The organism is Paenibacillus taichungensis (assembly GCF_003287275.1).
GTDB lineage: Bacteria > Bacillota > Bacilli > Paenibacillales > Paenibacillaceae > Paenibacillus > Paenibacillus taichungensis_A.
Map to the genome: position 1 here is coordinate 461,372 of NZ_QEVW01000006.1, position 115,343 is coordinate 576,714.

Here is a 115,343-nt window from a genome sequence, read left to right on the forward strand (position 1 = left end):
CCGTCGTATCTACTGGAGGCACTGTACCCCCGGTAGGCAGATCGGCTTTCAGTTTGTTTTGAAGTGTTTTGTTACGGTCACCGCTGAGCTCCCAGAACATCGCTCCGCCGAGCCCTTTGCTCTTGATATAAGCCGTTTTGTAACCAACGGACTCCGCATCGTCATAACTGATAAAGCGCTTGTTGGACGCATTATAGAGATATGGCACTTTAGCCGTGTCATTCCAGTAACGCGTGTATCCGTTTTTGTTGATGTAATTGGCCTCTAGATCATAGAAGTCGAAGGAGCCTGCTTCCCATGTTCCAACGGAAGAACCACCTGAACACGTCTGATACTGTCCGTTGCCTGCCTGTGCGCATCCATCCCAGCCACGACCGTAGAATGGAACACCAAGCACGAGTTTAGCGGCCGGTACGCCTGCATCCAGATGCCCTTGTGCTCCGGCTGCCACATTAAATGTATTGGCATCTGGCACGCCAGCAGCTGAAGCCGCAGGATCATAGTTCAATGGCGCATTATGTGCGCTGATCTTTTGCCATGCGCCGTTAAAATCGTATGTCATAATGTTAATCCAGTCCACGATGGCAGCAATTTTTGCAAGCTCCGTATTGGCTGCATAGGTCGCAGACGCACCGCTTGCAATCGTAAGCAGATACTTCTTGCCGTCCACAGCTCCCGCTGCATCCAATTTTTCACGAATTTTGCTCAGGAGCAATGTGTAGTTTTGCTTATCTTCAGGACGTTTGCTATTACCATCGAGTCCGCCTGATACCGGGTACTCCCAGTCCAGATCTACCCCGTCAAAATTATACTTTCGCAGGAAATCGACAGCAGAGTTTGCAAAGACCTCTCGAGTTGCAGCAGTCGCGGCTACATCGGAGAAGCGGTTGGACCACGTCCATCCTCCAACGGAGATAATAGTCTTCAGGTTAGGATTGGTTTGTTTCAGCTTGTTCAGCTGATTGATATTGCCTGCAATGGGTTGATCCCACGTATCCCCTGCAAATGTCTTGCCCGTATCGATCCATGGATCGCCGAGCACGATTGTTCCGTTCGGTACATTGATCGTTTGGCTTTTTTCATTCTGACAGGTCCAGGTTACAGGATTGGGGCCCGAAGGATCCGGATTTCCATGAATGCCGTTCCAGCAAATATCTGCAAAAGCATAGTTGATATGTGTCACTTTGGTCGGGTCGATATCGGCTACATTATAGTTTCTCCCGTACGCAGCCCAGGACGGGTAGTACCCAACAATTTTATAAGAATCTGCCGCTTCGGCCGTAGCAGGTTGGAGCGCAAAGGAAGGAACGATGACGGATAAGAGCAGGGACAGACCAAGGAAAAACTTTGCAGTCTTCTTAAAAGCAGTGCGTTTATTTAAATTTATCATTTAATACACAACCTCCTCTGTCTTTTGCGTGCTAAGTCCATTCAGGAATGGACGATGTGCGTTCGAGAACTGGTTATTCGTATACGCGTCCCAGTTGATTGACCAGGTCATAATGCCTTTGAGACCGGCATAGCCCGCAGGCTGGCGCAAGGTATAGGAACCGCCGTATGATACTCCTTTGATCAGATAGTTCAATGCCTTCTGCAGCTCGGCTGGCGCTGTATAGCCACCTCCAGCCGCCTGCTGGGAAGCTGGTACACCAATCGCAATCTGGTCCGGTCGCAGAGGGCTAAAGAATGGACCCGAGCTTCCGCCTACGTTAAAACCTTGAAGCAGCATTTCAGCCATGGCGACATGGAAATCGGCTGTTCCTTGAGCGTAAGAGCGTCCATCCAGCCCCACCATCGAACCCGTGTTATAGTGCTGCACATGCAGTAAGGTCAGATCATTGCGCAAGGCATGAATCACTGGAAGATACGCCCCCCAAGGACCACCATAGTTCAGATATCCGCCCTGTACATAAGCCGTTTCCGGCGCAGCCGTCAGGATAAAATTGGCACCAAAGTGCGATTTAAGCGCTTTCACGCCGTTAATCAGGTTAACGATCTTCGGAGTCGTTGGATTGCGGAAGTCGGTATCGCCTGCATTTAAAGACAGGGAGCTTCCTTCAAGATCGATGTCGAGGCCATTGAATCCGTAAGTCGAAATGATGGATTTTAGGGAATCCTCGAACTGTTGTCTCTTGGTTGCATCCGTGAGCTCAATCGTGCCATTGGCTCCTCCCATGGAAATCAGTACCTTCTTCCCTTGGCTTTGAAGATATGCAATGTCCGACTTGAACTCTTCTACCGTAGCGTTATACGGAGTAAAAGCGAGCGTTCCGCTGCCGGGTGAAATCGGCTCGGCAAAGGAGACATTAATAACATCATAGGCTGTTGAAACGTTGCGCAGTTTAATGTTGGTAGAGCCATTATCGAAGTTGTGCCAGTAGCCGATCAGCCATTTGCTGCCGCTAGGCCCAGGATTCGAAGATCCGGTGGAAGTGGTAACGCTGAGAGAGGCGCTTGCTGCGGACAGATTGCCTGCCGCATCTTTTGCTTTGACAGTAAAAACATATGTGGTGCCAGCTGTCAGTCCTGTTACTACAGCCGTAGTTGTTGAAGTGTTCGCCGCGAGAGTACCGTTCCGGTACACTTCATATCCGGTTACGCCCACATTATCTGTGGATGCGTTCCAGGTAAGATTGACCGATGTCTCCGTGACGAAGGATGAGGTTAAACCTGCAGGAACAGATGGTGGTGTCGTATCTGGAGTCGGAGTCCCCCCTCCAGTACCTTCCCCCACGTATTTCCACAATGCAGGCACATTTGAGGGCTCCCATCCGGTCAAAGCCGTATGGGGCTGAATACATTCATAATCTTTATTTAAATAGGTTACTAGATCCCCTTTTTTGTATGCGGTGCCTGCCTGCCACTGGGCAGCGGCGTCTGCTCTTGGTACAAACCACGTAATAATCAGAAGAAATGCCAAAACGAATGTAATGACCGGGCGGAATCGAACAGCTTGATTCAAGCAAAATCCCTCCTGTATTCAGATTATTTTCACCTTGCAAACAACGCTTCACTGGTGCACTTACATGTGATCCGCGATCTTAGAGCTTATAAAGCCGTCTGACGATGAGCGTCGCTTCACTCCCTTCCCTTATCAAAATGGACCTTCCCTCTCGTTTTCTTTTTCTGCAGACATCATCCAAATTTTACAGGGAATTTACAGATCCTCACCCTGTATTTAATCAGTAAAATGCAATTGAGATAAGGGATAAATTATTTCTATAGGGGGCGAAAAATGTAATATACCGCGCAAAAAGGCCGTCTATCAGGTCATTAAGAGACTTGATAGACAGCCTTTTTTTATTTTCATTTTATAAATTAACGGATGTATTACTAAGTTTGTTTCAACTCCGAGGAGGCTAGTTCAAATGACAGCATACCTTCAAAAGGTTGCCACCCATCCTCACCAGATAAAATAATAGGTACAGCATATTCAGCCGCTTCCTGCTCACTGAGTATTTTTGCCCACGGAACTCTCCCCATCACACTTCCAGCCCCAGGTCCGGCACTGTTATATTCGGCATACACAACTGTTGCTTCCGCATCGGTCTTGTTCCAATTATGCCAGCCCTCCTGCTTCACATGCACCCCCATCCAGCAGTTCAGGAAGCAGACTTTGGCATGATTACGCCACGGTCTGCCTAGATATACAGACTGAGCGGGAGCGTTGCTGGTTAGGTCACAATCGATAAACACATAGCCATATCGTGCATCCTCTGGTGTGGAAGCAGCCGTTATCCAACCATTCACTTCTCCCTCAGCAGCAGCAGTATCGCTCAAGCGATTCTTCGCAAAGATCTCACAGCCCTGGAACACCGCAGTAGCTGAGCCAAAAATAAAATCCACATCGCCCTCAATGTAACAGTCCTCATAATATTGGCGCAGCTTTCGCCGCTCTGCACCATCACGCGGCCCCCCGAAGAAACTCCGGTCCATCGGCTGCTCGGGCAGCGGTCCGGTAAAGATCGTGTCCTGGTGACCTATAAATCGGCAATGCCGGAAGGCTGCCCGATCCCCATCCACGTAAACGGCCAATGCCTGACCGACCTCACGACCAGGTCCAGCCGAGTTGATGAAGGAAAGTCCTTCAGCGGTGAAATCATCTGCACCAATAAAGGCCGTGTACGAATGAAAGGTATGATACAACTCCCCGTTCGGGAACTTCTTGAGCGCATAATCATCATACGTGATGATGGTCTGACCGGCTCCCGCACCGACGAGGTGGACCATCGATTTCTCGATATGCAGTTTTTCAACATAGGTGCCTGGCTTGATGCGAATCGTATACTTTTCAGTACAGTCGGCCGGGATTGCATCGAGAGCAGCCTGAATAGAGGGGAAATCGCCGCTTCCATCTAGAGCAACCAGGTAACCATTCCTGAACAGATCAAGATCCAGATCTGACCCGTGTGACAGAGGTTTGTTCATGGCAATCGCTCCATTTCCAGCGCGGCCAGCAGGAGCGGTGCCATACCCATGAACGAGTCACTCACAATCTGCTCGCCGACATAATAACTGTATGAACCATCCCGATCCAGACTGAGTCCTGCCCCGTGACAAATCGCGTTCAGCTTCACGCCTTCCTCCGTTTCTTCCATCAAACGGGCCGTCAGTCCATGCCATCCCTTCTCTGCGGCCTGTCTGAAATGCGGCTCAAGATAACGCAAGCGAACGCCCTTCGCCATGGCATACACAAACATGCTTGAACCGGAAGCTTCCAGATAATTGCCCTTGCGGAACCCCTGATCCAGCACCTGGAACCAGAGCCCGCTCTCCTGCTCCTGTACACGTACCAAGGCATTACACATGCGCTCGAAGATGCCAATGATTGTGCCCCGTTTCGGATGATGGATCGGGAAGTACTCCAGACTATCTACGATCGCCATCACATACCATCCCATCGCCCGGCTCCAGAAGTGTGCGGAACATCCAGTTACGGAGTCGGCCCAGATCTGCTCCTTCGATTCATCCCAGCCATGATAGAGCAGACCTGTGCGCGGATCACGTGTCTTGCGTTCAATTAACAAAATCTGATGAGCTACTTCATCCCACAGATCAGGTCGATCGAACGTCTTAGCATATTGCGCCAGAAATGGCGACGACATATACAATCCATCCAGCCACATCTGAAACGGATAGATTTTTTTGTGCCAAAATCCGCCCTCCGACGTTCGGGGTTGTCCTGCGAGCTGGGCTGCGAGCAAATGAGCGGCCTCAGCGTATCGTTGATCCCCTGTGGTATCCAACAGTTCGAACAGGTTCTTGCCCTGATTGATCTGATCCAGGTTGTACTCTTCCAGGGAATACGTTCCGATGGAACCATCCTCCTGAACATACAGATCCATATGTCTTTTCATAAAAGAAACATACTCGTCCTTGCCGTATTGCTTGCCAGTGCGTGACATTGCCATTAACGTCATCCCCTGAACATATGCCCAACGTTCCGAAGGAAACACATGATAGCCCTCTCCATCGCATTGCCGGAAAATCGTTTCTGCTATTCGCTCCGACCAAGATAACTGCGTCTGTACCTGCATAAAAGAACCCTCCCTGGACCTTGAATGTTGTACTCAGCCTATCATTAATGCTCAGACACCCGCTGCCGACAAATCGCTGTCGAATTGCGATGATTCAGCTTCGGTTGGATAATCACCGGATAATCCACCTGCTCATCACGGATCAGCGATACGATCAACTCTGCTGCCTGTGCTGCCAGTTCATCCAGCGGTGGGCCAATGGTTGTTAGCGCCACCTCGGCATACTGCATATCCGGCAGATCATCATAACCGATTAACGAAATATCATTCGGCACACTGTAGCCTGCTTCCAGCAAAGCCCGCAATGCACCTCGAGTTACCAGGTTGTTTAAACCAATAAACGCCGTTGGTGAATCGGGTTCAAACGTATAATTCCGAATAGCAAAATATCCGTCCTCCCAGGAGGAATGTGCAGGCAGCACATGGCGTTGATCAAAATCAAGGCCTGTGCGCTGCAAAGCTTCCCGATATCCTTCAAGCTTGATATTTTGGGAGTTTCCAATGAAACCAATTCGGCGATGTCCCAGTGACTTTAGGTGCTCAACCGCTTTATATATGCCCTCTTTCCGGTCAATCTTGATGTATGGGGAGTTCGGAGCCTCATCTGTACCAAGCACAAAACATGGCATGTTGAGTGTCGCGAACTTTTTCCAGAAGGCATCCCGATTGTCCAGCGCATAATCCCACAGGATACATCCATCCACGCGAAGCTGGCTGAAGACATCCAGCCCATCATCCGCGACGACCAAAATCATCTGATATCCCCGCTTCTTCAGCTCCGCGTGCAGATTGCCCGAAATATTCGAGAACAATGGATTGCTCAGTTCATCAAGAACAAAGCCGATAATGTTGCTTCTGCCGGTGGAAAGCTGCTGAGCCATAATGTTTTTTCGATATTGATGCTTCTCCGCAACTGCGAGCACCTTCTGCCGCGTCGCCGGTTTGATGCGGGGATCACCGTTGAGCGCCTTGGATACCGTGCTGTAGCTCACTCCCGCCAGTTTGGCAATGTCCTTAATGGTTATCAAAATCAATCAACACCTCTCAACCCTTGGGAAACTTATTGCTGTGCAGCCTTATACCGGTCATATTGCGCCTGTCTGCCGGCAATAACCTGCTCAATGTTCATTTTTTTCAAAGTCTCAATATAACTGTCAAACTGATCCAGACTGGCATCTCCGCTTATAAATTTGAAGTTCATCTCTTCCACATACGTTGTAATATCCGGCATGGACATGCTCTCGACACTCGCCTCATCCGGCAGAGCGTATACAAACGGGAACGGCTCGTGGATATAAGGCTCCAATTCCTTGTCGAGCTTGGCATGCCATTCCGCCACAACCGAATCAGCAGAATCCGTTGACTGAATGTTCGGCAGATTCACGGGACCAATGCCGAGCTTCTGAATGTAGTCGTTATCCTTGCCTTTGTCCGTAAACGTCTTCACGCCATTCTCTTCGGTGTACGTATCATCCTTGATACCCCACGTATAATATGTCTGCGCTTCTTCACTCACCGCGTAATCCAGGAATCGGAAGGCGAGCTCCGGATTTTTGCTGTCCTTGGAGATTCCAAAAATGCCGCTCACCGGTGTACGTCCAATATAGAACTGGTCACCATGCGGTCCTTTCAATGGCAGAATGCCTTTGAAGATGGGCTCCGCCGGATCATAATCCTTGAACAGCGGGCTGTAGACCATGGACATGTACCAGCTAAAATTAAACGTGGCTCCGGTTACATCCTGCGAGATGCGAGAGGTCACCTGATCACTTGTGGTACTGGCATAGTCAACCCCGAGCAGGCCTTCTTTGTACAGCCCGTTCAGGTACGACAGATATTCCTTGTAGGCAGGCTCATAATAGCTGAAATGCACCTTACCCTGGTCATCCGCATAGAACTGATTGGACAGATCCAGGCCAAAAGCAGGGCCAAATGCCATCGGCACAAACTTGGATTCCATGGACAACGGTATTTCATCCGCCTTGCCGTTACCGTTCGGGTCGTCTGTCTTGAATTTGCGCAGCATCGCTGTGAACTCATCCAGTGTCGTTGGTTCGTTCAGTCCCAGCTTCTTCAACCAGCGTTCATTCACCATAAACAAGGGCATGTAGTTTTTCGTAAGCGTTTGCTGCGGAACATAATACATTTTACCATCTGGCGTCGTTAAACTGGCTTTGACGGATGGGGATTCGTCGTATATTTTTTTGAGATTCACACCATACTTCTCCACCAGATCATTCAGCGGAATAAACAGACCACTGTTAATGTATTTCATGAGCTGATCCTGATCCGGCAGATAGACGATATCCGGCAATCCCGTTCCGGCCGCAAGCCTTGGATTCACCGCATCCGCGTAATTCTGCGGCGGAATGAGATCCCAATCGACTGTTACCCCGGCATTACTTTCAATTTTCTTCACAATCTCGGCAGTAGAGAGATCCACGTTGGTCGTCCATGCGTTGGTCCCGAGAATCGATAGCTTGGCATCTTTCTGGTCGGTTACCGGACCTGCTCCTGTGTAGTTGAACGTTGGCTCCGAGCTCGGTGAGGCAGTTCCCTTATCTCCCCCCGCTCCTGTACTGCTGCTGCATCCGGCGAGACTGATAGCAAGAATCACCGCGAGCACACTTTTTCTTCCTGCCCCTCTGATTATCATCCGTTATTCCTCCTTGTTATGAACAACCTTGGGTGATGCATGGTGATCAATAAGGCTATCCTTTCACGGCTCCGAGGGTAATCCCTTTGACGAAGTACCGCTGGATAAAAGGGTAAATCGTAACGATTGGCAGGATGCTGACCACAATCGACACATACCGAACCTGAAGAGTGGATACCGCAAGCGCGCCCGTGGTCATCGTACCACCCATTTTTTGCATGACCTCCGGTGATGCCATGATCAGCACCCTCCGCAGGAACATTTGCAAGGGCTGCATATCTTGTTTGCCCAGATATAGCAGGGCTGAGAAAAAGTTGTTCCAGTGGAATACGGCGTAATATAACGTCAGCACGGCAAGCGTTGGCTTGATAATGGGTATCGCCAGGCGATACAGCATCGTTAGTTCATTGGCCCCGTCTATGCTTGCACTTTCGAAGATTTCATTTGGAATACCCTCGAAGGCCGAGCGGCAAATCATGACATTAAATGTAATGACCAGCACAGGAAGCACCATCACCCAGCGGGTGTTATATAGCCCCAGTGACGTAATCAGCATGTAGACCGGAATGAGTCCACCCGAGAAATACATGGTGAAGGCGATGAAAAAGTTCAGCTTTCTGCGCAGGAAAAATTGCTGTCTGGATAACGGAAATGCAGCGAGGCAGGTAGCTAGAATATTCATCAGAGTACCTATAACGGTGTACCAGAGGGTGTTATAGAAGGACACCCATAACTCCCGGTATTGCAGCACCATCTGGTACCCGGACAAGGTGAATCCTACCGGCCACAACGCAACCTTTTGTTTGTCGATCGCATCAACTGAACTGAATGAAATGCTGATCACGTACAGAAAAGGATACAGCGTAACGACGACTGCCAATATGGTCAGCAGGTAGACAAATCCATAGAATAACCGGTCACTTCTTGATTTTTGCATACAGGTCTCCTTTGGGTCGGGATGTGGTCTTACCAGAGTGACATCTTGGTCAGACGTCGGGTCATCGTATTAGCCGCGAACACAAGCACAAAGGTAATAATAGAGTTGAACAGGCCGACGGCTGTGGCAAATCCGTAGTTCTGCCCTTCAATCCCCATCCGGTACACGTAGGTGGATAACACGTCTGCAGTCTCATAGGTAGCGCCATTATAGAGCAGATATACTTTCTCGAAGCCTACACTCATAATGCCGCCAAGCGACAGGAGCAGCAGGATGACAATCGTTGGTTTGATGCTGGGAAGCGTCAGGTGCCATAGCTCCTGGAATTTGTTGACGCCGTCAATTTTGCCGGAATCGTACATTTCGGGGTCAATGCCCATAATGGCTGCAATGTAGATAATGGAGCTGAAGCCAAAGCTCTGCCAGATATCGGAGCTGGTGAATATCGTTCGGAACCATCCGGCGTCCATCATGAAGTTCACTTTCTCCATGCCGAGCTTGGCAATCAGGGTGTTCACGATCCCGTCCGTGGGTGATAAGAAGTTAATAATCATGCCAGCGACAACGACGGTCGAGATGAAATGCGGAAGGTAGGTGACGGTCTGGGCGAAACGCTTGAAAGTCTGATTCTTGATCTCTACAATACAGACGGCGAACAGAATGGGGATGGAGAAGCCAAACAGGAGCGGCAGGAATGCGAGCAAAAACGTATTGCGCAGCAGCCTCCAGAAGTAGATGGAATTCACGAACTGATCAAACCACCTCAGCCCCACCCATTCCCCGCTGAACATTCCCTGCCCAGGCATGAAATTGCGGAAGGCCAGCAGCATGCCCGGCATGGGAACATACATGAAGATGACGTAATACAGAAAAATGGGTGAGAACATCAGCAGCAAATATTTATCCCGTTTGATCAGGCTGAACAGCGTGGACATGCGATTTTTCAATTCATAGCACTCCCCTTCACATTAAAATTACAACGTTTGAATTATTAAACAAAAACATGCCCCATCATTCTTAATTCAGATCATCCCCTTATATAAAAAAACCATAAAATACCTTTAAAAAAAGGGATATTACGACAGTTAATAAACGATTGAATATGTGGATTTAAACACAGAACCATAATTACAACGTTGTAATTTCTCCCTAAATGTATACGCTTACACAAACTATTTTTCCCATCTTAGCAAAGACCATCTGGTTTGGCAACAACAAAAATCAGTGTTTGCTTGCAAAGAGACCTATATGCTTTTACCGATCTGGGAGACATGTTAGCGGGCAAAAAAGGCGCGAAAAAAGGGCAATGAACGTATCCCTTTCGTTCTGCCCGGTTCTTGTCCTGCCTACGCCAGCGTTCTGGCGCAGCGCAGGATTGTTCTATTTTTGAAACGTGTACCTGGAGCTTCAATCTCTTCGAATTCTACATCTGGTTTCGATACTCCATCGGTGTTACACCCGTCACGCGCTGAAACGCCCTGTAGAACTGACTGACATTGGAGAATCCCAGCCCAAAGCTGATGGTGGTCACTGAATCTGTTGTATGGCGCAGTCGTCGGGTCGCTTCCTCCACACGCAAATTCAGCACGTACTGATACGGCGTTGAACCTGTCAGTGCCTTGAAAGAACGCATAAAGTGATATCTGCTCTGGTGCGCAACCGCCGCCATCGATTCAATGTCCATTGGACTTGTATAGTCACTGTGTATATACTCCAACACGCGCCGCAGATGGGGGTCGATGAACGCACCGCCGTTGCTGCCTGTTCGCTGAAGCAGATTCGAAAGCTGCCCGCAAACCAGACCGGCCCCCACGCTCCCAGCTACACCTGTTCCTGCCGTTTCCAGCGTAAGGTTACTTCCAATCGGTGGACCAGCCAGCATCCGTCCAAGATATGTCTCTACTGCAAGCTCCGTTTCCTGTATCTGCAATGGTTCAGGCGCATCGTCCAGCAAAATGGCGTTCCAGCCTCGAAATAGTCTGCTAATTTCAGCAGGATCAAAGGTTTGTGTGGTCCGAAATTCGGTCTGCACCCCTTGCCTTCCTGAATCCGCCAAGCCGCCAACAGGCGGATTACGAAACTTGATCACAATAACCGCCGAATCCGAACCAATCTCGAAAAAGTGCTCCATCCGGGGATGCGCAATAATTCCCAGTCCTGCTTGCAGTGGATAAGTCTGCTGTTCCTGCACCAGATGGCATTGTCCTCTTACAGGCAACGTAACCTGATACCAGTCATCATGCACATGGGGTTCATTGGCGAATCCCCCAGAAGCCTTCCACAATTCCAATCCATTCAGCATCATGTTTAATTCCATCGTTTCCTCACCTGCTGACATTATAGCAAATCGTGCTCACTTTCCAAGCACTTTTCACAAAGACAATATCTATCCGTATCTTTTATCATGGTAAAAAAATAATTCGAGGTGATCTCCCGTGGCACAAGCCGCTGTAAGCAAAATGCAAATCAATCACTCCGCCAATTGGGCGCTTGCCGGAGTCAGCTTCGCCCATTTGCTGAATGATGCGATGCAGACTGTTGTTCCGTCTGCTTTTCCGCTGTTCCAGCAGACCATGCAGCTCAGTTTCGCCCAGATGGGCTGGATTGCCTTCACATTAAATATTACCGCATCGGTCCTTCAGCCGTTGGTCGGTTATATGTCTGATCGCAAGCCCATGCCGATCCTACTGCCTGGTGGCATGTTATTCTCCCTGATCGGTGTTCTCGGCTTTGCCTTGTCTTCCGAGTTATGGATGCTGCTTGTCTCCGCAGCATTGATCGGTATAGGCTCGTCCATCCTGCATCCTGAATCCTCACGCGTCGCCCATCTGGCGGCAGGTCGAGGACGTGGAATGGCACAGTCCATCTTCCAGGTAGGTGGCAACACAGGTCAGGCTCTCGCCCCATTGCTGGTTGCCTTTATCCTGCTCCCGCATGGACAGCTTAGTTTTCTGTGGCTCATGGCTTTTGCCCTAATCGGGATCATTATCCAGTCTTCCGTTAGCCGTTGGTATAGAGACAAATTGGCGGATAATCGCAGCCGTCAGCAACAGTCTGTACAGGCAAATGGCATTGCGCAGCCTGCTGCCCAGCCTTTAAGTCGGGGGTTTATCGCTTTTACAATGGGAATCCTCATCCTGCTGCTGTTTTCCAAATTCGTGTATATTGCCGGTATGACCGGATACTATGCCTTTTATTACGCGGATGCGTATAATCTGCCTCTCTCGCAGGCCCAGATCTGCCTGTTCGTTCTGCAATTTGCGGGCATGGTTGGAACCTTGCTCGGCGGCCCACTGGCTGACCGTTATGGACGCAAACCGATGATCTGGTTCTCCATCGCGGGTACTGCACCATTTTCACTGCTGCTGCCTTATGCGGGACCTGCTCTATCCATGGTACTGTGCGGCATCATCGGTTTGATTCTGATGTCCGGTTTCAGTGTCATCATTGTCTACGCACAGGAATTGCTGCCGCGTCATATTGGGACAGTATCGGGATTGTTCTTCGGCCTGTCATTCGGCATGGCGGGACTCGGCTCGGTTGTGCTCGGTTCATTGATTGATGTGACCAGCATTTCATTCGTCATCAAGCTATGTTCTTTTTTGCCGCTGCTCGGGGTATGTGCCGTATTCCTGCGCCGGGATCGCCCAAGAAACGCCTAATATGCATTGAAACGTCCGTCGTTTTGTGACTACAATAAGGTCAGAATAATGAAGACAGAGGCTAAACAGAAGGAAGGAATAACCCATGATCATTGATGTACAGCATGTTACTTGGAAAAGGGGACCGATCACCCTGTTGAACGATGTCAGCTGGCGTGTAAACGAAGGCGAACATTGGGCATTGCTCGGCCTGAATGGTTCCGGTAAAACCACACTCTTGAACATGATCACCGGATATCTCTGGCCCACAGAAGGTACGATATCCGTGCTCGGACACCGTTACGGGGATGTGGATTTGCGTGAGCTGCGGAAGTCGCTTGGATGGGTCAGCTCCTCCCTTCAGGAGAAATTGTATGGCACCGACCGCACCCAGTATGTCGTGATCAGCGGTAAACACGCCACGATCGGACTGTACGATAAACTGTCAGACGAGGATCTGGATCAGGCACGGGAATTGATGCATACGCTCGGCTGTCAGCATCTGTGGGATCGCGAATACCGTACCTGCTCTCAGGGGGAGAAGCAGAAGCTGCTCATTGCCCGGGCCCTGATGGCCAACCCACGTGTACTCATTCTGGACGAACCCTGCAATGGACTTGATCTGTTCTCCAGAGAGCGGCTGCTGGAAAGTATCAGTGAGCTGACGCAGAAACCGGATACACCTTCGCTCATCTACGTGACTCATCATACGGAGGAAATATTGCCTGTGTTCAGTCACAGCCTGCTGCTCCGGCGGGGCGAGATCGTGAATAGCGGATTGACCAGTGAGTTGATGAACAGAGATGTACTGAGTAACTTTTTTGAATCACCAGTGGATGTGGATCGGCATGGAGAACGTGTCTATGTCAGAGCATCGGATAAATAATTCTCTATATCTATTCACAGTCGGAATAGTCAAAGTAGCCCAAAATCTTATCCACATGTGGACAGGTTTTTGGGCTGTTTGGCTATATGATGAATTATCCACAGTTTTCTGTGTATTATTTCCGGGCAGAGAGGAATAAAAACAACGGAATGCGCTGTCTGCGCAGGTACGTCTCCTCGTTTACAAAATACTGACGCTGAGGCGCCGATTCCCTTAGATGCTGAACTTGAAATCCTGCTTGCTGTAATGCCATATAGTAGGATTCTATGGAGCGATGCATTTTTTTCACCGTACCTCCAAGCCATTGCTGCTCCCGAAATCCCTCCACAAAATACCGATCGACGACCCAGTTTGTTCGGACCCCCGAAGGCTGCAACGTCGACGTGATCACAGGATGTTCTAACGAAAATACGAATGTGCCATTCTCTTTTAACGTGCGGTATACCTTGCGGAACAGGCTGTCCACATCCTCAATATAATGAATCGCCAGTCTGGAAATGACCAGATCATAAATATCCGCAGGATAGCTCCAATCTTCCATATACGCTTGCTCGATCTGGGCGTTCTGACCCTTTATCGATTCATGGGCAGCCTGAATCATATTCACTGAGCCTTCAATTCCTGTGTAACTGCCACCACGATGTTCAGGACCCAACAGTTCTGCTCCGAACCTCGCATCCCCACAGCCGAGATCTAATATGCTCTTGCCCTCAACGTCTCCGAGTAGCTCCAGCATTACTGGCTTCTCCAACGTATCATTGGCATTCTCCTGCCATTGCCGGCGTTCCATATACTTTTCGAAATTAGCCCCATCGTCGTAAAAATCCGATCCCCGTTCGCTCATTGCGCAACCCCTCCGTTACTGTAAATAAGCTCAGCTCTAATATTCAGCCTGCAAGATTATACAGAAAATCGGCATAGGTTTCTACAGCAAAAAGGCTGTCACCCGAAATAATCCAGCAAACAGCCCTACGCATTAGAAGTAAGTTTCATTCAGATTGATCCATATAAGGCCGGCGGCCACCTTTTTTTACGAATTTCCAATCCACTTCAATGTTGTTACGCATCCGGCGCAGAAGCTTAACCGCAATATCGATCTCTTTCTCCGTTAAGCCCTCCAGCGTTACCTGGTCCGAATGAACACCCTCCCTGCGAATAAAATCCCAAGCCTCCAGACCAGCATCCGTCGGATATAACAGCTTATTCTTTTTATTACCCATTGCCGACTGTTTGACGACAAACCCATCCGCTTCCAGTTTGCTAATGGCTCTAGCCGCAGTGGTACGGTCAACTTTGATTAATTCAGCGAGCTGGTTGGGGATAATACCAGGATTCTCACATATGCGATAAAGATACAAATACTGTCCACGAGACAAGTTTAAATGTTGAAATTCAACGTTGCTGATTGAATCCAGACAGCGGGCAATCATGCCGATTTCACGCAACACTTCTTTTTTTTCAGTCAATGGATTCACCCCTCCATAAAATTGTTGCATTCGCAACATAATTGATGATATAACTAAATTAAACGAGTTTAAATCTTAACCATGATAACACATGGAACAGGGATACGTTTATGCTATCTACCAGTTTACCATGCCAGAATAGAATTACTATTGACCAAAGGAGAAACATTCATGAATACAACTATTGTTGAAGCTAATAACCAGGAATTACTCGACGCCTGCTTCGCCATTCGTACCGCTATTTTTGTTGAGGAGCAAGGGGTGCCGGCTGAGGATGAATTTGATGCCTATGATGCACTGGAGACGGAAGCAAAACATATTCTGCTCTACGTAGAAGGTGTTCCAGCTGCTTCATCCAGACTACGTGTGGTCGAAAATGTTGCCAAATTGGAACGGATCTGTGTCATGATCGATTATCGGAAACATGGACTTGGTCGTGTGCTGATCGATAAACTGGAGCAGATGGCTCTCGCTCAAGGACTTGAGAAGGCCAAGCTGCACGCACAGGTACAAGCCTCAGGGTTCTACGAACGTCTCGGATACACGGCGGCCTCGGACGTATTCATGGAAGATGGTATTCCTCATCTGCTGATGACCAAGAAATTGAATTGAATTTGAGAAGAGCAAAGAGAGCACCCTCCAAAGTCAGGAACACGACTTGAGGATGCTCTTTTGAGTTCTAAGGACCCAGCAAGCGCTATTCAGGGAGATTCAACCGCTTTGAAAATGTAACGAACCGTACACACCTTATTTTCTCTTTAACAGCCTAAAATGCACTTTCTTATGCGCCTTTTACTGCAATAACGCGGCTGACATTCGTTAGAATTTCTAATTCGTGCATTTTGCCACAATAAGGTGTGTTGTGTTCGTTAGATGTAGCGCCACATGGGGGGGTTAGTTAATTTGTTCTGCTAACAGGAGCTAACCTCTACTTCAACCTGTTCAAACACCTGGGCAAAACCAAAAAAACCGCGCCACCCCATACGTGGATGGGCGGCGCGAGTTTCGCCTAACAGAAGCCAGGCGTTAACCTGACTTCTGCTCTTGGGCCCTTATCCCAAAGCCAGACGGCCTGGCTGAGATTCGGCGGCGTTATTTTTCATCTGTTTACTGCGCAATTGTCCGCAGGCCGCATCAATATCGGTACCATGTTCCATGCGTACAGTTGCGTTAATGTTGTTCTTTTTCAATGTATCATAGAAGCCCAGAATGGACTCTTCCGTACTCCGCTGATACTGACTGTGCTCATCCACCGGATTGTAAGGAATCAGATTGATACTGACCATACTCTTGCGGCTGGACAACAGTTCAGCCAGTTCTGCCGCATGTTCCCGCTGATCGTTGACGTCCCGAAGCAAAATATATTCAAACATAATACGCTTGTTCGTCGTAGCCAGGTAATAATCCACCGCGTCCATCAATTGTTCAATCGGGAACGCCCGGTTGATCTTCATGATTTGCGTACGCAGCTCGTTATTTGGTGCGTGCAATGAAATCGCCAGGTTCACCTGCAAACTGCTATCTGCAAATTCCTTGATCTTGTCAGGCAGTCCGCTCGTGGATACGGTAATCCGTTTGGCGGCAAGTGCCAGACCTTTACGATGCTTGATCACTTCAATAAAGTCAGTCATGTTCTGGAAATTGTCAAACGGCTCACCAATTCCCATCACGACCACGTTAGTTACCCGCTCACCTTGACCAGCCGCATCAAGATACTGTTGTACATGCATAATCTGTTCTACAATCTCACCACCGGACAGATCACGGCTCTTCTTGATCAGCCCGCTCGCGCAGAAACTGCAACCAATGTTACATCCCACTTGAGTGGTTACACATACAGTGAGACCGTATTTTTGGCGCATTAAAACTGTTTCAATCAGATTTCCGTCCTGCATACGCAGCAAAAATTTCACCGTGCCGTCAGCGGATTCCTGCTTCACATGTTCACTCAGCGAGTTCATGGTGAAATGCTCGGAAATGACATCCAGACATTCCTGACGCACGTCTGTCATATCTGTAAAATCATGCACACGCTCCTGATATAACCATTCCCAGATGCGGGAAGCACGGGATTTCTTCTGTCCGTGCTCCGGCAGCCAGTCACGTAGTTGCTCTAATGTTAATCCATATATGGATGATTTAATCATGTTATTGTCCTCTTTTCGCAAAAAGCATATGGCTCATCGGTTTATCGAAAAAACCTCTACTCTGTATTGTCCCAAAATTGACGAGGGAACACAAGGGCTTTTGCATTTCTTCCAAGAGGTTTTATCAATGGCAAATCTGCACAGTAAATTACTTCTCCACTTCAATTCCAATCGTTTAGAAGTGAATAATACCTGAGGTGTGCAGCAGAACCAGAAGCACCAGGATTGGCGCTACGTAGCGCAGCATGAACAGCCATACCCGGAACCAGCCTGCACGCAGGCCGGATGCTTCGGCAGCCTTTTTCCAGAAGTATCCGGCAAAAATAGTAACCAGCAATCCACCAATCGGAAGCAAAATGTTGGATGCTACAAAATCCATCCAGTCGAACACACTCTTCGAGCCAATCGTCCATTCAGGGAACAATCCGAGCGATAATACCGAAGGAAGCCCAACGATGAAGACGGCAAGTGAGATGGTCCATACCGAGCGACTCCGGCTCCAGGATAGTCTCTCCATGAAATATTTCACCGGAACTTCCAGCAAGGATACCGCCGATGTTAACGCCGCAATCGCCAGAAGCACGAAGAACAATCCGCCAAACACGAAGCCCAGCGGCATGGCTGAGAAGGCTGCCGGTAGAGCCACAAAGATCAGCGATGGACCCTGATCCGGTGCAATCCCGAAGGAGAAGGTCGTTGGGAAAATGATCAGACCTGCAATGAACGCATAAATCAGGTCACCCGCACCGACAGCAACGGTTGCTGCACCAAGTGATTGATTTTTATCAACATACGAACCGTATGTCACAAGAATACCCATACCCAGCGATAGGGAGAAGAACGCATGTCCAAGCGCAACCAGCGCAGATTCGGTCGTAAGCTGCGAGAAGTCCGGATTCAGGAAGAAGGAAACTCCTGCACCAGCTCCTGGCAAAGTCACTGCACGAACCATCAGGATAATGAGCAGAACCAGCATCGCTGGAATCAGTACCTTGTTAAACTTCTCAATCCCATTCGATACTCCTTTGGCTACGATCCAGCCTGTGATCAGGACTGAAATCAACTGCCATACAATCGGCATATAGCCGCCTACAAAATCACCGAACTGCCCAGCATAGTCAGGATTGTTATACAGCGTGCCGCTGAATGACGTCACTGCATATTGCAGCGTCCAGCCTGCAATGATGACATAAAAGGAAAGAATGATAAACGGCGTCAATACTTGCAGCAGACCAGCCGCAAGCCACCCTTTTTGCCCACCCGCTTTAATAAAGGCCGTAGCCGCGCTTCCTCTGCCGCTGCGACCAATCGCAAGTTCAGCCAGCAATACGGGTAGACCGATCAACAGGAGACAAACGATAAAGAGCAGGAAAAACGCGGCTCCCCCGTTCTCTCCCGTAATATAAGGAAACTTCCACATGTTGCCCAGACCCACTGAACTACCAATGGCAGCCAGGATAAATCCGGCCTGCGAGAAGCGTTCACCTTTGTTGGGTCCGTCTTGATCCAGATTAGGCTTACTAAAATTCATCGTATCTACTCCATCACTTTAAAGTTTTCCCGTAATTATATACTACTCCACCTGTCAGGTCATTCGAAAATCGAAATTTGTCGAAATGTTATTTACTTACAAGTATGTGTTTATTAAATAGGTTGGCCTTTCCTTCTTCGTTTAACATAGAAAACACCAGGGGACGTGTAGTCTACTGAACTCCTAATATACAGTATGTGATAAAAAGAAGCATGCCAACCCTGCCCTGTCGTTCGGTAATTCCGCAGATGGCTGTGATCCATATCGTGGATTCTGCTCTGGATTTTTAAATGCCCTGACCCTTGAATTTCTGAATGGACGGAAGAAACGTAGCTGAATATGATTCTGCAAGAATAAAAAAAGAGGCGCTCCAGCAACCATTTACATGGTTACCGAAACACCTCTATTTCGATTAAATTTTAATTTCAAGCAATTCATATTTGATAACGCCCATTGGCGCATTGACATGAATGACACTGCCTACTTCTTTGCCCATCAGTTCTTTGCCAAGCGGGCTTTCATACGATATTTTGTTATCAGCAACATCCGCCTCGGCTGGACCAACCAGCATGTATTCAATCTTCTCGGCGAATTCAATATCATTAAGCAGAATGGTTGAGCCAATGCTTACTTTGTTTGAGTCGATATTGTCCGAAGTGATGACTCTTGCTTTGGTCAGCATTTTCTCCAGAATCAAAATGCGTGTTTCCATAAAAGCCTGATCATCTTTGGCTGAATGATACTCACTATTTTCCTTCAGGTCACCGTAACTGATCGCGAGTTTCAGACGCGCTGCCAGTTCCTTACGCTTCACCGTCTTTAATTCCCTCAGTTCGTCCTCCAGCTTTTCCAAGCCTTCCTGTGTCAAAATCACTTCATCATTAGCCATTTTTTCCATCTCCTAATCCTGCTTTCTATCTATATTCTAACCTATATCCACTCCAAACGGTTAACATACCAAGAAAAAGAAATAAGGCTCCCATTCATGGAAAGATGTGTATATGCCTCCTTAGACTGTACCGGTACAATTAAAGTAAACTAGTATATTCATTTCATCCTTTCACTTTTAGAATGAATTCAGGGCAGCAGTTTATAACAAGTCCACTACATGACTCGAGGTGATCTGGATGAATGTTACATTGAATCCATCTGAAATACAGGCCTATCTGAAACGGATAGGCATTCATAATATCAAAGAACCCACACTGGCATTCCTATCTGAAATCCAGCAGGCACATGTGCATTATCTATCCTGGCAAACGGTCGATATTTTTGCAGGTCAGCCTGCGGGCATTGATCTTCAAGAATCGATCCAGCTTATATTGCAGGGCCGCAGTGGTTACTGTTTTCATCTAAATGGCGCTTTCAGCGTTCTGCTTCGCTCTCTGGGATTTACGGTGCATTGGCATCGTGCCGGAGTTCAGCCATACGGAGAGCAGCCACGTGTGAACTCGTTCCATCTCGGTCTGTCTGTCTCTTTGCCAGATGCAGACCCGAATGTGGAACGTTGGATTGTGGACGTCGGTCTGGGCGGCATGCCCTTTGAACCGCTTCCCCTTCGTTATGGAACCTACGGATCGGCCCCGTTTACGTATACATTAATGCCTTCATCCGTTGCTCCTGGCGGATGGAGACTTGAATATGAGCCGAACGGGCCAAGTGAGGGTGTCGACTTCGCTCCCGAAGAGCTTACCAGCCTGAAAGAGTTCATTCCCAAGCATGAATTCTACAGCCAGTCAGCCGATTCGCCTTGGCATAACGCATTTTTGCTCCGTCAAAGGCATGCTCTCCAAAGCAGCGAACTACGTGGATGTATGCTCCGGACGCATGACCGCGATGGTATTCGCAAAATGGAGATTCAAACCTACACTGAGTGGAAAGACGTATTGGCTGAGAAGTTCTATGAACCGTTGTTGAATTACACAGAACTTGAACGTAAAGAAATGTGGGAACGGGTACAAGCTGCACATGAAGAATGGAAAAGAACACAGCAGGTATGAAGCGGCACGGGCAGACCCAATAAACCGATGATTATAAAGGAAAGTATGCAATCCATGCCGAATACATCGGTCAGGTGATAAATGATGATAACTATTCAAGTTCTTCAAGTTCCGGCACAACTGCCGGAGTCATACTGGAATCTTTTTCTGTCGCGAGTATCTGAGGAAAGACGAGGACAAGCTGCACGTTTTGTACATCAGGCGGACGCCTATCGCTCTGTTCTGGGCGAAGTGTTGACCCGTGTGACGCTAAGCAAGTTGACTGGCCTAAAGCCGGGAGATCTTTCCTATACACGTAACCAATACGGCAAACCTTCCCTCAATCTCAGTCACCATGCTGGTGTTCAATTTAATGTCTCGCACTCTGGCGATTGGATTGCATTAATCTCTGGCGGTGACGCTGATCTGGGTGTGGATGTGGAAAAAATAGCGCCCATCGATATGAAGATTGCAGAGCGTTTCTTCTCTCTCACAGAGAGCGGATTTCTGGCTGAGGAGCCTGCCGAGATGCAGCTGGAGACCTTCTACCGTTTATGGACGCTGAAGGAAAGCTACATCAAGGCCGTAGGCATGGGCCTGTCCATGCCTCTTGATTCATTCTCCATGATTCGTAATGCTCCTGGTAACTGGCACTCCCCAGAAGCAGCCGCTTATGCATTCCTCAGCCTGCGACTGGATCACGGGCATATGTTAGCCGCATGTTCCGCAGGAGAAGATTTACCTGCCCAGCCGGATGTCATCACAATCGAAGAGTTGTATCAGGCATTATTATGAAGGAGGGGTTACAAACCCCTCTCTTCCAATAACAATCATGCTTAAAATCCCTGGCGAGCCCGCCAGGGATTTTTTCAAAACTTGGGACTATTGTGATTCCTGTGTCAATGATGGAGATTTCTTTTGCCTCCGAAAGAGACCCTGACCGCTGTTTTTCCGTATCGTTGCAGCCGCGTCAACATCACTGATTTTCAGGGCAAAGCATAGACCAATCAACAAAAACGTAGCAGCCCCCAGCAAAGCCAACCGGTAAGCCAGCATATTGGGCTCCATCGCTCCAGCCGCAGTAACCGTCGTTGTACCCACGCCAGCCAGAACAGCAGACAATAACGCCATTCCGATCGCGGAACCCAGCCGATTTTGCACCGTGAACCAGGTGGAGGCTCGTCCCATGGAAGGAGGCGGGATTTGGGCAAACGAGGCAATCTGCACTGCGCCTACCGTCTGTCCCAGGAAAATCCCTACGCCAAACAATAAGGAACGAATGAACCACGGATTTGTATCCACTGTGATCTGACTAAGCGTTATGAAAATGATAGCCGTGCAGATCAGACCCATGGATATCAGCTTACGCGGACCCAGCCGCGGATATGTCCAGGGCACAAGCTGCGAAGCGATCATAAGTCCCAAAGCTTCCGGAAATGTGGTTAGCCCTGTCTCCAGCGCAGAGGCGTTTAGCACGTTTTGATACATCAACGGAAATACATACAACATGCCCAGCAGACCCGCTGCTCCGCATACGGATACCAGACCCGAATAGCGGAATAAACGGTCTCTCAGCAAACGCAGATCAAGCAAAGGCTGCTTCGCGCGCAGTTCGGCAAACACGAGCAACGTGAGCAGGATGATCCCTGTAAGGCCGGCTCCAATAATAAGAGGGGAAGTCCACCCTCGCAGCGGACCCTGACTAAGAGCGTACATCGTCAGGGCGAGTCCTGGGGCAGATAATAACCACCCCGGTACATCCAGTCGACCGGCTCCCTGTTCTTTGTGCTCCTTCAGATAAATCATTCCGAAGATTACCGCTGGAATGCCGACGGGCAGATTCACATAGAAGATCCATCGCCAGGAGAGCTGGTCCACAATTAATCCGCTCACAATCGGCCCCAGGGCCGGGGCCAGCGCGATCGGCAGTACGAGCATTCGGGATACCTTGGCCCGTTCCTGGGGAGGAAAGGTTCGAAACAGCATCGCCATCCCTACTGGCGTAAGCAGACCACCCCCTGCACCCTGCAAAATGCGAAAGAACGTCAGCGTACTTAATTGATCAGCCGTCGCACACAGTGCAGAAGATACCGTAAATAGTGCCAGTGCCGATAAGAAAACTCGTTTCGTTCCCCAGCGATCACCAAGCCACCCAGCGACAGGCAGGAATACAGCCAAACTCACCAGATAACCCACATTCAAGGTACCCGAAGCAGCCGGGGGAATCCCCAGCTCCTCACTAATGGTCCGTAATGCTACGTTCAAGACCGTTCCATCCATGGCCACCATAAACATCGCCAACACGTAGACGATGCTGACAATGACCTTGGGATTCAGATCGAATTTCATCTGCTAGCCTCATGAACAGCTCCGGGCATACCGATTTCATCACAGAGACTTAACGGTTTCAGATCGGTCCATTGCTCAGCGATGTAATCGAGACATACCCGGCGCTTGGCCTTGCCAAGCATCACGGTCCAACCTGCAGGCACTTCAAGGGAAGCCGGCCAGAGGGAGTATTGCCCCTCCTCATTGATTAACACCAGATAGTTGCTGTCTTCATATTCAAATGGGTTGCTCATCGCCTTATCCTCCTATTTATGTTGAATTTCGCGCTTGTTCAGCTCCTCCAGCTTGGCGGCCAGTGTTCGGCAGATTTCCTCCAGAGGCCCAGGCTGACAGAGGTCCTTGTGACGGCAAGCGATATCATGACGTTCCAATTGGCCCCCGATGTATTCATTCCACATTTCCGGTTCAATCGGGTCGAACCAGTCAGGAATAATGGTGGAACGGAAGAAGATCAGATCCCCCTCGAATCGGGATGGCGTGTAGGCTCCCAAGATCCGTACGGAATTTTCATAGGTCTTCCGCAGTTTCATGATCGTCTCTTCGTCCAAACTTGCCAGCGCACTGCCCTCACTGCGCAATATGCGCATAGCCGTTGCCATATCCAGCGGCCCATCTCCAATGCTATCCGGATCATAACCACCCAGTGCAAGCAGTGCCGTTAAGGCTTCTTCCTCATCCGGTTCTCCGCGAATCGGCAGATAGTGGCTCGGATACGCATCCAGCATGGCGAGAAACTCCACTTCTTCCCCTTCCAATTGCAGTTGTACCGCCATAGCCTGCGCAACGTTGCCTCCAAGAGACCAGCCCAGCAGACGGTAAGGTCCCTCAGGCTGTACCGAGCGGATATGGCGGATGTAGTCTGCTGTCATATCTTCCAGTGTAGACGGAAGTTCCTCGTACTCAGCAATTCCTCTGGCCTGTAACCCATAGAGTGGATACTCCATGCCCAGATGTTTCATCAGCCCGGCATAGCACCAGCTAAGTCCTCCTGCGGGATGGACACAGAATATAGGCAGATGCTCTCCATGCGTTCTGAGCGGCAATAGAACTTGAAGCGAGCTTTTTCCGGAATCCGAATCCATCTCCAGTCGCTCCGCCAGTCCCGCTACGGTAGCTGTTTCGAACAAAATACCGATGCCCGGTTCCCGTCCCATCGCTTCACGGATACGACTCATCAAGCGAACAGCCAGCAGCGAATGGCCACCCAGCTCGAAGAAACTGTCGTCGATACTCACACTCCGCATGCCCAATACTTCGGCAAACAAATCACAGAGGATCTCCTCTTGCGGGTTGCGAGGCGCTCTGCCACCTGTCGTTAATTGCATGTCCGGTGCCGGCAGTGCCTTGCGATCCAGCTTGCCATTCGGTGTAAGTGGCAGGCTCTCCAGCGTTACAACCGCAGATGGAACCATATAATCCGGAAGGCTGGCAGACGCATGACGACGCAAAGCAGTCGATTCCGGTACTGTCCCTGTATCCGAAGCCGGAACGATATAAGCTACAAGACGTTTATCCCCCGGTTGGTCTTCACGGACAATTACAGCAGCCTGTGCGACGCTTGAATGCCTCGCCAGCACCGCCTCAATCTCGCCAAGCTCAATGCGGAATCCCCGTATTTTCACCTGCTGATCCGCTCGGCCCAAATAATCAAGCGAGCCATCATGCAGACGCTTCGCCAAATCTCCTGTCCGGTACATACGAGTCCCTGGCGGACCGTATGGATCAGCAACGAATCGCTCAGCTGTAAGATCAGGTCGATTCCAATAACCACGGGCCAGACCTGCCCCGGCTACATACATTTCTCCGGTTACTCCTGTCGGTACAGGCTCCAGTTGATCATCCAGCACGTATACCCGAAGATCCGGTATGGCGCATCCAATCCAGCTGCTCGCACCTTCCGTAGAACTACCTGCATGCAGTTCCTTGTAGCTGACGTGAACCGTCGTCTCGGTGATGCCATACATATTGATGAGTTTTGGCGCATCATCAGCATGACGTTCATACCAGTCATCCAATCGCCCAAGCTCCAGCGCCTCGCCTCCAAAAATGACATAACGGAGTGCAAGCTGCTGTCCCCAGGCCGGATTTTCCCGGTCAGCCTGCATAAGTTGGTAGAACGCAGATGGCGTCTGGTTCAATACGGTCACCTTTTGCTCAGCGAGCAATTGCAGGAACGCTCCAGGTGAACGGCTGATTTCATGAGGAACAACGACTAATCGCCCTCCATGCAGCAGCGGCCCCCAGATTTCCCAGACGGAGAAGTCAAATGCATAAGAGTGGAACAAGGTCCACACATCACTCGCGTCAAAGTGGAACCAGTGCTGCGTGGCATCCAATAAACGGATGACATTGGCATGCGGAATCACGACCCCTTTGGGCTTGCCTGTCGAACCTGAGGTATAGATCATGTAAGCCGGACTCAGTGGTGTTACACGCCCATTGCGTTCACGATCCGCAGGGTTTCGATCATCCAGCATCCCCAATTGCTGCAAAGTATGCGAATCGTCCATATTAATACACTGAATTTCCGATACCTGTGGAAGCAAGGTGAATACCTCTGTACTCGTTACCATGACTTTCGGTGCTGCATCTGTCAGCATATGTGTCAACCGATCTGCCGGATAATTGGGGTCGAGCGGCAGATAAGCGGCTCCTGCTTTTAACACAGCGAGAATGCCCACAACCATTTCAACGGAGCGAGGTAAGGCCAGCGCTACCATATGCTCGGGTCCCACGCCTTGAGCGATTAGTAATCTGGCAAGCTGATTGGCTCTTGCATTCAGCTCCCTGTAATTCAAGGTAATATCCCCACAGGTCATGGCAGTCGCACCCGGATGAGCCGCTGCTTGTATTTCAAAGCGCTCGGCTATGGTCAGTTGTGCATCCTCACTCAGCGTAAAGGACCATTCTTTTTCAAGCTGTGCCTGCTCTGTCGGGGTCACGACATGAAATCTGCTGATTCGTTCATCCAACTGCTGCACGGCATCTTCAAGCACCTGCATCAATCGAATCACAAGTTCACCTGCAGTAGATTCCCGGAAGAGATCCGAACTATATTCCAGCACACCTTCAATTCCGCCTGGAGATCCGTTATGCTGACGCTGCTCTGTCAGCTCAAGGGTTAGATCAAATTTGGATGATCCCACACCATGCATGCGGGTTTCCGCCGCAATACCCGGCAGTTCAAGACGAATATCCGGTGTATTTTGCAGCACAAGCATCACTTGGAAGAGCGGATGTTTGGAACGGGATCGAGGCGGATTTAACACTTCAACCAACCGTTCAAAGGGTAGATCCTGATGTTCATATGCAGCCAGGTCGACTTCCCGCACACGGGCCAGCAGTTCGCGGAATGTTGGATCACCTGAAATGTCGGTACGCAGTACAAGAGTGTTAATGAACATTCCGACGACTTCATCCAACGCATCATCGCTCCGTCCGGCAATCGGTGTTCCTATCGCGATATCCGTTCCTGCTCCCATTCGGGTAAGCAGCAAGGACAGTGCCGAGTGCAGCACCATGAATAGGCTGACTTTATTCTCACGTGCGATGACCATCAATTGCTCATGCAAACGTTGACTGATCGTAAAAGGCACCGACCCACCGCGATAACTGGACACGACTGGACGGGCGTAATCTGTAGGGAATGTAACCTGCTCTGGTAAATTGGCCAGCTGGTTACTCCAGAATTCCATCTGTCTTGCAATCAGACTGTCCTGCTGTTTCTCATCCCCTAGAAATCTCTCCTGCCACACCGCATAGTCGGCATATTGAATGCGCAGCGGCTCCCAGGTAGGTGAAACACTCCGCAAGCGTGACGCATAAGCCTCCGACAGATCGCGGATGAGCGGTGACAATGACCATCCATCCCCTGCAATATGATGCAGCAGCAACAGCAGCACATGCTCATCCGGGCCAGTTCTGAACAACTCGGCACGGATGCCTGGTTCCGTGGATAGCTGGAAGCTGTAGCGTGACGCTTCTGTCAGAAGCTCGGGAAGCTCCCGCTCCGCAGCAGCGGTTATATTCAATTTCACTTTGACGTCAGCAGCATTCAGAATATGCTGGCTCGCAGAACCCATTTCAGGCGGATACAACGTTCGTAATGTCTCATGACGGTCTACAATATCCTGCAGGGCGTTCTCCAGAGCATCCGTATCCAGCCTCCCGGCCAACCGGGCAACCAGCGGAATGTTATACGTCGGATTGGCGCCTTCCAGACAATACATAAACCACAATCTTCGCTGGGCAAAGGAGAGCGGAAGCTCCCCCTGACGTGGAACAGGCTGAATAACAGGTCTCACCGATTTTGCCTGATCCAATCGTTTGGCCAGGCCTGCGGCGGTTGGAGCTTCAAACACACTGCCAATGGTCAGATCTGCACCGAATACATCACGGATACGTGCTGTAATTCGTCCAGCCAGCAGGGAGTGCCCACCCAGTTCAAAGAAATCATCGTCAATGCCCACACGACCAACACCAAGAATCTCGGCAAACAGACTGCACAGAATTTCCTCCTGTGGTGTGCGCGCCTCCCGCCCAGTGGCATTGGACTGCAAAGTAGGTACAGGAAGCCGTTTGCGATCAATCTTTTTATTCGGTGTCAGCGGCATCTCGGGCAGTAGCGTGAATGCAGAAGGCACCATGTAATCCGGCAATGCATCCGCCACGTAAGCTCTTAGTTCTGCCAGATCCATACGATTCTCGGGTTCAGACTCAGCCACTACATACGCAGCCAGTCGCTGGTTTCCCGGTTGGTCTTCGCGAGCCATTACCGTGACCTGAGCTACGCCAGGATACCTGGAGATTACGGATTCAATCTCGCCCAGTTCTATCCGAAAACCTCTAATTTTGATCTGATGGTCGGCTCGACCCAAATAATCGATAGAACCCTCTGGCAGCCATTTCGCCAAATCTCCTGTACGGTACATCCGACTGCCTGGCTGACCGAAAGGATTGGCTACAAAGCGTTCTGCGGTCAGATCAGGCCTACCCAAATACCCGCGCGCAAGCCCTTCACCTGCGATATACAGCTCCCCTACTACACCCGAAGGTACTGGCTTTAAGCTTTGATCCAGCACATATAGCTGCGTGTTGCGGACTGCCCCGCCAATGGATGGTTTCCCTTTCGCTCCTGTCTCCATTGATGCAGCCGTGGAATATATGGTCGTCTCGGTCGGGCCGTACTGGTTATTGACGTGGCACCCCAGTTCCTGCAAAGAAAGCTTCAGTTCCTCCGTCAGCGCCTCTCCTCCGGTAATCACGGTTAGCCCATTGAAATGCCCTGGCCGACTTGTCACCAAAGACTGCCATAACGTAGGCGTAGCCTGCATGATGGTGGTTCCCAGCTCTCTCATCTTCCCAGCCAGAGCTACCGGATCAAGAATCGTCTCTTTGTGTGCAATATCCAGACGGGCACCCGTCGTAAGCGGCAGAAATACTTCCAGTACGGATATGTCAAAAGCAATCGTGGTCACCGACAGCCAGTGGTCCTGTGGACCAACCTGTAGTCTCGTCTTCATATCCTCAAGCAGATTCGCCAGCCCCAGATGGGTTACGGCTACGCCCTTGGGCTTACCTGTAGAACCTGAAGTGTAGATAATATACGAAGGATTGAGTAGAGAAGCTGTACTTGTCAGATCATCACCTTCTGGATTACTTCCAGACTGACGACTCACTGCCGTAGCAGTATTCGGTTCATCCATGACCATCATCGGTACACTGGATGTTGTCGGTAGACTGAAAACATGGTCCATCACCGTCACCACGCAAGCAGGCTTTGCATCCTCCAACATGTAGATCAGACGTTCCTTGGGATAGTCAGGGTCAAGCGGCAGATAGGCGGCCCCCGTTTTGTGGACAGCTACAATGGCGATAACCACTTCCAGTGAACGAGGCAGAGCGATGGCTATCATCTGTTCCGGTCCTGCCTGATATCGTTGTATCAATTCATGAGCCAGCTGATTTGCCCGTTCATTCAGCTCCGCATACGTCAGGGATTCCCCTTCGAATGTTAGCGCCGTTGCAGAAGGCGTGCGGCGTACCTGCTGTTCAAGCCGTGCTGCCGAATTGCTTTCGCCCGTCACCTCTCCTTTTCCATTCCATGTCACCAATACTTGCTCGCGTTCGGCAGGGAGCAGCAATTCCAGTCGTCCCACCATTTCCATCTCCATGCCTTCCTGCATCACCAGGTTCAGAAGCTGCATATATCGAAGCTGATGGTTCAGCAGTTCGGAATCATTGTAGATAGACGGATTCGCATCAAAATCAATACTCAGCCCATGACCATGTCCTTGGTCCACCACATGAATGGACAGATCGTCTACCGGGCCCGTGGATAGGTTGTGAATCATGCCGCGCTGCCCCGCAAAGTTCAATTCATGATGGAATGGCATGACATTAATCATGGGTCCGAACAGGCGACGATTCTCTCCAAGCAGCTTCAGATCACGCCGCAGATCCTGGTGGCGATAGCGTTGATGCTTGCGTACCGCCCGAATCTCCTGCACAACTTGTTTCAGCAGCTCTGACACGGTCAGATGTGACTCTACGTTGAGACGCAGCGGAAGTACATTCATGACCATACCCGGAACCCGCAGGGATGTTGATCCCAATCGGCACATCACGGGCAGGGCCAGCACAACATCGGTCGCCCCTGTCATTCGGTGTACGTAAATGGCTGTTGCCGCTACAAACAAATCTGGCCAGGTCACACCGAACCTTGCCGCTGCCGCCTGCATTTGCTCGCGCTGTGGCTGTGTAAGCAGACCGCTCTGTCTCAGGAAGTAGGTGGAGGTTCGCGGAGCCCGTTCTCCCAGACTGACAACATCCGGTTCGTCTGCATATCGATCCATCCAAAACTGGCGATCCTGTTCTTTGTCCACGGAGCCAAGATAAGCCTCGTCTTCCTGAAGTACAGCCGTCCATGAGCCAAACGACGCCCCTTGCTGCGCTCGAGCTACAGCTTCTCCTCTTACACTTGCGGAGTACAGACTCGCAACTCTGCGGGTAATCAGCGAAACGCCGTACCCATCAATCGCGATATGATGAATGCGCTGGTACCAGTAATAACAATCAGGGCTCACCTGGAACAATGCCTCCGTGAAGAGTGGACCTGTCGCCAGATTGACGGGATGGGTCAGATCCTTTTTCATCCAGGCCATTGCTGCTGTGTGGGGCTCGGCTTCCTCCCTCACGTCGATGACATGAAATGTCCAATGATCCGGGTTGCTGTTCAAAGACTGCCAAGGACCTTGTTCATTTTCGCCATAAACCATATTCAGCGACTCTGCTTCCGCAACGGTCTGCCGCACACTTTCTTCGAATCGTTTGGCGTCTACGCTACCCTGGATGACCACATACTCGGCGGTGTTGTACATGGGATTGTCCGGATTCAACTGCTGAGCGAACCAGATGCCGGACTGTGCAGAGGACAGAGGCCAAGCCGTGTTCCGACTGTGCGACGTATGTACGGCCCCGCTCAAAAGTAGTCTCCGTTCGGGAGCACTTTGTTTCTGGCCTTATCCAGCAATGCCGCCCATGCAGCCAGTGTAGGCAGCTCCGCCAGATCCACGAACGTTACCCCCGCTCCTTCCACTCGAAAGCGCTCAGCCAGACTCATAATGCGAATGGAATCCAGGCCCCAGATCTGAATGAGATCATCGTGCTCTCCTATGTTGGCAGGCTGCTCCTGAAGCATCTCTCCGACCTGATTTCTTAATGCTTCCAACATCACTTGATCAACAACACGATGTCCATTCTGGAGCTTCTCCACCGCAGATGCCGTTTGCTGCCCAGCTTCCGATACAGCCACTTGAGCTGATGCCCGACTGGATTGATCCCCTTGCTCTCCCGCCTCCGCCTGAACTGCTCCTCCGAATCCATCTGTGGCAGAATGATGGAGAGTCTCCAGCAAACGTCCGGTTGTCAGTGTCACCGCGCAACGTTCGGAGGCATACGTCAGGGCCATGCGATGTTTTTCTGCCGAAAAATCAGCTACTGCATCCGCCACCAGGAATGCCTGAATGTCTCGCATAAAGGCTTCGCAGGAGGTCATCAGGCATCCGATATGAGCATAAATGCCGCAGACGATCAGTTGATCGCGGCCATCCCGCTGCATTAGTTCAAACAGTTCTGTCTTCTGGAAGGCACTGTATCGCCATTTGGTCATGAATGTATCCTGCGGAGCAGGTGCGAGTGCATCAATAATTTCTTTTTGTACAGGTCCTCCATCAATTCCTGCACCCCAAAAGTCCAGCTGTAACCCGCGCTGCTCCGGAGTCTGTCCGCCCGGTTGAGCGGAGTAAACCACTGGAATGCCAAGCTCATGACACTTCGAACGAAGCTGTGAAATATGATCGATCAGCTCCACAACAGGGGATTGTCCTGCCGTAAAGGCGTTCATAAAATATTGCTGCATATCATGAATCAGGAGTACCGAGCGCTTCGCATCCGGTGTCCACGTTACCTTGTTGACAGGAAGCTCCGATTCTACAGGCATTGCATAGGGTTGAATCTTTGGAAGTGCCATGAATATCCCTCTTTTCAGCTTTATTTATCACAACCATGTTCATCACTGCGCTGTGGTGCTATCTATCAGAAATAACAATCAGGATATGGGCTGTTTAGCCGTAATCATCTCGCGCAACGCTTTTTTGCTTACTTTGCCGACTTGAGTTTTGGGAAAAGACTGCACAAACTCAATCCGATCCGGTATTTTATAGCTGGCCAGACCCCGATTACGCAGAAAAGTTTTCACTTCGGCAGCTGACGGAGCTTCACCGCTCGGCACGATAAATGCACAGGAGCGCTCGCCCAGATATTCATCGGGCATAGATACCAACGCCGCATCATGTACGGCAGGATGCGCCAGCAGATGGTTTTCCACTTCCTCGGCTGCCACTTTATCGCCGCCACGGTTGATTTGATCCTTCGCCCGTCCTTCCACAACGAGATATCCATCAGCCGTAAGACTGGCAATATCTCCGGTACGATAGAATCCGTCGGTGGTAAACGATCTGGTATTATGCTCTTCTGCCTTGTAATAACCACGAATCGTATAAGGCCCTCGCGTCAGTAAATGCCCCGATTGTCCCTGTCCCACATCCATATCCTCGTCATCCACAATTCGTACTTCATCATACGGAGACATCGGCTTGCCCTGAGTGTTAACAATGACATCTAGCGGATCATCCAGACGGGTATAGTTCACCAGCCCCTCCGCCATGCCGAACACTTGCTGCAACGTGCAGCCCAGAACCGGTTGGACACGTGCAGCCACCTCGGCGCTGAATTTGGCTCCGCCAACCTGAAGCACCTCAAGTGAAGGAAGTTTAACCCCCCGGGTAGCCGCCGCATTCAACCATATGAGCGCAAGAGGCGGTACAAGAGATGTTATGGTCACCAGATGACGCTTAATGAGCGGGAAAGCTTCATCCGGACTGGACCCGCGTGACAGCACAATGGTTCCACCTGCGTAAAGCGTGCCCAGGAAGCCAGGTGAGCTCATCGGATAGTTATGTGCTACAGGCAGCACAGCGAGATAAACACTCTCGGGTGTGAGCCCGCAGACCTCCACACTTCTTCGCAAACTGTAGATGTAGTCATCATGGGTGCGGGGAATCATTTTGGACAGCCCGGTACTCCCACCAGACAGCTGTAGAAAAGCAACATCGGAAGAAACCGGCTCATGCGGCAGTGTGATCGGGTCTGCATAGACATCTTCCAGAGCCGTGAATCGCCCCGCGTCTCCTGCCACAAATACATGTCGAAGTTCCGGAATCTCTGCCTGAACCTCTTCGGCCAGCGTCCGGTAATCAAACCCGCCATCCTGATCCGGTATCACGTATGCTATGGCCTCAGAGAAGCGGGCGAAATACGTAATCTCACTCTTCCGGTGCAAGGGTAGTGCATATACAGGAAGTGCACCGATGCTGAATAAGGCAAAACACACCTCGATAAATGCCGTAATATTGGGCAGCTGGATAATAACCCGATCATACTGCCGTATTCCCTTGGCATATAAACCTGCAGCCAGACGATCCACCCGTTCGTTCAGCTCCGCATAGGTTAATTGTTGTTCGCCACTGATAACGGCTACCCGATTGCCATATAGGTCAGCTCGCTGGCGGAGCATTTCTCCAAACGTAATTCCTTCCCAGCAGCCTTCCTGACGATAACGTTCGGCAACTTCCTCAGGCCAGGCCTGAAATCCTGACAGCATCATTCATTCCTCCTTCATACTGGACACAGATGAATCCAAACCCATGGCGAGCAGCATGGTTCCGAATTTGGCTGAAGTCTCTGCCAGCTCCGCTTCTGCTGTAGAACCTGCCACAATACCCGCGCCAGCGAACAGTTTAAGCGTTTTTCCTTCCACTTCAGCACATCGGATCGTTACGGCCCACTCGCCGTCACCTTCGCTGTCACACCAGCCCACCATGCCGGTGAATAACCCCCGTTCAAACGGTTCCTGTTCCCGAATGGCTTCCCGAGCGGCCTGTACAGGCGTTCCACAGATTGCTGGTGTAGGATGCAGAGCAAAGGCAAGTTCCAGTGATGATGTGTTTACATCAGCAAGCTCCCCGTGGATTTCTGTAGATAAGTGCCACATGGTCCGTGTCTGGATCAAGGAAGGTTCTGCAGGAACGGATAACTGCTTGCACAGCGGACGCAGTGCTTCCGCCACAGCCTCAATGACTACTGCATGTTCATGCCGATCTTTGGCGGAAGCCAGTAGCGCTTCTGCACGGCGACGATCCTCAGCCGGATCTTCACTCCGGGCAGCAGATCCAGCAAGTGGATTGGCTCTTACTTTGGACCCTTTCCGGGTAACCAGTAATTCGGGACTCGCTCCGATATAAGTCCGATGGGTTTCATTTCCCTCCTCAACACTGGCGCGTTTATCCGTTGTTATATAACCTTTTGCTAGAGAGAGATTGGTCATCGGAACAGCAAATGTATATCCGTGTGTGTTATCCCTGAACAAATTACGGAGTAACTGATGTGTGTTCACTAACGCCTGTGAAGTCACATGAAGTGTACGGGATAACACAACTTTGTGGAGATCGCCTTGATTCAGATCCAACAAAACGTTGTTTACGCTTTGCTGAAATATGGCTCCGGCAGGTTCTTCACGCACCTCACAACCTACTGCGGCTGGGCGTTTTTCCACCGATGCTCTGGAGTCCGGGGATAAGGGTTCAGCCCATTGGATCTTCTCTGGCACAAACAGCTCCGCAGAAGAATGTATCGGATCGAACGGAATGGCGCCGACCACAATCGGCTTCGTCTGGCCCGAGCGTCTCCCCTCTTCCATCAACTGCTCCATCCGGTTAATGAACAGCTGCGTTTCTTCATTCCGCTTTTGTTCGGTAACATTAACCGCGCCCATGGAATCAGTTGTACTCCCTTCCGATACCTCCATGGCAGACCATCGAATTCGTTCCCCTTGCGCCAGCAAGGTATGTTGCGGTGAAGACCAGAAAAAGGACGTCCCCTCCCGATATTGTTCCAGAAGGTGTAAGGCGGAAGTTGCAGCAACCGTACCCGCTTTTGACATGATTATCATCTCCTTATCTTGATTCAGGCACCTAGCGTGGCGCCTCCGTCCACACACAATTTATGCATCGTAATATGTCTAGCCTGATCCGATACCAAAAAAAGCACACTATCCGCGATATCCGATGGCAACGCCAGCCTGTTCAGTGGAATGCCCAGTCGATATGCTTGTGGGGAACCGGCGATGACGGCCTCTGCTCCCTGCTCATCCGCCCACAATGCACGCTGCATATCGGTATCCGTCGAACCTGGAGATACAATGTTACAGCGGATATGGTCTGAGGCATATTCAAGCGCCAAACATTTGGTGAACATGGTTGAAGCTGCTTTGGAGGCTACGTAGGCAGACATGTGCATCCGGGGCACGCCAGAAGCATTTGAACCGACAGTAACAATCGCCCCCGATTGACGTTCGGCCATGTATCGCACCACAGCACGTGACATGTAAAATACACCATGTGTATTCACATCAAAAGTTCTTGTCCATTCTTCATCACGGAGCTCACTCACAGCCCCTGTGTATAGTACTCCCGCTGCATTCACCAGAATGCCAATCGGACCTAATGTCTTCTCAATACGCTGGATTGCATCTTCAACGGATTGACGGTTAGATATATCCATAGGACAGGCTGTTGCCTGATGACCCTGACTATGCAGATCTGTGACCAGTTGATTCAACTGATCCTCACGTACGTCGAAAGCTGCAACAATAGCGCCCTGTTCGGCAAGCAATCTTGCCACGGCTTCACCGATGCCTTGCGCAGCACCGGTGACTATGGCTACTTTTCCATTAACTCCTGTGTAACTCACTCCTGTTCCTCCCTTGCATTACAGCTCCCTCTCCTGTCGGAGAGATATGTTGACCTGCTGAACCCGATTGGATCATCCGTAAATCCGTAACATTTCTGTCCACTTGCCTTTCGCCCAATCTCCCATACCGACACCTCTGATTATGAAATACTGTTCGTCACTTTCCTCTTACGACTCCGGGCTGCAGGCAAAACGAATCGTACGACTAATCAGAAACGGCAATACGGATACATGATTTTCTTCTTCAAACTCGGTATATTGAATGTCCAGACCCGGCAGATTCAGCGCAGATAATCGTTCTGTAAGACTCGAAGCCTTATCATTGTTACGCGCAGGATGTGTCTTCTCCTGTTCACCCATGCCAATCCACACCTTGACGTTCACCGGATGCTGCTCCAGCCGTGCGACAAATTCCTGTTCCTCCGCCTGCATGACGTTCTGATTCCAGTGAAGGGAAGGACTGCCGGCAATGTAATAGCGGAAAGCTTCCGGTTTCTTGAACAACGTATGCAAAACGAACAATCCACCAAGGGAATGACCAAAAATAGCCTGTCTGCTCCGGTCAATCCGGAACTGCTGTTCCATATCCGGCTTCAGCTCTTCTTCAATAAACTGCAAGAATTCATCGGCTCCACCCTGCTTCGGTAAAGGCGTTCCATCCGAATTCTGTGTATATTCTGTTGTCGCTTGCGGGGTAAAGTCATAGTAACGGTGCGGTGAAAAAGGGCCCGCCGTTGGATACCCGATGCCAACAACAATGGCCGGAAGTGCTCCGGTCTTCTCCGGTCTGCGGCCCTGTACACGAACGGCCTCCACCATGGTGCCAAACACCGAGTTGGCATCCAGCAGGTAGATCACCGGATATCCTGATGGCGGTGGCGCTTCTGCCGGTTGGAATACCATGATCTGATAGGCATGATTGCCGCTCTGTGATTTCATGGTCCATTGTTCGGCACGTGGAATCTGTACGGTACTGCGTGCGATATGTTCAAGGGTGCCAGATGCGGGTTGATAGGGCTGAAACGTCATTACGGATGGTTCCTCCTCGTTGTTCTGCGTATATAAGTTGAATACTGAACTACACATATTTGTATGAGATTGATTCTCATTACCAATTATAAGAGAGTCCATCCTGCTGTCCCATGGACGATATCCAGAAATGATTTTGATTATCTCCATATTTCCACATTTCTGTAACTAGCCTGGTTACCCCTAAAAATAAAAAAACTCCCTCACGAAATACCTGAAACGCTGGAATTTTTCCAGTTGTTTCTGGCACTCCGTAGGGAGCTACATTTCTCATATTGTGATCAATACATCAATAGATTGTCTCTATTATTGCGTTAACGCCTTCAGCGTGTCGTCAATGACATGACCGTAAGCAATCAATCCGCCGCCCAGCCACGGAGCTGGCTCCACTGCGTATACATGTCCAGCTTTAACGGCTGGCATGCTATTCCATACTTTCGTATCCGTCATTTCCTTCATGCTCCCTGGACCCTGTTCCACCGTGAAAATAAAGTCGGCGTCAATCTCAGGCAACACCTCGGTCGAGACCGTTGCGCTGTTCTCCGTTTGCACCAGTGTTGGCTTGCCAAGTCCCAATTGCTGATATACCACGTAACCGCTAAAGTAGTTACCACCCATCATACTGATCCCACGAGGTGCAAAACGAATAATCGCTGCTTTCTTGCCCTCGGTCACTTTGGCGAGCTTGGCCTTGGCATCATCTACCTTGGCATGATACGTTTCAATGGCTTTTTCGGCCTCGGCCGTTTTGCCCAGCAGATCACCAATTACCTGCAAAGACTTCTCGACATCACCCGAAGCATTCGTAAATACGTAGGTTGGTGCAATTTTCGAATAACTCTCATATACACCGTTCTCGGCATATTGGGCCGTGTGTAGAATAATGAAATCCGGATTGTACGACATCAGTGCTTCAGGAGAAGGCAATCCACTGGAGAAATCCAGTGTTGGCACTCCGCTTAACTGATCCTGAAGGTAAACATGGCCTTGCGTACCACTCGCCCACTGAGCTACCGGTTTAACGCCTAGTGTCAGCAGAGAGTCTTCCAGATAAGGTGCAAAAACACGCTCTGTATGCTCAGGAACGATAACATCATGTCCCAGATCGTCTTTGACAGTTCGTTCACCTTTGGTTTCTTCCGTGTTCTCTTCGGATACAGCAGTCCCTGATGAGGTCGTAGTCGAAGCCTCCGTTGTTGGTTGCTCTTTCTGTGCTTCTCCCTCATTTTCTGATTTTGAGCCACAGGCTGATAGCAGACCCGTAATCAATACCAGTACGAGCAAGGCCGAGAAACCGGCACTACGAAATGGACGAACGGAACGGTGTCCGTTACCTTTTTTCTGTTGAAACATGACATATCCCCCTTGATAAACATTCTCATTTAGATAGATGGATTATATGTCATGTAGCCTGGGAATCACCATGGACGTTATCCAGATATACATTTGGACAATATCCCGTGAAAATCAGCAGCGCTTCATCCAGCATGCGCATCACACCTACGGCAGAGTAGTCAAACCAGGGATCACCTGTAATTAGATGAATCTGGTACTGCCTTACTGCCTTAAGCTGACGCCATACTGGCGAGTGTTGCAGACTGAGCCAGTAGGCACGTGATGCAGCTTCAGGACATACCATAACAAGAATCCGATCTGGATTTAGCGCAGCCAGTTGTTCCAAGGTTAACTGTGTGTTGGCCTGAACATCAGGGAACGTCTCCAGCTGTAATCCATTATTGTACAAGACTTCTTCAATGCCGGGATTTCGATACAGATACAGGTGCTGACCATACACTCGGACAACGATGACCTTCTCTTGGCCCACTTTCTGCTTTACGGAATCCCGTGCCTTCTCGACTCGCTGACTGTATACGCTAATCCACTGCTCTGCCTGTTCCTCCCGTTCCAGAAAAGCAGCAATCATGCGTAACTGCGCACGCCAATCCAAGTGATACTTCTGTACAAAACAACATGGTGCAATCTCAGCCAGCTTGGCCTGATCCTGTTCACCGATCTGGTCGGTACCCACAATAGCGTCCGGCCGAATATGAACCAACCGCTCCACGTTGGCTTCAAATCTCAAGCTGGTATAAGGGTCGGTCAGTCTCAAATGAGACTGAATCTCTGTTCGGTGCACGTTATAATAATAAGCGGTCCATTTGGGATCAATCGGCGCAGCGACAGGCATGACATTAAGCGCCAGCAGCTGTCCAATGATACTGGAGGAGCAGGTGGCGATTCGTTTCCTCGCATTTTTGGCATAATCCGAAGGAGATACGCCTACTTCCTTTTTAAATTTGCGGCTAAAATAATACTCATCGCTATAGCCTACTCTCAGTGCGATTTCACGGAGTTTGTACCCTGTTTCTTTCAGGTATCGTTTCGCACGATTAATGCGAAGATCGGTCAGATATTCCATTGCACTCTGTCCGTAGGTTTTCTTGAACAGATCCACGAAATATTTCGCACTGATATTGGCTTTGTGGGCGAGATCGGCAATAGACAATGGTTCGTCATAGTGCTCGTCCATATATACTTTTACCTTGGCAAGATCCGTCTTGGGACTGCGGCCGGTAACGGGCAAGTGCGCAGAGGTCTGCGAATCATTTTCCAGTAACATAAGGCCACTCCTTTCGATCTGCTTGATCGGTTTGATATGAAAATGTACAGGGCATTACAGCCGGTACTATATTAGACTAACGAAAATGATAATCATTATCAATTAAAATATCACATTCTTTTCCATTCAGTCAATCCATATATGGAAGAATGTACACAGTTCGATGTTATGACTATCCCGTAAAAGGCAAAAAAGCTAACTGCGTGTTTTGAGCACGAGTTAGCTTTTGAAGAGATAATATATGATTAGGTTTGAAGAATTTTGAATTGAATTAATCCCGGCTCCGCAGCTTCCCAAGCAAACGAATAATTTCAATATACAGCCATACCAGCGTAACCATTAATCCAAATGCACCGTACCACTCCATATATTTCGGAGCACCGTTGTCGGCACCACTTTCAATAAAGTCGAAATCAAGTACCAGATTCAGTGCGGCCACAATAACGATGACGACAGAAATCCCGATTCCGATCAGGCTGTTATCATGCAGATAGGGAACGGTAATCCCGAACAAACCAAGAACAAAACTGAGGAGATACATAATCATGATGCCTCCGGTTGCTGCGACAACCCCCAGCTTGAAATTCTCCGTAGCTTTAATCAGTCTTGTCTTGTATGCCATCAGCAGAGCAATAAAGACGGCCATGGTCAGCAAAGCAGCTTGCAGCGTAATGCCGTTGTACAAGTATTCATATGTAGCCGAGAGGGCACCGAGGAACATCCCTTCAGCCACGGCATAGATCGGCACAAGGTAAGGCGCTGCAACAGGTTTAAATGAAATAATCAATGCGAGGATAAAACCGACGATTGCCCCTCCATATGCAAGAGGAAGCACTTCCTGCCCATTGAAAAACATCATCCAGGATGCAAATGCACTGCCCAGCAGGATTACCAGCGTAATAAACGCCTTGTTTACCGTACCGTTGATCGTCATTCTGGTCTGATACCGGTCATCTCCATAACCTCTGGAGTCTTCAAACGTACTATCTTTGAGTGTAGGGTTACCGCTACGTCCGATCAAAGCAATCACCTCTTCTATGTATTTGGTTAATCCTGTATTACCATCTCTACGTTCTACATTGCCATTTCTACGAACTACATATTAAATTGCATATTGAAAAATAAAAATTCTAATGCTTCCAAGCAGACGTGGGATGCAATCCGCAGATCACACCCTTGTCTGTTGACGCAAGGCATAGGCTATATGTCCCAAAACTTTGCGAAAAATACTTTACACTTTATTCAGTACATTCCATCATTTGATTCCCATTCTTATCGCTCTTGGGGCACATTCGAGATACTTATTTGTACAACACTTTATCTACATTGTATTTCGCACGCATCGTGTTGATGATATAGGTCTCGTAAATTTCGCGATCCACCGGATCTTCAATAACGCACACTTCAATGGTGGTTACTTCCTCGCGGTGTGACTTCATTGGTGATACGGTATCTTCAAAATGCTTCTTGATGCGCGGTCTTAATTTTCGTGCTTTCCCGACAAATAACAACTCATCATCGGCATTGTAAAACATAAAGATACCGCCCTTTTCCCGCGTAATCAGGTGGAAATCGGTGAATCCATAAATGTGGCTAAGCTGTGGATCAGCCTGCTTCGTGATAATGACATCTGGTGTTGGCACAGTAATATTAATCAATAGGTTCACTTCCTCATTATCTATAGGTTTACATCCTATCATATATTATAAAGGGAAACCATTTCATTAATAAGAAGCAAGATTCAAGCTTTTTTCAACTATTACGACAAATATTTCAAAAAAAAGGTTAACTTCCCTGATTCAAAGTGGTACTATAGGGGTATGAGGAAGAATTTGGGCACTAAGACATATGTCTTTATATCTACTTCCGTCTATTGTACCCTATGATTGATCATCTTTTTCATACTGAATTCTGTTACGCGCGCACGACAAGAGTACAGTTAGCAAGAACTTAGCCTTATAGCTTTAAGATTCATCATCTAATCGACCCTTGCAGCAAGCAAACGTAGAAAGATCCTAGATTTACGAAGCTAGTATAGAATTGGATTGACCTAGAAAGCCTGCAATTATAGCCGTACGAGAGTAAATAGACACACGTAGAAGGACAGACAGCTATCGATCCTAGAGAGACTAGTCATGCAACGCCAACCTAGAAAGTTATAGCAGCAGCACTATAAAAGATGGATCACGTTTCACCCCAGCCCGGCATGATGCCAGGGCTTTTTTACGTTTTGCCCAAACAACTAACCACTCCCGCAGGGAAACAGAGGTATCGTGGTTCTTTCTGCGGGGGTTATAATATGGCAAGATAGCAAATAAGGGAGTGATGGGATGTATTCCGATCTGCAATTGACGGAGGACCGCCCTGTATATATACAAGTCAAAGATTATATGAAGCGATTGATGCTCAAAGGCGGCCTGCAAGCCAAACAAAAGCTTCCTTCTACCCGCGAACTCAGTACACTCATGAAAGTAAGCCGCAGCACGATTCTGCTGGCCTATGCTGAATTGGAGGAAGAAGGCCTGATCTACGCGGTCAAAGGAAAAGGCAATTACGTTAGTTCAACCATTGATGCACCTGAGGCAACGTCCGGGTGGCAGCTGGACTGGAACGAACGTGTCAGTGACTACGCAATTCAGGCGGAGCAATATGATCTGATGAAGCATGGCTCAGGATCGGAGCGCGGTGAGATTTCATTTACCAGCATTGCGCCCGATGAGAAGCTGTTCGACATGCACAATGTAAAAAGAGCCTTTCTCGACCGGATGTCGCTTGAAGGTGAAGTGCTGTTGAATTACGGATATGCGCAAGGCTACAGGCCTCTTATGAAGTATCTGCTGCAATATATGGAAAATAAAGGTGTTGACCTGACCGGCAAGGATATTCTGATTACCAACGGATTTACGGAAGGTTTTGATCTGGTACTGGGTGCACTTCGCAAAAAAAGCGGTAGGGCCCTGTGCGAAAACCCGACACACCATACCGCTGTTAAAAATCTGAGGCTTCATCAATTCCATCTCACCGGTGTGGATATGGAATCAGATGGTCTGAATCTGCGGCAGCTGGAACGGGAACTTGAAGCAAACCCGTATGATCTGGCCTATCTCGTACCCTCTTACCACAATCCAACCGGGATCGTCACATCACCTGCCAAACGGACAGAGATCATTCGGTTGATGAACCAGTACCATGTGCCGATTATTGAAGACGGCTTTAACGAGGAATTGCGGTATTCCGGTTCCCATGTCTCCCCTCTGATTGCCAGTGTGGGCAAAGGGAACGGACTCGTATATCTGGGTAGCTTCTCCAAGGTATTGTTTCCGGGACTGCGCGTAGGCTGGGTCATTGCGGATGCGGCGCTGATTGATTATCTGGAAAGCATGAAACGGGCGCGCAGCATTCATACCTCGACGCTGGATCAGTCACTGCTTTATCAATATCTGAGCAACGGCAATTTCGAGAAATATTTGAAGCGTGCCCGCACGGAGTACAAGCGAAAATATGAGCTGGTCGTTCGCTGCTTGCGGCAGTATCTGCCGATGTGTCGGGTTTCCGGTGAAGGCGGCCTTCACCTGTTCGTACAATTTCCATCAGAATACCGCACGAGGGAGCTGCTGGCGGCTTGCAAGGTAAAAGGCGTTACCTTCATGCCCGGGGATACCTTTTATCTTGAACCGGGTCAGGGACAAAACACGATGCGTTTGGGCTTCTCCCGGGTCAGCGATGAGAACATTCGCAAAGGCATTCGCATCATTGGCGAGACGGTTGCTCAAATGAGATGAGGAGGATTCACATGAAAGTTGGCGTTATTATGGGTGGCACATCTTCGGAGCGGGATGTTTCCCTGCTCACCGGACAGGAGATGATCAACCATCTGGATGGACAGAAGTATGAGGTTATTCCGGTGGAAATCAACAGCAAGCGTGATCTCATCGAGAAAGCCGCAGGATTGGATGTGGCACTGCTCGCTCTGCACGGCAAATACGGCGAGGATGGCACGATTCAAGGTACGTTAGAGTCGCTGGGCGTTCCTTATACAGGCTGTGGTGTACTCGCGAGCAGTGTATGCATGGACAAAGATATGTCCAAACGGCTCATACAGCATGCGGGTGTACCTACTGGCGAGTGGCTTCAGGTAAGCAGTCTGAATGAATTGTCATCAACCGCTGTGCAGCAGTTAACATATCCCGTTGTGGTAAAGCCCAATTCAGGTGGTTCCAGCATCGGTACACAAGTGGTGCAGGAACCCTCGGCTCTTCATGCGGCTGTAGAAGCGGCTCTCGTTTGGGACGAAGTCGTCATGATCGAGCAATATATTGAGGGCGAAGAGATTACCTGCGCCGTTCTGGATGGTCAGATGCTTCCTGTTATCTCGATTCGTTCAAATGCCGATTTTTTCGATTACACCTCCAAATATAATGACGGCGGCGCTGAGGAGCAGGTCGTCCAATTGCCTGCCGATTTGCATAAACGTGTAGAAGCGGCGGCATTAACCTGTTACCGGGTGTTGAAATGCAGTGTATATGCTCGCGTGGACATGATGATTCGAGATGGCATGCCCTATGTGCTTGAGGTGAACACGTTGCCAGGTCTTACCCGAAATAGCCTGCTGCCCAAAAGTGCAGCCGCTGCTGGTATTTCCTTTGCCAGTTTGCTGGATTCCATTATTGATCTCTCGTTAAAAGAACGTCAAAAGGAGGCAACGCGATCATGAGTCTGAATGTATCGATTCGTAACAGTACCCCTGAAGATCTGCAGGATATGGTCATTCTTATGGATCAACTCGGTTATCCAACCACGTATGCCGAGATGAAGGAGCGTTATTCGCACATCGCTGCGGATTCAAACTTTGCAACGTTGGTTGCCGAAGTCCGTGGCCGTGTCGTTGGATTGATTGGTCTACAGACATCTTACCTATATGAAAAAAACGGAAGACACTGCCGCATCATGGCTCTCATCGTGCATGATCAGTTCAGAAGCTCCGGCATCGGTCGTCAGCTTATTCTGGAAGCAGAGCAGTGGGCAGCCACTCATGGCGTGGATTCCTTATCTCTAAACAGCGGCAATCGCCCGGATCGTGAAGCTGCGCATGAATTCTACCAACAGATGGGCTTTACCGCGGGAAGTACCGGATTTAGCAAAAAGCCTCAGGCTTTGCAGCATAGCTGACTGTTTACAACGTAACATCAAAAAAACGCCCATTTCCAACACAAAGGTCGGAAACGGGCGTTCTTTATAATATACAAATCTTACTTATGGCCGGTCAATGAAAATCCAGCCTGTTTCTTTTTCCTTATCTACAGATGCCCCAAGAGACTCTGCCATAAAGCGCAGCGGGACATAGGTTTTGCCGTTTTTGCCTACATAGGCGGGTTCAACCATCGTTACTTCCTTGCCTGCAACGGTTGCCTTCTTGGAACCTACAGTCAGGATAATCTCATCGCCAGTGATATCGTCAATAACGACGATTTTATCCGACCCTTTGGTCCATTTCACTTCAGCATCCAATTCCTCGGACAGATAACGAAGAGGAACAAATGTTGTATTTTTAACAGTGATTGCACCATAGGATTCGTCGTCCGGATACAACATGACATATTTACGGGTGATTCCTGCTTCATCCTTCAACAGCTGATACACAAGTGAATTGGAATCAAAATTGCGCAACATCTGACCTGGCGTGATATCTCCCTGCATCAGATCAATTGCACCGTCCGTTTTGTCCACGGCATCCACAGTTACTGGTCCACCAATATTCCACAGTTCACTGTCACCGTATACGGATACCGATTTGATCGGCAGATCTTCAGAAGCAGGCAACGCTACTTTGAAATCATAAATCTGTTTACGGATATTCAGCGCGCTGTCCAGATAAAAGTCCAATTTGAGATTGGTATCTGTTCCGAATACCGTCTTCAGTTCAGGTGTTTCGGTCAACAAGCTGGCTAGTTCCTTGTCGTAATTGGCAAGAATCTCGTCAAGACCGCCCTTAATCGTTTCGTACAATGAAGCAACTTCGGCATCCCGTGATTCGCTAATCGTAGACGGAAGGGCACTGCCGTCGCCATTATCAACTGTGTTGATTGTAACGAGGATAGGGTAGAACACATCATACAGATCTCCAATCAGATCCTTGAGTCCTTGCTCGTCCTGAGCAACACTTGTCAGAAACGGTTTAACCATGGCAAGAAGCTCTTCTCCACTGATCTCCACATGCAGCTTGGAGAGACTCAGCGAATCACCGTTAACCGATTCCTGTACTGGGGTTACGGAAATATTTTTCGGGTTGGACAAATGCTTCAGCGCAAAGGTCAGCAATTTCGGGGAAAGCTCCTCAATCTGCTTCTCCAACGCCTTCGTATCTAGCATAGGAAGCGTGTCATCCTCCAAAGATATGTATAGAGGCTTTTGCGCTCCGTCTACATCAATGACCATTTCCGATTTATCCATCGACAGATGGAAAGGCAATTTCTTTCCTTGCATACTTAGTGTCCCTTTGACAGACGCCGTGCTGGAGTCCTTCACTTTGGCATCTTCAATATCCAATGAAATGGAATTAATGAGTTCAATCATTTGAAGAGCATCCTCATCGACGAGGTTTGCTGTCGGTTCAATTTTTATATGCATGGACTGTTTGGATTCACCGGACTTGACGGTTGTACTGTTGACAACGGCTTTGCCAATATCTACGCCACCTACGGCTTGACATCCCGTAAGCGCAACCATCATCAAAACGAGTGGTACGGCAATCCACTTCACTAGCTTGTGATTTTTGATACGATCTCCTCCTTAGGAAAAATGTGGTTCACTCCTATTATGAGGGTTATAGGTAATTGTTGTAAACCAGATCCATAAATAAATACCAAAAAAAGGCCGAACAAATGTCCGACCTCGGGTACGACGTATATTTAAATATTTGATGTAATTGGCTGCTATAACACTACGCCTATTCAAATCATAAACAGTTAAGTTTATTCTTTTTCTCTATCCTCTGCCTCTGTATCCTCATCCGATTCTTTACCATCGGTACGTGCAGGGGTTTCAAATTGATCCGGCTCGTCGTCTTGAATGGCTTTGTTCTCTTCATTCTGGTCCTGTGTCATATCGTATTCCCTCTCTTCTACCGGATTTCAGGCACAGTCTGTGCCTTGTTTCTATCAATAACCGGAATTATGAAGAACTAAACAAACGTAGGTGCGAAATTTCAATTTAAAATTTAGAAAATATAAAAGACAATCCCGTTCCCGCTTGCAGCCGTTGCCTGAAATAAAGCCTGAACATCATTCAGTGCCTGAACGATCTCCTGGAATGTCTCCTCTGCGTCCCAATCATCCATGACAGGATACACGCCCTCAGCTACCATTTGTTCCAGGCTAAACCGTTTCTTCAATTCTTCAGGTGTCAGTTGTTCTAACGCCATGTACGCCTCAAGCACCTGTTCATTGTTCAGCAGGAACAGATCCATGTCTGAATAGTTGCCCAGATATTGTTCACCTGCCAAAGGGACCACATATCCCAGAGGAGGCTGCCCCTCTACCACTTCACCAGTCAACGTAAACTGTAGCATCTGCCACATTTTATCGATATCCAGCTCGACCGAGCAATCATGTACACTGACTTCACCTGACTTAATGGATTCAACCAATTCATTGGTGACAACAAGATATCTGCCGGACATGCCCATACCCTTATCCCTCCTATGTATATACTTCTCTTCCTTCCCATTAACCGTGCATGTTGTACAAGAATCGGGGTAAAGAGGTGGAAAGGAACAATAATCTTCAAGGAGGAGCGGAATCCATGAAAAAGTTTGATTACAACCTCAATTACGAGGAGCTTGATCTGCGCAAGCAGCCTGAACTGTATACCATTGGCCGGGGGGAACAAGGGGTATTAATGGTGGAGCCCTACAAAAGCGAGATTCTACCGCACTGGCGGTTCAAAACACCTGAAATTGCGAAAGAATCCTCGCAGAAGATCTACGAACTATTTTTGGAGTATAAGAAAAAGGATGACTTTGTCGGTATGGATATGGCACGCAAGTTTTTGCAAATGGGTTATACGCGGGCCCGACGGTATACGAATCATAAAGGCGGACGCAAATATTCGAAGGCGGACGGCTCCATCCTGCCTTATCAGAATGATAAGGTGAAGGCTGAATCGGCAGCCATTTTCAAAGCACAATGGGAGATTGCCAAAACGGACCGGGATTATGTGAAAATGAAGCAGGAGCACCGGGAAAAGTACGAGTCGGAGAATACGCAGGAGCATGGGTGAAAATACATGATTCATGCAGATGTTCATTTTGATATAATGCAATACATCAAGCTTCATACACGAGATTAACGATGTACACCCATCCAAAGGAGCCCTCATGAACCCACCTAGCCACCATTTCGTTCTGACGCTTGTTTGCATCACCCTGTGTCTGTTTATTCTGCTTCCTCTGCCTGCGTCTGCAGCCAAGTCTGAACTTGCCAGACAACATGAAATGACGGCCTTTGGTCCGCTACAAAGCGATGTTGACGGGATTCAGCCGGGATGGAACCTGGGAAATTCCCTGGATACGGTCGGACCTGATGAAACGTATTGGGGAAACCCGCGAGTTACCCGTGAGCTGATACAGCAGATCGCTGCTAAGGGATACCGAAGTATTCGCATTCCCGTCACATGGGATGGGCATATTGGGGATGCACCAGACTACACTATTGATCCAGCCTACATGGCTCGTGTTCAGGAGGTTGTCCAATGGGCGCTGGAAGCCAATCTCTATGTCGTTGTGAACGTTCACCATGATTCCTATCTGTGGATTAGCCAACTGGAGACGGACCATGATCAGGTGCTTTCCCGTTATAAAGCAATATGGGCTCAGATTGCCACGCAGTTCAAAGATAAACCACGTAAGCTGATGTTTGAGAGTGTTAACGAACCGCGCTTTAACCGCGGAGCAACAAATGCAGGCGACATGGGCTCAGGCAGCAATATTAATGAGGCACGACAGCTGGAGCTTTTGCATGAATTAAACACTGCATTTGTTGAGTTGGTACGAGAAACGGGTGGAAATAACAGCGAGCGCCCGTTAGTCCTGCCTACGCTGGAAAGTTCACCAACACAGGTGAGACTCGACAGTTTGAGGCAGACGATAGCCGGGCTGAAGGACCACAACCTGATTGCTACGATGCATTATTACGGATACTGGCCGTTCAGCGTCAACATTGCAGGACATACCACCTTCGACACGGATACGAAAAATGATGCGGCCAGCACGTTCAACAATGTGTACAACACGCTGGTTGTTCAAGGTATTCCGGTTATTCTCGGTGAATACGGCCTGCTCGGTTTTGACAAACATACCGATGTCATCGAACAGGGAGAGAAGCTGAAATATTTTGAATTCGTCGGCCATCAGTCAAAAGAAAAAAAGATCGCGTCCATGTTATGGGACAACGGTCAGCATCTGAATCGGCAAACATTCCAGTGGGCTGACCCGGATTTATTCCAGATGATCCAAGCTTCCTGGACAGGACGCTCTGCCATAGGTGAAAGCGATCTGCTCTATTTCAGACAAGGTTCGCCTGTGGGAGACAGACAATTGACGATCAAGTTAAACGGAAACAAACTGGTTGCCCTGTATGCGAGTGATCAGATGCTGCAAGCTGGCACGGATTATTCGTTCACTGGCAGCACGTTGACCGTCAAAGCCGCTGCGTTATCCCGGATGATCAGCTCAAGTCAGAAGCTTGGGAACAACGGGATACTCACAGCGAAATTCAATCAGGGGGCAGAATGGAACTGGAATGTGATTGTGTTTACGGAGCCTGAGTTGAGCGGCGCAACAGGTACGGTAGACTCCTTCTCCATTCCTACCCAGTTTCAAGGTGATCAGCTTGCCACGATGGAGGCTGTGTATACATCTGGTGAGAATACCACGCCACAGGACTGGACAGCGTATAAGGAATTCTTGAGTACATTTGCTCCTTCTTATGAAACGAATGAAATTAAACTACAGCCCGATTGGCTCAAAGAACTGCGCGACGGACAGATCGAGCTGACATTTCACTTCTGGAGTGGTGAGCTCATTCGCTACACTCTGATTAAGAACGGAAATCTGGTGACTGGCAAGGTACAAAATAATTGAAACTGATCGCGGGTTGGGATTGTACGACCCGTTGATTGCAATGGGCGCTGCAGGATGCAGCCTGACCTATGAAGTATTGAAGATTGTTCAAGTAAAGACGCTACCAGTGGGTAATCCCCGCTGGCAGCGTCTTTCGGTTTGGTAAGTTTGGTATGGTTAAGCCTGTGCCTTTTGCGCCTTGCCGCTTTTCGAACGGGGCCGAAGCATGCCCCCTACGATGCGCAGCATTTGTCTGCGCGGCATAAGGCGAGCAAACTGGGCCGTCCAGTAATTGGAGGCACCTGGCACAGCATACGGCTTGCCTGACGCCAACGCCTTCATCGCTACTTCCACAACATGCTCGGGCGTATCCCGTTTGCCTACCGAGGCCTCTTCGGCTCCTACTACGTCAAAGAATGAGGTATCGGTCGAGCCAGGGCATAGAGCCAAAAACTGAACGCCTCGCTTCCGGTTCTCTTCATACAACGCCTCTGTAAAAGAAAGAACGAAAGATTTCGTAGCCCCATATACAGCCATGTATGGATCAGGTTGAAAAGCAGCCGTTGAAGAAACGTTGATGACGGTGCCGTTCCGTTTTTGCAGCATGCCTGGCAGGAAAAGATGGGTCATGTTCATGACTGCGAGTACATTCAGCATAATCTCTTCCTGCTGCCGTGCACCATCCACTTGTTCAAACATTCCATGCGTGGCAAATCCCGCATTGTTGATTAATACATTAACCTGTATGCCCCGATTCATACATTCCTCATAAACGTGTTGTGGTGCATCCGCCTGGGATAGATCCGCTACAATTACTTCCGTCTTCACTTGATAGGTTCGCTCAATCCGTTCTGCCAGTTGACGCAATTTGGACTCCGATCGGGCCACCAAGACCACATGTTTGCCTTTTGACGCCATCTCCAATGCAAAAGTCTGCCCAATTCCTGAAGAAGCCCCCGTAATGAGTACCCATTGATTTTGAACCTGCTTCATATCTCATCCACCTTTTTCGAACACTCGTTTTTTATTGGAAACACTGTTTCCTAATGAAATCATCGTACTCCCTTGTCTTCTTACTGTCAACTTCTTTTGATCATTTGACGATTTCCAACGTAAAACAGTAGAATGACGATAAGAAACATGGTTACCGTTAAACAACAATATGGATGTATGAGGATGAGATAGATGAAAGATCACAATTCGGGTTCCAAAGAATCCGCTCACACGGTCACTACCTTTCAGGAAGCCAGACTTCAACACTCCGAAAACCTGCGCCAAAATATTGTGCATGCCGCCGCATCCTTGCTGCAAGAGCACGGTCCCGAAGCCGTCACGGTTCGGCGTGTAGCAGAACGAATGGAGTGCTCCACCAAAATCATATATAACCTCTTCGGCAAGAAAGAAGGGTTAGCCAAATACCTATATATGGAGGGCTGCGCCCTCCTGTCCCAATCGTTTGAATCCGTGCCTCAGCAAGCATCATTCGAGAATTATTTTCGCGATCTCGCTTATGCCTACTGGGATTTCGGAATTACACAATCCAGCTTCTATCAGCTGATGTTTGGCGGTTCATTTGCAGAATTCAAACCAGATGCAGAGAGTCTGCAAGGAACAGCAACTGCTCTCAAACAAATTACGTCCCTGGTTGCGGCCTCAATTGAGCAGGGAATGCTTAAGGAGAACGATCTCCTGCTTGCAGTCCGTATGATATGGGCCCCTCTACATGGTGTCATCCACCTGTACCTGGGAGGCCATATTGAGACTGAAGAGGCCGCGAAACGGCTATATGATCATACGTTGTCCATGGTTATTCTCTCCCTTGTTGGGGTATCTTCCAATGGCTAAGCCATGAATTGATAAGGAAACGAAAGAAGGAGCAGGCACTTCATCGCTCGGATGAAGGACCTGCTCCTTTTTATCATTATATATAAGGGATTACTATCGCTAATTAACGTGCGGCTTCGTTCTCAGCTTCCCAACGCGAAATTTCAGCACGTACTTTGGGAGCGACTTCTTTGCCGAGCAGTTCAATAGCTTTCATCACTTCTTCATGTGGCATCGTACCGAGGGGAGTGTGTAACATGAAACGTGTGATACCCACCTCTTTGCGCAGATAGATAATCTTCTGAGCCACGGTATCTACATCACCCACATACAATGCGCCTTCCAGACTGCGTGCCGCGTCAAAGGTTGCACGGCTGTAGTGTCCCCAGCCGCGTTCACGGCCCAGTATGTTCATTACAGCCTGAGCTGGAGGGAAGAATTTCTCCACGGCTTCATCTGTTGTATCCGCAATGAATCCATGAGAGTGGGAAGCCACAGTCAGTTTGGATGCGTCGTGTCCTGCATGTGCGGCTGCTTTTTTGTACAACTCCACCAGTGGTGCGAATTGAACGGGGCGTCCACCAATAATGGCGAGCACAAGTGGTAATCCAAGCAGACCTGCGCGGACAACCGATTCCTGGTTACCACCACTACCGATCCATACCGGAAGTTTTTCCTGTACCGGACGCGGGTAGATGCCCAGATTATTAAAGGAAGGGCGGTGTTTGCCTTCCCAAGTTACTTTTTCCGAATCACGCAGCTTTAAGAGTAGCTCCAATTTCTCGTCAAACAACTCATCATAGTCGTTCAGATCATAACCGAACAATGGGAATGACTCAATGAATGATCCCCGCCCTGCCATAATCTCCGCACGCCCATTCGAAATGCCGTCCAGCGTTGCGAAATCCTGAAATACCCGTACCGGATCAGCCGAAGATAGCACCGTTACAGCGCTGGTTAGGCGAATGCGTTTGGTCTGTGAAGCTGCGGCAGCCAGAATGACAGCTGGTGATGAAGCGGCATAGTCAGCACGATGGTGTTCTCCCACGCCATACACATCCAGCCCCACCTGATCTGCCAAAACAATCTCTTCAACAACGTCGCGAATACGCTGCGCATGACTTATAAGTTCTCCTGTGTTTACATCTGGGTTCGTCTCCACAAATGTACTGATTCCGATTTCCATTGTCTATTCCTCCCTGTTATGAAGCGATCCGTCGTTTATCTAACCTATTGTAAGTAGATCACCTTTTGTTATTTGTCTTAATATTGAACTATTTTGAGGAAAAATACAAGTGCCCCCTGTTTTCCAGAGGGCACTTTCGTGACATATTCTTATCAAAATCCAATGATTTCATGATGATTTCTTTTTCCCAATGTACAGCAGATGAGACGAGATTCCCAGTATTGACGGGTCTTTGGCCGCCTCAATCATATACTGGATCAACTCATCGTATTCCCCGCGTTCTTTCCAATATTGCTGCTGCTCTTCTGTGAGCATGGCTCTCAGACTGGACGATCCAATCAGGTCTACCGTTTCGAATCCGTACTGCTCCATAAATGGGTTAATATCCTGTATATTGAAATAATACGCTCCCGTAAACCGTCCTTGATCCAGATGATCGAATGTCCCCTTTTCCACAAAAGACCGGATAGCTTCCATGTGGTCATGTGGTTTCCATTGCTGCGGGAATTGCAAAGAGGTAATGCCCATTCGCATCCGGCTCTGCATCGCTACAAACACAGTTCCCCCACGCTTGGTGACCCGATGCAGCTCCCGTACCGCAGCCACTCGCTCTTCTTCCGTCTGCAAATGATACAACGGTCCCAGCATCAGCGACGCATCATATGTCTCATCTGCAATACCGTCCAGATGGGTCGCATCCAACGCATAAAATCCTTCAAACTTCCGTGTCAAATCCAATTCCTTTGCCTTCTGCTGAGCCATATCCACAGATGCAGGGGTCAGGTCTGACAGCGTGACATGGTATCCGAGCTTAGCAAGCTCCATCGCATATTTGCCTGGTCCTGCGCCATTATCAAGCACAAGTCCGGTTGCCGGAAGTGACTCTCGGATATAATGCATATTAATGATGAACTCCAGCGGTTCCCGGTCCAGCCTTCCCCACTCGTCAAATCTGGAATAATACTCAATCACACGTGATCTTTCCATAATTCTGCACCTGCCTTTTCTCAACATCAAGGCCATATAAAAAACAAAAAACCTGCCGCCTCAACTAAGAGGCGACAGGTCTGACCTTCGCGGTACCACTCTTCTTGATCCATGACAGGATTGGATACATCATGCTCCAACCTACCCTGCCATAACATCTCAGGACCTGATGACGGAGGTTAACCGTCAGGATCTACATGAAGTCAGCGTATAGCATCATTTTTAACATCCAGCCCTTTGTGCGCTGAGCAATGATGATATTCACGTAACTACGGTTCGATTCTGCTGCTCACAGGTGAGTTGGGGATAGGTTGGACTGCCTTGCACCATAGCGACAGTTCTCTGAACCAAACCTTGTGCCTTAATACTCCTGGTCATTGCATGTGACTGTTAAATTTTATCCAGTATATTACTTCTAAATATTTCCTGTCAATTCTTATTTTCCAGTTGCACAGCTACTTCACGTTCCGGTTCTTCTGTGCTGTACATCCATGGATATACGGTTGCTGTATCCGATGTGTAATTATTATACCGATCAATACCCAGGTTTTTTCCGTCACCAGCAAATTGAGTTTTGGCCGGAGTACCATAACTTCGTTTGCCCTTTTGGATCGTATAGGTCTGATTAATTCCACCAAAATGTAGATCATCACTATATCTCTCCACGTACAAATCACCATCCTTACGGTAATATGTCCAATGGATTGTAGAACCGCCCAGATTCGAATTAATGTATTGTGGTTTCTCCCCAATCTCGGACAACGTAATCGGCTCAAATTCACCCTGAAAATAACTGACTTTATGGCGGGCATACAAGGTCATTGGGGTATCCTGATTAACTTCAAGACCAGAGGTCACTTCGAAGCGCAGTTCTGCTTCATGTGCCGGATCGTCCGACGGCCACACCCCTCCAATCAACTTGCTGCCATTTACATCAAGTGTGTATTGCAAATATGGTAATTGCATGAAATATTCGCTATGAGTAACGATCAGCCTGATTTGGGTGGGTGTAATTATGGCTTCCTTGATGACTGCTCCATCCGACTGCTCCTCCAGAGGTATATTTAGCACCCTTGTGCTAGTACCACTGAGCATCTCTGTTTTATCCAGACGTATACCAATATCCAGTGGTTGGTCCATTTTGCTTTCTTCTTTGCTATAAGCCAGTACATAACTTGCTGCTTGTTGCTTCAACTTTACTAAGTTATAGAACTGTTCCGATATATATTCACCATGTTCTCCTGGCTTTCCATATATGCCTGCTGCATTCCCTTCCAGAATCTGTCCTTTCTGATCGTATATCTTTAAATACGGAAAAGCATAGTCACGAACCTCCGGTTGATCAAAGGTTAATGATGTAGACAACATAATCTTATTTTCCTTCTCGTTGAATGCGCTCACTACAAGTTCACCCAAACCATCCTTGTTGATATTGAACACCTGTGATTGCTGCTGTAAGGGATCTAGGGTAATTTCCTTTTCTTCCGGAACTAACACTTGGATTCCACCTACAGTGAATTCGACATTCGCTTCTTTTCCTGATGGTGTCCACTCCGTCTCAAAGTACCCTTTAAACTTCCCATCGGTCTGATCAGGAACATGGTAATACCTGCCTTCGATCAGTTTGCCACTCTCATCCCGCATGCCAATAGAAGGGAATTGTAATGTATCACCTCTGTACTTACCAGGGTCCAATGTATACAAAATAACCGTGCGGTTATCATCGGAAAAGGCTGTATCTAAGGTTAAAGTCACCCCGTTGACCGTTACGGACTGATTCAGTTTCTGTCCAAGCTCCTTTTGCATGGCATTCTGGATACCACTTCGGTCATTTAAAAGTTCACCCCAATTATAGTGAACTGCTGCATATACTGGCGTCGCCATAAGAATAACTGCAGCGGTTCCTATCAGTGCAGTCTTTTTCCATTTGATCTGTTGCGGCATATGTTCTTTACTCTCTGATATATGAAGCTCTGGGCAGCGCTCCTGATCCTGTCGAATTTGATTCCACATGGCATCAAAATCGGGATAGCGAATATCCGCATCATTTTTCAGATGACGAGACAACAGATTTTCCGTATGCTTCACTATACATTTCCCCTTTCTGATGTTGCTTTCTGGCTTGATCCCATTTTTTCCTAAGCAATCGAATACCCTTATATACTCTTGACTTCACCGTTCCCAGTGGCACTTCCAGAATCTCGGCAGCTTCGGATAAACTTAATTCGTTCATATAACGCAGCAGAATCGCTGAACGTATCTTTTCAGGCAACTCATGAACCCATTTTGCCCAGACCTCGGACTCCTCCACATGTTCGATCAACGTATCAACCGGATCAGCGGTTCGTTGAGGGGTGAGAATAAACTGCCTTTTCTCCCGCTGTTTGGCTGTGCGTTCCCTCTTCAGAAAGTTAAGACAATGATTCACCGTAATTCTCATCAGCCATGTCTTCATGTATTCAACCTTCTGCCAATCCTGACGAAATACCGTAATAAAAACATCGTGGCATACATCTTCTGCATCCTGAGCATGATGGAGCATGTAATAACAAGTTCGGTACACATCCTTGTTGTACATCTCAAACAATTCCTTTTCGTTCAAAAGCTTTCCCTCCTTTCTCTGCATCAGCCATCTCAAATCTATAGACAAAGCCGATCCTTCAAAGGTTCATTCTTACCCTTTCTCCACTCAACAAAAAAGAACCTTCACTTCCACAGCATTGCAGAAATGAACGTTCTTTATGGGTTAAGACAAGACCAGTAACATGGCATTCCAGCGATACCTAAGGGGAATTGCTAGATTTTTTTCACAAACTCGGACTTCAGCTTCATCGCGCCCAGGCTGTCGATTTTGCAGTCGATGTCATGGTCACCGTCAATCAGTCGGATGTTTTTGACTTTGGTTCCCTGCTTAACTACCAGCGAGCTGCCTTTCACCTTCAAATCCTTAATGACCGTAACGGTATCGCCATCATTCAGGACATTACCATTGGAATCGCGTACTACTTTCGTTTCTTCCGCATTTTCTTCTTCTGACGCTAGCGCCCATTCGTGCGCACATTCTGGACACACCAAAAAATTACCGTCCTCGTAAGTGTATTCGGAATTACATTTGGGGCAATTAGGCAAATTAGACATATGTACTAAACTCTCCAATCATTTTGTGGCTTCCTCGCAAGTATACGGGAATACAGTCCATTCTTCCACATAGGTACGAGTTTCATTGATTTAAACTAAATTTAAGATTACCCCGCCCCCTGATTTAAGGATGGTTCCTTATACTGAAGCTATAATTGAAATTCTTTTCTCACTTGAAATGCTGATATACATCCTATAAAAGGAGTTACTGCTTATGTCTCCCTATGTTTTTCCTGTCCAAACGGCTTTCTTTATTTTTGTCCTCATCGCCATGTTTCTGCTCGTGCCTTGGTTGATCTACGGATATCGGAAAGATGGATTTTTTAGCTGGTCACGATTTGGCGTCAGCTTTTCATTTATTTTCTACTTGCTGGCTGCATATTGTCTGGTTATTCTTCCTTTCCCGACCACTCGTAATACCTGTGCGCAGCAAGCAGCGGATACCGTATATTACAACCTTGTTCCGTTCACCTTTGTAAAAGATATTATGAAAGAAACACCAATCATCTGGTCTCAACCCTCCAGCTATATGGGAATGATTCAGGGCAGAGCTTTTCTGCAGGTTCTGTTCAACGTAATGCTTCTCATGCCACTTGGCGTTTATATCCGGTATTTTTGGCAAAAGAGATCTTACTGGAAACAGGCCTTGTTAAGCGGATTCGGCTTATCCCTGTTCTTTGAGATTACCCAAATCACCGGTTTCTACGGTTTTTATGATTGCCCGTATCGATTGTTTGACGTGGATGATCTCCTGCTAAATACTTCTGGAACGGTGCTTGGATTCTTCGCAGCTCCCATCCTGCTTGCCTTATTCCCGTCTCGTGCAAGTATTCAGGCGAAGAGCGAACAGATTCTGGAACAAAATAAGGTCTATCCTGTGCCTCAGTTGCTCGCACTTATCATTGACGGTGTAGTTGTCGTATTCCTGTCCAATCTGATGTCCATTTTCAATTGGAGTAATACAAATGTGATTGTCAGTACGCTAAATACTGTGATCGCCATGCTGTTTGTATTTTTCTTTATTCCATCCTTGCGAGATGGCAAGACTCCAGGTTCTGCCCTAATGCGGTTTAGATATGTTAACCGGGAAACTGGCGAGCCTTCAAGCGCATCCCTGTTTAAAAGGTTGCTGGCACTTTACGCCCCTTGGATCTTGGTTACCGTAGCCCAATTCATAACCGATTATGCCTTTCTGAACGAAAATGCGATGCTCGAACCTTATAAAGTGTGGATCTCTGTCGGAATTTTTGGTCTGCACATGCTTATTCTCTTGGTATTGTTTGTTCATGTCATGCTGGTGCTGTTCTCCCGGGGCAAGCGATCTTTTTACTGTGACGATGTATCCAAGACACGAGCATCCCGAAAGTAAATGCTGTACTCTGGCCACTCACAACACATAGGTTCAGGTGAAAAATAGTACCGTTGTGTTTGCCATTACAGTCGGCAAGTTTGATCCATCGTAAAAAAGGTGTGCCTCGTCAACTAATGACGAGGCACACCTTTTAACTATGTTGAGATGAAGTCCAGAGGACGTCGAACTATAGCCCCAGCAGCTCACGTTTGGAAGCTTCCGGGTCATGAACCAACTCCACTTCATGATTGAAAATCAGCGTAGCGCGATCATCTTTGTAGGCAGGCCAGTTCACACCTGCTGTCTCAGGCTTGCCCTGTTTGGCAAACGAAATCCATGCATCCTGCACTTTACCCGCAAGTTTTACCGCAGCGGCATCCGGTTCGGCATTCATAAACTTCAATACAGGTAACGTATTAAAAGCAAAAAAGATATCGATGCTATGAATTGATTTATGTAGCAGTGGATGCTCCGGCATCACCCAATCAAAGCGATACATCCATACAGGTGCATGTTTCTGCTGAGCTGCCGCATATTGCACAGCCGAGCGCCAGAAGAACAGATCTGTCATCACTTGGGCTTGACCATCTGCAGTTTTGGGATAACTGTCCGCAATGGCTGCCCGATTCTCCAGATCAGGTGTCATAAAATCAACAGCTTTCACCATGTTGATCTCTTCGGAGTAAGGTACCTGAGGCTGAATGAACAACGAGCCTTCATGCAAAGTGGTTCCGATCAGTACAGGGATATCCTGTGCCGCGCCCTCCTCTACTGCCTGAAGAGGCGACTTCGGAAGTGTAACTCCCTCCAGTACGGGCTGGAACAACAGGGCCATGCCTGCACCGCTTTGTTGTTTGACCGTTTCGCCAGCAGCGATGATTTGCTCCACTGGAATGGTTTTGAGTTTATGCAGGTCATCTGGTGTTACCCCCAGAACCTTCAGCATGCCATCACGAATGGCTGAGGCCTGCTCTGCTGGCACAACTTGTGAGGCTCCACTTTGCATAATGGCACGGTGGAACAATCCTTTGGCTGCTGGCATCGCCATCAAAGCCGCAATACTCATGCTGCCCGCAGATTCTCCGAATACAGTGACATTATGCGCATCGCCGCCAAAAGCTTCGATGTTGTCCTGCACCCATTGCAATGCAGCAATCTGATCCAGTAAACCCACATTGGATGCAAAACCCTCTCCAAGCGGAGCCAAATGCAGGAACCCTAGCGGCCCCAGACGATAGTTGATCGTCACGACGATAACGTCTCCCCGGAGGACGAGTTGTGTTCCATCGTACATCGGCTGGCTGCCAGCGCCTGAAACAAACGATCCGCCATGAATCCATAGCATCACGGGAAGCGGCTCATGGCTTTCTTTTTCAGGTGCCCATATATTCAGGTAAAGACTATCTTCCGATTCCACCGGAGGCTGTCCGGATATGGCTTCAGTTTGAGGATTTCTTGGCTGCATATTTTCAGGACCGAATTGTTTCGCCTCTCTGACTCCGTCCCACGACTCGGGTGGAACCGGAGCCTGAAAGCGTAATTCACCCACGGGTGGCGCAGCATAAGGAATACCTTTCCATACGCTCGCTCCATGCAAAAGCTCTCCTTGAACCGTGCCATATCTTGTATTCACTTGAAGTTCCCTCATGCGCACATACATCCTCTCTACTGATCGATAGTTCCAGCTTACGGCTGGTGTAGCTCAGATCCGAGTGTAACTTTGAGCTGACGAAATTCTGTCTCAGGTTTATTAAATAACGTACACGATGAATAATTTTGTATTGATTCAACGCCCTTTCGTACGTACTGTACTGGCAAGGGTGTTTCCACTTATTTGAGTATAGATCTACGCGATACCCATTTACAAGTTTGTCCAGATTTAAGCGCCACTGCTACGTTTCACGTGGAACTTTTACAGCAAACATAAAGACCCCGCTTCAATTAACGAGCGAAGTCTTCTATTGCTGTTCTGCATATTCCATCAACTTTCCCGATGTATGGATTAATTACCGCCGTTTACTTTTACCGGATAATGAACCGTATATTCTGCGCCTTCAATCCAGCTCCCGGTCACATGATTACGTCCCTTAACGACAACCCGATCACGGTATACATCCACATGCAAACTTTCACTTCCCTCCAGATGCTCATCCTCATCCGTCCAGAGATAAGCTACAGAGGAGGCATTAAACATCGTTGGCAGCTGTCCGCCACCTTCGTACATGGTATGCTGAGCCTCTAATTGCCAATGGGTGTGCCCAGAGAAGAGGATGACCTGCGGATAACGACTTAGCACAGCCTTTAATGCTGCATCCTGATTCACGCCATACCAACCTTGTTCCTTCATGGAACCCGCAACTGTATCCATCAGTGGTTGATGGAGAAAGGCAAAAATCGGCTGCTCAGGCAATGCTTGCTCCGACAGTTTTGTTTCCAGCCATTGCAGTTGATCGGCAGACATATCACAATCTTTCGGATGAGGCTGCTCCGTACCCAGGAAGATATAATGATACCCGTCGATCCAGTGGTCGTGGTACGATCCGTTCATCCCTGTGATTGCTGTAAAATCACTCAACCGCTTATGCCACAACTCTTCAGTTGAGATGGAATTCTGGTTTTTTTCAATATCATGAGCCTCGACCTGGCCCATATCCCCTGAATACCCCAACACCTCACCCACCTCGTGCTGGGTCATGGTGGTCAAGTTCAGCGGTGGATCTCCCCATAGAATGGCTCCAATATCATGATTGCCTACGGTATAACGTATTGGAGGCAGTGATTCGCCGTGAGCCCGCAATATACGCTGCAACTCCTGGTATTCTTGAGGCAGTCCACGATCGGTCACATCGCCCACATGCATAATTCCGCTGCTGCCATGGCTATACGTTGCGATGTCTTCCAGCGCTTTCTCCAGATGACGGTTATGGATATGATCAGCCTGCTCTCTCACATGAGTATCTGTGATGACCTGGAAGCTGATTATCGGCTGTTCGTGTTTATTTTCATTTCCCATCAGGAATCACTCCATTTCAGTCCAATAATGCCAATCAGAATAAAGCCCATCCAGACGATCGACATCGCCTTCAGACGTTCACCCAGAAAGTAATGTCCCACTATCCCAATCAATGTAATGCCTACGCCCGACCAGATGGCATAAGCAACCCCCAGCGGCATATACTTCACAGCAAAATTCAACAGGGTAAAGCTCGCTCCATAACAGGCAAACATAAGAATGGAAGGCCATACGCGGGTAAAACCATCCGAGACCCTCATCAGAATCGTACCACTGAGCTCCAATCCAATCGCCAGAGCAAGCAGTATCCATCCCGTATATGAATGACTCGTCATCGGTTTACCTCAACTTCCAGCAATTCATCAAACGAACGAACCGTAAGATCCGCAAGCTTGATATGAGCAGGTTCACCCACAGCAATCTTCCAGGCAGCTCCCGCAGCACGGGCCATCTCCATATCACCATCCGTATCGCCAATGACGACAACTCTTGCAGTAGGTACACCCAGACGCTCACACGCCAGCAACAACATGTCAGGAAACGGTTTTCCCCGTCCAACCTGATCCGTTCCTACAACTACGGTGAAAAAAGATTCTATCCCCATCCACTTTAAATGACTTAGGGCATTTTCTGTCTCATCCGCTGTGACGACACCCATTTTCAGTCCTTTGCTGCGACACTGCTCAAGAAAGGCAAGGACGCCTGGAAGGGGCTGAGCAGGGCGCTCCTTATTCATTGCGTATTCTGCCTGCAGCAAACATTCCCTCACAATAATTTTCGCTTCCGCCCAGCTTAATCCTGCACGATAGCCATGCCAAGTTAATACGGCGTAGACTTCCTCCATTGTTCCCATAGCAAGGGGGCCTCGCACATCATAACCGTTCATTCGTCCCTGCTCATCATGGAATGTTCCCCATATATGAGGAATCTCTGCTGCATTGAACTGAAGGCCACGAGCAGCAAGCTCTTCCCGGAAGTTCTCCATCACACGATCGGTCCAGAAGCCCCACATGGCTGTAAAATCAAGCAGAGTCCCATCCTTGTCAAATAAAATAGCCTCAATTGGGGTAGAAAGGCTCCCCAGCGTCAATTCGGGCATTGGTTACGCTCCTTGTCTGCTGAATTACTAAGTCAGAAAAGCGGTACAACACTGCACCGCTCTTCCAAGTTAAGCTTGTTTCCCCTTGTTATTTCACGCGATCCAATTCTTTTTGGGCCTTTTCTTTGGCTTCTTTCAGCGCTTGTGCTGCTGGAATGTTATTAATCTGTACCTGATCTGCTGCATCCTTCAGCGCAGCATTGATTTTGCCTCCAGTCGGGTCCTGGAACGGAGCCGAAGCATGGGAGGCCTGCTGCAATGGAACCTTGATTTGCGGGTTCTCTTCACTGAATGTTTTGAAAGCAGGATCTTCTTGAGCAGATTGACGAACTGCAATGTAACCTGTGTTCATGGACCAAGCTGCTGTATTCGCTGTTTCCGAGAAATACGTCAGCCATTTATAAGCTGCTTGCTGCTGTTCCGGACTTGCTTCGGCCGGGATACCTGCCATGATCGCACTCGCCACAGGCTTGCCTTGGCCTACACCTTCCCAACCCGGTTGTTCCATGGCTGCAACGATGCTGAAATCCAGATCTCCCTGGTCACCGCTGGAACCGGTATATCCGGCTGCTTTATTTTTCATAACATCATCAATCGTTTTGTACCAGTACTCCCAGCCTTGGCCGCCAAAATGAATACCCATGGTCTTGTCCTCATTAATCCACTTGCGGAACAGCTCCCACGTCTCTACCCATTCCGGTGAATCAATCGTTACAGTCTTGCCGTCATCACTCAGAATTTTCCCGCCTTTGCCAAGCACGGCGTCAATCATGTTATCGCTACCCCACATTGGCTCCCACCCGTAGAAGGTTGTCTTGCCATTCTCCTGCTTGCTCATCTTCGCTGCCGCTTCAGCAAGTGCCTCCCATGTCGTCAGAGTGGCTGGATCGATATTATTCTCTTTTAGAGCATCCATACGGTAATACATGATCTGAGTTGTTCCGTACATCGGTAAGAAATACTGCTTCCCATCTACTTTTCCCTGCTCCAGGAAGGTCTGCACGTAATCTTCCTTGTTAAAGCCCTGATCGGCAGCGGTCAGCTCATCCAAGGATGCATAGTACCCTTTGCGCGCCCAGTCGATATTGGAGCTTAGTACAGCGGCGGGTACTTTTTTCGAGGCAATGGCAGCCTGGAGTTTTTGTTCGGTTTCCGTGTAATCTGCTTGTACAATTCCTTTCACAACAACTTCGCTCTGGGATGCATTGAAGGCATCAATCGTCTTCTTCATGTTATCTCCCAGGTTGCCACCCAGACCATACCAGAACTCAATCTCGACAGGACTGCTTGATGCAGAATCAGCTCCATTCGCAGCAGCTGCATCTGAACCCGTGCCTGTACCGCTATCAGCTGAGGAACCACATGCGGTGATCAGGGCGAAACTCGCAGCCAGTACCAGCGACATGCCCCCTCTCCACCTGAGCTTTAATTTGTTCCGCCATTTCATACTCGCTTGACTCAATTTCATTTTGATTCCTCCTATATAAAGTATGTTGTGAAAATCAGTTCTTGTTCACGCCGGCAGTAATATTCACACTCTGCATGATCGTTTTCTGGGTAAACAGGAAAAGAATCAGCAGCGGTGCGATAGTAAAGGCACTGGCAGCCATGATCTGCGGCCATGCCAGACCGTAGGCTCCACCCTCCACGAAAAAGCTGCGCAGACCTGCGGATACCAATTGCAGATTCGGGTCTTTGGTAATGAGCATCGGCCAGAAATAGTTGTTGTACTGGTCAATGAACGTAATCAACACCATCACGGCAAACGACGAGCGAACCAGCGGCGTCATAATGGTCCACAGAATGCGGAAGTGCGACGCCCCATCCAATTGTCCAGCTTCCACCAGTTCGTGAGACACCTGCATAAATGCCTGACGGATCAGGAAAATGGAGAACACACTGACACAGTTGGACACAATCAGTCCGGTATAGGAGTCCAGTAATTTAAGTTCGCTGAGCACCAAATAACTGGGCAAATAAACGGCGGTACTCGGAATCATGTAGCCTACCAGAATCAGTCCGGTGAGTACCCCTTTTATACGAAAGCGCATATGGGTGAGTGCATAGGCCATCATGCTGGAGTTAATGACCTGGATCAGACAGATCGCAGCCGCTACCCCTGTACTATTCAGAATGTAACGGGCAAATGGAGCAGCTTGCCACGCATCCACATAATTGTTCCAACGGAACGTTTCGGGCCAGAAGGTTGGCGGGAACTGCCAGATCTCGTCATTGGTTTTGAAACCGCTAATGACCATCCAGTAGAACGGAAATGCCATCGTCAGACTCACCAGCGCAAGCAGCAGATAGCGAAGTGCGGTAGCAAATCCTTTTCCTGCACGAGGGACCTTCCGTTTCTGCACCTCTTCACGACTATTATCTTTTCTTGTTTGGTTGGTTAAAGTGGTCATGTTCATTAGTAATGCACCAGGCGTCGGCCGAGCAGGAAGGATACTCCTGACAGCAGAACGCAGATCAGAATAATAACGACGGCGATGGAAGAAGCCTCGCCCACATTGAAGGACTCAAATGCAGATTGATAATACATGTAAAGCAGTGTTCTTGTTGATCCAGCTGGTCCTCCTTGCGTCATCACGTTGATCTGGTCATAAGCCTGCAGCGACTGGATCGTCAGGATGATGGACAGGAAAAACGTGGTGGGTGAAATCAACGGCAGTGTAATGCTTCGGAACTTGTCCCAGCTGCCTGCCCCATCAATCGATGCCGCTTCAAGCAGATCGGATGGCAGGTTACGCAATGCGACCAGGTAGAATACCATAGACCAGCCAATTGATTTCCACAGCGTGACGATGAGCACAGCTACCAATGCCCAGTTCTGATCTTTCAGCCAGCCTATCGGAGATATGCCGACCCAGTCAAGCAACAGGTTGGCCAGCCCCACTTCAGGTTCGAAAATCCAGGACCACGCAATGGAGACTGCGACAGTCGGGGTCACCCACGGGGAGAACAGCAGCGTCCGGAACAGGCCGGAGGACTTAATCTTGCTGTTCATGAGCATGGCCAGCGCCAGTCCGCCCACAATCGTAGGCACTACACTTCCAAGACCGAACAACAGCGTAACTTTTAATGAACGGTAAAATTCAGAATTGGTTAGCAGATAGCTGTAGTTATCCAAACCGACGAATAATTTGTCAGGGCTCATGAAGTCCCAATCCGTAAAACTCAGATATACAATGTATCCCAAAGGCCCAAGCCAGAAAATGAGTAATGGGATAAGGGCAGGAAGGGTGAAGAGAACCGCTTCTGTCTCCCTCCATAATTTCACACGCAATTTGCACACTCCTAATCGTCCAAATTTTATTTAATTTCTCTAAAAATCATGCCTTAAAACTCCCTTTAATCTCTTCTGTACAAAAATGATTGTATAATACATTTGAAAAAACTAATTCCGGGTTATGTTAAAATAACGCGAGGTCATGTAAAATATGAAAAGGAAACAGGGAGTCCCATCCATATACTAGAGGTGAGATTGTGGGAAAAGAAGCTGCCGAGGACCAGAACCATTCGTCGTTGTCCTATCGGCCCGAGCTGAGGGAGAAAGTCATTGACGCCATTGCCAATACCATGGATCTGTATGGAGTCAATCATTCATTTGGTCAACTGTATGGCATTATGTATTTTGAGGATCGCCCGATGACGCTGGAAGAGATGAAAACGTCCATGAACATGAGCAAAAGTAATATGAGTTATGCTGTACGTTCGCTTACCGAATCTCAGATGATCTATAAATTGGAGGAAAAGCGGGAACGCCAGGATCAATATCTGGCGGAAACCAACTTTTTCCGTACGTTTCAAAACTTCTTCGGGGCCAAGCTTCAACGGGAAATCGACGTGATGCAGGAAAGCCTTCGGGAGGTGATTCCGCAGTTATCGGAGATTATTCTTGCCAGAACAACTCCTCCGGAAGAACGGGAAGACGCATTGCGAGATTTGCATAAACTTCAGCATGCCGGGCAGTATTATGATTGGTTGCAGGGATTTGTAGACCAACTGCGGGATGGTGTTTTTTACAAAGATGCCCCACATGAAAGTGATTAAACACGCTAAGGAATCATATACGCTTTATTATGAATAGCATTCACTCGGTCCGTTAAACTAAAAAAGTCAGCTCAACAAGCGCCGATGGTTGCAGGACTTGTACTGGCTTTCAATAATTAAAAGGGGAGCCCCACCATTCTTTCATGGTTGGGGCTCCCCTTTTATAAATATGGTTATCTTATTTCTGTGCCGCAGCCTCAATGTCTGCATAAGCCCAGTGTGTTGCAGGTACGTCTGTAAAAGATGGCGTAGTTACACCTGTTACCGGCGTCCGTTTGAACAGTACGTTTAATACTTTCACCGCTTCAGCGCGGGTCAGTTTGCTGTCCGGTTTAAATGTACCATCGTTATACCCTGTCATCAGGCCAGCCGATTGTACGTAGGCAATCGCATCGGAAGCCCAAAGGTTAGCAGACACATCTGTGAATCCAGCACCATCCGTTGCTTGCGATGTGCTGCTTGTTGCATCTGCGCTTTGTTGCTGCATCCAGCGGTACGCAATGGTCGCCATTTGTGCACGTGTAATTGAACCCTCTGGCGCAAATTGAGTGGCGTTCATACCGTTCATGATACCTGCGGATTGCGCTTTTTCAATATCACTCGCTGCCCAATGGGTTGCAGATACATCGGTGTAGTTTACAACGTTCGCAGATGCAGTTCCCGCATCATCAGACAGATTACGAGCCAGCATTGCTGCCATTTGCGCACGGGTTACGAATGCATCCGGGCGGAAATCAGTACCAAATCCGTTGATATACGGGTTGTGCGAGCCTTGGGAAGCTTTCAGTCCATCCACCACAACGAGCGTGAACGTGCTGAATTTGTTAACTGTAAATTCGATACCTTCACTGGAATCGCTGAGACTCACCAGTTTGCCTTGAATCAACTCTTTCGTACCGTCACTGTGTTCAATGTACACAGCCAGGTTGTCCAAAGCTTGCTGGCGGGCAGCAGGGTCAGTTGGCAGACTGTCGCGCAGCGGCAATGTCAGTGTTACTTCATGGCTTTGCATATTTGTTTCGATTTCAACTGGACGAGCCAGTACTTTCACGTTTGAATTTGGAGTAATCTGTTGAATCAATCGCTCTTTCTTCGCACGCTCTTCCACATCCTTACGCTCGGATTCCTTTTTCAACGGAACGACGCGGAAGTACAGATCTTGGTCAAATCCGGCAATCGACTTCGTTGGAACCGAGATAATAGCGTTCTCTGTGGAAATCTCAAGATTAAGCCCACCATCATTCAGCTGTTTCACCGCTGCTTTTGGCAGTTCAATGCGTGTCTCAGACACAGCATCTTTGGCGTCAGGGATGACAATGCGTGCCGTGTTCATGTTCAATTGCTTCGCTTTTTCCACCGATTCCTTAGCAATCGCCTCAGACATTTTCACGAGGTCCTTGATCGTGCCGTCTGCCTCGGTTGTACGTGTAATTGGCGTTTTAGTAAGGTTGGTGCCATTCGCTCCGTTCACGTCCACGACGATTTGTTCCTGCTTGGTCGTCGGTGTAGTCGTTACAGGTGTAGTCACTGACGATCCACCACCTGTGCTTGAGCCAGGGTTGGTCGAACCATTGCCGTTATTGCTATCGCCATTTGCCGTGAAGACAATCTTCACCGCACGTCCTGGCAATAAGTCACTGATGGCTTTGTAACGAACCCATACCGTTTTGTCACCACTAAAATCAAATTTCTGAATAGAAGCAACATCAATCCAGGTCTGTTTGCCATTGAGGGAAATCTCCATCGTGTCATTCAAGCCCGTTATGGTGTTGGTGATATCATTTCCCGTTACATTAGGAGCCGTAAAGAATCGGTTGAAGACATACTGTAGATTCCCAACATCCTCGTAGCGGTCTTGTTCATTAAGCACCCATTCGGCCAGTTCTTTTCGGCCTTCCGTGCTGAGTTCAGCTCTTTTGGACAAATCAAGGGCACCTGTGCGTCTAAATTTATAGTTATCGAAGAATGCTTCCCCTGCAATCCATTCGTTCATGGCATGATCAAGCCACTCATCCATTAGCGGAATAGAAGTAGCATTCTCAAAGGATTCCAAATGCATAGAAAAGAGACTCAGTACAATCTCCGGATTAACAATATTCCCTTTAAATTCTCCTTCCAACCTTTCAAAAGCCACCTGATGCAAGTATTTATAAGCAAAAACACCTTTATCTACTTGGCTACGGTCCAAATGTTGTTGCCCCAGGCTGCGCAGCACATATGTTTGTTGGTCATTAAAATAATCGGGTCCATCCACCAACTTTTGTGCAAATAAATCCAGTTTGTTTTTAAGAACGTCGAATTCCTTCTGCCCCCAGATGGATTGTGCCAGAACAGCGAGTTCAATCATATATTGAACCTGATCTTTATTTCTATAATCGTTCTTCACATAATCAATCAGGAAACCAGCAATGAATTTCTTAACTTGCAAGGATTCATAGTATCCATTCGGTAAATTAATTTCCAGATCAGGATTTTCCACGGCCAGAATCATACCATCAATATCGTTGCTACTCTTTGCAGCATTTACAGCAGCCAACGCATCAATTTCATTACCAGGGAAAAATTCGTTAAATGTAGTCTGAATGGATTCAAAACTTGCATATCCATTAGTCGGTCTTTCAGTAAGCATATGATCAGCCAACTGTTCCTTCTGTTCTGGCGTCAGGTTATCCATTTTGCTTGTATCCAAAGCGAAGCTCATTAACGGAGTTCCTGGATTCGCTTCGTTATACGTCAGAATATTCTCATGCATTTTTTTGAATTTATCCAGTGACGTTACCATTTCCTCAGTCGTATTTGCACGATTAATGAAAGGTGTTTCTTCCACAACTGTGTCTATATATCTCAAAACACGTGAAATGGAAGCTGTTGTTTTGAGTTTGAGCTCGTATATATAAGCCGTTGTGAGTTTATCTACCTCGGAGGCATTGCTATAAGCAGCAATGAGTGGATAGAAATTATCTTCAGCACTCGGATATTCAAAATGAATTATTCCTTCTGCTTGCTTCATATACAGCTCATCAAGTGCAGCTACTGCGGTCGGCCCACCGATTTGGCGAGTCACTTCAAGGGCGTTCAGAGCCAGTTGCACCAAGAACTCAACTTGCCCCTTGTTCTCATATCCATCGCTTGTTGGCGCCTCGATATCTAATAAGTATTTTGCAACAGCCTCCTGATCTACTACAGGTAAAGATTCGAAATCAGTTGCGCCAATGAATTGCTTATTACGAAGCAACAAAATAACATCCTGGATAAAGTCATTGCTGTTACCCCGGTCTGCTTTCTTTTTGAGCTCGTTATACTGATCCAACAAAGAATCACCTTCAGGCTCAAAGAACGCATCAAAGGCTGCCTGAACTTCCGATACCGTTTCATAACCGTTTTGCGATTTGTGATCAATCATCCATTGAGCCAGCTCGCTTTTCTTTTCACCACTAATATTGGACATTTTATCCATATTAACTGGAAAAGGCTGAACGGTAACTGAGGGATCCATGCCGAACATCATAGTCATGAAATAGTGCCCAAACATGCTATCTAGCGTAGCTTCCATGTCCGAAATATTACTTGGAACATTAATCGGAAGATATCTTGACATCAAATCCATTAATAATTCGATTTGCCCATTATAATAGATTGGCGTCTCATATTTTCCTAAAGCAGCTTCAAACATCACGATATTTGTATACATCGCCTTATCAGCGCCTCTCAACGTGCTGTAAGTAGCACTCTCCTCAACCATGGGTTCTGCTTGGTCAGAAGGGAGAAAACCACCAGCATGGCTATACAAACCATATATCTCATTTAAAATATACTGTACAGTTTCTGGACTAGTTTCTTTAGGCAGTTTGACCAAGTTATATAAGAGTGCAAAAACATACTCTACTTGGCTTTGATTCTCATACTCTATCTCACGTGGCAGCAAAAGAATCATTCCTCGCGCCAGTTCATTCTTTTGCTCTTGAGTCAGCAGGTTATAGGTAGTCATTATATCGGTAATATCTATTAAACTGCCGCTTGTCAGGATACTTTGGACACTTGAAATTGCTCCTTCAATATCCTCATATGAATTCCTTATTTCATTAAGCTGCTCCAATGCGGTAGGAGCTGGACCCGCACTTGCAACCCCTCCCACACTAACTACCTGTAATATCAAAACCACAGCTAATAAACAACTTATAAGCTTCTTGTAATACATTTAACGTTGTCCTCCTTGTCTCATGTTTTTTAGGCTTCATGTCTAATTGCCTATCAATCTAGGTCTAGTGTAGTACGCAACTCTGAACGGATTCTGAACATTCACTCCAATAAACGGAAAAAAATCCGGCCAGTAGGTGAAAAACAGGCCGGATTTCAAATATTTTTCGTCATTATTCATCATTTTTATTTCTGCATTTAATTATAGAGTCCTAAATTTCATAAATTTAAGAGAGTTCTCAAGCCCCTGTACACATACACCGCTCCTTGCACAACAAACAAGTAGGCGCATCAAATCATCGTATATCCACCATCCACAAACAATGTGCTTCCTGTCGTAAATGTATTTGTCATGAGATACGTAACCGTATGCGCAATCTCCTCATTGTAGCCCACACGCTTGAGCACAGACAGCTTCTCATAGTCTTTGAAATGTTCGCCGCGAGGTGTACCCTCCTGCCCCTCTCGCCAGATGGTTCCGGGGGATACGGCATTCACACGAACAGGCGCCAGCTCCACTGCAAGTGCTTTTCCCAGACTTTCAATTGCCCCGTTACATGCAGCGTAAGAGGCACCGCCATCCAGCGGGCGCTGACTGAATCCGCCCGACATTAACGTGATCGAACCCGAATCCGATAGATATGCAGCAGCATATTTGGCAGCAAAATATTGAGGCCAGAACTTGCCCTTGAAGCAGCTTTCGGCCGTCTCCCGATCTGAAGTTAACGGACCACGAGTGTATGCAGCTCCAGGGGTGAACAGGTGATCGAATGCGCCAACCTGATTGAAAAATTGTTCGATTTGCTGTTCATCCTGGTTATCCAACACATAAACTTCGATGGACACCGCGCCAATCTTACCTTTGCCTCCGACATGAGCAATCTGCTTCCTCGCTTCCTCTAGCCTGGTCTCCGATCGTCCCGCGATAACCACATGTGCGCCAGCCTCAGCAGCCTGCACAGCTGTTGCAAGTCCAATTCCAGAGCTTCCTCCGATAATCACGACACGTTTATTCTCCAGTGTAAATGGACTCATTCTGCATCTTCCTCTCATAGCGCCAGAACTTTCGTTGTACCAGCGTTTTGTTCATTATTATTGAAATCAACAACGCTGAACAGTACGCAATTCGATCGTACCAGGTACGAAAATTCGTACTATTGGAACCAGATGACACAGTTATTACTGCCCAATTCACACAGACAAAACAAGCGGAAAGTGAAAAAATCAGGTATGATGAAGTTATATAGTTGTTTAAATCGAGGTGAATACTATGGATTTACAGGAACCACGGTTACAAGGTGTACTCGTTACGCTGGAAGCCATTAATGGAAAATGGAAACCGCTCATCCTGTTTATTTTATTGAAGGAAGGCACGAAGCGATTTGGTGAGCTAAGACGCATGATTCCCGATGTAGCGCAGGGCACGTTAACGAAACAGCTGCGCGAGCTGGAACAGGACCAGATTATTGTGCGCACTCTCTATGGCGATGTTCCACCAAAGGTGGAATACAGCCTGTCCGCACACGGGCAGACGATTGGTACGCTGTTGGATGGCATGTGTGGCTGGGGCAAAGCGCATCTGGAATATTTGAATGAAACCCAGCAGAGATTTAATGCGGAGAAATTAGCCGGGACCTCCAACATGAAGCAAAAGCGGAATAAAAACAACAAGGTTTAGCCTTTTACCGTTTAGGAAACAAACTTGTTTAAGACAAGCACGTCAGCTATACTTTCGTTCAGATGCACAACGGGCGAGGGGGATATGTAATGTTGCAGCTTTCGGAAAAACAGGCACAGGATATTGTCGATAAAATGATGCAAGACATTCCGTACAACATCAACATCATGAATGAGCAGGGCATTATCATTGGAAGCGGACAGAAGGAACGCGTAGGCACGATTCACCAGGGAGCGGTCCGTGCCCTGACCACCGGTGACCGCGTCGAGGTCTGGCAGGATGGCAAACTGGAGAAAATGGGCACCAACGAACCGATTCGGATCAATCATCAGCATGTCGGTGTCATCGGCATATCCGGCCATCCGGATGAAGTCCGGCCGTTCTGCAACATTGTGCGTACAACCGTAGCTCTCCTGATCGAACAACGTAATCAATTGGAAAGTCTGGCCCATGAAGCTTCTCGGAAAAAAGCCTTTCTGGAACGGCTGCTTGCCCACTCCGGTTCCTATTCACAGAAGATCAGGCGGGAAGCGGCGCAATACCATATCGATCTGCAGCTCCCGACGGTTCTATTATACATTCGCTTTCCCCATGAAGCCCCTGAGTTTGGCACGGAGACAAGCCGGGCATTACTACAGCTTCCCTCGTTCTCAATCGAGGAGAATGGTCACGTGCAGATTATTCTGATCCAGAGCGAATCGGACGTTGACTCCATAATCCAGCTTGTACATCAGGAACAACCTCAAGCCTTCATCTCTGTTAGCAGACGGGATGCCAGTATATCCGCCAGTTATGAACAGGCAAGATCTGCGATGAATATTTTGCTCGCGCTTCGACCTGTGGCACCATTGATCCGTTATGATGATGTACAGTTTCTGGTGCGCTTCAGCAAAGCCAACCTGGCCCGCCATAACAATGTCGTCAGTAAGCTGGAGGACACAGCCGATCTGCTGGACACACTTCGCAGTTTCATTCATCACAATGGCAGCATGTCAACGACTGCAGAGGATCTCAACATCCATCGCAATACACTACAATATCGGCTCAAACGGATCCAGACCCTTACAGGCAAAGATCCGCGCAATTGGCTGGAGCTCATTGAACTTACCCACGGTCTACTCGCGTCTTATCAGTAGATCCCACAACAAAAAGAGACTGAACCGGAATGCCCCGTTACTTGTGGACGTCCCTACGTTCAGTCTCTTTATACTCTTGGAACCCCTCATAACCGAACCACAGAATGTTAAGAAATCAGTCCCAATCTCAGCACCCTCGCAATATTCTCGGTTGTGCGCTCCACATTCTCCGGGCCTTCGCGCAGAAGTTGTTCCAGATCAGCCGCACCTGGCACAATACCAAACACCGCGTCAATACCTTCAGTGTACAACGTATCTATCCCTTCACCAACGTAACCTGCAATGGCGATAACTGGCTTGCCTGCTTCCTTGGCTGCCCGTGCCACACCGTAAGGGGTCTTTCCAAATTTCGTTTGAAAATCAATGCCGCCTTCGCCCGTAAATACCACATCCGCATGTACCAGCTTATCACGCAATCCAGTGTATTCAATGACAATTTCAATGCCTTTGCGCAACACAGCCTGTGTAAAAATCAAAAGTCCTGCGCCCAAACCACCTGCTGCACCAGCACCCGGCACATCACGTATATCCTTGTGCAGCTGCTGTTTGACCACGTCCGCATAATGGGATAGATTCGCATCCAGCACCTGCACCATCTCCGGTGTAGCTCCCTTCTGCGGTCCAAACACCCGCGAGGCCCCATACTCCCCACATAACGGATTGGTTACGTCACAGGCGACAATGAACTCCACATCCTGCAATCGTTCATCCAGTCCAGTCACATCGATATGCGCCAACTGATCAAGTGCCCCACCTCCACGCGCAAGCGGCTGGCCGGCCGCATCCAGGAATTTTGCGCCAAGCGCTTCGGCCATACCTGTACCACCATCGTTAGTCGCACTGCCGCCGATTCCAATAATGATTTTGCGAATCCCCTGATCCAGACACGCCCGAATCAGCTCTCCAGTACCATAGGTTGTCGTGCGAAGCGGGTCCCGGGTTTCCTTGTTCACTAGATGTATACCGCTCGCCGATGCCATCTCAATCGCTGCCGTTAACCCATCGCCCAGTATGCCATACTGTGCCAGTACAGGCTGTCCCAGCGGCCCGCTCACCTCTCTTTGGTGAATTACACCGCCAGAAGCATCCACCAGCGACTGCACGGTGCCTTCGCCTCCGTCAGCCATCGGTACATGAATATAGTTGGCGGTTGGATAGATTTTACGCAATCCTTTTTCCATGGACACACATACTTCTTTCGCTGTCATGCTCTCTTTAAATGAATCCGGTGCCAGTACAAATGTCGTCTCTCTCATCTTCTCCCACCCCCTCCGTGTTATTAAAGAATAAATCCGTAGATTAACGTCGCTACAATCGCCATCGTTCCACCCACGATCGCCTCATAAGGAATAACGCCCATCCGCTGCTTGATTGTCATCTTCATGCTGTCAGCCGAGACGTGGAAGTAATTGCCCTGTGGCAAGGAATCGATAACTGTCGCACCCGTGTGTACCATAACCGCCGCTGCGAGCGGAGCGGTCCCCATGTTCAGAATTGCATCTCCGAATGAACCGGTGGCAAGGATAACTCCTGTCGAGGTGGAAGCCGTCGCTGCCGCCATCAGAATACCAGCAATCGGCGCCAGGAAAGTACCAGATATCCCGGATGCTTCAATAAGACTAACCACCTGACCTGACAGGTCGGATGCAGAGATCAGTCCCGCAATGCCACCGGCTCCGACCAGAATAAGCACGGTGGCAGTCATTTTATTCAACCCAGAAGTCGTGTATTTCACAATGTTTTTGCTCTGCCCCATCGCCAGCATACCGATAATACCCGCAATCGGGAGAATGTACATCGCATCCACTTTGAATGTAGATAGTGCTGTTATACCTGTAATGGAGCCGATCGGATTAATCATCAGAAGAATGATGGCAACTAATGGTGCCACAATCGCTTTTTTCAGTGGTGGGTACTGTGATGTATCCACATCACCCTGCTCCGCTTCCTGATCGGTTACCATTACACCCTTGTTTTTAAGCATTGAAGCTACGATAACAGTTACAATTAATCCGCAGATGGCTGGAATCACACCTGCCAGCATGACATTGCTGAGATCCAGATCGAATCCCCGCGCCGCAGCAATCGTATTGGGATTTGGGGAGATAATATTCCCCGCCTTGCCTCCACCGGATAAAGCCAGCAAAAGCGCCAGCTTGGATATGCCCATTTTGTTACCGACGGATAGCGCAATTGGCGCTACAATCAGTACGGCCACGGGAATAAATACCCCAACGGCTGTAATAATCATCGTTGCCAGCGCCAAAGCCAGAATGGCCTTGCTGCCGCCAAATTTTCGCACGATGGCCTGGGCGATTGTCTCAGCTGCCCCCGACTCCATCATGACACCAGCCAGCACCCCGGCTGCCAAAACGCGGAGCACGGTACCCATGACACTTTGTGTGCCGTTCACCAGTATATTTACGGTCTCTTCCAGATTGGCTCCGCCAATTAAAGCGCCTACAATTGCGCCCAGAAATAAAGAGTAGACCGGATTCAGCTTCTTCAGAATCAGTATAATCGCAATCGCAAGTCCTGCCAGCGCGCCGATCCAGCTAATTGTTAAAGGTTCCATTGTCCATTGCCCCCCATGCACTTGTTGAACACGCTTTCATTATAGTTGCTGGTGAGCCAAATAAATATTGATGAACAGACGAAATTCATTGTGCACATGCACAATGAATAGTGGCAGGACCGAATATCCTGCCACCATTACACTAACGTGCTTGGCCACTTCCTAGAGTAGCACACGGTGTTCCATTATATTTTTCATACTGATATGGGATTTGGATGGCCCTAGCTTCACAAGGGAGTCCTGGAACTCAGCAAGTTCTTCAATGGTTGCCGTCTGTACCTTGATCAGATAGTTGTACTCACCGCTAATCCGATATAAATCCGTGACCTCAACAGCCTGTTCACAGAAGCGAACGAATTCCTCACAATGCTCTGTTTTGAGCAAAATAAAAGTCGTTGTTCCACGGTTTAGTTTGGCCAGATCATAGATGGTTGAATATCCCGATATGACCCCATTTTCCTCCAGTTTGAGAATTCTCTCCTTGACCGAAGGTTGGGACATGTTCACCTCTTTGCTAATCTGTACAATCGGCAGGCGTGCATGGTGCTGCAGCAAACGCATAATCTGCTGGTCGATCTCATCTATAACATAACCCATTTGTAGACCCTCCTGAGTATCAGGCTAATTTAATAAGTTTTTTGGGATAAAAGAACTCATAAATTACAACTCTTACTCCATTATATCCTTTGATATCGCATGGTTCCAATGCACCGTTCCCTTTATACTTTAGAAAACAATCTGAAGAAGGAGTGATGAGCATGAGTGTAAACGGACTTGCTCACGTAGCCATTCAAGCACGTAATTATAAGGATACCCTCTCATTTTATATCGATGTATTAGGATTTAAAGTTGGCCACTCCTGGAGTCTGCCCGTCTTTCAAATTACCGAGGCGTGCATGCTGATCTCACCGGATCAACGCACCTGCATTGAACTGTTTGACCCCGGAGCCGTAATCGCGGCCGAAGGCGAACCAGCAGACTCTCCCGAAGCAGTAAAACATGGGGCCTTGCTGCATTTCGCCTTTTACGTAGACCATGTGGAAGAGATATACGAGCGAGCGCTTGCTCATGGTGCCAAGCCTTATGTTCAACCCGATTGGATCTCACTTGGTGAACCTCCACTTCAAGTTCGAAATGCGGTTGTGCATAGTCCAAATGGTGAAGTAATCGAATTCCTCGAAGAGGTTGATTTTGACAGTTCCTCTACACCATCGATTTAAGGTTATGCAAACCGAACAGCCTGTTGCCCGAAAATCCGTGGCGGCAGGCTGTTTTATACTATGTTATTTGAGCAATAGGACAGCGAGCGTATGGGCACTCCTTGCCCTCATTCCCTCTCTTCAATCCGGCGTATAATCGCTTAACTTCCCTTCATACACCAGCTGCAGTTGTTCACTTTGGCGAAAATCATCCGGGGTCACCAGCGCAGGCAGCTTGTTCCACAGTTTGATGCCTGAACGTTGCAGAATCTCGGCAACAAATTGCGAGCAAAAGTAGGAGTTGCTGAACTCTACTGGCTCCTTCAACGTAATGCCAATCACACCAAGCAGATTGTACATATATTTCTGGCGGCTGCGAATGAAGATGTGCAGCACCCGTTTCATTTTTTCCACCTCACGCTCCGTCACCTGAAGCTCATAAATGACACATGTGGTATTTGGATACTTGCTGTATGTACCTGTCTGAATATCTTCCTTCACGAACCCGCCGTTCAGCGGATTGCTCGGATGCTTGCGACCAAAGCTGTACAGCTCGGATAATTCCCGGTCAAATGAGATGGAGGCATGGTTGTATGGTGCTCTCGTGTAACTTTGAATGACTTTGGTAAACAACGTTCCCGTATTCGTAAGCAGGATATAGATGGAGCGTGGTTCTGTCATAACGAAATTTCCCCTTATCAAGTTGGTACTATTCCTTCATAATAACATAGGTACCCTATATTGGAATCTTACTTCTGGATAAGCAGGTGATTGTACTTGAGCAGTTCACTCTTTACCTTAACACTGATTTTTATTGCTTTACTGGTCATACATATCGTGTACAAAATCATTACGAAGCTTCAGCCGGACAAGGATTATTCGGGCATTGGCAACAAAATCAAAACCTGGTGGGGCATGTTGGTCATCTTCTGCCTCGCCACCCTCTTCAATCCGATTGTCTCCTTGATCTCTCTTATGGTACTCACCTTTTTCGCGCTGAAGGAGTACTTCTCCATGATCCGCAGCACCCGCAAAGCTGATCGTAGGTTGTTTCTATGGGCGTATCTGGCGATTCCGGTACAGTTCTACTGGATCTATATTGGATGGTATGGGATGTTTATCGTGTTTATTCCGCTATATGTCTTCCTGGTGTTGCCCCTGCCACGTCTGATTAATAAGGGCACAGTTGGCTTCCTTCGCAGTGTCAGCTCGACGCAATGGGGTTTGATGCTGATGGTATTTGGACTTAGTCATCTGGCCTACTTCCCGTTCGCAACACCGGAATATGGTTCAAAGCTTGTCCTGTTCCTGGTCGTGTTAACCCAGCTGAATGATGTGGTGCATTATCTGGCCTCGCTCTATCTGGGCAAACGTAAAGTGGTGCCCACGGCCAATCCTTTTTTGACATGGGAAGGGTTCGCCTGTGCATTCGTTATAACCACCGCTGCCTCTTATTTCATTCATCCTTACCTGACTCCGTTTGATGCACGTTTCGCGCTTTTCATCGGTGTGTTAATCGCTCTGGCTGGGTTCTTCGGAAGTCTGACGGTTTCTGTTCTGAAGCGGGATTTGTTAATCGGAGATGACAATAAGTTCGATGCGCTGAAAAAAAGCTACCTGAGCCGGGTCGACAGCCTGACGTACACCTCTCCGGTCATGTTCCACGTGGTGCGTTATTTCTTCGACTTTATGTAGGAGCAGCAGTATCTGTTACAGATATGAGGTGCGGAAACGCTCAGTCGATAGAATAAAGTGAGAGCTCATAATAAAAAGCAGCCTTTACGGCTGCTTTTACTCATTTATGGGCGAAATGAAGGCGCATGTATAATGTGCCTATTTCATTTTCCATTTTTGAATCCACAGAAAAGACGGCACATAACTATGATTTGCCTGATTATTTTAATTTAATTTCCTTCTCCGAGGTCACTTCTTTCCCCTCTTCATTGGTAAACACAAACGTCGCTTTGCCACGTTCACCCTTCATCTCATCCGAATAGATAAATCCGGAGAATTGCCCGTCACCACTGATATAAAACCCTTCTTTTCCATTTGCGCCATGCTCGATCGCTTCTTTGTAGGAATTTACAATCGTTACCGTGTTGGACGTCCAGCGCATCTCGGATAAAGCGTAGCCCTCAGGAATTTGTTTTATCGCAAAATCAAAGCTATTGCCCTCGGACGGCTTATCCGTCTGGTCAATGACGATCATGACCTGTCCTTCCGCATCAGCGGAGGATTCCGATTGGACCGAAGGTTTGCCTTCATTCACATTTTCGCTCGCCTGATTATTGTTATTCTTCGCCTCTATATTGGGAACGGAACTATTTCCCGCTTCCTCTATGGGCTGCTTCGATTGTGGATAGGCGTGTTCCTGTACGGATTCGTTGTTGTTTTTCGCCCCACATGCACTGGTCAACAGCAAAATACATAGCGCAGACACCCAGAGTATAGAATTATTTTTATTATTTTTCATCATTGGAACTCCCTCCATTGATCTAAAGTAACAAGCACGATGCATTCACCCAAAGAGAACTTTCCATTCAGCACTTCTATAGTAATTACTACACCATATCGTCTCACATTAAGCTCCATATTATGTAAATGAGTTATAAAACAGCTCGATTATTTCATCAATTGTGCGTGTTCACCAGAATGGATCAGGCGTAAAAAGGGGGCAAAGCAAGCGATCGGACGTTCCCGCGGAGTACGAAGCACCAAAATTCATGCCGTAGTTGATGCACTTGGAAAACGGATGTTGAAGTTCCTGACTCTGTCCAGGACTTTATTGGAAATTGTTGATTGTGATTTAGATAACATAAAGTTAACCATATTCATAAATAATGTTAATTTTATGTCATTCATCACTTAAATTGCTCTGATATAATTTCTGCTAGGTAGATAAAAGGGGAATAAATTGTTGAAAAATGAGCGACATCGAAAAATAAAGTAACAGCATCCCCCCCCATTTGATATACAGCAGGGAAGGATTACTCGCTGCATGGAAATAGCTTTTAGCACATGGTGATATAAAAAACGATGGAACAGGAGATTTTAATCCATACGGGGATTAACTCAGTTATCAAGCGAGTAACTTGCGAAAACATAATTTTATAGTAGGAGTGTGAGATATGAAAAAAACATTATTGGCTTGTATGATGATAATGCTGATGTTAGCATCAGCTTGTGGAAAGGTTGAAACGATTTCAAGTTCAAATACATCTAGTGAGCCAAAACCTGAAGCAAAGGAGTCTACCAGTCCAGCTAGTACCTCCGAGTATTGTTCGCAAGGACGTGAAAAATTGGATAGTGAAACTGAAAAATTTATTTACGGAACTTGGAAAGTCAAGAAGCACCTTGGGTTTGCAAATTCTTATAATGATGCTTCTGAATATCCAACAGGGCAAAAATTTATTGGAGATGAAATTGTAATCAAAAAAGACTTTTTTTCATCAAAAGGATTAAAAAACTATAGTAATTATCAATATGAGCTGAAGAATCCATTATATGAAATTACATCAACATGCGATAACGCTGACGCATTTTATAGACTATATAAAATAGATATGCCGGATCTGAATGCTAATGATTTAGTAAAAGCCATCGATATAAGTGATCCATCAACAAAGCTCAGTATACCTGTTAGCGTAAGTTTCTTTGTTGTTAATAACGATAGGCTGATCTTATTATCAGAGGCGACTATTTTTGAGCTTGAAAAACAGATGACTAAATGAGTTTGCTTGTGGTAATAAATTCTGTGATAAAAGAAAGAAAGGTCAGCCATAAAGGCTGACCTTTCTTGTTTGTGTTGTAAGACGATTGAACTATAGTGTATATACTGGATATTTATGAGTATAACCCGAGCCTTTACAGAATAATTCAGCTTCTTCATTTCTACGTCTTTGCAAACTTCTATCATATGAAAATGCTTTACTTACTAGTTTAGAACAATTGTCAAGTTCCTGAGTTGAACGTGGCCCTTGGAAAGATGGGTAGATTAGCTTGTATGCAAGCAGAGCTACTACATCATCGGTACTAAGTACCCCAGAGCCTGCATTAAAAGTAAGCGAAACAAGTGCATCAAACTGATTTTGTGAAAGGGACATACCTGCAGGAAGTGACACTTTATTTACGGATGATACAGCACTTGCAGTATCATTGGTGAAAAATGTATTTGCCTGAGACTGAGTAATTGGAGAAGTATAACTGAGTCCCAAAGATTTTGATAGAGCGTCAGCTTGAGCTTGGGTTAAAGTTGTATTCGCTGTGTATGTTTTAGACTTTGTTATCAGATGTCCATATCCAACTGTTGGAAAGCCTTTTGGATCGGCATAGAATTTTAAGTTAAGTCCCTCATGCCCTTTCATAAAAGTTGCTCCATTAGCGCTTAGATTTGCCATAATAATCACTCCTGAAATTATTTTTAATAGAAGAACAATAAGGAGGAATCATAGCAAGAACAACCATTCCCAAGTTTTCTGCAATGCCGTATTGCCTTCACATATATATAAAGAGAAATGAGTCTCTTTTTTTACAACCACGCTCCAAATTTTATTTCAATTCACTAGTATCGAAAGTCTGTATCACCTCAATCATTTTGACATAGAGTTCCTGTCTTAAATCCTCTCGATGATCGGGGGCACTCGTCGCAAGGAAGCTTTGATCTTTGATATAAAAGATTCTAGGATATGTAATGTTGCCTCCTGATCGTGGTGTTGCTGTGCTTGTACTAAAAGTTCGACCAACATAAAATCACCGCTTTACGTTTTTTTGTATTTCATTCTTCAAGGCATTAATGGCATCATCGCTTAGATAAGATATTTTTTTCGCCATGTCAAATAGTGAACATTATCCGTTAAAAAGTTGTTTTGCCGCAGGTGGGGCAATCGGTGTTTTATCCGGCTGGCTACTTCTGGGCGAAGTCATTCGGGATTACGCCTATATGGGCGGGCTATGCATATTCCTGGGGATCTTTCTGGTAAACTGGACTGGACGAGCAAATAATAAGGAAGTATTGATAAAATAAAATATTCATGCCTGATTTTCGGCGATGCCCTGTGCATCGTTTTTTTATAATATCAACAAGGATAAACTTTACTGATATAAGGACGTGCGCCCAATGATTTCTGCTGAACTGAAAGAACAATACTATCAGGCTCTGGTTGCCAAGGATTCGGAATACGAAGGTTTATTCTATGTAGGCGTCAAGACGACGGGTGTATTCTGCCGGCCTACATGCCCCGCGCGAAAGCCAAAGTTCGAAAACTGCGAATTCTATGAGACGGCGCAGCAGGCTTTGCTTGCTTCGTATCGCCCTTGCCAGCGCTGCCGCCCGTTATCTCATCCCAATCAGGTATCTGATGTGGTCCGCGTATTGGTGGAAGCCGTGGAGAACCATCCGGAGAAACGCTGGAAAGGCCAGGATTTCAAGGCATTATCCATCGACGAATCCACGGCCAGACGTCAGTTTAAGAAGCGATTTGGCATGACCTTTGTGGAGTATGCCCGTGCCCGTCGCATGGGACTGGCGCTGAAAAATATTCGCTCCGGTCGCACGGTCATTGATACCCAGCTGTCCACCGGTTACGAGTCCGGCAGCGGGTTCCGAGATGCCTTCTCGCGTATCATGGGCGCAGCACCTACACAAGTAGATGAAGAACATGTCTTGAAGGCGTCCTGGATCGACACACGTCTCGGACCCATGATGGCTGTAGCGGATGAGAAAGCATTATATCTGCTTGAATTCGTGGATCGCAGAGGTCTGGAGCGTGAGGTGGAACGATTGCGCAAACGGACGAAGTCAGCCATTGTACCTGGAGTAACAGAGCCGATTCGTTCCATTGAACGGGAACTTGCGCAGTATTTTGAAGGCACGTTAACTGTATTCCATACCCCGTTGTTCTGGTTAGGAACACCATTCCAAAAGAGTGTATGGGAGCAATTGATTGCGATCCCGCCGGGCGAGACGAGGTCCTATCAGGATATCGCGAATGCACTGGGTAAACCCACAGCATGTCGAGCGGTAGCACAGGCCAACGGAGCCAATCAGCTGGCCATTGTTATTCCTTGTCACCGTGTGATCAATGCCAGTGGTGAACTGGGTGGATACGGAGGTGGCCTAACACGCAAAAACTGGCTTTTAACTCATGAGAAACAGGGGATCTGAGTAACCCAAGAGAGAAGAAAAGAACGGCAAGTGGTATGAAGAGGATTACAGCTATGTATCGGAGGAGATAAGTTTTATGAGTACCCTACAAGAAAAGGCGTCGTTGTTCCACCAATTCCATGTCAAAGGCAATCCATTGATTCTGGTCAATGTATGGGATGCCGGGAGTGCGCTGGCCATCCAATCTGCTGGAGCAACGGCAATCGCTACGGGCAGCTGGTCAGTCGCTGCTGCCCACGGTGAACAAGATGGCGAAGCGATGCCATTCCGGCTGGTATTGGACAATCTGGCCCGGATTACAGCGAGCGTGAATTTGCCTGTAACGATCGATATTGAGGGAGGGTATGGCAGGTTTGCATCAGAAGTGAAGGAAACTGTGAGCCAAGTGATCCATCACGGTGCCGTGGGAATTAATATTGAGGATCAGCTCCCTTCTGGCGCAGGACTGTACGAAGTGGAGGATCAATGTCTGAGACTGTCGGCTGCCCGGGAAGCTGCGGATCAGTCAGGCATTCCATTATTTATTAACGCCCGCACAGATATCTTTTTGCAAAATGCACCTGAACGCCACAATCACGCTCTCCTGGAAGAAGTACTGACTCGTTCCAAGGCTTATGCAGAAGCAGGGGCCAGTGGTCTGTTCGTTCCGGGTTTACAGAATCAACAACTGATTCAGCAATTGTGTGAACGTTCGTCGCTTCCGGTCAACGTGATGGTCACATCCCATGAGCCTTCACCAAAACAACTTGCCGGGCTGGGTGTGGCACGCGTAAGCTATGGGCCTTATCCTTATCTGCAAGCGATGGAACACCTGAAAGAACTGGGGCAAAGTATTCTATCTGGAAACTAACAAAAAGACGCACTTCTCATTTTTCATCAGAGGTAGGCATACTTTCTCATGATTTCGATAAAAGTGATTAATGTAAAGCGGTTATAAAATGATCATCAATGATGTGAATCCTCAAACAGGTGCTAGAGTGCGCCTGTTTTTTGATGCTTATCTTTTCACCTATGTATGTTATAATCACCACTACCCAACACTAACAGGAGGAAAATATGCTTAACGTTGAACAAAAGCTTGAAGTGCTGCAATCGTATCCCCAACTGCAACGCAAAGATGTTTCTCTCGGCCGTGTTAATTTTCACTACGAAGAAAGTGCGTACGAGAAAAAGATTGTTGCTCTCCATATTCATCCTAACGGTAACGGTTATATCTATGCAGGGCTGCTGCCCAACTATGAGACCGATGATAAAGGGTTCGTCAATATTCGTGATTATTCCGAAGCAGATCTACGCACACTGTTAGATGAAACAATTAAAGCGATGTCTCACAATCCCAATGCGGTAGAATCAAAAGAGCCAGAACAACAAGCAAAAGCTGCTCCTACATTAGCAACCTCTACTAGTGGCGGAACATGGATCGATGAGGATGGACATACACTTACTTTAAAATATGAAGATGACATGTGGTATGTGTATTCCGGTGTTAATCTGGATATGGCTTTTGAATCTCGCAGCGAAGCTGGAGAGTATCTCAAAGAAGAAGGATTCAAACCACAAGCTCAGGCTTAACTCATACAATAAAACACGAGGCGTGTATGTACGCACTCGTGTTTTTCTGATCTGATCAGTCTTTTCTGCCTTTCATTGTAAGCGGCGCATTCTTCATCATGGGGTACGTGCTCAGAAGCAAAGCACCTCCAAGGACCCCCAGAGTGGTGAACAATGCGATGAGATTGACATTCGTAAACCACTGGACCCACATGCTCATGTCTGATAGAACAATTACCAGCGTGACGATTAAGCTAACCCCAAAAAACAGGACGAAAAAATTGCGCATCCCCAATCTAATCCAACAAACAGTTGAGAAGATGGATAACCCCAGCACCAGAAAACCAATCATCAGATCGATCCACAAATAGGAGAAAAATTGATATTGGCTTGAGTACAGCATGCCTGGTTGATAAAAGGTTACGCCAAGCGTTCCATATTCATGGAGAAGATGCATAATGAAATAGATGACATTCAGTATCGTAATTGTTCCTACGACCATCCATACTGAAACGATATAGAAGGATTTCATAAACTGTATTCGTGTACTACCCATACCTATCGCAACCGGAAACAATGTGATGATGCCCGCGACCGCAAAAGCACAGATTCCTCCGTACATTGGACCAAATAGTTGAGTCGTATACGTCACATCGAAGATGAATCCAATGGCCAAATAAACAACTGTAAGCATGAGTGTAATTGACGAGAAAATCATTAAATACCAGCGCATATCGTCCAGAATCAGCCGATTCGTACCTTTCACCGAGTTCATCGCTTAATCCCCTCCTGATTACGCGTCCTGTTGACCAAATAATCCTGTAATGTTGCCTTTTCAATGGAAAGCCCCTGTGTATGAGCGATGTCCTTCCACGTTTTCGAGTATGGCTCATCAATCATCACTTTCAAGGTAGATCCCATCTGGGAAGATTCTATGACCTTCACATCTGCAGTGACTCGATTAATATCTTCCATTCTCCCTGTTAGAAGAACTCCTTTTTCGCGCATCTCTTCCATCGGTTGGTTAAACAACACTTCCCCGGCTTGCAGAACGATGAGGGACTCACATAAAGGCTGAATCTCCTCAATATGATGGCTTGATATTAGAATTAGACGCGGATTATCTTCATAAGTCTCCAATAAAGTATTGTAGAAATATTTACGTTTCTCAGCATCAAGTCCATTGGTGGGCTCATCAAGAATCGTTACTCTTGCGTTACTGGCAAGACCCAATATCATCTGAGCGGCAGTCTTCATGCCTTTTGAGAATTTGGTGATCTTCTTTTTCACTGGTAGTTCGAACATGTCGATTAGTTGCTCAGCGAGAGCCTGATTCCACTGAGGATGGAAGTATTGACCGAATCGAACCATGTCGTTGATCGTCCAATTTCTACCCAGGGGATGGTTCTCCTGGATATAACACAGGTTCTCTTGTGCGGCCAAATTATTGTATGGATCCTGGCCCATCACTTGGATGGTTCCAGCATCAGGTCGGTTATGGCCCGCGAGTAGACTCATCAAAGTCGTTTTGCCGGCACCGTTTCTTCCCCACATTGCACTAATGATCGGCTCACTCTCATGTAAAGTCACGTTTTTTAGCACCGGCGTCTGTTGATAGCTGTAGGTCACCTGCTCGATCTGAATCATAACTCACTCTCCTTATCCTTCTTGCCGCGGATCAAATCGATAATCATGTCCTCATTCATGTGAATGCGTCTGGCCTCTTCAAGTAACGGCTTAATATATTCCTCGTAGAAATGCTGTTTTCGCTCAACAAGCAACGCTTCCCTGGCTCCCTTTGCAACAAACATGCCAACACCTCGCTGTTTGTATATGATACCTTTGTCCACTAGCGTTTGAAGCCCTTTGCGTGCAGTGGCTGGATTAATATTATAAAAGCGAGAAAGTTCATTGGTTGAAGGAACCTGTTCCTCCACCTTCAGTCTGCCATCTACAATGTCATCCATAATCATCATGGATATCTGATGAAAAATAGGCTGAGATTCATCCAAATTCGATTTCATGCGATTCCAACTTTCATCCATCGTTAATTAGTTAGTCGGTTAGTTACTCATGTGACTAACTATAGTACACGGATACCAATATGTAAATAGGCGAAGCACTAATTAATCAACTTTTTCATTTTGGCTCGATTGTATTGATTAATAAGACCGTCCAGAACTAAAGATTGCTGGATGACTTCAGGATGAAGCAGACTGCCGTATTCCGACTGCAAGCGGTGAAGCTGTTGTCTGGCTTCTTCGATCTGTGACATTAACTCCAGGCAATCCATAGTACCCCTCCTTTTTGTCATATTTTAGTTTATTATGCCAATCGATAGGCCGCAAGGGGTACGACATACTTATTCTTCCACCAGACGCAAAAAAGACGCCTCTGAATGTATATTCAGAAGCGTCCCTTGGTTTAGGCTTATGTCCCTAAACCGTGGTCATTAGTTCGGTAAATTGAAGGGTTCGGAACTTCCTCAGTGGGGACAGGTCCAATAACAGGTGCAACGATGTTCACCACTATACTACATGTAACTATCAGCAAAGCCAGCTTTCTCTTCATTGAGTTTCTGCACCTCACTAATCAAATTTTTGTACTGCTGTATAGCTGTGTCAGACGCATAATCCCTATATTGCTCAAATAGCCCGACACCTCTAAGCATACCTCGTCCGTCACTAATTTCAAGTGAAAACCTCAAACTATTTAGAACAAAATCTATTCCCTTGGCAAATTCATCTTTTTTAAGGTAATAGGTTCCCAATCCTGCCAAGAGGCGAACATATCGATCATCCGTTACCCGTTTACTAACTTTCCCAATTCGATTACTTTGTTCTTGATAAGTGAAGTAGGATTCGTATTCCTTTAGTACATAGTCAATATTCATATCATAGCGGTTTGCAGCAGTCACAATGTCACACAGTGCAGGGAAAATCTCATTTTCTTTCGTTGAGATGTAATCGAGATAGTCAGGCAATATCTCAAACTGACCAGCCATTAATTGATATATATAGCGATTTCCCTCAGCCCATTCCTGAAATTGATTAATGACAACCATCTCATCCGAATCAGGCTCTTTTACCCAACTGTAGTCCGTATATAAAGAAACGTATTTCAGTGCAATTTCATAATTATTTAGATGAAAGTTAGCACTTCCAGATGCCAAATAGGCATACATAATATAAAAGATAATCGGTCGTTTCGTTTCTTCCTGTTTCCTTCTCCCATTCAACTCATAATGAATGGTCGCTTTTACTTTTAACTTTTCAGAGAGCTCCTGAACCTTGCTCCACCTGTGAAGAGATGCAAAGGCATTGATCAGTTCGTTGAGCGCATCCAGCTGATAACGCTCATCCAGCCGATCCACGTAGTATTCGAATTGGGCCGCGATGATTAGATTTCGTTGCTGATCATTGGTCAGCCCCAATCTGAATAGTCGATACTGACATAGTGCAAGCCGTTCAGAGTGTTGCATTTTCTCACTTTCGGCTATCGTTTCATATAGTAGAACGGCCGGTTTGAATTTACCAGCATGATAGAATTCTTCAGCCAGATCAAATAACAAAGGAATATAAGATAGATTATCCATCATCAGCCGGATAACATCTTCAATACAATTCAATTTATCCAATTCTGCACATCGATGAAGGAATGGTCCCAGTCTTCGCCAGTCAGGGGCAGCATGGACAAAACACTCATCTATATACAATTCATAGAAGTAACCTTCCTCAAGGTTCATAGCTGAAGTGATTCGGTCCAGCTGCTGCATCGCAATCGGACGATTCTTGTTCAAAATATTGCTCAGCGTACCCGAGTTAATTCCTGACGTTTCCGAAAAAAGACTAATGGACATCTGCTCACGCTTCAGATAACTCTCTAAATGATCGCGTATCGTGGTTGTCGGCTCCAAACTAACACCACCCTCCAAAATAAAAAAACCATAAACAGGATTAACGGTATGCAAAAGTAATTATATGTAATAATTAAGCAAGGGTCAATAAGATAAATTCAACTAATTTGTATTAATTACAAAATAATCCTTTTGTTAAAATAGAGGCCCTACTCTTATTTTATACCGGGAACGAATAAGCATCAAATAAAGGATAAAATAAAAACACGAGCGGTATATACGCTCGTGTTTTACATGCAATACAGCAGATCATTCTGCTATGTAGTGATTTGGGTTTTAAGGCAGAATATTGCCAGCTGCACGATAGATTTCGTACCACTCTTGGCGTGTAAGGTGAACATCGCCAGCTTTGATGCAATCCTGCAAACGCTGGATATTCATTGTACCTGTCACAGGCTGCATTTGCGCCGGGTGACGCAGCAACCAAGCAATTGCGATAGTCGTGTTGCTCACTTCATATTTAGCAGCAATCTCGTCGATCTTCGCATTCAATTCCGGGAACTTATCGCTGCCCAGGAATACGCCTTCGAAGAATCCGTATTGGAACGGGGACCATGGTTGAATCGTGATATCGTGCAGGCGACAGTAATCAAGAATACCGCCATCACGGTTAACCGCAGCATCGTTCTCCATATTTACATTGATTCCACTGTCAATCATCGTGGTGTTAGTAATACTCAACTGCAACTGGTTGGCTACCAGTGGCTGTTTAACGTATTTGTTCAACAGTTCGATCTGGTTCGGATTCTGGTTGGATACCCCGAAGTGACGCACTTTGCCTTCGCGCTCCAGCTGATCAAAGGCTTCAGCCACTTCTTCCGGTTCAACCAAGGTGTCCGGGCGATGCAGCAACAGAACATCCAGGTAATCGGTTTTCAAGCGTTGCAGGATGCCATCCACCGAATTCAAGATGTGCTCTTTCGAGAAATCAAACATGCCTTTACGGATACCGCATTTGGATTGAAGAATCATATTTTCACGAACCTGGGGATTCATCTGCACAGCCTCTGCAAAGATCTCCTCACACGCCCCGTTTCCGTAAATATCAGCATGATCGAAGAAGTTCGCGCCTGCTTCCATGGCGGAATGAACAAAATGTTCAGCTTCTTTGCTGCTTAATGAATTAATTCTCATGCAGCCAACGGCTACAACCGGTATTTCGAGTGCGCTGCTGCCAAGTTTAATTGTTCTCAAGATGATTTCCCTCCATATTCGAATAGTATCGTACATTCATTCTTGTGATCTTTGCCAACTAGTATATACTTGTCTTCCGTCTATGATTGTGACACAGAACTGCAATCGGTTTCAATGGAATTTTAGAATTCTTATATGGAATAATGGAGGTTTTTTTCTGCATAATCCACTCACCTATACTTCTTCCGGGACGATCACTTCAATATGTCGAGGCAGTACACTAATTCGAATGGGCAGAGAAGGCCCTTCTTCCCCATCCACATTTGTACGAATCGCTTCTGTAGTACGGACGTGAACTTCTTTTGCCGTAAAATAATCAACATCCTTATGATTCTTCAGGTTGCCAAACAATAGGGACGTTCCAAGTGTTACCGTATTAAAGACATTCATGCTACGGATCACAAAACAATGTATTAATCCATCATCCACCGCTGCTTCTGGGGACAATTTCTCGAAACCTCCAACCGAATTGGTCAGTGCCGCGAGAAAAAGTGGAGACTCCCCTTCCCAGAACTGCCCGTCATACTCAATAGTGAGTGGCTTGGCCGGTGTGTTCATCAGGTCTTTCAATCCTTCTTTCAAATATGCGAATGAACCCAGCTTCGATTTCTCTTCCGACGATACCGAGAACAACGCCTCTGCCAACGAACCGGCTGCCACCACGTTGGCAAACAGACGATCATTGATTTTACCGAGATCCACCCTATGAATCTGCTCCGAACGCAACTGACGAATGGCTTCCTCCGGATCAAGCGAGATATTCAATGCACGCGCAAAATCATTTACCGTACCCAGTGGCACCACACCCAGTCTGGGACGATGCTCCTGATCCATCATGCCGTTAATCGTCTCATGCAGCGTCCCATCCCCTCCGATGGAAATGACGAGATCACAGCCATCTTTGCAGGCACTCAGACAGTAGTTGGTCGCATCGCCCTCCCCGGCCGTCTCATTAACCACCACTTCATACTGCTGTGATTCAAGAATTTCTTGTACCTGGGACACATATTGCTGAGCCTCTTCTTTACCCGACGATGGATTACTAATGATCATGGCTTGGCGCATACCTGCATCTTCTCCTCCAAATGGCATTCTTTACTTCATCTATACCCTTTCTACCGTGGCGTTGAATAACATCTGGGGGAGTTGTACAATTTTTTTTGAAAAAGATGGCTGGAAGAGTGCAGTATGGGGTTTGTATCATATAGAATAGAAGGAGATGTTCTGCCTGTCATGAATTTCTTGTTCCTTTTGCCCCATGATGGGTTAATAACTATAGATGTGTTTATCTATTCTATCTGTCCATACCGTAACAATACTATTTTATCGACATAAATTGGTGCTCACCAAGTACATAAGAACAGTACACTTATCTATCATCAAAATCGGAATCGGAGGGAATTCATGCAATGAGAAGAATGACTCTACTATTTCTAGTCTTCATCCTGAGTCTTGGGGCGGCTGGGCAAGCGATGGCCTACACTACGGCAGACTTGGGCGAGGGAATCATCAAAGATCCTGCACTGGAGAACGGACTGAAACTGATTCTGAACAAACCGGTAGATTCCCCGCTAACCTCCTCCGATCTGGAGCAGTTGAACGTAGTGGATCTGAGCAATGCAGGCATTCAAAGCCTGTCCGGTCTGGAATACGCCACGAATCTGACTCACCTCCGGTTATATGGCAATGAGATTGATGACCTGACACCGCTAGCGCAACTGACTCAGCTTCGCGAGGTTGACGTTCGCAATAACTACATTACATCGATTGATGCACTGGCTGATTTGAAAGACCTGGGACGGCTGTATATCAGCAACAATTCCATTTCTTCCATAGAAGTTGTACGTGGATTCACCCGATTACATACGTTTCACGCCAGCGGTAATCAGATTACCAGTCTCTCCGCACTGGTGGATGCAGATGATCTTCAATGGCTTGAAATCTCGAACAATGCGATAACGGACCTGACACCACTGGCGGATAAGAGAAAACTGAAACAGCTCAATGTGGCCAACAACCACATTCATACACTGGATGTATTGGCTGATCTGCCGAATACACTTCAGAAGCTGAATGTGGCAGGCAACGAGATCTCCGATCTGATGCCCTTGGAACATATGACACGTCTGCAGGCGCTAGACTTCTCCGGAAATCAGGTTCAGCATCTGGCACCCTTGGAAGACCTGGTAGGATTGAGAGAACTGAATGCGGAGTCCAATCAGATCTATGATTTGGAGCCGTTACACCAGCTGTCCAAGCTGGAAGTACTCAAACTGTCCAATAACCGGGTGTGGGATCTGACACCGATTGCCGGTTTTACTTTTACAAGAAACAGCTCTGCAAATACAAGTACAATAACGGATATCTCGGCTTCCACTTCCTTGTCCTCCGGTACGCAGACCTCGGTCTCTGAACCGGAACCTGCCGGACTCACGGTGCAGAATAATTATCTGGATGTTGCGAGCGGCAGTGACACGATGCGCCTGCTAAACCAGATGAATGTGCGGGAGCAGAAACGTACTCCCCAGGGCAATTTTCAGCGGCTTATTGAAGGATCTGCCACGGCCTATGTCGGGGATCGTGCTTACGCACTGGAGGCTGCACCTTTTATCGATGAAGGACGGACCTATGTGCCGCTCCGTTTTATCTCCGAGCAATTGAATGCCAGCGTGAACTGGAATCCGGATACACAGGAGGTTCAGATTGCGCAGAATGGTACAGTGGTTCGGTGGACCGTGGGCAACAAACAGGTGATTGTAGACGATACCCTTGCGATAAACGATGCCCCCCTGCTGATGAAGGATGGACAGGCGTTTGTTCCGGTACGTTTTATTTCAGAGCAATTTAATACGACGGTTGCGTATATCGGAAACAGCAAAACGATTCTAATCTTCGAAAACAAAGCGCAGAACGAGAATGTACAACCTTAATTATGCCAAGCATAATTCAAGCACCAGGCACTTATCTCGACTTATCTCAATGCAAAATACCATTCATATGCTACCCATGCAGATTACTGCATAACACAGCGAAGTCCCCGTCTGAACATCAGCGGGGATTTTTGTTGAGTATTAAGCTGGATACGAGCACGCGGAATGCAATTATTTAATCGAAAAAACGGATGCTGCCCATGGTCTGTCTGTACTCACTGGGACTCATGCCAGTCCATCTTCTGAACTGACGACTGAAGTGCGCAAGACTCGAATATCCAAGCATGGTGGCAACCCGAGTAAGATTAAGATCCGGCTGGTGTATCAGCTGCTTGGCCTCGTGAAGCTTCAGTTCGGACAAATATCTGCGCGGAGAGATGCCGTATACTTTCTGAAACGTCTCCAGTGCATATCCAGGGCTGATTTGAAGCGAGGCCGCAATCTCTTCAATCCGAATCTCCTTATCCCCCAGCCCCTCCCGCTGGATATTCTCGACATTGAACCGACTTTTGATTGCCTCGGCAATCAGTGATGCATAGTGCGCCACAGTAGGCGATACGGCTTCTTGGGAACGGGAGGAGCTTTGCTCTGCCAATATCGCCAAAATCTCCAACAAACCAGCCTGCATACGGAACAGATCTGATGTAGAATACTCTTCTTTGTGCTGAAGAAGATCCACCCATTTCATCATGACTTCCGTTAATCGCTGATTATCCTCGCCGCCACATGGGAACAACATCTGCACATGTCTACTCATCTCCTGGCGAAACAGAACCTCATCCACATTGAAATGGGCAATAAAGTAGGTCAGCCCCTGCTCCTGATTGCATTCATTGGTATGTTTGCATCCAGGCGGGATAAGCAATATATCTCCTGCTTGGAGATCATAACGGATATTCTCCAGTATCGTCGTCTGCGAACCTTCCAGAATCAATATCAATTCAAAGGCCAAATGCGATTCCAGCGGTACTTGCCAGCCCTGTTTCACCTTCTGCATATGAGCACCAAACAGCTTGACGTTCCAGTCCGTTGCGGGCAGCCACCGGCTCTCCGGAGATAGATAAGAACGGTATGGTTCAGGAATGATCATGGATTGTCACCACCTTGGATTAGGGCAAATTTTACGTGGTTCAGCGTATCTTCTTTTGTAATGCGACTTGATATACTGACTGTACATCATACCTGAGATTCAAGCGAGGAGGAAATTCCAATGTCCCTGACATTACATGGTTATTCCACTACACCAGATCATGCGTGGAAAGAGATTTCTTATACATCTACAAATGAAAACGCTAACTTAAAGCTCACAGGTGAACAGCATCAGCTTGTAGAAGGATTTGGCGGTTGCTTTAACGAGCTTGGTTATATTGCCCTGTCCCACTTGAATGAGGAGCAGCGTCATGACGTATTTCATTCCCTCTTTCACCCGGAAGGTGAACATAAATTCAACATCTGTCGGCTGCCCATCGGCGCGAGTGATTATGCAGAGCAATGGTATAGTCACAATGAGGTGGACGGCGATGTGGCCATGGAACATTTTTCGATCGAACGCGATTTCAAATATCTGATTCCATATATCAAAGAGGCCCTGACCTATAATCCGAATTTGCAATTTTTCGCCTCACCGTGGAGCCCGCCTACGTGGATGAAGTCACCGAAAGCCTATAACTATGGAACGCTGCGCTGGGAGAAGGATATCCTGGAAGCTTATGCGCTGTATTTCGTCAAATTCGTACAAGCGTACAAGGATGCTGGCATCACCATCCATCAGGTCCATGTACAAAACGAAGTCATCGCGGATCAGAAATTCCCTTCCTGCATGTGGACAGGCGAGCAGCTGCGTGAGTTTATCGCCGACTATCTGGGTCCTGCTTTTGACAAGCATGGTCTGGATACGGAAATCTGGCTGGGAACGATCAACGCACCTGATCCATGGGAAGAATTGATCAAAAAGAAAACAAATGATTTTGACGAATATGCCGGACTGGTGCTTAGTGATCCCAAAGCGTACGCCTATATCAAGGGAGTAGGTTATCAGTGGGCAGGCAAAAATGCCATCCAACGTACAGCCGCGAGCTACCCGGAGCTTCGTTACATGCAGACCGAGAATGAGTGCGGTGACGGCAACAATTCGTGGAACTACGCCAAGTATGTATTTAACCTGTACCAGCACTATTTCAGCAATGGCGTGAATGCGTACATTTACTGGAACATGGTTCTGGAGCCGAAAGGCCGCAGCACATGGGGTTGGGAGCAAAACTCCATGATTACGGTAGACCCGGATGGCAAGGAAATCATGCGGAATCCCGAGTATTATGTGATGAAGCATTTTGCTCATAATGTCGTGCCTGGTGCACGAAGAGTAGGACTGTCTGGAGCCTGGAGTGGCAAAGCCGTGGCTTTCCGCAACCCGGACAATAGTCTCGTCATTGTCATCAACAACCCGTTCAAGGATAACCGTGATCTGCATCTGGTGTATGAAGGGCAGACACTCCGGTTCGAGCTGGAGGCAGATTCTTTCAACAGTATCGTTATTTCCTAATCTTAGACAGTACATTATGAGAAAGAAATAGCGCTCTGCTCCGCTACCAAATCTGCGGAACAGGCGCTATTTTTTGGTGGATACAAGTGATGGATAAAGAAACTGACTATTCCAGCTTAAGGATTATTGGCGAGATAATTCCTCAGCCATTGCAGTGCTGGACGCTCTGTACCATTGGTATTCACCAAATGAGAACCAGATACCCAGGTTTGATTCTGGTTGTAGCCCCATAATGTTACACCTTTAACGGCGGAGTGCTGCCAGAGTACAGGGAATTTCTGCTGATAGCGCTGCAATTGGGTATTGTCGTCGCCCGTCATGTCCAGTTCTGACACATAGATGGGCAGTCCCGTTGCTGCCAGCTTATTCAGGACGGTGTTCATGGTGCTCACCGAAACCGTATCCATATTAAAGTAATGGGCCTGAATACCAATACCATCGACCAGGCCTCTGCTCTTCAAGATATTGATGATCTGAACGTATTGATCAGCTGCGTTGGGGTCACCGATAATGCCATATTCATTGATTAACAATTTAGAATTTGGAAAGGCTTGTCTTGCCTGTTGGAAAGACCAGATTACCCAATCCCATCCTGTCGCCCCGTCCCCACCAATGGCGTTGCGATAGGAAGGCTTGGCATGCAGCGGCTCATTGGCCACATCGACAAAAGCCGCTTTGGGATAACGCTGGCCTGCCGCCTGAATCCATTGTGTCACTTCAGCTTTCTGATCTGCAGCAGATAGACTGTTAATCCATCCAGGCTGCTGACTTCCCCATACAAGCGTATGAAATTTAAATGGAAAACCATTGTTAACTGCATAGTTGTACGCCATGTCTGCCTGAGACCAATTCATTACGTTACGCGTGCCTTCAACGGCATCCCATTTGGTTGAGTTCTCCGGGGTCACCTGATTCCAATATGGACTAAAATTCGAGGGGACACTGCTGGCTATAATATTGCCCAGAAACTTGCTACCTTTCGCCAAACCTGCACTCACACTGCCGACCGCAACTGATGTAGCCAGTACACCTATTAACGCCAGTGAACCGACGGTCTTAAACCATTTGGACTTGAACATGACATGATCATCCTCCTTTGAATTGTAATATTCGATTTAATAGCAAGCGCTTACAAATTTCATCTTACTGGATAAATTTGTAATTATCCATGTAATAAGTATAGCTTGTCCCTCAGAAAGTATAGATGTTGCGGACTAGCACGATGACTTAAGCAACTGAGTTATACTTTATTATATTTACAAATCTATAAATATAGATATAATGTAATTCTGAGAACTTATTATATCGCCCATATATTTTTATACAGGTAAGGAGGCATTTTTTCATTCCGTTATATCTATTTTTCTATATATATAAATAAATTTGGAGGTTTACACTTTAACATGAAATCGAAATCACAACAGGTTAATCCGTTACTCATCCTCATTCTGGCGCTGGGTGTATTCGCCATCATCACTACAGAAGTAGGCATTATCGGAGTGCTTCCGCTGATCACACAGAAATTCAACATCACCGCTGCACAGGCTGGGTGGCTGGTAAGTATTTTCGCTCTCGTCGTTGCCGTGTCTGGCCCGTTCTTGACCCTACTCGTATCTGGTATCAATCGTAAAACCATTTTGTTAACTGCTGTGCTGTTATTTGCCATTTCCAACGTAGTATACGCCTACACAACCAGGTTCGACACGATGCTAATTTTCCGGATTATCCCGGCCATTTTCCATCCGGTCTTCTTCTCTGTTGCTCTCGTCACGGGTGCCAAGCTGGTCCCACCGGAAAAAAGCAGTCAGGCCGTTGCCAAAGTCTTTACCGGAATCACTGCCGGCTTTGCATTTGGCGTGCCCTTAACCTCCTATCTTGCGGAAAACTTCTCGTTGGAGGCTGCGTTCTGGTTCGGAGCGGTTGTCAGTCTCATTGCGTTCATCGGTATATGGATTTGGCTGCCCTCGATGCCTGTGCAAGAGAAGATGTCTTATGGCAAACAAATCGGCATTCTGCGTAAACCTGCGCTGTGGCTAAATATTGCTACTGTCATTTTCATTTTTGCAGCGATGTTCTCCGTATACAGTTATTTCGCCGAATATCTTGGGCAAGTCACCCGTATGAGCGGTTCATGGATTAGTGTGATGCTCTTGGCCTTTGGTGTTATTATGATCGCCGGCAATTTGGTATTCGGCCAGCTTCTGCATCGGAATATTCCGAGGACCGTTCTCCTCTTCCCGGTGCTATACATGGCGGCATATTTACTCGTTTTCTATGCAGGTTCCTATTTCATTCCGATGATTATCATGGTATTTGTCTGGGGTGCGATTCACTCTGGCGGTCTGATTGTCAGCCAAACTTGGCTTACGACGGAAGCTCAAGAAGCACCTGAATTCGGGAATAGCCTCTTTGTCTCTTTCTCTAATCTGGGGATTACCCTCGGTACCTCCATTGGTGGCTGGTTCATTGCCCAACTCGGCATCCATCAGGTCATCTGGAGCGGAATCATCTTTGGTCTGCTTGCTTTGGTATCCATCGTTGTCAAAATAAAATTATCCACCTCTCGTAGTCGTAGTTCAATGGAGACGGTATAAGAGTTAAGGGTCCCGTATACAATCAAATATGATTTGGGTGTTGTTGAGGAAGAAGTTAAACATATAAAGATATAAAGATACGTGTAGAGACTACTCTGATCATTTTCCAGTGAATTCCCATGGAACGATCCAGAGTGGTCTCTTTTATTTGTCATTTTGTGGTTTACATTTACCAAATGTTTATCTAGTATTAACTCCAATGATACATATCTTTACATAACACTAGATAACAAGGGAGATTACAACATGCGCAAATTTTCGCCGAAACGTTACGCCGGATGGCCCTTATCATTCCTCTTATGTGCTTCCATCCTCTTCGCACCTTTTGCCTCCACTCCGGCTCAGGCTGCTGAAGCAAACAAGGAAACCAAGATTACGTTGCTGGGAACATCGGATATTCATGGCCGATTTATGCCGTGGGACTATGCTCTGGACGGTCCGAATCCGACAGGCAGCATGACGCAGTTGTACACGATCGTGAAAAAAGTACGTGCTGAGAATCCAAATACGATTCTGTTGGACGCAGGCGACATGATTCAGGACAACTCGGCTGAACTGTTCAACGATCAACCTCAATCTCCCATGATGGTCGCAATGAACGAAATGAAATATGACGCATGGGTTATGGGAAATCATGAATTTAACTTTGGATTGGACGTATTAGAGAAGATTTCCTCACAGTTCAAGGGACAACCCTTGGTAGGTAACATTTTCAAAGAAAACGGCGACCGCTACATGCCTGCCTATACGATTATTGAGAAAGACGGTATCAAGGTTGGTGTCATCGGAATGAACACACCTATGATTACCGAGTTCGAGAAAGGTACGGATCACCTTGACGGCATCATTGTCAAAGATCCTGTAGAAGAGACCAAGAAGGCCATCGCTGAGCTGAAAGGCAAAGTGGACGTTATGGTTGGACTCATGCATATGGGACTGGATAACGAGAACGGGAACCCGGGCACCGGGGTTACGGATATCGCCAATGCCAACCCGGAGCTGGCTGCCATTTTTGCCGGACACATGCATACGCTGATTGAATCCCAAACGGTTAACGGCGTATTGATCTCCGAACCGAACAAATATGGTTCACACATTTCACGGATTGACCTCACGTTTGCCAAAGAAGGCGACAAGGTTGTACTGAAAAGCAAGGAAGCACAAGCACTCGCTGTAAAAGCAGCTGATGGCTCTTATGAAGTGTCCGATCCCGGACTGGAAGATACACTGCATCCGTTCCACGAGTTCGCTCGTGCCGATGCCAACATTGAAGTAGCCGAACTAAAAGGAACCAACCTGGTTCCAGCTGATGAGATCAAAGGCATTCCTGCTGTACAGATTCAGGAGACACCACTCTCTGACTTCTTCACTGAAGTCATGCTGCATTATAGCGATGCCGACGTAGTCGCGCACCAGATCGATAACGACAAGGCCAAGCTGGATGTCGGACCGATCAAGAAAAAGGATATTGCGTTCAACTACCAATATACCTTTGGTGAAGTAACCGTATATGAAGTGACCGGACGTGATCTGAAGGATTACATGGAATGGTCTGCGGGTTATTTTAACTCCACACGTCCTGGTGATGTGACGATCAGTTTTGATCCGAAACGACGTGCTTCCAAATACAGCACCGACGATTTCTTCGGCGGAGTTACGTATGAGATTGACCTGACCAAACCTTACGGCAGTCGGATTACGAACCTCAAATACAGCAATGGCACAGTGGTCAAAGAAGAAGATACACTCAAGCTCGGTATGAATGCCTACCGGATGGAAGCCCTGATCGCCAAAGGTGGGGCACTGGAAGGGCGTAAGTTCAAACAATTGTGGTCCTCCAAGGATGCTTCGGCATTTGGCGAGATTCAAGGTACGATCCGTAATCTGTCCATTGCTTATCTCAAAGACGTGATGAAAGGCGTCTACGAACCGAAAATCCAGCACAACTGGAAAATCACCGGTGTTGATCTGACAGCACCTGCACGTGCAGATATCGTAGAGCTGATTAATGATGGCATCCTGTCTGTTCCGACAACGGAAGATGGCAAGTATACCAATATTGCGTCCATTAACATTTTGGATGCAGTGACTGAAGAAGAAATGACTGCACTTGCCACTAAAGCAAACGTAAGTATCGCGAAATTCTCTGGCGTGAAAACCAAAGGTGAGTTCTATCAAGAGCTGAATAAAGCTCGCAAGGCGTCCACCGGCAGTGGTGAGGAAGAGACATCACCTGAGAAGCCCACAACACCAACGGTACCGAAACCAGACACATCGAAACCCGACAAACCATCGACATCACCAAGTACAAGTAAACCGGGTACCGTCGTTAAAGGTAAACAAGCCAAGGTTACTGCGAACTACCTGAACGTGCGCGCCAGCGCTTCATCCAAAGCCAAAGTAGTTGCTGCCGTACCGAAAGGCACCGTCCTTGAGGTAATCAGTACAGATAAATACGGTTGGGTTAAAGTGAAACTGGATGGACGCGTAGCTTATGTCTACGGAAAATATGTAAGTATGCTGAAATAGATCGCCAGTTGGCGACTCTAGGTAATTAATCTATTCATAAGAAAGACCCCCTCCACAATGCATGTGGAAGAGGTCTTTTCTTTTTTGGGTTTTAGAGCCATACGTTACGTGTTCACCTACTCCTGCGCCAAGCTTCTAACCTTTTTCACAAACTGATCCAGCTTGATTCCATTCGTTTGTTTGGTAAATTCAAGCGCCTCGTTGGAGAACCCCTCATAGGCAGAAAGGACATAATCACCATCGACGATATAGTACGTGCCATAAGGTGAGAAAGAATAACCTCCACGTTGCTCGGACTCTACTCCCTTTTTAATCGCTGTAACTAGTCTCTGACCAGGCATAAGTTTAGGCTCAAGCGCCGCAAACGCTGCGTTATAGAACAGAAATGTCTCCTTGGCAACATCTTCTCCTACAATTACTTCGTGCACCTTTACCTTGTAAGAGACGAACTCAGCTTCGTAGGGAGTCATTGCCGTAGTCTCCTGCTTTTCTGCCATTTTGCGTTCGGGTGTATCTGGTTCAGTAGTTATCACCATCCTGAAATTCGGAAGAACGCTCACAACCTCTGCCACAACAACTGCATCTGAGAAGTCCATGATCTCTCTAAAGGTCACTTTCTTCATCCATGGAGTCACGAGAGACTGTGGCGATAAGGGGTAGTCCTCCCTCAGTTCCTGTAATCGTTCTTGGGAGAGAACATCTAATTCATTATCAGCCGAGTTAGAAAAAGGGGCCGAGCAACCCAACAGACCAACTATTAGCGTGATTGCAAACAACCAACACACTACACGAAGTTGTGTCATGCACCCTTCTCCTCCCTAGCGTTTACTCGCTTATATTAATCCCGCTTAACATCCCAATTTGCAAGCATGCCTCTCGCCATTTCCATATTGGACTCTTCTCCAGTGATTAACGCAAACTGTGCAACAATTGCCGGGTATGCCGCCCACTGTTCTCGAATATGCTCCAGCATTCGCGGCCATGTCCTTCCCCCTGCCTTCTCATAGCGATTGAGCAAATCCCGCAAGCCTTCCTCTTCGAAGAGCGCATAATAGATGACAAAATCCTTACCCGGGTCGGCAATCTCCGCCTCAGTCCAATCAATCAGCCCGGTAACCTGCTGGGCATCGTCGACGATAATATGCGGAGGATGCAGATCACCGTGATTGAACGTCGAATGTTCAGGCCAATAGCTGTCCGTCGTCAGCCACGCTTCCCACCGACTGGCCAGTTGATCCGGCACCTCAAATCTTTGTTTGATCTCTTCAATATTGGCTGCAAAAGCTTTACGAGCTTCTGTAGGCGTCTTGCTGCGCACGCCGCCCTTTACCGCCTCATCAGGATCAATGTTGTGCAATGCGGCAAGTGTAGCAGCAAGCGAATCGAAGAAATCATCGGATAAGCTTTCCTGCGCAAATCGCCATGCGTACCCTCCCCCTGCCGGATCAACGATCGCAATCGGTTCTCCATCAAGTAAAGGATAAGCGATCAGTTCCGGCGTACAAATCCGCCACACCGGTACCTCTACCGGTAGATGGCTTTTTACAACCTCCAGTACCTTACGCTCATTTTCAGCCCGTTCCCATACATCCTCACGCCGTGGCTGGCGCAGTATCCACTGTTGTCCCTGTTCATCGGTGGCAAACGCTACCCGAAAGTCCATACCGGATTCATTCATTTTCATGGATTCCTCAGCAATATGAAGTCCGTTCTTTGCAGCTAAAGTTGTTAGTTCCTTTTGAAATTCTATATGCTCATTCACGTTCGATTTTGTCATTTCAGGATCTCCCCTTTTCCTCAATAAAATAAAAAACACAGACATCCATGCCTGTGCAGTTCATTTTGGATATGGGGTGTACCTGAATGCTCGCCAAAAAATAGTAGTACATTAAAGAACCACTCTAGACGAGCGTTTCTTTAATGACTAGCGGCATACGTATAAATAGGCAAACCGATCCCGATGAGCTGCACACAGGCAGAAATACAGCAAGCGCAAACAAATGTTTCGCCATACTATCTCCATCGGATAAAATTTGCCACACGTATCCCTCCGTTCCGTAAGTTAAACATATGTTAACATATTCCATTTTCTAGTTCCAGCTTAAATAGTGCTTTATTGTTATTTTTTCAGCGATGTGTAGGAACCTTGGTAGCTCAAAAACCGTCATACGTATAGAAGCATTAAAAGGATGAGGTGAGCAACGAATGTCCATTGTGCAAAAATTATCCCTACTGCCGCTCATTTTGCTTCTGTTAACGCTAGGATGCTCAGAAGAATCAGCAGAAAAGGAGGAGGGGAAAGCTCCTGTTAGCGGAGTGATCACAGATTTTGTTGAAGAAACGGGACAGGTCCTCATCGATAATGAAGAAAATAGCGGTGTTGGATCAGGCCCCATCTTCATTTCACTTCATACGAACGCGGAACTTATCATCAATGGTGAAACCGTTGCTGCCCGTTTGGATGGAACATTGGTTGGACACCGAGCTGAAGTGTGGACAGGCCCGTCTATCGCCCAATCCTTTCCCCCGCAGACCACAGCCTTGAAGATGGTTATTTATGAATAGAGAATATAGCTAAGATACATTTCGTTTCACGTGGAACGCTTTGATACAGCTTCCTCCTTCGGAAGATATGCAATTTCCATAAGTACAGCCGTACAATTCCCTCGAAAAAAGAAGTTTGGCAGCATTAATCTGAATGCTCATAGCAATTACTCCGTTAGCGCACCCCTATATAGAGTATAATAAAGAGGTATACGATAAATGTACGGTGCAATGCTTGTATGTAAGCATATTGCATAATGCAATTCCAAAATTCCCTGTATTCAAAACTAACGTAAAAGAGGTTAACGATGAGTAAGCAACAATTTAAAGATTATGGACTTGGCGAAGAAATCGTAAAAGCGCTGGATAGCCTTGGGTATGAAACCCCAACGGAGGTTCAAACCAAAGTAATTCCAGTAGCCCTTGAAAATAAAGATCTTGTGGTTAAATCCCAAACAGGCAGCGGGAAAACAGCCGCCTACGGCATTCCAGTCTGTGAGCTGGTAGATTGGAACGAAAATAAACCGCAGGCTTTGATTCTCACGCCAACCCGCGAGTTGGCTTTGCAAGTGAACGAAGATATTACCAATATCGGACGCTTTAAGCGTATTAAAGCAACCGCACTATACGGTCAGTCTCCTTTTCATGTTCAAAAAGCCGAATTAAAACAAAGAACGCATGTCGCTGTAGGCACACCGGGACGGGTACTGGACCATATCGAACGCGGCACCCTGCCGCTGGATCGGATCTCATACCTTGTCATTGACGAGGCGGATGAGATGCTGAATATGGGCTTCATCGAGACGGTGCAATCCATTATTCAAGCACTGCCTAGCGAGCGAGTGACGATGTTATTTTCCGCGACGTTCCCTGAAGATGTAGCCAAGCTGTCACGTAAATACATGAACAATCCGGTCGAGATTGAGATCAAAGCAAGTGGTCTTACAACAGCCACGATTGAACATGCCGTGATTCACGTGCCAGAGGTGAACAAAACAGCACTGCTTCAGGACTTGTTCATTGTTGAAAATCCAGATAGCTGTATCGTGTTCTGTCGTACGCAGGAGAACGTGGATAAACTGTTCCGGGTCATGGCTGACCTCGATTATCCAGCGGATCGCATCCACGGAGGCATGGAACAAGATGAGCGCATCGAAGTGATGAATGCATTCAGAAGAGGACAATTCCGTTATCTGATTGCAACAGATGTAGCCGCGCGCGGGATTGATATCACGAATATTACCCATGTCATCAACTACGATATCCCTTTGGAAAAAGAAGGATATGTTCACCGTACAGGTCGTACGGGTCGCGCAGGGAAAACAGGCAAAGCCTTTACCTTGGTTACCCCGAAGGATGGGAGACGTCTGGCCGAGATCGAATCTTATATCGGATTTGCAATTCCTGTCGTGAAAGCTCCTTCCGAGGAAGCTGTTGACCGTCGTCGGGAAGAGTTCGAGAAGCGTTTGAAGATCGTGCCTGAACGCAAAAAGGACAAGCGTGAACAGTTGAACCAACAGATCATGAAGCTGAACTTCAACGGAGGCAAGAAAAAGAAACTCCGTGCGGTAGACTTCGTGGGCACCATCGCCAAGATTGAAGGCGTCACTGCAGACGACATCGGGATTATTACCATTCTGGATAATGTAACCGATGTGGAAATTCTGAATGGCAAAGGCCCGCTCGTGCTTGAGGTTATGCAAACTACAACGATAAAACGTATGCAGCTCAAGGTTCGCAAAGGTCATAAATAGGTTTTGAATCTGCTTAAATAGAATGTTATGCAAAAAGGGATAGTGGCTTATTTTATAAGTCTACTATCCTTTTTTTATATATTGAAATGAGTTAAATGACTCGCTATCGCCGCTATATTCAGGATAAAGTTCCATTTGTTCATCAGGGTACGCATTGTTCACTTGTACAAGATTCCATTTTTATTACACTAAATATGTAAACGCTTCACAAAGGACCGATATTAGGAGGTGTGTGTAATGGGCAACAGGAAAGCAGTATGGTTTCTGGTCTTCGCGCTCACGCTAACCATGTTTGGCCTTCATCCCGAACGGACCAGCGCGGCAAGCGTGAACATCACCAACGGTTCCGATTGGCTGGATACCGCTGGCAACCCCATTCAGGCCAATAGCGGAAACATTCTGAAAGTCGGCAGTACGTATTATTGGTACGGCGAGCATGCGGTCAGCGGCAAGTTTGACAGCGTTAATGTCTATACTTCCACCGATCTGAAGAACTGGACGTTCAGCAATGCTATTCTGACCAAGGATTCAGCCACCGAGCTGGCCTCCAGCAAAATCGAACGTCCCAAAGTCATCTACAACGCCGCCACAAAGCAGTATGTGTTATGGGCACATTACGAGAACGGTACAGATTACAATCTGGGGCGGGTTGCGGTAGCAACGAGTAGCACACCAAACGGTAAATTCACGTATGAGGGAAGTTTTCGACCTTTGGATTATGAGTCACGCGACATGACTGTTTTCGTAGATACAGACGGTACAGGTTATCTGATCACAGCATCCCGCAAGAATGGCGGAGCCAATGATACCATGGCTATTTTTAAAATGAACGCCAGCTATACCGGTGTGGAATCCTTTGTGGGTTGGCAATTCGAGAACGCCTATCGTGAAGCTCCTGCCGTTGTGAAAAAGGGCAATCGCTACTACCTCTTCACCTCCCAGGCTGCTGGCTGGTATCCGAATCAGGGCGCGTATGCAACCGCATCGTCCATGACAGGCACGTGGTCCGCTCTTACACCTTATGGAAACCCATCGGCCTTCGGCTCCCAGATCCATGATATTGCTACGATTACAGGCAGCAGCACCACATCCTATATTTATATGGGCGACCGATGGAATCCACTCAATCTTGGTGAACATAAGCATATCTGGCTTCCTTTAACCCTGAATGATTCAAATGGAACCGCCTCACTGGAGTGGTACAAAGAGTGGAATATCGATGCTGTAACAGGCACGGTAACGCCCCCTTCTCTTGTTAATCACGCCCAAGGCAAAACAGCTACCGCCATCTCCACAGCCTCCGGCTCATCTGTATCCAATGTTAACGATGGCAACTATCAGACTTCTTGGGCAGCATCGTCCAATACTTGGCCAGCTTGGTGGCAGGTCGATTTCGGTGCACCGAAGACCATCACGGAGATCGATATCTCCTGGTTTATGTATAAAGGATCTGAGGGCTATTATAAGTACAAAATTGAGATCAGCAACGATGGCGTCAACTACTCCACCCTGGATCGAACCACTAATACCACCTATGGGTTTACGACCGACGCTGTACATTTTACCGCCCGTTATGTACGGATCAATATGGTCAACGCTGTCCTGTGGAACAATCCGGGTAACTGGTACACCCCAACCCTGCATGAGGTCAAAATGTTAGGCCCAGCAACACCTGATGCGACAAATTACAGCCGATTTAGTTCCTTCAATTATCCGGATCGGTACATCCGTCATTCCAACTTCACTGCACGGATCGACGCCAACGTCTCACCTGTACTTGATTCCCAGTTCCGCGTTGTACCCGGCTTGGCCAGCTCTACAGGCATCTCACTGGAGTCCATCAACTTCCCTGGCTATTTCCTGAAACGCAATGCCAGCAACAAAATCGTACTTGAAGCGTACACGGATACCGACACCTACAAAGGAGATGCCACTTTCCTGAGCAGCCCCGGCTGGGCTGACAGCACCAAAGTATCGCTCCAATCGTACAGCCAGCTCGGATATTACATCCGGCATTACAACTATGTATTGCAGCTGGATGCCATCAATGCCTCCAGCAGCGCAACGGTGAAGGGTGACGCCACGTTTGGGCGAACTGATTTCTAATTGATTGAGCAGCCTGTGTCTAGATAAGGAGGCCGCTTCTTCAGGGATCTTGACTGAAGGAGCGACCTCTTTCAGGCGTCAACCATTGCGGTTATGAGCTAATTGAACCATGTATACATAAAGGTCGGGGTATGTTATATTCGTCGTGAACTGATTTGGAGGGGATAATGATGATTATCACAATTGCAACTGGACCCATTTTTGAAGGATAACGCCTAACCGGTCCCATAACTGCGTGTTTCCTTCTCCATGAAGGTGTGAATCCCATGTCAACGTATGAAGTCATTCCCATGATGTATAATTCCAGGGAACAGATTAACGCGATTATTTTGCTTGAACAACAGTGTAAACAACTGGATTCCATTCACCTGAAAGCAGACCTTGACCATATTAGCAAAAAAGACGGAGATCACGCGCTACTCTGTTACCGTGATGGTAATTTGGTCGGACTCCTTAGCTGGTATCCCTCGGACGGCGTAATTGGAAACATTAATGCCATCGTACATCCGCACGAACGCCGCCAAGGTGTGTTCCGCCGTTTGCTAAAGTTTGCTACCGCGGAAATGAAAATAGCAGGCATTAGGCAGCTTAGTTATCGCGTCCCGAACAATTTACCTTCGGGTCTAGGAACTGTTCAATCCCTTGAGGCCGTTCATGATCGGTCAGAGTACGCGATGCAGCTTGTGAACGAAGCCTTTTCGGCTGTACATTCTTCCGATCTGACTTTGTCAGTGGCGGAAGACCAGGACTTTGAATTTATGATCACCTGCTCCGCCCAAGCATTTGGAAATTCCGAGGAATGGACACGCAACTATTTTACAGAAACCGATGAACCTAGCCGGGTCACGTATATTGCATGGAAGAACGAATTGCCTGTAGGGCTTGTCCGAATTAACGTTATCAATGAGACCACGGCCTTTATTCATAATTTTTGTATCCTGCCTGTTTATCAGGGCAAAAGGTTGGGCCGTACTGTCCTTGGCGCTTTAGTGGAACTTCTTATGAAACAACACTATACGGTTATTCGCTTGTCTGTAGTTACGGATAACGACCGTGCCTTGAATTTGTATCGCAGTGTTGGATTTGAGGTACAGTCCGAGTATCAATATTTCAGTGGATCTTTATAAAAGATCTCCTGCCGAGAGATCGTTTTCCTACTAAGGAAAACGATCTTTTTTATGGAGTATCCCTCTTCGCAATATAAACAACATTTAGAAAGATCATATCCCACAACTGAATACATAAGCAGGCGGCAGGTTACGGTACACTCTTGTCATGCTTACGTCTCCGAAAAACTGCTTGAGCAGGCTCCGTTTGAGCAACGTATATTGAAAAGTAATAAACTTGCCATCCTGCTTCAGGTGCTGCCTTGATTTCGTTAAAATGTCCCGTGATACCTCGGCAGGCAGACTCGCAAAAGGCAGTCCGGATACAATGTAATCAACCTTGTTCAGTCCATATTGTCGTATGTGCAGATCGACATGCACGGCAGAATCATGAATGATGTGTACATTCGGAAGATGACCGTACTTTTTGCGAAGCAACTGGCAGAAGCGGGCGTTGTTTTCAATCAAAATCAGGACCGTTCCTGGCTGCATGTTCGCAAGCAGCATTTCCGTAAACACCCCTGTGCCCGGCCCATACTCCACAATGCATGATGCACGGTCAAATGTGATGTCTTTCACCATTTTCGCTGCCAGATATTTTGAGCTGGGGGCAATCGCCCCAATCCATCGGGGACCCTGAATGTATTGCTTCAAAAAGGATAACCATTCCATGCTGTCCGACCCCCTAAGTTGATTTCTGAGATCAGTATAGAATTCAAATCTGAAGAAGCAATCGATGAAACTAAGAAGAATAATGAAGGATTACGACCTTGGCATGCTATATCATATTCCGGAAGGACAAACCTTGCGAATGCTGCGGGTTAAAAGCGTAGAAAACACAAAAAGCCACATTCGATTTCTCGAATGCAGCTCTAACCCTTAAATCACTTTTTGGAATATACAATTTTCTTGATACTGTCGATGGACAAACAAAATTGTTCGATGAGTTGGTCGATGGACACGCCCGCAGCGAATAGCTGGCGGATCTCATCGTTCCTTTGCTTCAACATCAACCGGCTGCCCGAATTTTCGCCCCACTTTTGATGGGCTTCCTTCGGTTTAGGGATATACACCAATCCACCAGGAATGTAGCGCTGGATCTCTTTTATCAATGATTCCGGAATGATCGTGTCCGCATTAATATATTTCATATATGCTCCGCTCCTTAAAAGGTAAGATCTTTAAGGCAGCAGAGTCAATCGATGAACACTTGTTATACGCATTATGCGGGTATGGCGGAAATGGACTTCAAGCTCTATACAAACAACCGCCGTTGTTCATCGCATGGACTCTGCATAGAGCGGATCGTGAAACTTCTTATGAATTGAATCATGGTAGCCCCCCATTCGGTGAATTCTATATTAGTTACTTTCATGGTACTCTTATATGTTCCATATAAGAACACAATATCCTTTTACAACATTCAATACTGGTTCAGACTTCGTTCCAGCATCTCTCTCACTTGTTGTTGCAGCTCCTGCGGCTTAATCACCTTCACATCTGGTCCGTAGGAGAGCAGCTTCCGCGCTGTAAAGGGAAATTCCTCAGGCGGAACCAGTCCTCGCCATTCATTCCCTTCAACCGATTTGAACAGTACATCTGATCCTGCCAGTCTCGCCCCAAAATCTGTAAATTGCAGTACGACTTCCACGCCTTCTCTGTTTTCCTTATAATTCTGCCACTCTTGCAAACTAGGAACCGACTCGTCGATGGTATCCCGCATAACCAGCTCCTGCATGCGATCCACTCGATACAACAGCACCCGATCCTTCCTCCGGGCCGGCATATACCAATACCCGCGATCGTAATAGATGCCTATGGGGAAAGCCTGTACTTTTTTATCTCCCTGTCGGGAATGATATATAAATTCAATCTCTCTTTGTTCTACTGCCGCACCTAGTATCTCTGTTGTTAAAGCCTCGACCTGTACAGCATGATGTTGAAGGAACGTAATGTGCTGCCTCATCCGTGTAATCAGATCCTGTACATCCTGAGGTAAAGTTGAATAATATTCCTCGGCGAGATGCTCACGTATCGATCCATACGGAAAATCCGGGACGTTCTCCAAATATTCAATCATCATAAACAAACCCAACGCCTCATGCTGTGTGAGTTGAAGAGGTGGCAAAATCCGATTAGGAAGCACTCGATAACCCCCGTTCACTCCAACCTCCGTATATAAAGGAAAGCCCAGCTCCTGCAGATCATTCAGATCTCGCTGGATCGTCCGGATCGACACCTGAAAACGCTCCGCCAATTCACGAGCCGTAAATTTCTTTCTCGAATCCATGAGCCGCATTAATGCGAGTTTTCGATTATTCAAATTCACCCCACCTAACTACGTCAACATTTGTCATAGTTGGAGTGTATCATACATATCAGAAGGGAGCGATTAATATGTCTACCAATAAAGTTGTGCTCTACATTGCAATGAGTCTGGATGGGTACATTGCAAGACCCGATGGTTCGGTGGATTGGCTGTTCGATGTGGAAGGCGATGGCGGCGATAACGGGTATGGCGAGTTCTATTCAACGATTGGATCGGTAGTTATGGGACGTCTTACGTATGAAGAGGTGCTCAAGCTGTCAGAGGATTTCCCCTATGCGGATCGCCCGACGTATGTACTTTCCCGTTCCAAACAAGCCCCTGCGCCACACGTACAATTTACGGACGAGGCTGTGGAGAACCTGATTCCTCGATTGAAGCAAGACTTCAGTGGTGACATTTGGATTGTTGGCGGAGGCCAGCTGGTGCAAGCCGTTCTGGAACAACAACTGCTCGATGAGGTTGAGATTACCATTATTCCGAAAATCCTTGGCGAAGGAATTCCCCTATTCCCAACAGGGACGATACCAACCCATTTCAAAATGATTCATACGCAGACACTTGGGCAGATCATTTCGATCCGCTATCAGGTACAAGGGAAGTAACCGTAGTATAAACATCTCCACCCGTTGTATAAGGTGTGTACTAAAGAAGATCCAGGTCTCTCTAATTCAAGAAAGGTCTGGATCTTCCATTGGCTGCCTTCTTTTTGTATGTTCGGTTAATGACTACTGTTTCTCGAAAATATCTGCACTTTCTTCATTGATGTAGTTACAGATATAGATTAAAAAATATAAAGGAGGCGATCCAATGCCGCTAACACACATATAGGCACAAATGCAAGATATATAGTTATTCCTAAAATCCCAATGATTTGCGTGCTACCTAATTCATTTTTTGTAGGTGGGGAATCATAGTATAGCCCAGCTCGTATATCACCATTTGCCTTTAAAGCAGCTATATAGTTATCAATCCTATATTTCTCCCAACCCCATGTTTCTTTTTCTTCAATTAGTTCATCTATAGTCTGAGGCCTATAATTCGTAACTTTTTGTAGATAATCATTATCTATAGCTCGTAATTCACTTTGAATTAATAGGATTACACAGAGAAGAGAAGAGGATATAGCTGCAAAAGTAAAGGGGACAGTGATAGCATAGCCCTCGTAAATCATATATTTGATCATCATATAAACTAGAAAACCAATTAAATTACATAGTACAAAAATGTACTTTATCTTCAAAGTTTCACCTGCTTCATTATGATATTAAAGTTAAGATCTAAATTTCTGGCGTCATATTTACATATACTGCTTTATCCAATTGCCTGAATAAATAAGATACAAAGCTTAGAATATCTAAACAATCCTGCTTACTCACTGGCCATGTTATTTTAGCTCGTGAGCTGTTGGATTTCTAATAGCCTGCATGAGTCCTGAAGATAGAAATTTAATACCGTTTTGAGTATTAACTTCCGATTCTGTCGAACATTTTGTGATCTTTAAAACTCCGTTTTTAGCATCTAAAACATCCATCATCAGATTAGACCCGTCTCTTTGACTCTTAGACTTATCTTTTATTGCATAGTTGTAAGCTTTAGTTGCTTCAAAAACAGCATGAAAATAGTTAGCCTGTATAAAAAACTCCTTGCAGTGCTTTACTACTTCAGGATGAAAATCTCTATTATAGAATGTTTGTATTTCATCCTTGTTGACTAAATTATATGAGAGACCGTTTTCCGACAAAATCTTGACTACTTCCTTTTCTGTTTCTTCAGTAGTAGCTAATTCCTTGCAAAATTTGATTAACATTTTATCTCTAGATTCATTATCCATACTTACTTTTGCGAGAGTCATAATCCAGTCATAAATTAATTTAGCTCTGCTCGATGTAATTGATTCCATAGGAAAACTATCTCTTTCAAAACCAAAAACTCCATTCCCTATTCTGTCTATCTCTTTACCTGTTGAACTCGAGGTAAACACACTCCCTATCTTGATTGCAATTAGCCTGTAATTCATTACATATTCCCCTTCTTTCTCTGCTCAAGATTACAAATTATACCTAAATACAACGTATTCGAGCATATATAAGCATTTTCCTTCAGGATCTTCTGGTAGGTTAAATGGTGTATGCATCTAAGAAAATCTTCAAGCTGCGGGATAGTTCAATAAATCACTTTGCCTTGAAAATTAACGTTTATAAACCGATAATATAAAAGGTAATTCAATAAAAAATAGTTGCTTTATTAGTAGAAGGTAGAATTGAACGTTCGGATAAGATCGCAAAATTCGCAACTGATAATGAATCCGGACTAACACGGGATTTAGCGAACAATCTATCTGCAGCGGAACTTACGGAGACTTGGAAAAGTGCAGCTGAGAAAGATATTGATGAAAAACTGAACGTTGTTTCCGAAGAAGATTATCCTGCAGCTATTAATGAAACCTTCAAAATCTTAACAGCAGAGACCAAACGATTATGTGGCGTGACTAATTTTGAACCAGAAATACCGAGAAAAGTGGAAGAAAAGAATTCTATAGGTATGGATCATATTCAAGGGATTTCCGTTTCTAAAGCAGAGAAAACATTAAAGATAGATATCATCCAATACAAAACAACACCTGTACGGATAAAGATGAAAAATAGTAAAGCTATTATTCAAGATCAGTTAGTGTTTAATTTTTAAATATACACCACAAATAAAGAGGCTGGAGATTTCTTCAGCCTCTTTTTGTTTGCAGGGAACTCCTCTCAACTTCTATATGAATTCTCCTTAATAGTACATTTCTCGCCGGTATACTTGACATTCTTTTACATATAGCTGTAATATAATAGTATATATGGTTTTGTTTTATACATTTAGTATTGTCGAACATACAATAGTTCTAAATCGTTAATACATATGATTTAACTTCGTCTAACACAATTATTTGGTGCATCATTGAAATTATTTATGGTTAAAATTGATTGTCTACTCCTTTACGGAGCTAAACAATAGTAGCTGTTGTAGTCTTAGCTTAAAATTCAGAGGGGAGGATAAGAGTTTCTGTCTAATTTTTATAAAATTTGAAGGGAGTTAGACTAAATGAATATCAATTTTCTAAACCACAAGTCTTTAAAGTATATGCTGGGAACAATACTCGCAATGGGGTTATTCATTATTTTCAATACGTCTGCTCATGCTGCAGACTCTGAAGTAATTGATGTATCTGAAGTTCAACAATTACATGAAAAAGCCAAGAGTCTTGAATTAGTGAAGGTTGTAAATGGCGCAATAGATATCAACGAAATAAAGATCAATAAAGATAAGCTTGAAGTTACAAATGAGAACGCATACCAAGACTATCTAAAAGGACTCGAATCAACAAACCTTTTAATTGAAGGTGGATATGCATATATTGATGATAATAATGATCCCCAAATAGTTTCTGAAGAAAAAATACAGAAACTATCAAGTGAAGAAACTGGTCAACTGAGTTCTAATGAAATTAAGCCATTCGCCGAAATTCTGGACCTTAAAGGGATGGTCAATGCAAATAGAGCTGAATTGTCGACTTACTACTGGAATGTTTATTACTCTTCCGCTATCACAGGACAACCCCTTCAAACTGCCATCATGTCCTCTGCATTATGGTTTAAAGGAAAGGTACAAGCTCGTGGTCCATGGGATTACAAAACTCAACCAGGTTGGGGCGGGGCAAGTAAACAATGGTATGCCGATACACACACAGGCCGTAGATACGTAACTACTGAATATATCGGAAATTACAATTATGGATTCACTGGCCAATTTCTATTCCCACTGACAATTTTATTTTATGGCGGTCAGTATGCTAACGGTAATATCTGGTCCCCAGAAGATATGAATGATAGAGCAGCCATTCAAGATGGATTTAACGACGCCACAAGATAACAAATAGTAATGGACATATTATTCAACTGAATTCTATAATATAAAGAAATGATTCCTATAATATTAGGAATCATTTCTTTATATATGCATAAAAACCTGAATGTATCCAATAATTCCAAAAATTATTTGAGGGAAGAGGTGATTTATTTTGATGAAAAAAATGAGCTGGATTTCATTGTTTTTTATTCTTTTTTTGTACATTATTACGTTTTACTCAGCATATTCTAATATGAATAATAAGTGGCTAGTCATTCCACCGAACTATGTAATTCTACTTTTTTCTATAGTTGCGCTAACCCTAGCTATACTAGGTTTCAAAGATAAGTTCAACAAGTCTGTGAAGTTGAGAAGTTGGATTTCAACAGTTCTTTCCACAATTTTAATTTTAATTATGATTGTTGTTGTGTCATTTACAACTATGTTTTCAGGATCAAAGGAGTTACTTACAACTACACAATCGCCAGATAAGCAGTATACGATAAATTTTTATAAAACCGACGCAGGGGCAATGGGCTCATACGGGGTTATTGGTGAATTAGAGGGGCCGCTCTGGTTTAAAAAATTAATATACTCCCAGCATAAGGTAGATCAAATAGACTTGAAATGGGATAATAACCACACGGTTTTAATTAATGATCACAAAGTGAATTTGATGCAAGGGGAGTCTTCGATTGTGCAATAAAGGCCGGTATCTTTGAAACTCTCCAGCATGCAAAGAGCAGTTCTTGCCTTGGGTCAATTAACCTATAACAACGAGAGGCTAGAAAGTATCCCATCCTCTCGTTGTTTTGTCGTCACTGTTATATCATAAATTCTGTTTGTACCGGAACGTGGCAATCCTCCAGCTTAACCATTTGTCTGATATTATATTCCTAGCATTCCATGAATGTCGTAGATGCTGCAGCTATCTACTGGGATGAGTTTAGAGGCAGCAAACACCTAAATCTTCTACCCACGTTATATCCTCTAAAATCTGTAGAAAGGAACGGGGATTTATGCAGTAGCACATTGGACTCACCCAACCAATGAAAAGTCTGCCGATCACTATACTGACTGAATATCTTCCAAAAAACACACGTTTTTAATTTTGAGATGACATAAAGCTGTTCCACCAATTTAATGGAAAGATGTATCGCTCTTGTAAATACTTTGAACCTCCTGAGTCGAATCGACCTTAAAGATAATATTCTGAGCGGTGATTTCTTTTACCCCTAAAATACACCCCATACCCGTCCTATAGAAATGCTCCCCTGACTGAATTCGTTTTTATTTTATAATTCCCCTTAGATATTCCGCTAACGCATCAGCAGTCCTTCGATGAGATAACTCACCCGGATGACTTCTGGCGCCTACCGTCTCCTCGGTCGTATTGGGAAGCTGTATCACCGAGACTTTCGTATCTCCAGCCTGTTTCGTATAAGTGTGCACAGCACGATAGATCGCTGGCATCATTGGGAATCCAAGCAT

At 47.0% G+C, this 115,343-nt stretch carries 99 protein-coding genes and 3 pseudogenes (2 of these 102 running past the window's edge); 35 read left to right on the forward strand and 67 right to left on the reverse strand.

Annotation, left to right across the window (positions count from 1 at the left end):
* From DC345_RS11250 to DC345_RS11290, 9 genes are all read right to left on the reverse strand, one after another.
* Nucleotides 1–1,390, reverse strand: the 5' portion of a protein-coding gene (locus tag DC345_RS11250) for a glycosyl hydrolase family 18 protein (protein WP_113053159.1). Its footprint begins 710 nt before the window's first position; the window shows 1,390 of its 2,100 coding nt (coding positions 1–1,390); its start codon is at nt 1,388–1,390; its stop codon lies beyond the left edge, outside the window.
* Nucleotides 1,391–2,962: a chitinase gene (locus DC345_RS11255; protein ID WP_258530619.1), complete on the reverse strand. Its 1,572-nt coding sequence runs from the start codon at nt 2,960–2,962 to the stop codon at nt 1,391–1,393.
* Between the two features lie 371 nt (nt 2,963–3,333).
* Complete coding sequence (locus DC345_RS11260; RefSeq protein WP_113053161.1) at nt 3,334–4,428, reverse strand: pectinesterase family protein; 1,095 nt, start codon at nt 4,426–4,428, stop codon at nt 3,334–3,336.
* Nucleotides 4,425–5,537 (reverse strand): glycoside hydrolase family 88/105 protein, encoded by a 1,113-nt coding sequence (locus DC345_RS11265; protein WP_113053162.1) that lies wholly within the window; start codon nt 5,535–5,537, stop codon nt 4,425–4,427. The genes DC345_RS11260 and DC345_RS11265 overlap by 4 nt, the downstream gene beginning before the upstream one ends.
* A gap of 44 nt (nt 5,538–5,581) precedes the next feature.
* A complete protein-coding gene (locus DC345_RS11270; protein WP_181586561.1) occupies nt 5,582–6,565 on the reverse strand; it encodes a LacI family DNA-binding transcriptional regulator in 984 nt (327 codons plus the stop codon).
* A 32-nt stretch (nt 6,566–6,597) separates the two neighbouring features.
* Nucleotides 6,598–8,193 (reverse strand): extracellular solute-binding protein, encoded by a 1,596-nt coding sequence (locus DC345_RS11275; RefSeq protein WP_113053164.1) that lies wholly within the window; start codon nt 8,191–8,193, stop codon nt 6,598–6,600.
* A 55-nt stretch (nt 8,194–8,248) separates the two neighbouring features.
* The gene (locus DC345_RS11280; RefSeq protein ID WP_113053165.1) at nt 8,249–9,130 is read right to left on the reverse strand and encodes a carbohydrate ABC transporter permease; all 882 of its coding nucleotides are present in this window, start codon (nt 9,128–9,130) and stop codon (nt 8,249–8,251) included.
* Between the two features lie 29 nt (nt 9,131–9,159).
* Complete coding sequence (locus DC345_RS11285) at nt 9,160–10,077, reverse strand: ABC transporter permease (RefSeq protein WP_063565906.1); 918 nt, start codon at nt 10,075–10,077, stop codon at nt 9,160–9,162.
* 476 nt (nt 10,078–10,553) lie between these two features.
* Nucleotides 10,554–11,447 (reverse strand): helix-turn-helix domain-containing protein, encoded by an 894-nt coding sequence (locus DC345_RS11290; protein WP_181586562.1) that lies wholly within the window; start codon nt 11,445–11,447, stop codon nt 10,554–10,556.
* Between the two features lie 118 nt (nt 11,448–11,565).
* Here DC345_RS11290 and DC345_RS11295 point away from each other — a divergent pair, with 118 nt between their 5' ends.
* Nucleotides 11,566–12,792 (forward strand): MFS transporter, encoded by a 1,227-nt coding sequence (locus DC345_RS11295; RefSeq protein WP_113053167.1) that lies wholly within the window; start codon nt 11,566–11,568, stop codon nt 12,790–12,792.
* A gap of 85 nt (nt 12,793–12,877) precedes the next feature.
* Complete coding sequence (locus DC345_RS11300; protein WP_113053168.1) at nt 12,878–13,657, forward strand: ABC transporter ATP-binding protein; 780 nt, start codon at nt 12,878–12,880, stop codon at nt 13,655–13,657.
* 115 nt (nt 13,658–13,772) lie between these two features.
* Here DC345_RS11300 and DC345_RS11305 read toward each other — a convergent pair whose 3' ends face one another.
* Entirely contained in the window at nt 13,773–14,501 is a 729-nt protein-coding gene (locus DC345_RS11305; RefSeq protein ID WP_113053169.1) for a class I SAM-dependent methyltransferase, read from the reverse strand.
* Nucleotides 14,502–14,646: 145 nt separating this feature from the next.
* Nucleotides 14,647–15,087, reverse strand: a complete 441-nt coding sequence (locus tag DC345_RS11310; protein ID WP_258530637.1) for a MarR family winged helix-turn-helix transcriptional regulator — start codon at nt 15,085–15,087, stop codon at nt 14,647–14,649.
* A 207-nt stretch (nt 15,088–15,294) separates the two neighbouring features.
* On the opposite strand from DC345_RS11310, the gene DC345_RS11315 reads away from it, so the two are divergent.
* Nucleotides 15,295–15,735 (forward strand): GNAT family N-acetyltransferase, encoded by a 441-nt coding sequence (locus tag DC345_RS11315; protein WP_113053170.1) that lies wholly within the window; start codon nt 15,295–15,297, stop codon nt 15,733–15,735.
* A gap of 440 nt (nt 15,736–16,175) precedes the next feature.
* Here DC345_RS11315 and rlmN read toward each other — a convergent pair whose 3' ends face one another.
* The 3 genes from rlmN to greA form a co-directional block, all read right to left on the reverse strand.
* Nucleotides 16,176–17,270 (reverse strand): dual-specificity RNA methyltransferase RlmN, encoded by a 1,095-nt coding sequence (gene rlmN / locus DC345_RS11320; protein ID WP_113053171.1) that lies wholly within the window; start codon nt 17,268–17,270, stop codon nt 16,176–16,178.
* A gap of 175 nt (nt 17,271–17,445) precedes the next feature.
* On the reverse strand, nt 17,446–18,801 hold the full coding sequence (locus DC345_RS11325) for a sodium-dependent transporter (RefSeq protein ID WP_113053172.1): 1,356 nt from the start codon (nt 18,799–18,801) through the stop codon (nt 17,446–17,448).
* Between the two features lie 412 nt (nt 18,802–19,213).
* Nucleotides 19,214–19,690, reverse strand: a complete 477-nt coding sequence (gene greA, locus DC345_RS11330) for a transcription elongation factor GreA (RefSeq protein ID WP_113053173.1) — start codon at nt 19,688–19,690, stop codon at nt 19,214–19,216.
* A 238-nt stretch (nt 19,691–19,928) separates the two neighbouring features.
* On the opposite strand from greA, the gene DC345_RS11335 reads away from it, so the two are divergent.
* A complete protein-coding gene (locus DC345_RS11335) occupies nt 19,929–20,801 on the forward strand; it encodes an arylamine N-acetyltransferase family protein (protein WP_113053174.1) in 873 nt (290 codons plus the stop codon).
* Between the two features lie 84 nt (nt 20,802–20,885).
* Nucleotides 20,886–21,575, forward strand: coding sequence for a 4'-phosphopantetheinyl transferase family protein (locus DC345_RS11340; RefSeq protein WP_181586563.1), 690 nt, complete (start codon nt 20,886–20,888; stop codon nt 21,573–21,575).
* An 87-nt stretch (nt 21,576–21,662) separates the two neighbouring features.
* Here the strand turns inward: DC345_RS11340 and DC345_RS11345 are convergent, their stop codons facing one another.
* The 12 genes from DC345_RS11345 to DC345_RS11400 all read right to left on the reverse strand — a co-directional run bounded on the left by DC345_RS11345 (nt 21,663) and on the right by DC345_RS11400 (nt 40,805).
* Nucleotides 21,663–23,129 carry an MDR family MFS transporter gene (locus DC345_RS11345; protein WP_113053176.1) on the reverse strand — a complete coding sequence of 489 codons (1,467 nt, stop codon included), beginning with the start codon at nt 23,127–23,129 and terminating at the stop codon, nt 21,663–21,665.
* Nucleotides 23,126–23,362, reverse strand: a complete 237-nt coding sequence (locus DC345_RS11350) for an MbtH family protein (protein WP_072733826.1) — start codon at nt 23,360–23,362, stop codon at nt 23,126–23,128. The genes DC345_RS11345 and DC345_RS11350 overlap by 4 nt, the downstream gene beginning before the upstream one ends.
* 12 nt (nt 23,363–23,374) lie before the next feature.
* Nucleotides 23,375–30,613 carry an amino acid adenylation domain-containing protein gene (locus DC345_RS11355; RefSeq protein ID WP_258530620.1) on the reverse strand — a complete coding sequence of 2,413 codons (7,239 nt, stop codon included), beginning with the start codon at nt 30,611–30,613 and terminating at the stop codon, nt 23,375–23,377.
* Nucleotides 30,610–31,659 (reverse strand): isochorismatase family protein, encoded by a 1,050-nt coding sequence (locus DC345_RS11360; protein ID WP_113053177.1) that lies wholly within the window; start codon nt 31,657–31,659, stop codon nt 30,610–30,612. The genes DC345_RS11355 and DC345_RS11360 overlap by 4 nt, the downstream gene beginning before the upstream one ends.
* Nucleotides 31,660–31,737: 78 nt before the next feature.
* The gene (locus DC345_RS11365) at nt 31,738–33,351 is read right to left on the reverse strand and encodes a (2,3-dihydroxybenzoyl)adenylate synthase (protein ID WP_113053358.1); all 1,614 of its coding nucleotides are present in this window, start codon (nt 33,349–33,351) and stop codon (nt 31,738–31,740) included.
* 3 nt (nt 33,352–33,354) lie between these two features.
* Entirely contained in the window at nt 33,355–34,689 is a 1,335-nt protein-coding gene (dhbC, locus tag DC345_RS11370) for an isochorismate synthase DhbC (RefSeq protein ID WP_113053178.1), read from the reverse strand.
* A gap of 23 nt (nt 34,690–34,712) precedes the next feature.
* On the reverse strand, nt 34,713–35,498 hold the full coding sequence (locus tag DC345_RS11375) for a 2,3-dihydro-2,3-dihydroxybenzoate dehydrogenase (protein WP_113053179.1): 786 nt from the start codon (nt 35,496–35,498) through the stop codon (nt 34,713–34,715).
* Nucleotides 35,499–35,666: 168 nt separating this feature from the next.
* Nucleotides 35,667–36,527, reverse strand: coding sequence for an alpha/beta hydrolase (locus DC345_RS11380; protein ID WP_113053180.1), 861 nt, complete (start codon nt 36,525–36,527; stop codon nt 35,667–35,669).
* Nucleotides 36,528–36,833: 306 nt separating this feature from the next.
* Nucleotides 36,834–37,880: an ABC transporter substrate-binding protein gene (locus DC345_RS11385; protein WP_113053181.1), complete on the reverse strand. Its 1,047-nt coding sequence runs from the start codon at nt 37,878–37,880 to the stop codon at nt 36,834–36,836.
* A 49-nt stretch (nt 37,881–37,929) separates the two neighbouring features.
* The gene (locus DC345_RS11390; protein WP_113053182.1) at nt 37,930–39,147 is read right to left on the reverse strand and encodes an AraC family transcriptional regulator; all 1,218 of its coding nucleotides are present in this window, start codon (nt 39,145–39,147) and stop codon (nt 37,930–37,932) included.
* A 271-nt stretch (nt 39,148–39,418) separates the two neighbouring features.
* Nucleotides 39,419–40,168, reverse strand: a complete 750-nt coding sequence (locus DC345_RS11395; protein WP_064641623.1) for a Bax inhibitor-1/YccA family protein — start codon at nt 40,166–40,168, stop codon at nt 39,419–39,421.
* Between the two features lie 280 nt (nt 40,169–40,448).
* Nucleotides 40,449–40,805 carry a nucleotide excision repair endonuclease gene (locus DC345_RS11400; RefSeq protein WP_090902968.1) on the reverse strand — a complete coding sequence of 119 codons (357 nt, stop codon included), beginning with the start codon at nt 40,803–40,805 and terminating at the stop codon, nt 40,449–40,451.
* A gap of 672 nt (nt 40,806–41,477) precedes the next feature.
* On the opposite strand from DC345_RS11400, the gene pdxR reads away from it, so the two are divergent.
* The 3 genes from pdxR to DC345_RS11415 are packed head-to-tail and all read left to right on the forward strand — an operon-like array spanning nt 41,478 to nt 44,316.
* A complete protein-coding gene (gene pdxR / locus DC345_RS11405; protein ID WP_113053183.1) occupies nt 41,478–42,929 on the forward strand; it encodes a MocR-like pyridoxine biosynthesis transcription factor PdxR in 1,452 nt (483 codons plus the stop codon).
* 11 nt (nt 42,930–42,940) lie between these two features.
* Entirely contained in the window at nt 42,941–43,861 is a 921-nt protein-coding gene (locus DC345_RS11410; protein WP_113053184.1) for a D-alanine--D-alanine ligase, read from the forward strand.
* A complete protein-coding gene (locus tag DC345_RS11415; RefSeq protein WP_258530621.1) occupies nt 43,858–44,316 on the forward strand; it encodes a GNAT family N-acetyltransferase in 459 nt (152 codons plus the stop codon). The genes DC345_RS11410 and DC345_RS11415 overlap by 4 nt, the downstream gene beginning before the upstream one ends.
* Before the next feature lie 84 nt (nt 44,317–44,400).
* Here DC345_RS11415 and DC345_RS11420 read toward each other — a convergent pair whose 3' ends face one another.
* From DC345_RS11420 to DC345_RS11425, 3 genes are all read right to left on the reverse strand, one after another.
* Complete coding sequence (locus DC345_RS11420) at nt 44,401–45,906, reverse strand: copper amine oxidase N-terminal domain-containing protein (protein ID WP_258530622.1); 1,506 nt, start codon at nt 45,904–45,906, stop codon at nt 44,401–44,403.
* A gap of 212 nt (nt 45,907–46,118) precedes the next feature.
* Nucleotides 46,119–46,250 (reverse strand): hypothetical protein, encoded by a 132-nt coding sequence (locus DC345_RS32145; RefSeq protein WP_258530623.1) that lies wholly within the window; start codon nt 46,248–46,250, stop codon nt 46,119–46,121.
* A 113-nt stretch (nt 46,251–46,363) separates the two neighbouring features.
* Nucleotides 46,364–46,831: a YfbM family protein gene (locus tag DC345_RS11425; RefSeq protein WP_113053185.1), complete on the reverse strand. Its 468-nt coding sequence runs from the start codon at nt 46,829–46,831 to the stop codon at nt 46,364–46,366.
* A gap of 116 nt (nt 46,832–46,947) precedes the next feature.
* Between DC345_RS11425 and DC345_RS11430 the strand changes: the two genes are divergently transcribed.
* Together DC345_RS11430 and DC345_RS11435 are read left to right on the forward strand one after the other, a co-directional pair.
* The gene (locus DC345_RS11430; RefSeq protein WP_113053186.1) at nt 46,948–47,424 is read left to right on the forward strand and encodes a DUF4385 domain-containing protein; all 477 of its coding nucleotides are present in this window, start codon (nt 46,948–46,950) and stop codon (nt 47,422–47,424) included.
* Nucleotides 47,425–47,521: 97 nt separating this feature from the next.
* Nucleotides 47,522–49,285 (forward strand): cellulase family glycosylhydrolase, encoded by a 1,764-nt coding sequence (locus DC345_RS11435; protein WP_113053187.1) that lies wholly within the window; start codon nt 47,522–47,524, stop codon nt 49,283–49,285.
* Between the two features lie 156 nt (nt 49,286–49,441).
* On the opposite strand, the gene DC345_RS11440 is transcribed toward DC345_RS11435, so the two are convergent.
* The gene (locus DC345_RS11440) at nt 49,442–50,257 is read right to left on the reverse strand and encodes an SDR family NAD(P)-dependent oxidoreductase (protein WP_113053188.1); all 816 of its coding nucleotides are present in this window, start codon (nt 50,255–50,257) and stop codon (nt 49,442–49,444) included.
* Nucleotides 50,258–50,449: 192 nt separating this feature from the next.
* Here DC345_RS11440 and DC345_RS11445 point away from each other — a divergent pair, with 192 nt between their 5' ends.
* Nucleotides 50,450–51,109 carry a TetR/AcrR family transcriptional regulator gene (locus DC345_RS11445; protein WP_113053189.1) on the forward strand — a complete coding sequence of 220 codons (660 nt, stop codon included), beginning with the start codon at nt 50,450–50,452 and terminating at the stop codon, nt 51,107–51,109.
* A 103-nt stretch (nt 51,110–51,212) separates the two neighbouring features.
* Here the strand turns inward: DC345_RS11445 and DC345_RS11450 are convergent, their stop codons facing one another.
* From DC345_RS11450 to DC345_RS11470, 5 genes are all read right to left on the reverse strand, one after another.
* On the reverse strand, nt 51,213–52,274 hold the full coding sequence (locus tag DC345_RS11450; protein WP_113053190.1) for an LLM class flavin-dependent oxidoreductase: 1,062 nt from the start codon (nt 52,272–52,274) through the stop codon (nt 51,213–51,215).
* Between the two features lie 168 nt (nt 52,275–52,442).
* Entirely contained in the window at nt 52,443–53,261 is an 819-nt protein-coding gene (locus DC345_RS11455) for a class I SAM-dependent methyltransferase (RefSeq protein ID WP_113053191.1), read from the reverse strand.
* Nucleotides 53,262–53,690: 429 nt separating this feature from the next.
* Nucleotides 53,691–55,349, reverse strand: coding sequence for a DUF4179 domain-containing protein (locus tag DC345_RS11460; protein WP_113053192.1), 1,659 nt, complete (start codon nt 55,347–55,349; stop codon nt 53,691–53,693).
* Nucleotides 55,306–55,863 (reverse strand): RNA polymerase sigma factor, encoded by a 558-nt coding sequence (locus DC345_RS11465; RefSeq protein ID WP_113053193.1) that lies wholly within the window; start codon nt 55,861–55,863, stop codon nt 55,306–55,308. The genes DC345_RS11460 and DC345_RS11465 overlap by 44 nt, the downstream gene beginning before the upstream one ends.
* A gap of 194 nt (nt 55,864–56,057) precedes the next feature.
* Nucleotides 56,058–56,399: a zinc ribbon domain-containing protein YjdM gene (locus DC345_RS11470; RefSeq protein WP_113053194.1), complete on the reverse strand. Its 342-nt coding sequence runs from the start codon at nt 56,397–56,399 to the stop codon at nt 56,058–56,060.
* Nucleotides 56,400–56,613: 214 nt separating this feature from the next.
* On the opposite strand from DC345_RS11470, the gene DC345_RS11475 reads away from it, so the two are divergent.
* On the forward strand, nt 56,614–57,768 hold the full coding sequence (locus DC345_RS11475; protein WP_113053195.1) for a VanZ family protein: 1,155 nt from the start codon (nt 56,614–56,616) through the stop codon (nt 57,766–57,768).
* Between the two features lie 169 nt (nt 57,769–57,937).
* Here DC345_RS11475 and DC345_RS11480 read toward each other — a convergent pair whose 3' ends face one another.
* The 7 genes from DC345_RS11480 to DC345_RS11510 form a co-directional block, all read right to left on the reverse strand.
* Nucleotides 57,938–59,398 (reverse strand): carboxylesterase/lipase family protein, encoded by a 1,461-nt coding sequence (locus DC345_RS11480; protein ID WP_113053196.1) that lies wholly within the window; start codon nt 59,396–59,398, stop codon nt 57,938–57,940.
* A 354-nt stretch (nt 59,399–59,752) separates the two neighbouring features.
* Nucleotides 59,753–60,763, reverse strand: coding sequence for a metallophosphoesterase family protein (locus DC345_RS11485; protein WP_113053197.1), 1,011 nt, complete (start codon nt 60,761–60,763; stop codon nt 59,753–59,755).
* On the reverse strand, nt 60,763–61,098 hold the full coding sequence (locus DC345_RS11490) for a DMT family transporter (RefSeq protein ID WP_076287289.1): 336 nt from the start codon (nt 61,096–61,098) through the stop codon (nt 60,763–60,765). Before DC345_RS11490 ends, DC345_RS11485 begins: the two co-directional genes overlap by 1 nt.
* Nucleotides 61,095–61,862, reverse strand: a complete 768-nt coding sequence (locus DC345_RS11495) for an HAD family hydrolase (protein ID WP_113053198.1) — start codon at nt 61,860–61,862, stop codon at nt 61,095–61,097. Before DC345_RS11495 ends, DC345_RS11490 begins: the two co-directional genes overlap by 4 nt.
* Nucleotides 61,863–61,950: 88 nt before the next feature.
* Nucleotides 61,951–63,330, reverse strand: a complete 1,380-nt coding sequence (locus DC345_RS11500; protein ID WP_113053199.1) for an ABC transporter substrate-binding protein — start codon at nt 63,328–63,330, stop codon at nt 61,951–61,953.
* A 34-nt stretch (nt 63,331–63,364) separates the two neighbouring features.
* Nucleotides 63,365–64,279 carry a carbohydrate ABC transporter permease gene (locus DC345_RS11505; protein ID WP_240342990.1) on the reverse strand — a complete coding sequence of 305 codons (915 nt, stop codon included), beginning with the start codon at nt 64,277–64,279 and terminating at the stop codon, nt 63,365–63,367.
* The gene (locus DC345_RS11510) at nt 64,279–65,154 is read right to left on the reverse strand and encodes a carbohydrate ABC transporter permease (protein ID WP_062323074.1); all 876 of its coding nucleotides are present in this window, start codon (nt 65,152–65,154) and stop codon (nt 64,279–64,281) included. The genes DC345_RS11505 and DC345_RS11510 overlap by 1 nt, the downstream gene beginning before the upstream one ends.
* Before the next feature lie 200 nt (nt 65,155–65,354).
* On the opposite strand from DC345_RS11510, the gene DC345_RS11515 reads away from it, so the two are divergent.
* A complete protein-coding gene (locus DC345_RS11515; protein WP_113053200.1) occupies nt 65,355–65,921 on the forward strand; it encodes a GbsR/MarR family transcriptional regulator in 567 nt (188 codons plus the stop codon).
* A 178-nt stretch (nt 65,922–66,099) separates the two neighbouring features.
* Here DC345_RS11515 and DC345_RS11520 read toward each other — a convergent pair whose 3' ends face one another.
* Together DC345_RS11520 and DC345_RS11525 are read right to left on the reverse strand one after the other, a co-directional pair.
* Complete coding sequence (locus DC345_RS11520; RefSeq protein ID WP_113053201.1) at nt 66,100–70,119, reverse strand: S-layer homology domain-containing protein; 4,020 nt, start codon at nt 70,117–70,119, stop codon at nt 66,100–66,102.
* A gap of 290 nt (nt 70,120–70,409) precedes the next feature.
* Nucleotides 70,410–71,153, reverse strand: coding sequence for an SDR family oxidoreductase (locus tag DC345_RS11525; RefSeq protein WP_113053202.1), 744 nt, complete (start codon nt 71,151–71,153; stop codon nt 70,410–70,412).
* Between the two features lie 235 nt (nt 71,154–71,388).
* Between DC345_RS11525 and DC345_RS11530 the strand changes: the two are divergent.
* Together DC345_RS11530 and DC345_RS11535 are read left to right on the forward strand one after the other, a co-directional pair.
* A pseudogene (locus DC345_RS11530) lies at nt 71,389–71,715 on the forward strand (winged helix-turn-helix transcriptional regulator); the annotation flags it as partial.
* A gap of 170 nt (nt 71,716–71,885) precedes the next feature.
* The gene (locus tag DC345_RS11535; protein WP_113053204.1) at nt 71,886–72,932 is read left to right on the forward strand and encodes a CdaR family transcriptional regulator; all 1,047 of its coding nucleotides are present in this window, start codon (nt 71,886–71,888) and stop codon (nt 72,930–72,932) included.
* A 107-nt stretch (nt 72,933–73,039) separates the two neighbouring features.
* Here DC345_RS11535 and DC345_RS11540 read toward each other — a convergent pair whose 3' ends face one another.
* The 3 genes from DC345_RS11540 to DC345_RS11550 all read right to left on the reverse strand — a co-directional run bounded on the left by DC345_RS11540 (nt 73,040) and on the right by DC345_RS11550 (nt 76,104).
* Nucleotides 73,040–74,188 (reverse strand): glycerate kinase, encoded by a 1,149-nt coding sequence (locus DC345_RS11540; protein WP_113053205.1) that lies wholly within the window; start codon nt 74,186–74,188, stop codon nt 73,040–73,042.
* 23 nt (nt 74,189–74,211) lie between these two features.
* Nucleotides 74,212–75,507, reverse strand: coding sequence for a GntP family permease (locus DC345_RS11545; protein WP_113053206.1), 1,296 nt, complete (start codon nt 75,505–75,507; stop codon nt 74,212–74,214).
* A 162-nt stretch (nt 75,508–75,669) separates the two neighbouring features.
* On the reverse strand, nt 75,670–76,104 hold the full coding sequence (locus DC345_RS11550) for an Lrp/AsnC family transcriptional regulator (RefSeq protein ID WP_113053207.1): 435 nt from the start codon (nt 76,102–76,104) through the stop codon (nt 75,670–75,672).
* A 161-nt stretch (nt 76,105–76,265) separates the two neighbouring features.
* Here DC345_RS11550 and DC345_RS11555 point away from each other — a divergent pair, with 161 nt between their 5' ends.
* Entirely contained in the window at nt 76,266–76,727 is a 462-nt protein-coding gene (locus DC345_RS11555; RefSeq protein ID WP_113053208.1) for a VOC family protein, read from the forward strand.
* A gap of 120 nt (nt 76,728–76,847) precedes the next feature.
* Here the strand turns inward: DC345_RS11555 and DC345_RS11560 are convergent, their stop codons facing one another.
* A complete protein-coding gene (locus tag DC345_RS11560) occupies nt 76,848–77,387 on the reverse strand; it encodes a C40 family peptidase (RefSeq protein ID WP_076287277.1) in 540 nt (179 codons plus the stop codon).
* A gap of 96 nt (nt 77,388–77,483) precedes the next feature.
* Between DC345_RS11560 and DC345_RS11565 the strand changes: the two genes are divergently transcribed.
* Entirely contained in the window at nt 77,484–78,401 is a 918-nt protein-coding gene (locus DC345_RS11565) for a phosphatidate cytidylyltransferase (protein WP_113053209.1), read from the forward strand.
* Nucleotides 78,402–78,600: 199 nt separating this feature from the next.
* Here the strand turns inward: DC345_RS11565 and DC345_RS11570 are convergent, their stop codons facing one another.
* The gene (locus DC345_RS11570; protein WP_258530624.1) at nt 78,601–79,182 is read right to left on the reverse strand and encodes a hypothetical protein; all 582 of its coding nucleotides are present in this window, start codon (nt 79,180–79,182) and stop codon (nt 78,601–78,603) included.
* Between the two features lie 183 nt (nt 79,183–79,365).
* Here DC345_RS11570 and DC345_RS11575 point away from each other — a divergent pair.
* Together DC345_RS11575 and DC345_RS11580 are read left to right on the forward strand one after the other, a co-directional pair.
* Nucleotides 79,366–79,476: pseudogene (locus tag DC345_RS11575) on the forward strand (IS5/IS1182 family transposase); the annotation flags it as partial.
* A 358-nt stretch (nt 79,477–79,834) separates the two neighbouring features.
* A complete protein-coding gene (locus DC345_RS11580) occupies nt 79,835–80,437 on the forward strand; it encodes a hypothetical protein (RefSeq protein ID WP_113053210.1) in 603 nt (200 codons plus the stop codon).
* Between the two features lie 90 nt (nt 80,438–80,527).
* Here DC345_RS11580 and DC345_RS11585 read toward each other — a convergent pair whose 3' ends face one another.
* Nucleotides 80,528–81,103, reverse strand: a complete 576-nt coding sequence (locus tag DC345_RS11585; RefSeq protein WP_113053211.1) for a lysozyme — start codon at nt 81,101–81,103, stop codon at nt 80,528–80,530.
* A 488-nt stretch (nt 81,104–81,591) separates the two neighbouring features.
* On the opposite strand from DC345_RS11585, the pseudogene DC345_RS11595 reads away from it, so the two are divergent.
* The 4 genes and pseudogenes from DC345_RS11595 to DC345_RS11610 form a co-directional block, all read left to right on the forward strand.
* Nucleotides 81,592–81,729: pseudogene (locus DC345_RS11595) on the forward strand (DMT family transporter); the annotation flags it as partial.
* Between the two features lie 93 nt (nt 81,730–81,822).
* Nucleotides 81,823–82,869: a bifunctional transcriptional activator/DNA repair enzyme AdaA gene (locus DC345_RS11600; protein WP_113053212.1), complete on the forward strand. Its 1,047-nt coding sequence runs from the start codon at nt 81,823–81,825 to the stop codon at nt 82,867–82,869.
* 76 nt (nt 82,870–82,945) lie between these two features.
* A complete protein-coding gene (locus DC345_RS11605; RefSeq protein WP_113053213.1) occupies nt 82,946–83,719 on the forward strand; it encodes an isocitrate lyase/PEP mutase family protein in 774 nt (257 codons plus the stop codon).
* Nucleotides 83,720–83,925: 206 nt separating this feature from the next.
* Complete coding sequence (locus DC345_RS11610) at nt 83,926–84,441, forward strand: hypothetical protein (protein WP_113053214.1); 516 nt, start codon at nt 83,926–83,928, stop codon at nt 84,439–84,441.
* A 55-nt stretch (nt 84,442–84,496) separates the two neighbouring features.
* On the opposite strand, the gene DC345_RS11615 is transcribed toward DC345_RS11610, so the two are convergent.
* The 7 genes from DC345_RS11615 to DC345_RS11645 form a co-directional block, all read right to left on the reverse strand.
* Nucleotides 84,497–85,195: a hypothetical protein gene (locus DC345_RS11615; RefSeq protein ID WP_113053215.1), complete on the reverse strand. Its 699-nt coding sequence runs from the start codon at nt 85,193–85,195 to the stop codon at nt 84,497–84,499.
* Entirely contained in the window at nt 85,192–86,067 is an 876-nt protein-coding gene (locus DC345_RS11620; protein WP_113053216.1) for an ATP-binding cassette domain-containing protein, read from the reverse strand. Before DC345_RS11620 ends, DC345_RS11615 begins: the two co-directional genes overlap by 4 nt.
* On the reverse strand, nt 86,064–86,444 hold the full coding sequence (locus DC345_RS11625; RefSeq protein ID WP_064642001.1) for a GntR family transcriptional regulator: 381 nt from the start codon (nt 86,442–86,444) through the stop codon (nt 86,064–86,066). Before DC345_RS11625 ends, DC345_RS11620 begins: the two co-directional genes overlap by 4 nt.
* 98 nt (nt 86,445–86,542) lie before the next feature.
* Nucleotides 86,543–86,713 (reverse strand): aspartyl-phosphate phosphatase Spo0E family protein, encoded by a 171-nt coding sequence (locus tag DC345_RS11630; protein ID WP_113053217.1) that lies wholly within the window; start codon nt 86,711–86,713, stop codon nt 86,543–86,545.
* A gap of 240 nt (nt 86,714–86,953) precedes the next feature.
* Complete coding sequence (locus tag DC345_RS11635) at nt 86,954–88,336, reverse strand: transcriptional regulator (protein ID WP_113053218.1); 1,383 nt, start codon at nt 88,334–88,336, stop codon at nt 86,954–86,956.
* Between the two features lie 276 nt (nt 88,337–88,612).
* Nucleotides 88,613–89,530, reverse strand: a complete 918-nt coding sequence (locus DC345_RS11640) for an aldo/keto reductase (RefSeq protein WP_113053219.1) — start codon at nt 89,528–89,530, stop codon at nt 88,613–88,615.
* A 174-nt stretch (nt 89,531–89,704) separates the two neighbouring features.
* A complete protein-coding gene (locus DC345_RS11645) occupies nt 89,705–90,595 on the reverse strand; it encodes a diacylglycerol/lipid kinase family protein (RefSeq protein WP_113053220.1) in 891 nt (296 codons plus the stop codon).
* 344 nt (nt 90,596–90,939) lie between these two features.
* On the opposite strand from DC345_RS11645, the gene DC345_RS11650 reads away from it, so the two are divergent.
* Nucleotides 90,940–92,460: a leucine-rich repeat domain-containing protein gene (locus DC345_RS11650; RefSeq protein ID WP_113053221.1), complete on the forward strand. Its 1,521-nt coding sequence runs from the start codon at nt 90,940–90,942 to the stop codon at nt 92,458–92,460.
* Nucleotides 92,461–92,635: 175 nt separating this feature from the next.
* Here DC345_RS11650 and DC345_RS11655 read toward each other — a convergent pair whose 3' ends face one another.
* Nucleotides 92,636–93,550: an AraC family transcriptional regulator gene (locus tag DC345_RS11655; RefSeq protein ID WP_113053222.1), complete on the reverse strand. Its 915-nt coding sequence runs from the start codon at nt 93,548–93,550 to the stop codon at nt 92,636–92,638.
* A gap of 120 nt (nt 93,551–93,670) precedes the next feature.
* Between DC345_RS11655 and DC345_RS11660 the strand changes: the two genes are divergently transcribed.
* Nucleotides 93,671–95,002 (forward strand): glycoside hydrolase family 30 protein, encoded by a 1,332-nt coding sequence (locus DC345_RS11660; protein WP_113053223.1) that lies wholly within the window; start codon nt 93,671–93,673, stop codon nt 95,000–95,002.
* Between the two features lie 116 nt (nt 95,003–95,118).
* Here DC345_RS11660 and DC345_RS11665 read toward each other — a convergent pair whose 3' ends face one another.
* On the reverse strand, nt 95,119–96,081 hold the full coding sequence (locus DC345_RS11665; RefSeq protein WP_113053224.1) for an endo-1,4-beta-xylanase: 963 nt from the start codon (nt 96,079–96,081) through the stop codon (nt 95,119–95,121).
* Nucleotides 96,082–96,405: 324 nt separating this feature from the next.
* Here DC345_RS11665 and DC345_RS11670 point away from each other — a divergent pair, with 324 nt between their 5' ends.
* Both DC345_RS11670 and DC345_RS11675 read left to right on the forward strand, forming a co-directional pair.
* Nucleotides 96,406–97,596 (forward strand): MFS transporter, encoded by a 1,191-nt coding sequence (locus DC345_RS11670; RefSeq protein ID WP_113053225.1) that lies wholly within the window; start codon nt 96,406–96,408, stop codon nt 97,594–97,596.
* 411 nt (nt 97,597–98,007) lie between these two features.
* Nucleotides 98,008–100,125: a 5'-nucleotidase C-terminal domain-containing protein gene (locus DC345_RS11675; RefSeq protein WP_397333664.1), complete on the forward strand. Its 2,118-nt coding sequence runs from the start codon at nt 98,008–98,010 to the stop codon at nt 100,123–100,125.
* A gap of 116 nt (nt 100,126–100,241) precedes the next feature.
* On the opposite strand, the gene DC345_RS11680 is transcribed toward DC345_RS11675, so the two are convergent.
* On the reverse strand, nt 100,242–100,928 hold the full coding sequence (locus tag DC345_RS11680; RefSeq protein WP_113053227.1) for a hypothetical protein: 687 nt from the start codon (nt 100,926–100,928) through the stop codon (nt 100,242–100,244).
* 35 nt (nt 100,929–100,963) lie between these two features.
* A complete protein-coding gene (locus tag DC345_RS11685) occupies nt 100,964–101,902 on the reverse strand; it encodes a macrolide 2'-phosphotransferase (protein WP_113053228.1) in 939 nt (312 codons plus the stop codon).
* 428 nt (nt 101,903–102,330) lie between these two features.
* Here DC345_RS11685 and DC345_RS11690 point away from each other — a divergent pair, with 428 nt between their 5' ends.
* The 4 genes from DC345_RS11690 to DC345_RS11705 all read left to right on the forward strand — a co-directional run bounded on the left by DC345_RS11690 (nt 102,331) and on the right by DC345_RS11705 (nt 107,656).
* On the forward strand, nt 102,331–102,690 hold the full coding sequence (locus tag DC345_RS11690) for a hypothetical protein (protein WP_113053229.1): 360 nt from the start codon (nt 102,331–102,333) through the stop codon (nt 102,688–102,690).
* Nucleotides 102,691–102,977: 287 nt separating this feature from the next.
* A complete protein-coding gene (locus tag DC345_RS11695) occupies nt 102,978–104,423 on the forward strand; it encodes a DEAD/DEAH box helicase (protein ID WP_113053230.1) in 1,446 nt (481 codons plus the stop codon).
* A gap of 288 nt (nt 104,424–104,711) precedes the next feature.
* Nucleotides 104,712–106,529 carry an AbfB domain-containing protein gene (locus DC345_RS11700; RefSeq protein ID WP_258530638.1) on the forward strand — a complete coding sequence of 606 codons (1,818 nt, stop codon included), beginning with the start codon at nt 104,712–104,714 and terminating at the stop codon, nt 106,527–106,529.
* Nucleotides 106,530–106,795: 266 nt separating this feature from the next.
* Complete coding sequence (locus DC345_RS11705; protein ID WP_113053232.1) at nt 106,796–107,656, forward strand: GNAT family N-acetyltransferase; 861 nt, start codon at nt 106,796–106,798, stop codon at nt 107,654–107,656.
* A 93-nt stretch (nt 107,657–107,749) separates the two neighbouring features.
* Here DC345_RS11705 and DC345_RS11710 read toward each other — a convergent pair whose 3' ends face one another.
* The 3 genes from DC345_RS11710 to DC345_RS11720 form a co-directional block, all read right to left on the reverse strand.
* Nucleotides 107,750–108,307 carry a class I SAM-dependent methyltransferase gene (locus DC345_RS11710; protein ID WP_113053233.1) on the reverse strand — a complete coding sequence of 186 codons (558 nt, stop codon included), beginning with the start codon at nt 108,305–108,307 and terminating at the stop codon, nt 107,750–107,752.
* Between the two features lie 212 nt (nt 108,308–108,519).
* Nucleotides 108,520–108,786 carry a CD3324 family protein gene (locus tag DC345_RS11715; protein WP_113053234.1) on the reverse strand — a complete coding sequence of 89 codons (267 nt, stop codon included), beginning with the start codon at nt 108,784–108,786 and terminating at the stop codon, nt 108,520–108,522.
* 272 nt (nt 108,787–109,058) lie between these two features.
* The gene (locus DC345_RS11720; RefSeq protein ID WP_309304327.1) at nt 109,059–109,964 is read right to left on the reverse strand and encodes a helix-turn-helix transcriptional regulator; all 906 of its coding nucleotides are present in this window, start codon (nt 109,962–109,964) and stop codon (nt 109,059–109,061) included.
* A gap of 68 nt (nt 109,965–110,032) precedes the next feature.
* On the opposite strand from DC345_RS11720, the gene DC345_RS11725 reads away from it, so the two are divergent.
* Nucleotides 110,033–110,566, forward strand: a complete 534-nt coding sequence (locus DC345_RS11725) for a dihydrofolate reductase family protein (protein ID WP_113053236.1) — start codon at nt 110,033–110,035, stop codon at nt 110,564–110,566.
* Nucleotides 110,567–110,745: 179 nt separating this feature from the next.
* On the opposite strand, the gene DC345_RS11730 is transcribed toward DC345_RS11725, so the two are convergent.
* On the reverse strand, nt 110,746–111,135 hold the full coding sequence (locus tag DC345_RS11730; protein WP_146752125.1) for a hypothetical protein: 390 nt from the start codon (nt 111,133–111,135) through the stop codon (nt 110,746–110,748).
* Nucleotides 111,136–111,348: 213 nt separating this feature from the next.
* Nucleotides 111,349–111,981 carry a TIGR02391 family protein gene (locus tag DC345_RS11735; protein WP_220095238.1) on the reverse strand — a complete coding sequence of 211 codons (633 nt, stop codon included), beginning with the start codon at nt 111,979–111,981 and terminating at the stop codon, nt 111,349–111,351.
* A 467-nt stretch (nt 111,982–112,448) separates the two neighbouring features.
* Between DC345_RS11735 and DC345_RS31490 the strand changes: the two genes are divergently transcribed.
* From DC345_RS31490 to DC345_RS11745, 3 genes are all read left to right on the forward strand, one after another.
* Nucleotides 112,449–112,649, forward strand: coding sequence for a hypothetical protein (locus DC345_RS31490; RefSeq protein WP_146752126.1), 201 nt, complete (start codon nt 112,449–112,451; stop codon nt 112,647–112,649).
* 399 nt (nt 112,650–113,048) lie between these two features.
* On the forward strand, nt 113,049–113,876 hold the full coding sequence (locus tag DC345_RS11740; protein WP_113053238.1) for a polymorphic toxin type 44 domain-containing protein: 828 nt from the start codon (nt 113,049–113,051) through the stop codon (nt 113,874–113,876).
* Nucleotides 113,877–114,027: 151 nt separating this feature from the next.
* Nucleotides 114,028–114,558 (forward strand): DUF5412 family protein, encoded by a 531-nt coding sequence (locus DC345_RS11745; protein ID WP_113053239.1) that lies wholly within the window; start codon nt 114,028–114,030, stop codon nt 114,556–114,558.
* A 584-nt stretch (nt 114,559–115,142) separates the two neighbouring features.
* Here DC345_RS11745 and DC345_RS11750 read toward each other — a convergent pair.
* Nucleotides 115,143–115,343, reverse strand: the final stretch of a protein-coding gene (locus DC345_RS11750; RefSeq protein ID WP_113053240.1) for an SGNH/GDSL hydrolase family protein. It continues 924 nt past the right edge of the window; 201 of the gene's 1,125 nt are visible here — the last part of the coding sequence; its start codon lies off the right edge, out of view — the gene reads right to left on this strand; it ends in the stop codon at nt 115,143–115,145.

Coding starts and splice junctions, on each gene's coding strand:
- DC345_RS11260 (WP_113053161.1), bottom strand. CDS start 4,428: ATGAACAAACCTCTGTCACACGGGTCAGATCTGGATCTTGATCTGTTC.
- DC345_RS11265 (WP_113053162.1), bottom strand. CDS start 5,537: ATGCAGGTACAGACGCAGTTATCTTGGTCGGAGCGAATAGCAGAAACG.
- DC345_RS11275 (WP_113053164.1), bottom strand. CDS start 8,193: ATGATAATCAGAGGGGCAGGAAGAAAAAGTGTGCTCGCGGTGATTCTT.
- DC345_RS11280 (WP_113053165.1), bottom strand. CDS start 9,130: ATGCAAAAATCAAGAAGTGACCGGTTATTCTATGGATTTGTCTACCTG.
- DC345_RS11290 (WP_181586562.1), bottom strand. CDS start 11,447: ATGGAATTAAACATGATGCTGAATGGATTGGAATTGTGGAAGGCTTCT.
- DC345_RS11300 (WP_113053168.1), top strand. CDS start 12,878: ATGATCATTGATGTACAGCATGTTACTTGGAAAAGGGGACCGATCACC.
- DC345_RS11305 (WP_113053169.1), bottom strand. CDS start 14,501: ATGAGCGAACGGGGATCGGATTTTTACGACGATGGGGCTAATTTCGAA.
- DC345_RS11310 (WP_258530637.1), bottom strand. CDS start 15,087: ATGATTGCCCGCTGTCTGGATTCAATCAGCAACGTTGAATTTCAACAT.
- DC345_RS11315 (WP_113053170.1), top strand. CDS start 15,295: ATGAATACAACTATTGTTGAAGCTAATAACCAGGAATTACTCGACGCC.
- rlmN (WP_113053171.1), bottom strand. CDS start 17,270: ATGATTAAATCATCCATATATGGATTAACATTAGAGCAACTACGTGAC.
- DC345_RS11325 (WP_113053172.1), bottom strand. CDS start 18,801: ATGAATTTTAGTAAGCCTAATCTGGATCAAGACGGACCCAACAAAGGT.
- greA (WP_113053173.1), bottom strand. CDS start 19,690: ATGGCTAATGATGAAGTGATTTTGACACAGGAAGGCTTGGAAAAGCTG.
- DC345_RS11335 (WP_113053174.1), top strand. CDS start 19,929: ATGAATGTTACATTGAATCCATCTGAAATACAGGCCTATCTGAAACGG.
- DC345_RS11340 (WP_181586563.1), top strand. CDS start 20,886: ATGATAACTATTCAAGTTCTTCAAGTTCCGGCACAACTGCCGGAGTCA.
- DC345_RS11345 (WP_113053176.1), bottom strand. CDS start 23,129: ATGAAATTCGATCTGAATCCCAAGGTCATTGTCAGCATCGTCTACGTG.
- DC345_RS11350 (WP_072733826.1), bottom strand. CDS start 23,362: ATGAGCAACCCATTTGAATATGAAGACAGCAACTATCTGGTGTTAATC.
- DC345_RS11360 (WP_113053177.1), bottom strand. CDS start 31,659: ATGGCACTTCCAAAGATTCAACCCTATGCAATGCCTGTAGAATCGGAG.
- DC345_RS11365 (WP_113053358.1), bottom strand. CDS start 33,351: ATGCTGTCAGGATTTCAGGCCTGGCCTGAGGAAGTTGCCGAACGTTAT.
- dhbC (WP_113053178.1), bottom strand. CDS start 34,689: ATGTCAAAAGCGGGTACGGTTGCTGCAACTTCCGCCTTACACCTTCTG.
- DC345_RS11380 (WP_113053180.1), bottom strand. CDS start 36,527: ATGACGTTTCAGCCCTATCAACCCGCATCTGGCACCCTTGAACATATC.
- DC345_RS11385 (WP_113053181.1), bottom strand. CDS start 37,880: ATGTTTCAACAGAAAAAAGGTAACGGACACCGTTCCGTTCGTCCATTT.
- DC345_RS11390 (WP_113053182.1), bottom strand. CDS start 39,147: ATGTTACTGGAAAATGATTCGCAGACCTCTGCGCACTTGCCCGTTACC.
- pdxR (WP_113053183.1), top strand. CDS start 41,478: ATGTATTCCGATCTGCAATTGACGGAGGACCGCCCTGTATATATACAA.
- DC345_RS11410 (WP_113053184.1), top strand. CDS start 42,941: ATGAAAGTTGGCGTTATTATGGGTGGCACATCTTCGGAGCGGGATGTT.
- DC345_RS11415 (WP_258530621.1), top strand. CDS start 43,858: ATGAGTCTGAATGTATCGATTCGTAACAGTACCCCTGAAGATCTGCAG.
- DC345_RS32145 (WP_258530623.1), bottom strand. CDS start 46,250: ATGACACAGGACCAGAATGAAGAGAACAAAGCCATTCAAGACGACGAG.
- DC345_RS11425 (WP_113053185.1), bottom strand. CDS start 46,831: ATGGGCATGTCCGGCAGATATCTTGTTGTCACCAATGAATTGGTTGAA.
- DC345_RS11430 (WP_113053186.1), top strand. CDS start 46,948: ATGAAAAAGTTTGATTACAACCTCAATTACGAGGAGCTTGATCTGCGC.
- DC345_RS11435 (WP_113053187.1), top strand. CDS start 47,522: ATGAACCCACCTAGCCACCATTTCGTTCTGACGCTTGTTTGCATCACC.
- DC345_RS11440 (WP_113053188.1), bottom strand. CDS start 50,257: ATGAAGCAGGTTCAAAATCAATGGGTACTCATTACGGGGGCTTCTTCA.
- DC345_RS11445 (WP_113053189.1), top strand. CDS start 50,450: ATGAAAGATCACAATTCGGGTTCCAAAGAATCCGCTCACACGGTCACT.
- DC345_RS11450 (WP_113053190.1), bottom strand. CDS start 52,274: ATGGAAATCGGAATCAGTACATTTGTGGAGACGAACCCAGATGTAAAC.
- DC345_RS11455 (WP_113053191.1), bottom strand. CDS start 53,261: ATGGAAAGATCACGTGTGATTGAGTATTATTCCAGATTTGACGAGTGG.
- DC345_RS11470 (WP_113053194.1), bottom strand. CDS start 56,399: ATGTCTAATTTGCCTAATTGCCCCAAATGTAATTCCGAATACACTTAC.
- DC345_RS11475 (WP_113053195.1), top strand. CDS start 56,614: ATGTCTCCCTATGTTTTTCCTGTCCAAACGGCTTTCTTTATTTTTGTC.
- DC345_RS11480 (WP_113053196.1), bottom strand. CDS start 59,398: ATGAGGGAACTTCAAGTGAATACAAGATATGGCACGGTTCAAGGAGAG.
- DC345_RS11485 (WP_113053197.1), bottom strand. CDS start 60,763: ATGGGAAATGAAAATAAACACGAACAGCCGATAATCAGCTTCCAGGTC.
- DC345_RS11490 (WP_076287289.1), bottom strand. CDS start 61,098: ATGACGAGTCATTCATATACGGGATGGATACTGCTTGCTCTGGCGATT.
- DC345_RS11495 (WP_113053198.1), bottom strand. CDS start 61,862: ATGCCCGAATTGACGCTGGGGAGCCTTTCTACCCCAATTGAGGCTATT.
- DC345_RS11500 (WP_113053199.1), bottom strand. CDS start 63,330: ATGAAATTGAGTCAAGCGAGTATGAAATGGCGGAACAAATTAAAGCTC.
- DC345_RS11505 (WP_240342990.1), bottom strand. CDS start 64,279: ATGAACATGACCACTTTAACCAACCAAACAAGAAAAGATAATAGTCGT.
- DC345_RS11520 (WP_113053201.1), bottom strand. CDS start 70,119: ATGTATTACAAGAAGCTTATAAGTTGTTTATTAGCTGTGGTTTTGATA.
- DC345_RS11525 (WP_113053202.1), bottom strand. CDS start 71,153: ATGAGTCCATTTACACTGGAGAATAAACGTGTCGTGATTATCGGAGGA.
- DC345_RS11535 (WP_113053204.1), top strand. CDS start 71,886: ATGTTGCAGCTTTCGGAAAAACAGGCACAGGATATTGTCGATAAAATG.
- DC345_RS11540 (WP_113053205.1), bottom strand. CDS start 74,188: ATGAGAGAGACGACATTTGTACTGGCACCGGATTCATTTAAAGAGAGC.
- DC345_RS11545 (WP_113053206.1), bottom strand. CDS start 75,507: ATGGAACCTTTAACAATTAGCTGGATCGGCGCGCTGGCAGGACTTGCG.
- DC345_RS11550 (WP_113053207.1), bottom strand. CDS start 76,104: ATGGGTTATGTTATAGATGAGATCGACCAGCAGATTATGCGTTTGCTG.
- DC345_RS11555 (WP_113053208.1), top strand. CDS start 76,266: ATGAGTGTAAACGGACTTGCTCACGTAGCCATTCAAGCACGTAATTAT.
- DC345_RS11560 (WP_076287277.1), bottom strand. CDS start 77,387: ATGACAGAACCACGCTCCATCTATATCCTGCTTACGAATACGGGAACG.
- DC345_RS11570 (WP_258530624.1), bottom strand. CDS start 79,182: ATGATGAAAAATAATAAAAATAATTCTATACTCTGGGTGTCTGCGCTA.
- DC345_RS11580 (WP_113053210.1), top strand. CDS start 79,835: ATGAAAAAAACATTATTGGCTTGTATGATGATAATGCTGATGTTAGCA.
- DC345_RS11585 (WP_113053211.1), bottom strand. CDS start 81,103: ATGGCAAATCTAAGCGCTAATGGAGCAACTTTTATGAAAGGGCATGAG.
- DC345_RS11600 (WP_113053212.1), top strand. CDS start 81,823: ATGATTTCTGCTGAACTGAAAGAACAATACTATCAGGCTCTGGTTGCC.
- DC345_RS11605 (WP_113053213.1), top strand. CDS start 82,946: ATGAGTACCCTACAAGAAAAGGCGTCGTTGTTCCACCAATTCCATGTC.
- DC345_RS11610 (WP_113053214.1), top strand. CDS start 83,926: ATGCTTAACGTTGAACAAAAGCTTGAAGTGCTGCAATCGTATCCCCAA.
- DC345_RS11615 (WP_113053215.1), bottom strand. CDS start 85,195: ATGAACTCGGTGAAAGGTACGAATCGGCTGATTCTGGACGATATGCGC.
- DC345_RS11620 (WP_113053216.1), bottom strand. CDS start 86,067: ATGATTCAGATCGAGCAGGTGACCTACAGCTATCAACAGACGCCGGTG.
- DC345_RS11625 (WP_064642001.1), bottom strand. CDS start 86,444: ATGAAATCGAATTTGGATGAATCTCAGCCTATTTTTCATCAGATATCC.
- DC345_RS11630 (WP_113053217.1), bottom strand. CDS start 86,713: ATGGATTGCCTGGAGTTAATGTCACAGATCGAAGAAGCCAGACAACAG.
- DC345_RS11645 (WP_113053220.1), bottom strand. CDS start 90,595: ATGCGCCAAGCCATGATCATTAGTAATCCATCGTCGGGTAAAGAAGAG.
- DC345_RS11650 (WP_113053221.1), top strand. CDS start 90,940: ATGAGAAGAATGACTCTACTATTTCTAGTCTTCATCCTGAGTCTTGGG.
- DC345_RS11655 (WP_113053222.1), bottom strand. CDS start 93,550: ATGATCATTCCTGAACCATACCGTTCTTATCTATCTCCGGAGAGCCGG.
- DC345_RS11660 (WP_113053223.1), top strand. CDS start 93,671: ATGTCCCTGACATTACATGGTTATTCCACTACACCAGATCATGCGTGG.
- DC345_RS11665 (WP_113053224.1), bottom strand. CDS start 96,081: ATGTTCAAGTCCAAATGGTTTAAGACCGTCGGTTCACTGGCGTTAATA.
- DC345_RS11670 (WP_113053225.1), top strand. CDS start 96,406: ATGAAATCGAAATCACAACAGGTTAATCCGTTACTCATCCTCATTCTG.
- DC345_RS11675 (WP_397333664.1), top strand. CDS start 98,008: ATGCCGTGGGACTATGCTCTGGACGGTCCGAATCCGACAGGCAGCATG.
- DC345_RS11680 (WP_113053227.1), bottom strand. CDS start 100,928: ATGACACAACTTCGTGTAGTGTGTTGGTTGTTTGCAATCACGCTAATA.
- DC345_RS11685 (WP_113053228.1), bottom strand. CDS start 101,902: ATGACAAAATCGAACGTGAATGAGCATATAGAATTTCAAAAGGAACTA.
- DC345_RS11690 (WP_113053229.1), top strand. CDS start 102,331: ATGTCCATTGTGCAAAAATTATCCCTACTGCCGCTCATTTTGCTTCTG.
- DC345_RS11695 (WP_113053230.1), top strand. CDS start 102,978: ATGAGTAAGCAACAATTTAAAGATTATGGACTTGGCGAAGAAATCGTA.
- DC345_RS11700 (WP_258530638.1), top strand. CDS start 104,712: ATGTTTGGCCTTCATCCCGAACGGACCAGCGCGGCAAGCGTGAACATC.
- DC345_RS11705 (WP_113053232.1), top strand. CDS start 106,796: ATGTCAACGTATGAAGTCATTCCCATGATGTATAATTCCAGGGAACAG.
- DC345_RS11710 (WP_113053233.1), bottom strand. CDS start 108,307: ATGGAATGGTTATCCTTTTTGAAGCAATACATTCAGGGTCCCCGATGG.
- DC345_RS11715 (WP_113053234.1), bottom strand. CDS start 108,786: ATGAAATATATTAATGCGGACACGATCATTCCGGAATCATTGATAAAA.
- DC345_RS11725 (WP_113053236.1), top strand. CDS start 110,033: ATGTCTACCAATAAAGTTGTGCTCTACATTGCAATGAGTCTGGATGGG.
- DC345_RS11730 (WP_146752125.1), bottom strand. CDS start 111,135: ATGATTTACGAGGGCTATGCTATCACTGTCCCCTTTACTTTTGCAGCT.
- DC345_RS11735 (WP_220095238.1), bottom strand. CDS start 111,981: ATGAATTACAGGCTAATTGCAATCAAGATAGGGAGTGTGTTTACCTCG.
- DC345_RS11740 (WP_113053238.1), top strand. CDS start 113,049: ATGAATATCAATTTTCTAAACCACAAGTCTTTAAAGTATATGCTGGGA.
- DC345_RS11745 (WP_113053239.1), top strand. CDS start 114,028: ATGAAAAAAATGAGCTGGATTTCATTGTTTTTTATTCTTTTTTTGTAC.